This window comes from Nocardia sp. NPDC003269, from assembly GCF_042888005.1.
Taxonomy (GTDB): domain Bacteria; phylum Actinomycetota; class Actinomycetes; order Mycobacteriales; family Mycobacteriaceae; genus Nocardia.
In genome coordinates this window covers 55579-154232 of sequence record NZ_JBIAPA010000006.1, presented here as the reverse complement: position 1 = coordinate 154232, position 98654 = coordinate 55579, and the positions used below count along the sequence as shown (strand labels likewise).

The 98654-nt window shown below is 70.1% G+C and carries 96 protein-coding genes and 1 pseudogene (1 of these 97 running past the window's edge); 58 read left to right on the top strand and 39 right to left on the bottom strand.

The window, feature by feature from the left end; genetic code table 11:
* Positions 1-114: 114 nt before the first annotated feature.
* The 8 genes and pseudogenes from ACFYWJ_RS33300 to ACFYWJ_RS33265 all read left to right on the top strand — a co-directional run bounded on the left by ACFYWJ_RS33300 (position 115) and on the right by ACFYWJ_RS33265 (position 9135).
* A complete protein-coding gene (locus tag ACFYWJ_RS33300; protein WP_378832653.1) occupies positions 115-1152 on the top strand; it encodes a branched-chain amino acid ABC transporter permease in 1038 nt (345 codons plus the stop codon).
* Complete coding sequence (locus ACFYWJ_RS33295; protein ID WP_355284747.1) at positions 1149-2564, top strand: branched-chain amino acid ABC transporter permease; 1416 nt, start codon at positions 1149-1151, stop codon at positions 2562-2564. Before ACFYWJ_RS33300 ends, ACFYWJ_RS33295 begins: the two co-directional genes overlap by 4 nt.
* Positions 2561-3493 (top strand): annotated as a pseudogene (locus ACFYWJ_RS33290) (ABC transporter ATP-binding protein); the annotation flags it as partial. The gene ACFYWJ_RS33295 and the pseudogene ACFYWJ_RS33290, both read left to right, overlap by 4 nt.
* Before the next feature lie 165 nt (positions 3494-3658).
* Positions 3659-4354 carry an ABC transporter ATP-binding protein gene (locus ACFYWJ_RS33285; protein ID WP_355284756.1) on the top strand — a complete coding sequence of 232 codons (696 nt, stop codon included), beginning with the start codon at positions 3659-3661 and terminating at the stop codon, positions 4352-4354.
* 132 nt (positions 4355-4486) lie between these two features.
* Positions 4487-7219, top strand: a complete 2733-nt coding sequence (gene polA / locus ACFYWJ_RS33280) for a DNA polymerase I (RefSeq protein WP_355284744.1) — start codon at positions 4487-4489, stop codon at positions 7217-7219.
* A 77-nt stretch (positions 7220-7296) separates the two neighbouring features.
* Positions 7297-7830 (top strand): GNAT family N-acetyltransferase, encoded by a 534-nt coding sequence (locus ACFYWJ_RS33275; protein ID WP_355284741.1) that lies wholly within the window; start codon positions 7297-7299, stop codon positions 7828-7830.
* A gap of 33 nt (positions 7831-7863) precedes the next feature.
* On the top strand, positions 7864-8292 hold the full coding sequence (locus tag ACFYWJ_RS33270) for an SRPBCC domain-containing protein (RefSeq protein ID WP_355284739.1): 429 nt from the start codon (positions 7864-7866) through the stop codon (positions 8290-8292).
* A gap of 60 nt (positions 8293-8352) precedes the next feature.
* Positions 8353-9135 carry an acyl-ACP thioesterase domain-containing protein gene (locus ACFYWJ_RS33265; protein ID WP_355284737.1) on the top strand — a complete coding sequence of 261 codons (783 nt, stop codon included), beginning with the start codon at positions 8353-8355 and terminating at the stop codon, positions 9133-9135.
* Between the two features lie 10 nt (positions 9136-9145).
* On the opposite strand, the gene ACFYWJ_RS33260 is transcribed toward ACFYWJ_RS33265, so the two are convergent.
* A complete protein-coding gene (locus ACFYWJ_RS33260) occupies positions 9146-9457 on the bottom strand; it encodes a DUF6191 domain-containing protein (RefSeq protein WP_355284734.1) in 312 nt (103 codons plus the stop codon).
* A 346-nt stretch (positions 9458-9803) separates the two neighbouring features.
* Here ACFYWJ_RS33260 and ACFYWJ_RS33255 point away from each other — a divergent pair, with 346 nt between their 5' ends.
* Positions 9804-10226, top strand: coding sequence for a 2-keto-3-deoxygluconate kinase (locus tag ACFYWJ_RS33255; protein ID WP_355284731.1), 423 nt, complete (start codon positions 9804-9806; stop codon positions 10224-10226).
* Positions 10227-10292: 66 nt separating this feature from the next.
* Here ACFYWJ_RS33255 and trxA read toward each other — a convergent pair whose 3' ends face one another.
* Together trxA and ACFYWJ_RS33245 are read right to left on the bottom strand one after the other, a co-directional pair.
* Positions 10293-10664: a thioredoxin gene (gene trxA / locus ACFYWJ_RS33250; RefSeq protein WP_355284728.1), complete on the bottom strand. Its 372-nt coding sequence runs from the start codon at positions 10662-10664 to the stop codon at positions 10293-10295.
* A gap of 49 nt (positions 10665-10713) precedes the next feature.
* Entirely contained in the window at positions 10714-11214 is a 501-nt protein-coding gene (locus ACFYWJ_RS33245; RefSeq protein ID WP_355284726.1) for a 2'-5' RNA ligase family protein, read from the bottom strand.
* Between the two features lie 84 nt (positions 11215-11298).
* On the opposite strand from ACFYWJ_RS33245, the gene ACFYWJ_RS33240 reads away from it, so the two are divergent.
* The 4 genes from ACFYWJ_RS33240 (at position 11299) to ACFYWJ_RS33225 (ending at position 15129) form a co-directional block, all read left to right on the top strand.
* A complete protein-coding gene (locus ACFYWJ_RS33240) occupies positions 11299-12378 on the top strand; it encodes an isocitrate/isopropylmalate family dehydrogenase (RefSeq protein WP_355284723.1) in 1080 nt (359 codons plus the stop codon).
* Positions 12379-12492: 114 nt separating this feature from the next.
* Positions 12493-13410 (top strand): ABC transporter substrate-binding protein, encoded by a 918-nt coding sequence (locus tag ACFYWJ_RS33235; protein WP_387164788.1) that lies wholly within the window; start codon positions 12493-12495, stop codon positions 13408-13410.
* Position 13411: 1 nt separating this feature from the next.
* Positions 13412-14350 carry an amino acid ABC transporter permease gene (locus ACFYWJ_RS33230; protein WP_355284721.1) on the top strand — a complete coding sequence of 313 codons (939 nt, stop codon included), beginning with the start codon at positions 13412-13414 and terminating at the stop codon, positions 14348-14350.
* Between the two features lie 26 nt (positions 14351-14376).
* On the top strand, positions 14377-15129 hold the full coding sequence (locus tag ACFYWJ_RS33225; protein ID WP_355284750.1) for an amino acid ABC transporter ATP-binding protein: 753 nt from the start codon (positions 14377-14379) through the stop codon (positions 15127-15129).
* Between the two features lie 44 nt (positions 15130-15173).
* Here the strand turns inward: ACFYWJ_RS33225 and ACFYWJ_RS33220 are convergent, their stop codons facing one another.
* A complete protein-coding gene (locus ACFYWJ_RS33220) occupies positions 15174-15827 on the bottom strand; it encodes a MerR family transcriptional regulator (RefSeq protein WP_355284719.1) in 654 nt (217 codons plus the stop codon).
* 86 nt (positions 15828-15913) lie between these two features.
* Here ACFYWJ_RS33220 and ACFYWJ_RS33215 point away from each other — a divergent pair, with 86 nt between their 5' ends.
* Together ACFYWJ_RS33215 and ACFYWJ_RS33210 are read left to right on the top strand one after the other, a co-directional pair.
* Positions 15914-16861: a hypothetical protein gene (locus ACFYWJ_RS33215; protein ID WP_355284716.1), complete on the top strand. Its 948-nt coding sequence runs from the start codon at positions 15914-15916 to the stop codon at positions 16859-16861.
* Entirely contained in the window at positions 16858-17319 is a 462-nt protein-coding gene (locus ACFYWJ_RS33210) for an ABA4-like family protein (RefSeq protein WP_355284713.1), read from the top strand. Before ACFYWJ_RS33215 ends, ACFYWJ_RS33210 begins: the two co-directional genes overlap by 4 nt.
* Before the next feature lie 44 nt (positions 17320-17363).
* Here ACFYWJ_RS33210 and ACFYWJ_RS33205 read toward each other — a convergent pair whose 3' ends face one another.
* A complete protein-coding gene (locus ACFYWJ_RS33205; protein WP_355284710.1) occupies positions 17364-18206 on the bottom strand; it encodes an oxidoreductase in 843 nt (280 codons plus the stop codon).
* An 89-nt stretch (positions 18207-18295) separates the two neighbouring features.
* Between ACFYWJ_RS33205 and ACFYWJ_RS33200 the strand changes: the two genes are divergently transcribed.
* Positions 18296-19192, top strand: coding sequence for a LysR substrate-binding domain-containing protein (locus ACFYWJ_RS33200; RefSeq protein ID WP_355284708.1), 897 nt, complete (start codon positions 18296-18298; stop codon positions 19190-19192).
* 58 nt (positions 19193-19250) lie between these two features.
* Here the strand turns inward: ACFYWJ_RS33200 and ACFYWJ_RS33195 are convergent, their stop codons facing one another.
* A complete protein-coding gene (locus tag ACFYWJ_RS33195) occupies positions 19251-20168 on the bottom strand; it encodes a LysR family transcriptional regulator (RefSeq protein WP_355284706.1) in 918 nt (305 codons plus the stop codon).
* A gap of 94 nt (positions 20169-20262) precedes the next feature.
* Between ACFYWJ_RS33195 and ACFYWJ_RS33190 the strand changes: the two genes are divergently transcribed.
* The 3 genes from ACFYWJ_RS33190 (at position 20263) to ACFYWJ_RS33180 (ending at position 22755) form a co-directional block, all read left to right on the top strand.
* Complete coding sequence (locus tag ACFYWJ_RS33190) at positions 20263-21618, top strand: FAD-binding oxidoreductase (protein WP_355284703.1); 1356 nt, start codon at positions 20263-20265, stop codon at positions 21616-21618.
* Between the two features lie 72 nt (positions 21619-21690).
* Positions 21691-22578, top strand: a complete 888-nt coding sequence (locus tag ACFYWJ_RS33185; protein ID WP_355284701.1) for an SPFH domain-containing protein — start codon at positions 21691-21693, stop codon at positions 22576-22578.
* A 6-nt stretch (positions 22579-22584) separates the two neighbouring features.
* Positions 22585-22755 carry a hypothetical protein gene (locus ACFYWJ_RS33180; protein ID WP_355284699.1) on the top strand — a complete coding sequence of 57 codons (171 nt, stop codon included), beginning with the start codon at positions 22585-22587 and terminating at the stop codon, positions 22753-22755.
* 8 nt (positions 22756-22763) lie between these two features.
* Here ACFYWJ_RS33180 and ACFYWJ_RS33175 read toward each other — a convergent pair whose 3' ends face one another.
* A complete protein-coding gene (locus ACFYWJ_RS33175) occupies positions 22764-23798 on the bottom strand; it encodes a helix-turn-helix transcriptional regulator (RefSeq protein WP_355284696.1) in 1035 nt (344 codons plus the stop codon).
* Between the two features lie 98 nt (positions 23799-23896).
* Between ACFYWJ_RS33175 and ACFYWJ_RS33170 the strand changes: the two genes are divergently transcribed.
* Positions 23897-24190: a hypothetical protein gene (locus ACFYWJ_RS33170; protein WP_355284694.1), complete on the top strand. Its 294-nt coding sequence runs from the start codon at positions 23897-23899 to the stop codon at positions 24188-24190.
* Between the two features lie 87 nt (positions 24191-24277).
* Positions 24278-24832: a hypothetical protein gene (locus ACFYWJ_RS33165; protein ID WP_355284691.1), complete on the top strand. Its 555-nt coding sequence runs from the start codon at positions 24278-24280 to the stop codon at positions 24830-24832.
* Here the strand turns inward: ACFYWJ_RS33165 and ACFYWJ_RS33160 are convergent.
* Positions 24829-25683 carry a class I SAM-dependent methyltransferase gene (locus ACFYWJ_RS33160; RefSeq protein ID WP_355284688.1) on the bottom strand — a complete coding sequence of 285 codons (855 nt, stop codon included), beginning with the start codon at positions 25681-25683 and terminating at the stop codon, positions 24829-24831. The two genes, ACFYWJ_RS33165 and ACFYWJ_RS33160, sit on opposite strands and share 4 nt — an antisense overlap.
* A gap of 285 nt (positions 25684-25968) precedes the next feature.
* Between ACFYWJ_RS33160 and rpsA the strand changes: the two genes are divergently transcribed.
* The gene (rpsA, locus tag ACFYWJ_RS33155) at positions 25969-27438 is read left to right on the top strand and encodes a 30S ribosomal protein S1 (protein ID WP_355284686.1); all 1470 of its coding nucleotides are present in this window, start codon (positions 25969-25971) and stop codon (positions 27436-27438) included.
* Positions 27439-27565: 127 nt separating this feature from the next.
* Positions 27566-29107: a phospholipase C gene (locus ACFYWJ_RS33150; protein ID WP_387163682.1), complete on the top strand. Its 1542-nt coding sequence runs from the start codon at positions 27566-27568 to the stop codon at positions 29105-29107.
* 55 nt (positions 29108-29162) lie between these two features.
* Here ACFYWJ_RS33150 and ACFYWJ_RS33145 read toward each other — a convergent pair whose 3' ends face one another.
* Positions 29163-29381, bottom strand: coding sequence for a hypothetical protein (locus ACFYWJ_RS33145; protein WP_218716679.1), 219 nt, complete (start codon positions 29379-29381; stop codon positions 29163-29165).
* A 158-nt stretch (positions 29382-29539) separates the two neighbouring features.
* On the opposite strand from ACFYWJ_RS33145, the gene coaE reads away from it, so the two are divergent.
* Complete coding sequence (gene coaE / locus ACFYWJ_RS33140; protein WP_355281547.1) at positions 29540-30745, top strand: dephospho-CoA kinase; 1206 nt, start codon at positions 29540-29542, stop codon at positions 30743-30745.
* 119 nt (positions 30746-30864) lie between these two features.
* Entirely contained in the window at positions 30865-31290 is a 426-nt protein-coding gene (locus ACFYWJ_RS33135) for a hypothetical protein (RefSeq protein WP_355281550.1), read from the top strand.
* 63 nt (positions 31291-31353) lie between these two features.
* On the opposite strand, the gene ACFYWJ_RS33130 is transcribed toward ACFYWJ_RS33135, so the two are convergent.
* Both ACFYWJ_RS33130 and ACFYWJ_RS33125 read right to left on the bottom strand, forming a co-directional pair.
* Complete coding sequence (locus ACFYWJ_RS33130) at positions 31354-31854, bottom strand: DUF402 domain-containing protein (RefSeq protein WP_387163739.1); 501 nt, start codon at positions 31852-31854, stop codon at positions 31354-31356.
* Between the two features lie 59 nt (positions 31855-31913).
* Complete coding sequence (locus ACFYWJ_RS33125; RefSeq protein WP_355281554.1) at positions 31914-32534, bottom strand: hypothetical protein; 621 nt, start codon at positions 32532-32534, stop codon at positions 31914-31916.
* Positions 32535-32937: 403 nt separating this feature from the next.
* On the opposite strand from ACFYWJ_RS33125, the gene uvrB reads away from it, so the two are divergent.
* The gene (uvrB, locus tag ACFYWJ_RS33120; RefSeq protein ID WP_355281557.1) at positions 32938-35118 is read left to right on the top strand and encodes an excinuclease ABC subunit UvrB; all 2181 of its coding nucleotides are present in this window, start codon (positions 32938-32940) and stop codon (positions 35116-35118) included.
* 35 nt (positions 35119-35153) lie between these two features.
* On the opposite strand, the gene ACFYWJ_RS33115 is transcribed toward uvrB, so the two are convergent.
* A complete protein-coding gene (locus ACFYWJ_RS33115) occupies positions 35154-35621 on the bottom strand; it encodes a VOC family protein (protein ID WP_355281559.1) in 468 nt (155 codons plus the stop codon).
* Between the two features lie 56 nt (positions 35622-35677).
* Between ACFYWJ_RS33115 and ACFYWJ_RS33110 the strand changes: the two genes are divergently transcribed.
* From ACFYWJ_RS33110 to ACFYWJ_RS33100, 3 genes are all read left to right on the top strand, one after another.
* Positions 35678-36514, top strand: a complete 837-nt coding sequence (locus ACFYWJ_RS33110) for a helix-turn-helix domain-containing protein (RefSeq protein ID WP_355281562.1) — start codon at positions 35678-35680, stop codon at positions 36512-36514.
* A 126-nt stretch (positions 36515-36640) separates the two neighbouring features.
* A complete protein-coding gene (locus tag ACFYWJ_RS33105) occupies positions 36641-37072 on the top strand; it encodes a hypothetical protein (protein ID WP_355281564.1) in 432 nt (143 codons plus the stop codon).
* 270 nt (positions 37073-37342) lie between these two features.
* Positions 37343-37795, top strand: a complete 453-nt coding sequence (locus ACFYWJ_RS33100) for a universal stress protein (protein ID WP_355281567.1) — start codon at positions 37343-37345, stop codon at positions 37793-37795.
* Between the two features lie 61 nt (positions 37796-37856).
* Here ACFYWJ_RS33100 and ACFYWJ_RS33095 read toward each other — a convergent pair whose 3' ends face one another.
* Positions 37857-38237, bottom strand: a complete 381-nt coding sequence (locus tag ACFYWJ_RS33095; protein ID WP_355281570.1) for a cupin — start codon at positions 38235-38237, stop codon at positions 37857-37859.
* Positions 38238-38248: 11 nt separating this feature from the next.
* Positions 38249-39682, bottom strand: a complete 1434-nt coding sequence (locus tag ACFYWJ_RS33090) for an MFS transporter (protein WP_355281573.1) — start codon at positions 39680-39682, stop codon at positions 38249-38251.
* 69 nt (positions 39683-39751) lie between these two features.
* Between ACFYWJ_RS33090 and ACFYWJ_RS33085 the strand changes: the two genes are divergently transcribed.
* Positions 39752-40420 carry a TetR/AcrR family transcriptional regulator C-terminal domain-containing protein gene (locus ACFYWJ_RS33085; RefSeq protein WP_355281576.1) on the top strand — a complete coding sequence of 223 codons (669 nt, stop codon included), beginning with the start codon at positions 39752-39754 and terminating at the stop codon, positions 40418-40420.
* Between the two features lie 57 nt (positions 40421-40477).
* Here ACFYWJ_RS33085 and ACFYWJ_RS33080 read toward each other — a convergent pair whose 3' ends face one another.
* The 3 genes from ACFYWJ_RS33080 to ACFYWJ_RS33070 are packed head-to-tail and all read right to left on the bottom strand — an operon-like array spanning position 40478 to position 44444.
* Complete coding sequence (locus ACFYWJ_RS33080) at positions 40478-42739, bottom strand: 3'-5' exonuclease (RefSeq protein ID WP_355281579.1); 2262 nt, start codon at positions 42737-42739, stop codon at positions 40478-40480.
* 42 nt (positions 42740-42781) lie between these two features.
* Complete coding sequence (locus ACFYWJ_RS33075; protein WP_355281581.1) at positions 42782-43093, bottom strand: antibiotic biosynthesis monooxygenase; 312 nt, start codon at positions 43091-43093, stop codon at positions 42782-42784.
* A 13-nt stretch (positions 43094-43106) separates the two neighbouring features.
* Positions 43107-44444, bottom strand: a complete 1338-nt coding sequence (locus ACFYWJ_RS33070; RefSeq protein ID WP_355281584.1) for a diguanylate cyclase domain-containing protein — start codon at positions 44442-44444, stop codon at positions 43107-43109.
* A gap of 132 nt (positions 44445-44576) precedes the next feature.
* Between ACFYWJ_RS33070 and ACFYWJ_RS33065 the strand changes: the two genes are divergently transcribed.
* Entirely contained in the window at positions 44577-45722 is a 1146-nt protein-coding gene (locus ACFYWJ_RS33065) for a beta-ketoacyl synthase N-terminal-like domain-containing protein (RefSeq protein WP_355281587.1), read from the top strand.
* Between the two features lie 4 nt (positions 45723-45726).
* On the opposite strand, the gene ACFYWJ_RS33060 is transcribed toward ACFYWJ_RS33065, so the two are convergent.
* Positions 45727-47553: a GAF domain-containing protein gene (locus ACFYWJ_RS33060; protein ID WP_355281590.1), complete on the bottom strand. Its 1827-nt coding sequence runs from the start codon at positions 47551-47553 to the stop codon at positions 45727-45729.
* A 141-nt stretch (positions 47554-47694) separates the two neighbouring features.
* Here ACFYWJ_RS33060 and ACFYWJ_RS33055 point away from each other — a divergent pair, with 141 nt between their 5' ends.
* Positions 47695-48474, top strand: a complete 780-nt coding sequence (locus ACFYWJ_RS33055; protein ID WP_355281593.1) for a sigma 54 modulation/S30EA ribosomal C-terminal domain-containing protein — start codon at positions 47695-47697, stop codon at positions 48472-48474.
* A gap of 23 nt (positions 48475-48497) precedes the next feature.
* On the opposite strand, the gene ACFYWJ_RS33050 is transcribed toward ACFYWJ_RS33055, so the two are convergent.
* Complete coding sequence (locus ACFYWJ_RS33050) at positions 48498-49130, bottom strand: response regulator transcription factor (RefSeq protein WP_110040453.1); 633 nt, start codon at positions 49128-49130, stop codon at positions 48498-48500.
* A gap of 309 nt (positions 49131-49439) precedes the next feature.
* Between ACFYWJ_RS33050 and uvrA the strand changes: the two genes are divergently transcribed.
* Positions 49440-52415, top strand: coding sequence for an excinuclease ABC subunit UvrA (uvrA, locus tag ACFYWJ_RS33045; protein WP_355281597.1), 2976 nt, complete (start codon positions 49440-49442; stop codon positions 52413-52415).
* Positions 52416-52927: 512 nt separating this feature from the next.
* Here uvrA and ACFYWJ_RS33040 read toward each other — a convergent pair.
* Positions 52928-53269, bottom strand: coding sequence for a DUF1844 domain-containing protein (locus ACFYWJ_RS33040; protein ID WP_355281600.1), 342 nt, complete (start codon positions 53267-53269; stop codon positions 52928-52930).
* 359 nt (positions 53270-53628) lie between these two features.
* On the opposite strand from ACFYWJ_RS33040, the gene infC reads away from it, so the two are divergent.
* The 4 genes from infC (at position 53629) to ACFYWJ_RS33020 (ending at position 55854) form a co-directional block, all read left to right on the top strand.
* A complete protein-coding gene (gene infC, locus ACFYWJ_RS33035) occupies positions 53629-54306 on the top strand; it encodes a translation initiation factor IF-3 (RefSeq protein ID WP_355281839.1) in 678 nt (225 codons plus the stop codon).
* Positions 54307-54337: 31 nt separating this feature from the next.
* Positions 54338-54535, top strand: a complete 198-nt coding sequence (gene rpmI, locus ACFYWJ_RS33030; protein ID WP_218716546.1) for a 50S ribosomal protein L35 — start codon at positions 54338-54340, stop codon at positions 54533-54535.
* Positions 54536-54634: 99 nt separating this feature from the next.
* Positions 54635-55021: a 50S ribosomal protein L20 gene (gene rplT, locus ACFYWJ_RS33025; protein ID WP_019046423.1), complete on the top strand. Its 387-nt coding sequence runs from the start codon at positions 54635-54637 to the stop codon at positions 55019-55021.
* Positions 55022-55056: 35 nt separating this feature from the next.
* Positions 55057-55854 carry an RNA methyltransferase gene (locus ACFYWJ_RS33020; RefSeq protein WP_355281603.1) on the top strand — a complete coding sequence of 266 codons (798 nt, stop codon included), beginning with the start codon at positions 55057-55059 and terminating at the stop codon, positions 55852-55854.
* Positions 55855-55861: 7 nt separating this feature from the next.
* Here the strand turns inward: ACFYWJ_RS33020 and ACFYWJ_RS33015 are convergent, their stop codons facing one another.
* Positions 55862-56416 carry a TetR/AcrR family transcriptional regulator gene (locus ACFYWJ_RS33015; protein WP_387208275.1) on the bottom strand — a complete coding sequence of 185 codons (555 nt, stop codon included), beginning with the start codon at positions 56414-56416 and terminating at the stop codon, positions 55862-55864.
* A 131-nt stretch (positions 56417-56547) separates the two neighbouring features.
* Here ACFYWJ_RS33015 and ACFYWJ_RS33010 point away from each other — a divergent pair, with 131 nt between their 5' ends.
* Positions 56548-57981 carry an MFS transporter gene (locus ACFYWJ_RS33010; RefSeq protein ID WP_355281608.1) on the top strand — a complete coding sequence of 478 codons (1434 nt, stop codon included), beginning with the start codon at positions 56548-56550 and terminating at the stop codon, positions 57979-57981.
* Positions 57982-58038: 57 nt separating this feature from the next.
* On the opposite strand, the gene ACFYWJ_RS33005 is transcribed toward ACFYWJ_RS33010, so the two are convergent.
* Entirely contained in the window at positions 58039-58443 is a 405-nt protein-coding gene (locus tag ACFYWJ_RS33005) for a hypothetical protein (protein WP_387163667.1), read from the bottom strand.
* A gap of 715 nt (positions 58444-59158) precedes the next feature.
* Here ACFYWJ_RS33005 and pheS point away from each other — a divergent pair.
* Positions 59159-60220 carry a phenylalanine--tRNA ligase subunit alpha gene (pheS, locus tag ACFYWJ_RS33000; RefSeq protein WP_355281614.1) on the top strand — a complete coding sequence of 354 codons (1062 nt, stop codon included), beginning with the start codon at positions 59159-59161 and terminating at the stop codon, positions 60218-60220.
* A gap of 18 nt (positions 60221-60238) precedes the next feature.
* Positions 60239-62740: a phenylalanine--tRNA ligase subunit beta gene (gene pheT / locus ACFYWJ_RS32995; protein WP_355281617.1), complete on the top strand. Its 2502-nt coding sequence runs from the start codon at positions 60239-60241 to the stop codon at positions 62738-62740.
* A gap of 56 nt (positions 62741-62796) precedes the next feature.
* Here the strand turns inward: pheT and ACFYWJ_RS32990 are convergent, their stop codons facing one another.
* Complete coding sequence (locus tag ACFYWJ_RS32990; RefSeq protein ID WP_355281619.1) at positions 62797-63669, bottom strand: tyrosine-protein phosphatase; 873 nt, start codon at positions 63667-63669, stop codon at positions 62797-62799.
* Between the two features lie 205 nt (positions 63670-63874).
* Here ACFYWJ_RS32990 and ACFYWJ_RS32985 point away from each other — a divergent pair, with 205 nt between their 5' ends.
* The 8 genes from ACFYWJ_RS32985 to ACFYWJ_RS32950 all read left to right on the top strand — a co-directional run bounded on the left by ACFYWJ_RS32985 (position 63875) and on the right by ACFYWJ_RS32950 (position 72249).
* A complete protein-coding gene (locus ACFYWJ_RS32985) occupies positions 63875-65242 on the top strand; it encodes a TerD family protein (protein ID WP_355281841.1) in 1368 nt (455 codons plus the stop codon).
* Positions 65239-66006, top strand: a complete 768-nt coding sequence (locus ACFYWJ_RS32980; RefSeq protein ID WP_355281621.1) for an alpha/beta hydrolase — start codon at positions 65239-65241, stop codon at positions 66004-66006. The genes ACFYWJ_RS32985 and ACFYWJ_RS32980 overlap by 4 nt, the downstream gene beginning before the upstream one ends.
* Before the next feature lie 40 nt (positions 66007-66046).
* Positions 66047-66553 carry a hypothetical protein gene (locus tag ACFYWJ_RS32975; protein ID WP_355281624.1) on the top strand — a complete coding sequence of 169 codons (507 nt, stop codon included), beginning with the start codon at positions 66047-66049 and terminating at the stop codon, positions 66551-66553.
* A gap of 46 nt (positions 66554-66599) precedes the next feature.
* Positions 66600-67622 (top strand): hypothetical protein, encoded by a 1023-nt coding sequence (locus tag ACFYWJ_RS32970; RefSeq protein ID WP_355281626.1) that lies wholly within the window; start codon positions 66600-66602, stop codon positions 67620-67622.
* Positions 67623-67999: 377 nt separating this feature from the next.
* On the top strand, positions 68000-70765 hold the full coding sequence (locus tag ACFYWJ_RS32965; RefSeq protein ID WP_355281629.1) for a nitrate- and nitrite sensing domain-containing protein: 2766 nt from the start codon (positions 68000-68002) through the stop codon (positions 70763-70765).
* 29 nt (positions 70766-70794) lie between these two features.
* Entirely contained in the window at positions 70795-71223 is a 429-nt protein-coding gene (locus ACFYWJ_RS32960; protein ID WP_355281632.1) for a roadblock/LC7 domain-containing protein, read from the top strand.
* Positions 71220-71660, top strand: a complete 441-nt coding sequence (locus tag ACFYWJ_RS32955) for a DUF742 domain-containing protein (RefSeq protein ID WP_355281634.1) — start codon at positions 71220-71222, stop codon at positions 71658-71660. Before ACFYWJ_RS32960 ends, ACFYWJ_RS32955 begins: the two co-directional genes overlap by 4 nt.
* Positions 71661-71703: 43 nt before the next feature.
* Entirely contained in the window at positions 71704-72249 is a 546-nt protein-coding gene (locus ACFYWJ_RS32950; protein ID WP_378832926.1) for an ATP/GTP-binding protein, read from the top strand.
* A gap of 21 nt (positions 72250-72270) precedes the next feature.
* Here the strand turns inward: ACFYWJ_RS32950 and ACFYWJ_RS32945 are convergent, their stop codons facing one another.
* From ACFYWJ_RS32945 to ACFYWJ_RS32925, 5 genes are all read right to left on the bottom strand, one after another.
* Entirely contained in the window at positions 72271-73812 is a 1542-nt protein-coding gene (locus ACFYWJ_RS32945; protein ID WP_355281636.1) for a hypothetical protein, read from the bottom strand.
* Complete coding sequence (locus ACFYWJ_RS32940; RefSeq protein ID WP_355281639.1) at positions 73803-74429, bottom strand: hypothetical protein; 627 nt, start codon at positions 74427-74429, stop codon at positions 73803-73805. The genes ACFYWJ_RS32945 and ACFYWJ_RS32940 overlap by 10 nt, the downstream gene beginning before the upstream one ends.
* A gap of 181 nt (positions 74430-74610) precedes the next feature.
* Positions 74611-75996, bottom strand: coding sequence for a lipase family protein (locus tag ACFYWJ_RS32935; RefSeq protein WP_355281642.1), 1386 nt, complete (start codon positions 75994-75996; stop codon positions 74611-74613).
* A gap of 91 nt (positions 75997-76087) precedes the next feature.
* A complete protein-coding gene (locus ACFYWJ_RS32930) occupies positions 76088-76714 on the bottom strand; it encodes a TetR/AcrR family transcriptional regulator (RefSeq protein WP_355281644.1) in 627 nt (208 codons plus the stop codon).
* 45 nt (positions 76715-76759) lie between these two features.
* Positions 76760-77413 (bottom strand): LysE family translocator, encoded by a 654-nt coding sequence (locus ACFYWJ_RS32925; protein WP_387163657.1) that lies wholly within the window; start codon positions 77411-77413, stop codon positions 76760-76762.
* Between the two features lie 62 nt (positions 77414-77475).
* On the opposite strand from ACFYWJ_RS32925, the gene ACFYWJ_RS32920 reads away from it, so the two are divergent.
* Positions 77476-78033: a sugar O-acetyltransferase gene (locus tag ACFYWJ_RS32920; protein WP_355281650.1), complete on the top strand. Its 558-nt coding sequence runs from the start codon at positions 77476-77478 to the stop codon at positions 78031-78033.
* Positions 78034-78111: 78 nt separating this feature from the next.
* Positions 78112-80883 carry a phosphoenolpyruvate carboxylase gene (gene ppc, locus ACFYWJ_RS32915; RefSeq protein WP_355281653.1) on the top strand — a complete coding sequence of 924 codons (2772 nt, stop codon included), beginning with the start codon at positions 78112-78114 and terminating at the stop codon, positions 80881-80883.
* Between the two features lie 3 nt (positions 80884-80886).
* Here the strand turns inward: ppc and ACFYWJ_RS32910 are convergent, their stop codons facing one another.
* The 4 genes from ACFYWJ_RS32910 to ACFYWJ_RS32895 form a co-directional block, all read right to left on the bottom strand.
* Entirely contained in the window at positions 80887-81054 is a 168-nt protein-coding gene (locus ACFYWJ_RS32910; RefSeq protein WP_355281655.1) for a hypothetical protein, read from the bottom strand.
* A gap of 105 nt (positions 81055-81159) precedes the next feature.
* Positions 81160-81579 (bottom strand): RidA family protein, encoded by a 420-nt coding sequence (locus tag ACFYWJ_RS32905; RefSeq protein ID WP_355281657.1) that lies wholly within the window; start codon positions 81577-81579, stop codon positions 81160-81162.
* 5 nt (positions 81580-81584) lie between these two features.
* On the bottom strand, positions 81585-82355 hold the full coding sequence (locus ACFYWJ_RS32900; protein WP_355281659.1) for an IclR family transcriptional regulator: 771 nt from the start codon (positions 82353-82355) through the stop codon (positions 81585-81587).
* Complete coding sequence (locus ACFYWJ_RS32895; protein WP_355281662.1) at positions 82352-83395, bottom strand: sugar kinase; 1044 nt, start codon at positions 83393-83395, stop codon at positions 82352-82354. Before ACFYWJ_RS32895 ends, ACFYWJ_RS32900 begins: the two co-directional genes overlap by 4 nt.
* A 154-nt stretch (positions 83396-83549) precedes the next feature.
* Here ACFYWJ_RS32895 and ACFYWJ_RS32890 point away from each other — a divergent pair, with 154 nt between their 5' ends.
* The 4 genes from ACFYWJ_RS32890 to ACFYWJ_RS32875 are packed head-to-tail and all read left to right on the top strand — an operon-like array spanning position 83550 to position 88545.
* Positions 83550-84827 carry an amino acid deaminase gene (locus ACFYWJ_RS32890; RefSeq protein WP_355281664.1) on the top strand — a complete coding sequence of 426 codons (1278 nt, stop codon included), beginning with the start codon at positions 83550-83552 and terminating at the stop codon, positions 84825-84827.
* Between the two features lie 9 nt (positions 84828-84836).
* On the top strand, positions 84837-86453 hold the full coding sequence (locus tag ACFYWJ_RS32885) for a D-aminoacylase (protein ID WP_355281667.1): 1617 nt from the start codon (positions 84837-84839) through the stop codon (positions 86451-86453).
* On the top strand, positions 86450-87091 hold the full coding sequence (locus tag ACFYWJ_RS32880) for a bifunctional 4-hydroxy-2-oxoglutarate aldolase/2-dehydro-3-deoxy-phosphogluconate aldolase (RefSeq protein WP_355281670.1): 642 nt from the start codon (positions 86450-86452) through the stop codon (positions 87089-87091). The genes ACFYWJ_RS32885 and ACFYWJ_RS32880 overlap by 4 nt, the downstream gene beginning before the upstream one ends.
* Before the next feature lie 11 nt (positions 87092-87102).
* On the top strand, positions 87103-88545 hold the full coding sequence (locus tag ACFYWJ_RS32875; protein ID WP_355281672.1) for a gluconate:H+ symporter: 1443 nt from the start codon (positions 87103-87105) through the stop codon (positions 88543-88545).
* Here ACFYWJ_RS32875 and ACFYWJ_RS32870 read toward each other — a convergent pair.
* Positions 88538-89089, bottom strand: coding sequence for a TetR family transcriptional regulator (locus ACFYWJ_RS32870; RefSeq protein ID WP_355281675.1), 552 nt, complete (start codon positions 89087-89089; stop codon positions 88538-88540). The genes ACFYWJ_RS32875 and ACFYWJ_RS32870 overlap by 8 nt on opposite strands.
* A gap of 99 nt (positions 89090-89188) precedes the next feature.
* Here ACFYWJ_RS32870 and ACFYWJ_RS32865 point away from each other — a divergent pair, with 99 nt between their 5' ends.
* Positions 89189-90286, top strand: coding sequence for an FAD-dependent oxidoreductase (locus tag ACFYWJ_RS32865; protein WP_355281678.1), 1098 nt, complete (start codon positions 89189-89191; stop codon positions 90284-90286).
* Between the two features lie 107 nt (positions 90287-90393).
* Here ACFYWJ_RS32865 and ACFYWJ_RS32860 read toward each other — a convergent pair whose 3' ends face one another.
* Positions 90394-91368, bottom strand: a complete 975-nt coding sequence (locus ACFYWJ_RS32860; RefSeq protein WP_355281681.1) for a YafY family protein — start codon at positions 91366-91368, stop codon at positions 90394-90396.
* Positions 91369-91430: 62 nt separating this feature from the next.
* On the opposite strand from ACFYWJ_RS32860, the gene ACFYWJ_RS32855 reads away from it, so the two are divergent.
* Positions 91431-91922: a pyridoxamine 5'-phosphate oxidase family protein gene (locus ACFYWJ_RS32855; protein ID WP_355281684.1), complete on the top strand. Its 492-nt coding sequence runs from the start codon at positions 91431-91433 to the stop codon at positions 91920-91922.
* Between the two features lie 6 nt (positions 91923-91928).
* Here the strand turns inward: ACFYWJ_RS32855 and ACFYWJ_RS32850 are convergent, their stop codons facing one another.
* Entirely contained in the window at positions 91929-93914 is a 1986-nt protein-coding gene (locus ACFYWJ_RS32850) for an isocitrate lyase/phosphoenolpyruvate mutase family protein (protein ID WP_355281687.1), read from the bottom strand.
* Positions 93915-93979: 65 nt separating this feature from the next.
* Here ACFYWJ_RS32850 and ACFYWJ_RS32845 point away from each other — a divergent pair, with 65 nt between their 5' ends.
* Positions 93980-94687, top strand: coding sequence for a helix-turn-helix domain-containing protein (locus ACFYWJ_RS32845; protein ID WP_355281690.1), 708 nt, complete (start codon positions 93980-93982; stop codon positions 94685-94687).
* 20 nt (positions 94688-94707) lie between these two features.
* Here the strand turns inward: ACFYWJ_RS32845 and ACFYWJ_RS32840 are convergent, their stop codons facing one another.
* From ACFYWJ_RS32840 to ACFYWJ_RS32825, 4 genes are all read right to left on the bottom strand, one after another.
* Positions 94708-95322 (bottom strand): hypothetical protein, encoded by a 615-nt coding sequence (locus ACFYWJ_RS32840; protein WP_387163647.1) that lies wholly within the window; start codon positions 95320-95322, stop codon positions 94708-94710.
* Positions 95323-95710: 388 nt separating this feature from the next.
* On the bottom strand, positions 95711-96220 hold the full coding sequence (locus ACFYWJ_RS32835; RefSeq protein WP_355281695.1) for a hypothetical protein: 510 nt from the start codon (positions 96218-96220) through the stop codon (positions 95711-95713).
* Between the two features lie 90 nt (positions 96221-96310).
* Positions 96311-97510 carry an RNA polymerase sigma factor gene (locus ACFYWJ_RS32830; protein WP_355281698.1) on the bottom strand — a complete coding sequence of 400 codons (1200 nt, stop codon included), beginning with the start codon at positions 97508-97510 and terminating at the stop codon, positions 96311-96313.
* Positions 97511-97849 (bottom strand): YciI family protein, encoded by a 339-nt coding sequence (locus ACFYWJ_RS32825; protein ID WP_355281700.1) that lies wholly within the window; start codon positions 97847-97849, stop codon positions 97511-97513.
* 137 nt (positions 97850-97986) lie between these two features.
* On the opposite strand from ACFYWJ_RS32825, the gene ACFYWJ_RS32820 reads away from it, so the two are divergent.
* Positions 97987-98654 carry the 5' portion of a cation:proton antiporter gene (locus ACFYWJ_RS32820; RefSeq protein ID WP_355281703.1) on the top strand. The gene runs 556 nt beyond the window's last position, so 668 of the gene's 1224 nt are visible here — the first part of the coding sequence; it begins with the start codon at positions 97987-97989; its stop codon lies off the right edge, out of view.

The following is a 98654-nucleotide window of genomic DNA, read 5'->3' as shown; positions in this document are numbered from 1 at the left end:
CCGCTGTCCCAACATTTCTTTTTTGTTTTAAGTTGATATAAACCACCACATAAAGGGGGGGGGGGGGGGGGGGGCCCCCCCCCCCCCCACCGCTCGCCTGACGCGAGAGAAATCATGACATCAGTGGCTTCGCTCGGTGTGACCCTGTTGGCCGAGGGGTCCATCGATTTCAACGTCTCCGGGGTGATCGACCAGTTCTGGCGATTGACCGTGGACGGTCTCACCTACGGGTCGATCTACGCGTTGGTCGCGGTCGGCTACACGCTGGTCTACGGCGTGCTGAGACTGATCAACTTCGCCCATTCCGAGATCTTCATGCTCGGCATGTTCGGCACCTATGTGGGACTGGAGCTGCTCGGCTTCGCCCCCAGCGGCAACGCGTACTCCCAGGGCGTCCTGCTCACTGTGGTCTATCTCGGCCTGGCGATGCTGTTCGGCATGCTGGTCTCGGGAATCGCCGCGGTCGGCCTGGAACGAGTCGCCTACCGGCCGCTGCGCAAGCGCGGAGCCAAACCACTGGCCTTCCTGATCACCGCGATCGGCATGTCCTTCGTGATCCAGGAGTTCGTCCACTACATCCTGCCCAAGCTCAGGCCCGGCCTCGGCGGCTCCAACGCCCAGACCGGCATCCGGCTGGTGGAGCCGAAGGTGCAGTTCACCTTCCTCGGCGCGCAGGTCACCAATGTGGCGCTGGTGATCATCGCCGCGGCCATCGTGCTCGCGATCACCACCGAGATCGTCATCAACCGCACCAAGTTCGGCCGCGCCATCCGCGCGGTCGCCCAGGACCCCGACACCGCGACCCTGATGGGCGTCTCGCGGGAACGGGTCATCGTGCTCACGTTCCTCATCGGTGGCCTGCTGGCCGGCGCGGCCGCGATGCTGTACACCCTCTACATCCCGACCGGCATCATCTTCTCCGGCGGCTTCATCCTCGGTATCAAGGCGTTCAGCGCCGCGGTGCTCGGTGGTATCGGCAACCTGCGCGGCGCGCTGCTCGGCGGCATGATCCTCGGCGTCGCCGAGCAGTACGGCCAGATCCTGTTCGGCAACGAATGGCGTGACGTGGTCGCCTTCGTCCTGCTGGTGACGGTGCTGATGTTCCGGCCGACCGGCATCCTCGGCGAGAGCCTGGGGAGGGCGCGCGCATGACCGACCTGACGAAAACCCCGGTGGCGACCCAGGATCGGCGCGGCCTCGGCGACTCGATCCGCGACTGGTGGGACGGGCTGTCCCGGCCCGGCCAATGGGCTGTCGGTGTGCCGGTCATCGCCGTGCTGGCGATCCTGCCGCTGTACCCGCCCCCGCTGATCGACACCCCCGGCGTGAGCTTCGGCGGTGTGATGGCGCAGTTCGCCATGTACGCGCTGATCGCCATCGGCCTGAACGTGGTCGTCGGCCAGGCCGGTCTGCTCGACCTCGGCTATGTCGGTTTCTACGCCGTCGGCGCCTACACGGTCGGCCTGCTGACCAGCCCGAACAGCCCGTGGAACCAGACCGACGGCGGCTGGCTCAATCCCAGCTGGGCCTGGCTGGCCTGTCTGCCGATCGCGGTCGCGCTGACCGCGTTCGCCGGTCTCGTGCTCGGCGCGCCGACGCTGCGCCTGCGCGGTGACTACCTGGCGATCGTGACCCTGGGCTTCGGTGAGATCGTCCGCCTGATGGCCGACAATCTCGAGGAACTGACCAACGGCAGCCTCGGCCTGTCCAAGATCGCCTACCCGCAGGTCGGCGAATCCGAGGCCCACCCCGGCGGCTACTTCTCCCCGGGCAACCTCGGCGACCCCGACAGCTCGAATCCGCTCGAGCGGGCCAACAACGGCACCTGGTGGTTCTGGCTCGGCATGGCGCTGGTCGTCGTGGTTCTGCTGATCATCGGCAACCTCGAGCGCAGCCGGGTCGGCCGCTCCTGGGTCGCGATCCGCGAGGACGAGGACGCCGCCGAGATCATGGGCGTGCCGACCTTCAAGTTCAAGCTGTGGGCGTTCGTGATCGGCGCCTCCGTCGGCGGTCTGTCCGGCGCGATGTACGCCGGTCAGGTCACCTACGTGAATCCCAAGCAGTTCGACATCATCCTGTCGATGCTGTTCCTGTGCGCGGTGGTGCTCGGTGGTTCGGGCAACAAGCTCGGCGTGATCGTCGGCGCGTTCCTGATCGCCTACCTGCCGATGCGCTTGCAGTCGGTGCAGCTGGTGTCGAGCGAGTCGACCGGCTATCTGCTGCTCGGCCTCGACGTCGCGCTGCTGATCGGGCTGTGGCTGCTGTGGCGGTGGCGCCGTGACGCGCTGGGCGTCTGGGTCCGGCGCGGGGTGATCACCGTGACGATCCTCGCGGTGATCTTCGGCCTGCTGCTGCTGGGCAGCGTGCTGCTCTACCGCAAGGGCGGCGCGCAGAATCTCGGTGACCTGAAGTACCTCTACTTCGGCATCGCGCTGGTGGTGATGATGATTCTGCGGCCACAGGGTCTGTTCCCGGTGCGGCAGAAACTGCTCACCTACGGCAGACAGGTGTACCAGGCGGTCGTGCGCAAGCCGGCGGCCGAACCGATCGGAGCAGGGCGATGACCGGGCCGGGCGCGGGAGACGCGCTGTACGACAACGAGGACATGTCGGCCGGGTACAAGCCCCCGCCGGAGATCGAACCGGCGGGCGAGGTCGACGTCACCGCGGTGCTGCCCGCCCTCGGCGACGCGGAGACCGTGGCCGATGTGGTCGCCCCGCACCGCGACATCGAGACCGCGGTGGGCGAGCCGCTGCTGCGCACCGACGGTCTGACGGTGAAGTTCGGCGGTCTGACCGCGCTCGACAGCGTCAGCTTCGAGATCCGCCGCGGCGAGATCCTCGGCCTGATCGGCCCCAACGGCGCGGGCAAGACCACCTGCTTCAACGCGATCACCGGTGTCTACAAGCCGGCCGGCGGCAGCGTGCACTTCGACGGGCGGGCGCTGGCCAAGACCAAGCGCAACGAGATCACCCGCTTGGGCATCGCGCGCACGTTCCAGAACGTGCGGCTCTTCGGCGAGATGACGGCGCTGGAGAACGTGGTCGTCGGCACCGACGCCCGGCACAGCACCTCGGTGCCCGGCGCGGTGTTCCGCACGCCGAAGCATCGCCGGGAGGAGCGCGACGCGATCGAGCGCGGCATGGCGCTGCTCGAGTTCGTCGGCATCGCGCCGCGCGCGGTGGAGAAGGCACGCAACCTCTCCTACGGTGACCAGCGCCGGCTCGAGATCGCGCGAGCGCTGGCGACCGAGCCCAAGCTGCTGTGCCTGGACGAGCCCGCCGCCGGATTCAACCCCAGCGAGAAGTCGGCGCTGATGGAGCTGATCCGCAAGATCCGCGACGACGGCTACACCGTCCTGCTGATCGAGCACGACATGCGCCTGGTGATGGGCGTGACCGATCGGATCGTCGTGCTCGAGTTCGGCCGCAAGATCGCCGACGGCCTGCCCGCCGAGGTCCGCGAGGACCCGGCCGTCATCGCCGCCTACCTCGGTGTGCCCGACGCGGACACCATCGAGGAGGTCCGCGACGAGGCAGGCGCCGCCGCCGCGGCCGCAGTCGCGCCCACCCAGGCCCCGGCCACCGTGGTGGCGGCGGCGCAGGAGGAGCCGGCGGCCGCCCCCGAGCAGCCGGTGCCGCTGCTCGAAGTGCGCGACATGGTCGTGAACTACGGCAGAATCGAAGCGCTGCACGGGATCTCGCTGTCGGTCCAGCAGGGCGAGCTGGTGACGCTGCTCGGTGCCAACGGCGCGGGCAAGACCACCACCATGCGCGCGCTGTCGGGCCTGCTGCCGCTCTCCTCGGGCCGGATCCTGTTCGAGGGCACCGACATCACCACGATGAAGGCCCACGACCGGGTGGTCCAGGGCCTGATCCAGGCACCGGAAGGCCGCGGGGTGTTCCCCGGGATGACGGTGGCCGAGAACCTCGACATGGGCTGCTACGGCAGGCCGTTCGAGCAGAAGGCCGAGTACCAGCAGACGCTGGACTGGATCTTCGAGCTGTTCCCGCGGCTGGCCGAGCGGCGCAAGCAGGTCGGTGGCACCCTCTCCGGCGGTGAGCAGCAGATGCTGGCCATCGGTCGCGCCCTGATGGCCCGGCCGAAGCTGCTGCTGCTCGACGAACCGTCGATGGGTCTGGCGCCCATGGTGATCCAGCAGATCTTCAAGATCATCAGCGAGATCAACCGCCAGGGCACCACGGTCCTGCTCGTCGAGCAGAACGCCCAGCAGGCACTGACCCGCAGCGACCGCGCCTACATCCTGGAGACCGGCGAGGTCACCAAGACCGGCGCGGGTTCGGCCCTGCTCACGGACCCCGCCGTCATGTCGGCCTACCTGGGTCACGACTGAGTTGTCGACCGCGCGAACCCGGCCCCCGTCCCGCTCCACGAGCGTGGCGGGGGCCGGTTTCGTCGGTGCGGTGGGCCCCGACCGGCGCGGCGGGGTTCGGGGGTGTCGGTGGTGGTCCCTACACTCATCCGGGTGAGTTCACCGACGACTGCTCAGGCATCGACAACGACCACCGCCTCCGGGGGTGAGCGGCCGACGCTGCTGCTCCTGGACGGGCACTCGCTGGCCTATCGCGCGTTCTTCGCGCTACCGGCGGAGAACTTCAAGACCGTCACCGGGCAGACCACCAACGCGGTGTACGGCTTCACCTCGATGCTGATCAATCTGCTGCGCGACGAGAAGCCCAGTCACGTGGCCGCGGCATTCGATGTGTCCCGCAAGACCTTCCGCACCGAGGCGTACCCGGAGTACAAGGCCAACCGCAGCGCGACGCCCGACGAGTTCCGTGGTCAGGTCGAGCTCACCAAGGACGTCCTCGGCGCGCTCGGCATCCCGGTGATGGCGATCGACGGCTACGAGGCCGACGACGTGATCGCCACGCTCACCACCCAGGCCGTCGCCCAGGGCTACCGGGTCTTCATCGTCACCGGTGACCGCGATGCGATCCAGCTGGTCAACGACGACGTCACGGTGCTGTACCCGCGCAAGGGCGTCTCCGACCTCACCCGCTTCACCCCGGCGGAGGTGGAGGCCAAGTACGGCCTCACCCCGGCCCAGTACCCCGACTACGCGGCACTGCGCGGCGACCCGAGCGACAATCTGCCCGGCATCCCCGGCGTCGGCGAGAAGACCGCGGCCAAGTGGATCCGCGAATACGGCGACCTGGCCACCCTGGTGGACAAGGTCGACCAGGTGAAGGGCAAGGTCGGCGACTCGCTGCGGGCGAACCTGTCGAGCGTGGTGCTCAACCGTCAGCTCACCGAGATGGTGCGCGAGGTGCCGCTGCCCTACACCCCCGACCAGCTGGCGCAGGCGCCGTGGGATCGGGAGAAGATCCACCAGCTCTTCGACGACCTGGAATTCCGGGTGCTGCGCGACCGGCTGTTCGAGACCCTGGGCTCCGCGGAGCCCGAGGCCGAATCGGGCTTCGAGATCAGCGGCGCCGCGCTGGAGCGGGGCGAGGTCGCCGACTGGCTGGCCGAGCACGCGAAAGCCGGTGTCCGCCACGGTCTCTCGATCGTCGGCACGGGCACTCCGGTGCACGGCGACGCCCGCGCGCTGGCCATCGCCGCCGCCGACGGCGAGGGCGGCTACGTCGACCTCACCGCGCTGAGCACCGAGGACGAGGCCGCGCTGGGCGCCTGGCTGGCCGACCCGGCCGTCCCCAAGGCGCTGCACGAGGCCAAGGCCGCCGAGCACGCGCTGCGCGGTCGCGGACTCACCCTGGCCGGGCTCACCAGCGACACCGCCCTGGCGGCCTACCTGGTCCGCCCCGGTCAGCGCAGCTTCAACCTCGACGATCTGTCCCTGCGCTACCTCAAGCGCGAACTGCGCGCCGAGACCGGCGACTCGGGCCAGCTCTCGCTGCTCGACGACGAGGACACCGTCGCCGCCGACATCGCCCGCGAGGAGATGCTGCGGGCCCGCGCGGTCGCCGACCTCGCCGAGGCGCTCGACCAGGAACTGGCGCAGATCGAGTCGACCGCGCTGCTCGAGGAGATGGAACTGCCGCTGCTCGGCGTGCTCGGCACGCTCGAGGAGGCGGGCATCGCCGTCGATGTCGACCAGCTCGAATCGCTGCAGCGCCAGTTCGCCGACCGGGTCACCGAGGCGGCCAACTCCGCCTACGAGGTGATCGGCAAGCAGATCAACCTCGGCTCGCCCAAGCAGCTGCAGGTGGTGCTGTTCGACGAGCTCGACATGCCCAAGACCAAGCGCACCAAGACCGGCTACACCACCGACGCCGACGCGCTGGAGTCACTGTTCGAGAAGACCGGCCACGCGTTCCTGGAGCATCTGCTGGCCCATCGCGACGCGACCAGGCTCAAGGTCACCGTCGACGGCCTGCTCAAGTCGGTCGCCGACGACGGCCGTGTGCACACCACCTTCAACCAGACCATCGCCGCCACCGGCAGGCTCTCCTCGACCGAGCCGAACCTGCAGAACATCCCGATCCGCACCGACACCGGCCGCCAGATCCGCGACACCTTCGTCGTCGGTCCGGGCTACGCCGAGCTGATGACGGCCGACTACAGCCAGATCGAGATGCGGATCATGGCGCACCTGTCCGGTGACGAGGGCCTGATCGAGGCCTTCAACTCCGGCGAGGACCTGCACACCTTCGTCGCGTCGAAGGCCTTCGACATCCCGCTGTCGGAGGTGAACCCGGAGATGCGCCGCCGGATCAAGGCGATGTCCTACGGTCTGGCCTACGGCCTGAGCTCCTACGGCCTCTCGGCCCAGCTGAAGATCAGCACCGCCGAGGCCAAAGAGCAGATGGACGTGTACTTCGACCGCTTCGGCGGCATCCGCGACTACCTGTCCGAGGTCGTCGACGAGGCCCGCAAGGTCGGCTACACCCAGACCCTGTTCGGCCGCCGCCGCTACCTGCCCGACCTGGATTCCAGCAACCGCCAGCGCCGCGAGGCCGCCGAGCGGATGGCGCTCAACGCGCCGATCCAGGGCACCGCGGCCGACATCATCAAGGTCGCGATGATCAATGTGCAGACCGCGATCCGCGCGGCGGGCCTGCGCTCGCGAATGCTGCTGCAGATCCACGACGAACTCGTCTTCGAGGTCGCCGAGGGCGAGCGCGAGGCACTGGAAGCCCTTGCCCGCGAACAGATGTCGTCCGCCATCGAGCTCTCGGTGCCGCTGACCGTGTCGGTCGGCACCGGCCGGAGCTGGGACGCGGCCGCCCACTGACCTCGCTCACCCCGGCGCGGCGCCACGGCGAAGTATCGCGGTGGCGCCGTCGCCGATCCGGTCGGCACAATGGCCGGATGCTGATCCGACCCGGGGGAGTCGCCGACGCGACGGCCGTCGCCGCACTGCACGCCGCCAGCTGGCGGGTCGCCTACGCCGGGATACTGCCCGCGGCGTATCTGGCGGGGCCGATGCCCGCCGACCTGGCCGCGCGGTGGCGGTCGATCCTGGTCGACGCGCGGACGCCGGGGTTCCTGGTGGCCGAGGGGGACGGCGAGCTGCTGGGGTTCGTCTATCTGCGGCCGATGCCCGACGGACGGGTGCTCCTGGACAACCTGCACGCCCGGCCGGGACGACTCGGCCGGGGGATCGGTACGGGCCTGATCGAGTCCGGCCTGGCCTGGTCGCTGCGCGAGTACCCCGATCGCCCGGTCTACCTGGAGGTGCTGCGCGAGAACAGCGCGGCCATCGCCTTCTACGAGCATCGCGGCTGGCGACGCACCGACGCCAGGATCGGGCATTTCGACGCCGGGTTCGCGGTGCCGGAGTACGAGTACACCTGGACGGCCGGTGTCGCCTTCGTCCAAGACCGCGGGGCCGCGCGGTCGTAGCGTGGTGGGTGTCGACCGAAGGAGTTGAGTGTCATGACCGGATTCGTGGCCACCGCCGACACCGAGATCACCGCGTCACCGGAGCGGGTCTGGGCCGTGTTGACCGATCCGGCGCAGATCCGCCGGTTCATGTTCGGGGCCGAGGTGTCGACCGACTGGCTGCCGGGGAGCCCGATCACCTGGACGGGCGAGTACGAGGGCACCGCCTACGAGGACAAGGGGGAGATCCTGGCGGTCGAGCCCGGCCGGCTGCTGCGACTCACCCATTACAGCCCGCTCAGCGGCGCACCCGACCGGCCCGAGAACTATCACACGCTCACCTACGAGTTGTCCGGCAGCGCGACGGGCACCCATCTGACGCTGAGCCAGGACAACAACGCGAGCCCGGCTGAGGCCGAGCACGCCCGCGTGATGTGGGCGGGCCACGTCGACGGAATCAGGCAGGCCGCCGAGGGCGGCTAGTCCCGGCCCGGCCGGAGATGCGTCATCGTTTCGCGCGCCGGGTGTGGCAGCATCGGCGGTATGACCGCCGATGTCATCGCGACTCCTCTGCCCTCCTGCCCGGACCTCGAGCAGGCCTTCGCGGCCTCGTGGCCGGTGCGCCTCGGCGATACCGACGGGCAGGACCGGCTGCGGCTCGACGCGGTGGCCCGCTATCTGCAGGACATCGGCTTCGACCACCTGGACGCGGTCGAGGACGGCGACACCCACCAGGCGTGGATCGTGCGGCGCACCGTGATCGACGTCTACGAGCCGATCGAGTTCGGCGACCGCGTGCAGCTGCGCCGGTGGGCCGACGCGCTGTCGAATCGCTGGTGCGACATGCGAATTCAGCTGAGGGGCGAACGCGGCGGGCACATCGAGGCCGCCGCCTTCCTGATCCACATCGACCCGGTGGCCGGGCGGCCCGCCCGGATGAGCGACGCGTTCATGGCGCCGATGCTGGCCAGCACCACCGAGCACCGGCTGCGCTGGCGCGCGGCCCTCACCGAGCTCGACGGGCCGGAGGGTGAGGCGGTGCCGTTCCCGCTGCGGGTGACCGATGTGGACCGGCTGGGCCACGTCAACAACGCCGTCTACTGGGAGGCCGTGGAGGAGGCGCTCGCCGCCCACCCCGACCGTCACGAGCTGCCGTACCGGGCGATCGTGGAGCACGTCGGCCCGGTGATGACGGGCGACAAGGTCGTGCTGCGCACCAGCCGGCGCCCCGACGGGCTGCGCCTGCAGGTCGACGTGGACGGTTCCGCGCGGGCGCTCGCCGCGGTCGAGCGGCTGGCCGAGGGCCGGAAACCGCTGGGGGACTAGCGGATACGGCTCACTTGCCGCGAGCCACGAGGGTGGCCGACCCGCCGTTGAGATCCACCTGATCCCGCGGCGGCGCACCGTCGGAGGGGGTCTCCCGGTGCATCAGGGTGCTCTGCCGCTGCTCGAACTCGTGGTGCTTGGACCCCTGGAACATCGCGGTCAGGTGCTCGAAACCGGTCGCCGCCACCGCGGGCCCGCTGCGCTTGCGCGTCCACGGCAGAAAACGCGTCCCGGTGAGCCGGTTGACGACCACCTCGAGCAGCGCCAGCAGGATCAGCAGGATCGCCAGCCCGGGGATCGTCATCGCGAAGACCGTACCCATGCGACCACCGTACCCGGCGCCGAGCGCGTGCGCGCTGAGCTGCGGTGATGGTACTCACGAGTAGACACGGCGGGGCCGGAAGTAAGTTGCGGTTTCGCGACGATCGCCCTATCCTCGATCCCGTGCCGAATCCCGCCGACCGCTTCGCCGCGCTGCTTGTCGCTGACCGCGACCGCGCGGTCGCTGCTGCGCAGACCGCGCAGCCAGCCACACGGCAGATTCTTCTCGTAGTAACCCGCCGTAGCGGGGTCTGATTCGGACCGGCCCCCTCGCTGCGGGCTGATTTTCATTGTTCTGCTGGTCCCACCTGCCAACGAAGACGATCTTCGGGAAGACCTCACCTGCAATGACACTGCTGACACTGGACCGTGCCCTGTTCGACGCCGCCCCCAAGGGGCTGCGCGCCGAGACCGACAACCTGACTCCCACCGAGTTCCTCGACCGGTACACCCGGATCGAGGGGCCGATCACCCTGCGCGAATTCACCTGTTCCGGAACGGATTTCACCGCGACGCTGGAATTCGCCGACCACCTGCGCACCGTCATCGCCGCCGGTAGCCCGGTCGCCGCCATGACCTCGGCGCTCTACGACGAGGGCTACCCCCTCGAGATCCTGCAGTTCCACCAGCGCCGCACCGCCGAGGGCATCGCGACCTTCGTGCTGTGCGAATTCAACGGCAAGCGCGGCTGGGCCGCGGCCATGCGCGCCGATGCCGCCGAGTCGAGCGTCCGCGCCATGATCGCGGGGCTCAACCTGCTCGCCGGCTGAGCCGAAAAGCACGCAAGGGTCCGTTCACCTCACCAAAGGTGAACGGACCCTTCGCGTTTCGGGCGCCTATTCGGCGGGAGTGGCCTGCTCGGCGATCTGCTTGCGCACCTCGTCCATGTCCAGGCCCTTGACCTGGGTCACCAGGTCCTCGAGCGCGGCAGGCGGCAGCGCGCCCGGCTGGGCGAACACGAGCACGCCCTCGCGGAAGGCCATGATGGTCGGGATGGACTGGATGTTCGCGGCGGCGGCGAGTCCCTGTTCGGCCTCGGTGTCGACCTTGCCGTACACCACATCGGTGTGCTTGTCGGAGGAGGCCTCGTAGGTCGGCGCGAAGCTGCGGCACGGTCCGCACCAGGAAGCCCAGAAATCGACGAGGACCACGTCGTTTCCGGTGATTACTTCGTCGAAGTTCTGCTGGGTCAGCGTCTGGGTGGCCATGACGTCCCTTCCTTGTCGGTGTCCTCGGCTGTAACGCCGTGGCGTCCCTCTATCTTCCACCGACCACGAGGTGCTCCTGGCGCGCGTCCCCGTCCCAGCGGCGAATGCCCACCACAACGGTGGAAAAGTCGTGGTCGGTGGCCACCGCGCCGATCGCGGCGCCGAGCCGCTCCGGCGGAACCCGCCGGGCCAGCGTGACGTGCGGTGTCCAGGCGTCCGGTGCCATCGTCGCGGGGATGCCGGGGCACGGTCGCACCAGGTGGTGGACCCGGCGTTGCAGTGCCAGCAACTCCTCGGTGACCACGACGGGCCGCACCAGGATCGGCCTGCGGGCGCCGAAGACGAGCAGCCCGCCCAGCCGGATCGGCAGCGGCCGGAACTCGATCCCGGCCAGCGCGTGGTCGATCCGGGGCCAGATCTCGCGCGCCACGGCGACCGTGACGTGCGGCCGGTGGGTCGCGCCGCGCGGGCTGCCGATCCCCGCCTCGGCCAGCACCGCCCACTGTCGCCGGACCTCGGCCTCGCCGTGTTCGTCCAGGAGCAACTCCACCGACTGCACCATGATCTGCAGAAAGTAGTCGCTCCCGCGTGTCCCCGTGGCCGACTCGGTCCCCTCAGGCGCGAGGATGGACGGGTGAACGGTGCGAAGGCGAGCCTGCGGCTCGGTGTGATCGACGGAGACGGAATCGGCCCCGAGGTGGTCGCCGCGACGCGGGCGGTCGTCGACGAGGCGATCGGCGCGGCCGGGCTCGGCCCGGTGGAGTGGGTGCCGCTGCTGATGGGTCACGACGCCATCGCCGCCTACGCCGACCCGCTGCCCGAGCAGACGCTGGTCGCGCTCGAGGACCTCGACGCGTGGATCCTCGGCCCGCACGACAACGCGTCCTATCCCACCGACATGCGGGTGGCGCCGGGCGGCACCATCCGCAAGCGGCTCGGGCTCTACGCCAACATCCGGCCCGCGGCCGCGTTCGCCGGGGTGCGGGCGAGCGCGCCCGACATCGACCTGGTGATCGTGCGCGAGAACAGCGAGGGCTTCTACGCCGATCGCAACATGTTCGCCGGATCGGGGGAGTTCCGGCCGACCCCGGACGTGGCGATGGCGGTCGCGGTGATCACCCGGCAGGCGTGCGAGCGGATCGCGCACCAGGCGCTGCGGCTGGCCCAGGGCAGGCGCAAGCGGGTCACGGTGGTGCACAAGGCGAACGTGCTGCCGATGACGACCGGGCTGTTCCGCGACGTCTGCTACGAGGTGGCCGCGCAGTATCCGGACGTGCGGGTCGACGACGAGCACGTCGACGCGATGGCCGCGCACCTGGTCCGCACGCCGGGGGCCTACGACGTGATCGTCACCGAGAACCTGTTCGGTGACATCCTCTCCGACCTCGCGGGCGAGCTGGCGGGCTCGCTCGGCATGGCCGCGTCGCTGAACTGCTCCGACACCAAGGCGATGGCCCAGGCCGTGCACGGCGCCGCGCCCGGCCTGGCCGGCCGCAATCGCGCCAACCCGGCGGCGCTACAACTGTCGGCGGCGATGCTGTTGCGGTGGTTGGCCGTTCGCGACGACGACCGCGCGCTGCACGACGCGGCGGAGCGGATCAACCGGGCTGTCGCGGCCACGCTGGCGGCCGGAATCGCGACCGCGGATCTGGGTGGGCTGGCTTCCACCAGCGAATTCACCGAGCAGGTCAGAGCGCGCGTGCACCGGAGGTGAAGGGACCCCTTTCACATTGGCTGATTAATCTTCGGTTACTGTCGCACCACGCTGTGTCCGGTTCGCATACATTGCCAAACAGGCGCTGACACGTGGCCGGCGTCGACGTGAAATGTGGAGGCTCCTTTGTCTGTTCGTATTGTTCTCGGCCGCAGCGCCGTACGGCTGTTGTGTACCGCGGCCGCCGGTGCTCTGGTGCTGGCCGGCTGTGCCAACAACACCGAGGGTGAGACCGCCGAGGTGACCAAGGTGTCGGTGGAGAAGGTCGACGCGCTCGCCGCGGCCGTTCCCGACAAGGTGAAGCAGGCAGGCAAGCTGGTGGTCGGCGTCAACGTGCCCTACCAGCCGAACGAGTACAAGGACGCCAGCGGCAAGATCGTCGGCTTCGACGTCGACCTCCTCGACGCCGTCGCGACCACCCTCGGGCTGAAGGTCGACTACGTCGAATCCTCGTTCGAGAAGATCATTCCCGCGATTCAGGCCGGTACCTACGACGTGGGTATGTCCTCGATCACCGATTCGCGCGAACGCGAACAGCAGGTCGATTTCACGACCTATTTCTCCGCGGGCATCCAGTGGGCCCAGCAAACCGGTAAAGCCATCGATCCGAACAATGCGTGCGGCAAGAAAGTCGCCGTACAGTCCACTACGGTCGAGCACACCGACGAGATTCCCGCCAAGAGCGCCAAGTGTGTCGCCGAGGGCAAGCCGGCCATCGATATGAAGGCCTTCGACGAGCAGAGCGCCGCGACCAACGCGCTGGTGCTGGGCCAGGTCGACGCGATGTCGGCCGACTCCCCGGTGACCGCGTACGCGATCAAGCAGAGCGGCGGCAAGATCGAGGCCGCGGGCCCGCTGTTCGATTCCGCGCCCTACGGCTGGGCCGTGCAGAAGGGCTCGCCGCTGGCGGTGTCCCTGCAGAAGGCGCTGCAGCACCTGATCGACAACGGCAAGTACGGCGAGATCACCACCAACTGGGGCGTCCAGGACGGCCAGATCAAGACCTCGGTGATCAACGGCGCTGTGAGCTGACGTGACCGAGCACAACGACACGGCGGAGGTGCCCGGACCGGGCACCGAACCCGAACCGATCAAAGCGGTCCCGCTGCGCAGGCCGGGCCGCTGGATCGCGGCGGCAATCATCCTGATCCTGGTGGGATTGTTCGCCTACGGCGCGGCCACGAACCCCGCCTACCGGTGGGACACCTACGCCAAGTACCTGTTCGACAGCCGGATCACCGCGGGCGCGCTGGTGACCCTGGAGCTCACCGTGCTCGCGATGGCGATCGCGGTGGGCCTGGGCACCGTGCTGGCGGTCATGCGGCTGTCGCCGAACCCGGTGCTGCGCACCACCGCGTGGGTCTACCTGTGGATCTTCCGTGGCACCCCGGTCTTCGTGCAGTTGGTGTTCTGGGGCCTGGTGCCCTCGCTCTACAAGCAGATCGACCTCGGCGTGCCGTTCGGTCCGCAGTTCTTCCACCTGGACGTGCAGCATCTGCAGGCGGCGTTCCTGTTCGCGGTGATCGGTCTCGGCCTCAACGAGGCCGCCTACATGGCCGAGATCGTGCGCGCGGGTATCAACTCCGTCGGCGAGGGGCAGCGCGAGGCCTCGGTGGCGCTGGGCATGTCGTGGACGCAGACGATGCGCCGCACGGTGCTGCCCCAGGCGATGCGGGTGATCATCCCGCCCACCGGCAACGAGCTGATCGGCATGCTCAAGACCACCTCGCTGGTCACGGCCATCCCGCTCAGCACCGACCTGTTCGGTCGCGCCCGTGACATCTACGGCGTGAACTTCCAGCCGATCCCGCTGCTGCTCGTCTGTGCCACCTGGTACCTGGCGATCACCAGCATCCTGATGATCGGGCAGTACTACTTGGAGCGCTACTACTCGCGCGGTGCCACCCGGCAGCTGACGGCCAAGCAGCTCGAGGAACTGGCCACGGCGCAGGCGGCGGTGAAGGCGAAATGAGCGAACCAGCAGTGACGACGCCGCCGATGGTGCTCGCCGACCGGGTGTGCAAGAACTTCGGCGCGCTGAAGGTGCTCAAGGGCGTCTCGCTCGAGGTACAGCGCGGCAAGGTGCTGACCCTGGTCGGGCCGTCCGGCTCGGGCAAGTCGACCTTCCTACGCTGCATCAACCACCTCGAACAGGTGAACGCGGGCAGGCTCTACGTCGACGGCGAGCTCGTCGGCTACCGGGAGAAGAACGGCAAGCTCTACGAGATGCATCCGCGCGATGCCGCGATCCAGCGACGCGACATCGGCATGGTGTTCCAGCATTTCAACCTGTTCCCGCACCGGACCGCGCTGGAGAACGTGATCGAGGCGCCCACCCAGGTGCGCGGGATCCGCAAGGCCGACGCGATCGCCAGGGCCGAGGAACTGCTCGACCGGGTCGGCCTGGCCGCCAAGCGCAACGCCTATCCGGCGCAGCTCTCCGGCGGTCAGCAGCAGCGCGTGGCGATCGCGCGGGCGCTGGCGATGGATCCCAAGCTGATGCTGTTCGACGAGCCCACCTCGGCGCTGGACCCCGAGCTGGTCGGCGAGGTGCTCACCGTCATGCGCGAGCTCGCCGATTCGGGCATGACCATGCTGGTGGTGACCCACGAGATGGGCTTCGCCCGCGAGGTCGCCGACGAACTGGTGTTCATGGACGGCGGTGTCGTCGTCGAGTCGGGTCCGCCGCGCGAACTGCTGGCGAACCCGCAGCACGAGCGCACCAAGGCATTCCTGTCGCGCCTGCTCTGAGCTGGTGAGCGAACGGCCCCGCGGACTGTCCGCGGGGCCGTTTCTCATTCGTCGACGGTCAGTCGCTCCAGTGACACCTGTGCTTGGGCGATGCGGCGGATGGCGGCCAGGGCGGTGTCGCCGAGCACCGTCAGCACCACCACGGCGTCGACGATGTCCTCGCGCCCGCCGGCGGCCAACGCCGTCGACACATCGGTCTCCGCGACCACTCGCGCACCGTCGAAATAGGTGGGCAGGGCCGTGGTGCCCCAGTCCGTGTAGCCGAGCTGGGCCAGGCGCACCAGCACCGAGGTGAGCGTGTCGATCGCCTCCGGGCTCGGTTTCGTGTCCCAGCCGCGCCGGTCCATCTCCGCGCGCACGGTCTCGTACGCGCGATCCCAGTCGGCCTCGGGCGCGGCGGGCGCGGGGGCGGACATGCTGCCCTGGACCACGCCCAGCAGTCTGAACAGCGACAGATCGGGGGAGTCGACGGCGGCGAGCACATCGCCCACCGTCGCCACCGGCAGTCCGCCCACCTCGATCAGCGCGCGCACCAGCCGCAGCCTGCGCAGGTGTTCCTCGCCGTAACTGGCCTGGTTGGGACTGGTGCGCTCGCCCGCGGGCAGTAGCCCTTCCCGCAGGTAGTACTTGATCGTCGCCACCGCGATGCCGCTGCGCTCGCTCAACTCCGAGATCCGCACCGCTACCTCCGTTGTCATTCGGCCCCCTTGCCGACTGCCCGGCTTGCGGATAGTCTAACTATCCATAACGGATAGTAGAACTATCTATCACTGGGAGATGCGCCATGTCCGTCCAGACCGTCGACTCGCTGCCCCGCCGCCGCGCCCCACTGCACCGTCCACTGCTGTACTTCGCCGCCGTCAACGCCGTGCTCGCCGTGGTCGCGGTGATCGGCATGCTGGTCGACGACCGGGTGATCGCCGGGTCGACCGCCTGGTTCAAGCCGGGCAAGTTCGCGATCTCGTTCGTTTTCTACTGCCTGGCGCTGGCCTGGCTGATCTCGTTGCGGCCCAAGGCCTCCCGGCTCACCGGGGCGATGGCGACGGTGATCGTGGTCGCCGGGGCGATCGAGCAGCTGGTCATCTTCGGGCAGGTCATCCGCGGCAACCGCAGCCACTACAACATGACGACCACCGTCGACGCCGTCCTGTGGATCACCATGGGCAGCACCATCATCGTGCTGTTCCTGGCCACCATGGTCGTCGCCGTGCAGCTCTCGCTGAGCCGGATCGGGGACGCCGCGATCACCTGGTCGATCCGGCTCGGGCTGGCCATCACCCTGGTCGGCCTGGCGCTGGGCAATCTCATGCCGGGCCGCGAATCCGGGGTCGACGGCATCGCGGGCGCGCACACCGTCGGCGCGCCCGACGGCACCCCGGGAATGCCGCTGACCGGCTGGAGCACCACCGACGGCGACCTGCGCATCCCGCACTTCGTCGGCATGCACGCCCTGCAGGCGGTGCCGCTGTTCGCCGCGCTGCTGGTGCTGCTCGCGCCCCGGATCCCGCTGCTGCGGGTGCTGCGGGTGCGCCTCGGCCTGGTCGTCACCATGGCCGCCGGCTACGCCGCGGTGCTCGCGCTGGTCACCTGGCAGGCGCTGCGCGGACAGCCGCTCATCCACCCCGACCAAACCACCCTGACCGTGGCCGCCGCGATCCTCACCGGCGTCGTTCTCGGCACCCTGATCTCGATCGCGAGCGCGATCGGCGTCCGAAAGGCAGTCCCCGCATGAGCACGCTGTTCGACCTGTCCTTCTTCGTCACCGTCCCGTTCTGGGCGCTGATGATCCTGGCGCCCACCTGGCGCCGGACCCGCGTGATCATCGGCTCGCCGTGGATCACGCTGGTGCCGCTGATCGTCTGGGCGATCGTCGCGGTCCCGGTCCTCGGCGCGATGTGGTCGCTGGTGAGCTCCCCGTCGCTGGCCGCGATCACCGAGGCCGTCGCCGACCCCGCTGTGCTGACGGCCCTGTGGGCGCAGATCATCGCCTGGGACCTGTTCCTCGGCCGCTGGATCTACCTCGACAGCCGCGCGCGCGACATCCATCCGCTGCTGATGGGTCCGCTGCTGGTCGGCACGATCCTGTTGTCGCCCATCGCCTTCCCGATCTACCTCGTGCTGCGCGAGGTGGCGGGTCGTCGCTCGACGCGCGATCACGGTGTGCCGCACGCCGACCCGATCGCGGCGTGACGCCCGCGGGCCCGGACCGTGACCGCGGTCCGGGCCGTTCGCGGTCAGTGGTCGTCGAAATCTGTTCCGCGGGCGATGGTTTCCCACTCCAGCAGCTCGGTGCGCACCGAGTCGAGATGGCCGAGGATGGCGTCGACCGCGTCGTTGCCCAGCGGCAGTCGCAACGGCGTCTTGTCCGCGGCCAGTGCCGCGCGGATGGCGGCGGCCGCCTTGGCCGGATCGCCGGGCTGGAGTCCGTCGCTGGTCTCGACCATGCGGCGGGTCGGGCCGACGGTGTCGGCGTAGGCGTCGGTCTCGGTGCTGAGGGTCGCGGCGCCGGGGCTCATGAGTCCGGTGCGGAAGCCGCCGGGCTCCACGATCAGTACCTTGACGCCGAACGGGGCGACCTCGTCGGCCAGCGCCTCCGACAGGCCCTCGAGCGCGAACTTCGTCGCGCTGTAGGCGGCGAAGCCCGCGAAGGACAGCTGCCCGCCGAAGCTGCTCATCTGCACGATCGCGCCACCGCGCTGCGCGCGCAGGTGCGGGAGGACGGTGCGGGTGAGGGCGGCGGGGCCGAAGACGTGCAGGTCGAACAGGTCACGCAGTTCGGCGTCGGTGGTCTCCTCGACCGCGCCCACCTGGGTGCGGCCCGCGTTGTTGACGAGTACGTCGATCCGTCCGTACCGGGCGACCACATCGGCCACGACCGCGTCGATGCGCGCGGTATCGGTGACGTCGAGGGCGATCGCCTCGAGCTGATCGGGGTGCGCGGCGACCAGATCGTCCAGCGGCGCGGTGCGGCGGGCCACGGCGACGACGGTGTCGCCCGCCGCGATCGCCGCCTCCGCGATGGCCCGGCCGAAGCCGCTGCTCGCACCGGTGACCAGCCAGATCTGGGGGTTGCTCATCAGGGTCTCCTCGATCGATTCCTGTTGTGCCGCCGATACTTCCGTCGCGGCGCGCGGCCGTCCAATACCCGCTGTGATAACCAGTGGTTATGGACGTGCACGGGCGCGAGCTGCGCTATTTCGTCGCGGTGGCCGAATCGCTGAACTTCACGGCGGCCGCCGACGGGCTCTACGTCTCCCAGCCCGCCCTGAGCAAACAGATCCGCAAGCTCGAGGGTCAGCTCGGCGCGGCACTGTTCGTGCGGGACTCGCGCTCGGTCGCGCTGACCCCGGTCGGGGCGGCGCTGTTGCCGCAGGCCCGTCGGGTGCTGGCCACGTGGGACGCGGCCGAAGCCGCGGTGGCGTCGGCGAAGGCCGCCCAGCAGGCGGAGCTGTCGATCGGGATCAGCACCAGTCCCGGCCGGGGCATCCTGCCCGCCGTGCGTTCCCGGTTCGCCGCCGCCTTCCCCGACGCGAAACCCGTGCTGCGCCAGGTCGGCTGGGACGATCCGACCGCCGGTCTGGCCGACGGGTCCGCCGATGTCGCCTATGTCTGGCTCCCGCTGGCCGACAGCGAGCGCTACCGCTGGCTGGTCGTCGCCACCGAACCCCGCCTCGTCGCCCTGCCGGACACCCATCGTCTCGCCGGTCGCGCCACCATCGCCTTCGCCGACCTCCTCGACGAACCCTTCCTCGCGCTGCCCGCCACCGCGGGCGCGCTGCGTGACTACTGGCTGGCCGTTGACGCGCGCGCCGGTCGGCCTGCGCGCATCGGCGCCGAGGTCTCGAGCACCGAGGAGACCTACGAAGCCCTGGTCAACGGTGACGGCGTGGTGCTGCTCGCCACCGGCAACGCCCCGCTCGTCGCCCACGACGGCGTCGTGACCAGGCCGGTGACCGGCCTCAGCCCGTGCGAGCTCGCCCTGGCCTGGCGAGCCGACGACGTCCGCCCCCTGGTGCGCGGCTACGCCGAAGCCTGCGCGTCGGCGACTGCCCACCGGCGCTGAGTCCACCGGGCAAGGGAGGTGCCGGTCTCGAGCGCGGTGGGTTCGAGCGATGCCGATATCACCCACGGGCACGGCTCCCGAGCGCGATGCGCAGCTGGCCGAGCAGCACGGTGGCCGCGGGGCTCCCGGGACGGTCGGTACGCCAGGCGATCGCGAGGCGGCCGTGGATGCGCGGCTCGACGATGGCCAGGGCGCGCACGCCGAACGCGGCGGCCTCGGCCGGGGTGAGGGCGGGCACGACCGCGGTGCCGAGACCCCGCGCGGCCAGACGCAGCAGGAGCGGGGGAGCGGCGGCCTCGAACGCGACCTGTGGCGTGAAACCGGCAGCGGCACAGGATCGTTCGAAGACGCCGCGCAGCCCGGTCCCGGTGGGCAGGCAGATGAGCTGTCGATCGGTCAACGCCGCCAGGGTGATCGTGCCGGCCGACTCGGCGGGATCGACCGGTGCGTCGAGCGCGACCGCGGCGACCACCGGTGTCTCGAGGATCACCTCGAGGCCGACGCCGGGACTCGGTGCGGCGCCCGTCAATCCGACGATCGCGAGATCCAGCTCGCCGCGCTCGACACCGCCCAGCATCCGCTCGGCGGTGTCCTCGGTGAGGCTGATCCCCACCCGCGGGTGATCGTCGTGGAAGTCGGCGAGCACTCCGGCGACATCGAACTCCTCGGTGGCCGCACCGGAGATCACCCCCAGCCGCACGTGCCCGCGCAGCAGCCCGGTGAATTCCTGCACGGTCTCGCCGATCCGGTCGGCCGCCGCCAGCGCGGCCCGCGCGTGCCCGAGCACGGCGGACCCGACCTCGGTGGGTGTCACCGAGCGGGTGCCCCGGACCAGCAGTGGCTGCCCCAGCTCGCGTTCCAGCTGCCTGATCTGCGCGCTCAGTCCCGGCTGTGTCAGGTGCAGGCGCTCGGCCGCGCGCGTGAACCCGCCCTCGTCGACGACGGTGACGAAATACCGCAGCTGCCGCAGTTCCATCCCGGGATTCTAGCGATTCCCATAACTAGCAGTTATCGAGTCGAGAAAGACTATCTGTTGTACTTCTCGACGGCGCGGCGGCACAGTCGAGGACATGACCGAGAACGCAGCGCAGACCCTCGATTCCCTCCGCTTCACCGGCCCGGTGTTCACCCCGGCCGACCCCGGCTACGCCGCGGAGGTGGCCGGGTTCCAGACCGCCTACACCCATCGTCCCGCCCTGGTCGTCGGCGCGCTGCATGCCGAGGACGTGCGCGCCGCCGTGGAATACGCCGCCCGGCACCGACTTCCGGTCGCCGTGCAGGCGACCGGGCACGGGCTCTCGGTGGCGGCCGACCACGGCGTGCTGATCACGACCCGCCGGATGGACGCCATCACCGTCGACCCGCGCACGCGCACCGCGCGGATCGGTGCCGGGGTGCGGGCCGGTGCCCTGGTCGAGGCGGCGGCCGCGCACGGGCTGGCGCCGCTCAACGGTTCCTCGCCCTCGGTGGGCGTCGTCGGGTACGTGCTCGGCGGTGGGCTCGGGTTGCTGGCCCGCGAATTCGGTTATGCCGCAGACCATGTGCGCTCGATCGACCTGGTGACCGCGGACGGGCGGATGCGCACGCTCACCCCCGCCGACGAGCTGTTCGGCGCGGTGCTCGGCTCCGGCGGCAACTTCGGCGTGGTCACCGCGCTGGAGCTCGGGCTGGTGCCGGTTACCGAGGTGTTCGGCGGCCAGCTGATCTTCGACACCCCGCTGGTCGACCCGGCGCTCGACACCTGGCGGCGGTGGACCGCGACACTGCCCGACACCCTCACCTCGACGATCGCGGTGGTCACCTTCCCGGACATCCCGCCGGTGCCGGAACCGATGCGCGGCAGGCACGTCGCCTCGATCCGGATCGCCTTCGACGGCCCCGCCGCGGAAGGCGAACGGCTCGTCGCGCCCCTGCGCGCGATCGGCGACCGGCTGCGCGACGACCTGCGCGTCCTGCCGTACACCGAGTCGCACACCATCCACAGCGACCCGGACTTCCCGCACGCCTACGCCGCCACCAACGCGCTGCTGTCCGAGCTGACCGGCGAGGGCGTCGCGGCACTGCGCGCGCTGACCGCCCCCGGCGGCCCGGTCGACGCCGTCGTCGACATCCGGCACCTGGGCGGGGCGTTGCGGCACGGCGACGCGTCGTCGGTGGACCACCGCGACGCTGAGTTCGTCGTCCGGGTGATCACCGGCGCGGCGGGCGACACCGCGCCCACCGGCCTGGCCGCGGTCCGGGAAGCGTTGGCGCCGTGGACGATCGGGCACAGCCTGAACTTCCTCTACGGCGCTGGTGCCGCCGCGGACGCGGCGCAGACCTCGGCGGGCTACACCCCGGACACCTACGCCCGGCTGGCCACGGCCAAGGCGGCCTACGACCCGCGCAACATGTTCCGTTTCAACCGCAATATCGCGCCCGCGTAGGGATTCCGACGCTTGTCGATCCGGCCGATCTCTACTATCTTGGTGATATCACTCAGATATCGGGAGGATGTCATGGAGCTGCGGTCCGCATTCCGCGTCAACGGATTCGTCGTCTTGCTGGGGTGGCTGGTGCTCACCCTGGTGTTCGGCGCCGCCGCCGTTTTCGCGTTCATCGCCGCCACCCAGCACGACGGCGGGGCGCTCGCCTGGGCGGGCGCGGTCGCCGCGGCCGTCATCGTGCTGGTGCTGGCGGTGCTCGCCACCGGGTTGATCATCGTCAACCCCAACGAGGCGAAGGTCGTCACCTTCTTCGGCCGCTACGTCGGCTCGGTGTCGGACCCCGGGTTCTTCTCGGTGCTCCCACTGACCGACCGCAAGTCGATCTCGTTGCGGGTGCGCAACTTCGAGACACAGAAGCTGAAGGTCAACGACGCCGACGGCAATCCGGTCGAGATCGCGGCGGTCGTCGTCTACAAGGTGGTCGACAGCTTCAAGGCCGCGTTCGCGGTCGACGACTACGAGGAGTACGTCGAGACCCAGTCCGAGGCGGCGGTGCGCCACCTCGCCACCACCCACCCCTACGACGCGCACGACGCCGCGCGGACCAGCCTGCGTGACGGCGCCGAGGTGGCCGAGGAGCTCACCGAGGAACTGCGCGCGCGCACCCTCACCGCCGGCATCGAGGTCATCGAGGCCCGGATCACCCACCTGGCCTACGCGCCCGAGATCGCCCAGGCCATGCTGGTCCGCCAGCAGGCCGCCCAGGTGGTCGCCGCGCGCACCCAGATCGTGGAGGGCGCGGTCGGCATGGTCGGCCTGGCGCTGGACCGCCTCGCCGCGGCGGGCACCGTGGAACTCGACGAGGAACGCAAGGCCGCCATGGTCTCGAACCTGCTCGTCGTCCTCTGCGGCGACCGCGCCACCCAGCCGGTCGTGAACACCGGATCCCTCTACGCCTGACCCGCCATGACGGTGCCGAAGAAGGAACCCAAGAAGGTCCTGCTGCGGCTCGACCCGGCCGTCCACGAGGCCATCGCCAAGTGGGCGGCCGACGACCTGCGCAGCGTCAACTCCCAGATCGAATACGCCCTCCGCCTCGCCCTCGACCAGGCGGGCCGCAAGCCCCGCTCGAAGTAGCGCCCGCGTCAGGTGATGCCGAGGACGCGGGTCAGCAGGCGTTGGCGGGTGCGGGTGGCGGACTTGGCGAGGATGGCTTTGACGTGGTCGTTGACGGTGTGCTCGGAGAGGACGAGTTCGGCGGCCAGTTCGCGGGAGTCCAGGCCGGTGGCCAGCAGGGCGAGGACCTGGGATTCGCGAGTGGACAGGCCGTGGGCGCGGGTGAACAGGTCGAGGCGTTCGGCGGCGGTGCTCGGTTCCAGGGCGACGGCGATGTCGTGGTCGCCGAGGCGGTCGGCCTTCACGGTGAGCCAGCGGTTGCCGCCCAGGTGGATGCGGGCGGAGGCGGGGCCGATCGGGGTGCCCGCCTCGGCGGCGAGCAGCGCGGCGCCCGCGTTGTAGACCGAGGCGGGGACCGGTGGGACGGGTTCGTCGGGCGGGAGCAGACGCAGCAGCGACGCGGCGGCGGCCGCGGTTTGCGAGCGCACGCGCAGGTCGTCGTCGAGCAGGACGACCGCGGGGCCCAGCGGCGGCAGTTGCGCGTCGGATTCGACGAACCCGGCGCCGACCGTGGCGCGCAGCGCGGTCGCCATCGCGGGCGTCAGTGCCGTGAGCGCGGCGAGTTCGCTTCTGGTGAACGGGGATTCGTCGACCCGGAGCAACTCCAGGAATCCCCAGCAGCCGTAGCGATCGGCGAAGGTGACGGTGGCGGAGTCGGTGACGCCGAGGGCCCGCTGGGCGGTGCGCCACAGCAGCGAGCGGTCGGGTTCCCCGCCCGTGGCATCGAGCAGGGAGTGGGCGCCGGTGCCGCGCAGGGTGTCCCAGCGATTGAGCGGGGTGAGATAGCGGGCCCGGATCAGGTCCGGCAGGCGCGCCAGATCGAGTCCGGGCACATCGGCGAGCGGCGCCGTCGCGACCGCGGTGACCGGGTCGGTGAGCGCGAAGACATGGCCGGTGAACGGCATCGACAGCCGTATCTCGGCCAACACGAGCTCGCGCAGTCGTTTGGCGGAGTGATCGGCACGGCACAGCCGGCTCACCCGGTCGGCCAAGGCGCTCGGCACCGGCTCAGTCTACGGCGAAAACCCCCAGCATCAGGGATGTCGGTGGGGCAGCGCTCGGGCCGACACTCGATGTATCCCATCGAGCGACGGAGGCGACCATGACCACCACCCTGCACATCGACAACACCGTGCGTGACTACGACACCTGGAAGGCGGCCTTCGACCAGTACGAACGCTTCCGCGCCGAGCACGGGGTACGCACCTACCGCGTCGGCCGCGTCGAGGGCGACCCGGTCCGGGTCCTCGTCGACCTCGATTTCGACGACCGCGCCACCGCCGAGGCGTTCCGGACCGCGCTGGCCCCGGTCCTGGCCACGCCGCGCAGCCGCGCGGTGGTGATCGGTCACCAGTCCTGGCTGGTGGATTTGGTCGAAGCACGTATTTCCGCCTGAGCGGCAAGTTCTACCGCGCACGGGGACAACCGAACTCGTCCACGCCGGTAAGTTGTCCCGGTGCCCATCTCGTTCGACATTCCTGGAATGCAGCAGTTGGACAACACGACCTGGGGGAATCCGGCCACTCGTGATGTCGTCGCGTTGACCTATGTCGACGGCGCGCCCGACCTGCCCGCCCGGCTGCACGATCTGCCGCGGCTGCGCAGGCGGCTGGCCGAGCACCACGCCCGCACCGGCTGTCTGATCGAGGCGTTCGTGGTCTGGGTCGACCAGCTGCCCGCGCTGCTGCGGGTGGAGAAGACGCAGTTGCCGGGGCCGCGGGCCGAGCTCGTCTTCGCCGCGTCGATCGTGGTGCCCAAGGACCGGTGCTCCGCGGTCTTCCAGATCATCTGTCCGGAGACCGGGGTGCCCGGGCTGCGGGAATCCTCGATCGGCGCGCAGGTCCACCGCGCCGAGATGTGCCCGCCGCACCCGTACGCGCCGGGGCTGCGCGGGCGCCTGCCCTATCTCCTGTCCGACGACGTCCGCTTCGACGCCGTGTTCCCCGAGCACGCCCTGACCAGGGCCCGCCGCTGGATCGCCGAAACCGTGCCCAACGTGCGGGTCGACCCCGGCTTCGCGGCGCTGCCCGAGTTCTAGGCGCCCGGCTTCTCGGTGACGAAGATGGCGGTGCCGGGGAAGATCTCCCCGCGCAGCGGCGACCACTGACCCCACTCCCGGTCCAGCCACTCCGGCCAGTCGGGTTCGACGATGTCGAGCAGGGTCAGGCCGGCGCCGACGATCTCCCTGACCCGGTCACCGATGGTGCGATGGTGCTCGACATAGGTCGGCACCCCGTCGCCGTCGACCTCGACATACGGCGTCCGGTCGAAATAGGGGATGCGCGCGACGAGGCCGTCCGCGCCGGGATCGTCGGGGAAGATCCAGCGCATCGGGTGGTTCACCGAGAACACCCAGCGCCCGCCCGGCCGCAGCACCCGGGCGACCTCCCGCATCACCAGCGCGGAATCGGCGACGAACGGGACCCCGCCGAAGGCCGAACAGGCCAGGTCGAAGGAGGCGTCGGCGAACGGCAGCGCCTCGGCGCCCGCCTGGACCAGCGGCACCCGCGGCCCGCCCCGCGCCATCGCCGCCACGCCCCGCTCGAGCATGCCCATCGACAGATCGAGGCCGACCGGATACGCGCCCTGACCCGCCAGCCAGCGCGAACACGGCGCCGAACCGCAGCCGATCTCGAGCACGGTCTTGCCGCTCAGCTCGCCGAGGAAGCCCATATCGCCCTCGTGCAGGCCCTCCGGGCACCAGACGAACTCGCCCTCGGGGGAATCGACGCCGAGGAAGTCGGCATGGGTCTGGTGATACTGGTCGGCGTCGGCGTCCCACCAGCGCCTGCTCGCGCGTTCGCTGTCCGCCGAACCGATCTTGGTCCGGGTGGTCGCGGTGGTTCCCAGCAGCGCGTTGGCCTGCGCATGGCGTTCGTCGTCCGACACGGCGAACAGGGTATCCGCGGGGTGGAGGGGGTGGTTTGCCCGGCTGGACAGGGGTCGCGTACGCTGAGGCACGCGAGTGTCTTTCGAGGAGCGCTGTGCGCCGGGGTTGAATGCGTACGGTATCCGATGACGGAGTCGCCCGTGCTGAGTTCGATCACCAGCAAGTGTGGCGGTCCGTGCGATACTTACCCGGTATCCTTCGTCGCCTCGTCGCGGTGATCTCGCAGCGTACCGAAAGTTCCAATGTCCGCAACCGACCACAATCCGTCCGGAGCAAATCCACATATGCCCACCACCGTCACCTCGCCGCAGGTAGCCGTCAACGACATCGGCTCCGCCGAGGATTTCCTCGCCGCCATCGACGCCACGATCAAGTACTTCAACGATGGCGACATCGTCGAGGGAACCATCGTCAAGGTCGATCGTGACGAGGTCCTGCTCGACATCGGTTACAAGACCGAAGGCGTCATCCCCTCCCGCGAACTCTCCATCAAGCACGATGTCGACCCCAACGAGGTCGTTTCCGTGGGCGATGAGGTCGAGGCCCTGGTTCTCACCAAGGAGGACAAGGAAGGCCGCCTGATCCTGTCGAAGAAGCGGGCGCAGTACGAGCGCGCGTGGGGCACGATCGAGGAGCTCAAGGAGAAGGACGAGGCCGTCAAGGGCACCGTCATCGAGGTCGTCAAGGGCGGCCTGATCCTCGACATCGGCCTCCGTGGCTTCCTGCCCGCCTCGCTCGTCGAGATGCGTCGTGTCCGCGACCTCCAGCCGTACGTCGGCAAGGAGATCGAGGCCAAGATCATCGAGCTCGACAAGAACCGCAACAACGTGGTCCTGTCGCGTCGCGCCTGGCTCGAGCAGACCCAGTCCGAGGTCCGCAGCGAGTTCCTGCACCAGCTGCAGAAGGGCCAGGTCCGCAAGGGTGTGGTCTCCTCGATCGTCAACTTCGGTGCCTTCGTGGACCTGGGTGGCGTCGACGGCCTGGTGCACGTCTCCGAGCTGTCCTGGAAGCACATCGACCACCCGTCCGAGGTCGTCGAGGTCGGCAACGAGGTCACCGTCGAGGTTCTCGACGTCGACCTGGACCGCGAGCGCGTCTCCCTGTCGCTCAAGGCCACCCAGGAAGACCCGTGGCGTCAGTTCGCCCGCACCCACGCGATCGGTCAGATCGTGCCGGGCAAGGTCACCAAGCTGGTTCCATTCGGTGCGTTCGTGCGCGTCGAAGAGGGCATCGAGGGCCTGGTGCACATCTCCGAGCTGGCCGAGCGCCACGTCGAGGTCCCGGACCAGGTCGTTGCCGTCGGCGACGACGCGATGGTCAAGGTCATCGACATCGACCTGGAGCGTCGCCGGATCTCGCTGTCGCTGAAGCAGGCGAACGAGGACTACCACGCCGAGTTCGACCCGTCGAAGTACGGCATGGCCGACAGCTACGACGATGCGGGCAACTACATCTTCCCCGAGGGCTTCGATCCCGAGACCAACGAATGGCTCGAGGGCTTCGACAAGCAGCGTGAAGAGTGGGAAGGCCGCTACGCCGAGGCCGAGCGTCGCCACAAGATGCACACCGCTCAGATGGAGAAGATGGCAGCCGACGCTGCCGCCGAGGCCGCCAACGGCGGTGCCACCTCGGGCAACTACTCCTCCGAGAGCGGCTCGCAGGCCACCTCCGGCCCGGCCGAGTCCGCCGGCGGTTCGCTCGCCAGCGACGCCCAGCTCGCGGCTCTGCGGGAGAAGCTCTCCGGCAACGCCTGATTCGGGTAGAGCAGTACCGAAGGCCCTGGTCCACACGGACCGGGGCCTTCGGCCTTTTCCCAGGTCGGGTGGAGTAGTGTCGGCGCCGATCGCTCCATCCCCCCTTCGGGAAAGGTGCTCCATCGACATGAGTTCTGGTTCCTTCGCCGGCCTCAACCGGCGTCAGTTCCTCGCCAAAGCGATGGCCGCCGGCGCCGTGGGAACGCTTGCCACCTGGGCGAATCCGATCATCGACCGCGCCTTCGCCGCCGATCCGGCCGGAATGGGCGGGCTCGGCGACATCGAGCATTTCGTCCTGCTCATGCAGGAGAACCGGTCCTTCGACCACTATTTCGGCACCCTGTCGGGGGTGCGCGGCTTCGGTGAGGAATCGGCGGCCTGGCGTCAGTACGGCTGGTCGCCCGGAATCGGGCCCACCGCAGACGGTTTCGTCGAGCCGTTCCGGCTCGACACCACCCGCGGCGCCACCCTGGACGGTGAATGCATCAACGACCCCGACCACACCTGGCCGGGCATGCACAAGGCCTTCAACGACGGGCGCAACGACGGCTGGATGCCGATGTCGGTCGCCTCGGTCGGGCCGGCCAACGCGCCCGCGGCGATGGGTTACTACCTGCCGGAAGACATTCCGATCCACACCGAGCTCGCGCAGGCGTTCACGCTCTGCGACAACTATCACTGCTCGGTGCTCGGCCCGACCGATCCCAACCGGCTGTACTGGGTCAGCGCCACCATCGATCCCGACGGGCTGGCCGGTGGTCCGCTGGTGGAGACGCCGTTGCTGATCCCGAAGAACGTCTACAGCTGGCGCACCTACCCGGAGAACCTGTCCGAGGCGGGCGTGAGCTGGAAGATCTACAGCAACCGCGATGTCGGTCCGGCGTCCTCGATGATCCTCGACGGCATGATGGGCTGCTTCACCCAGGCCGCCGACCCGAACTCCGAGCTGGCCCGGCGCGGCATCGCGCCGGTGTACCCCAACGACTTCCAGGCCGACGTCGCGAACGACACCCTGCCCGCCGTGTCCTGGGTGGTGCCGTCGGTGCTGCACTGCGAGCATCCGGCCCTGCCCGCCGCCTTCGGCGCGGTCGGGATCGTGCAGCTGCTCGACATCCTCACCTCGAACCCGGCGGTGTGGGAGAAGACCGCGCTGATCATCAGCTACGACGAGAACGGCGGCTTCTTCGACCATGTCGTTCCGCCGACCCCACCGCCGGGCACGGCGGGGGAGTTCCTGACCGTGCCGCTGGACCGGGTGCCCGCCGCGGGCGGGATCGCCGGGCCGATCGGTCTCGGCTACCGGGTGCCGTGCCTGGTCGTCTCGCCCTACAGCCGCGGCGGGCTGGTCGCCTCGCAGACCTTCGACCACACCTCGCAGCTGCGGCTGCTGGAAACCCGGTTCGGGGTCGACGTGCCGAACCTGACCGCGTGGCGGCGCGGCGTCACCGGGGACATGACCTCGACCTTCGATTTCGCGGCCGCGCCGAACGCCGCCAGGCCGGTGCTGCCCGACCCGCGGCCCAAGGCGGACGCGGCGGTCGCGCAGTGCGGGCCGAACATCGCGGCGGGCACCCTCGGTCAGGGCGCGCCCTACCCGGTGCCGCCGAACGCGATGCCGACGCAGCAGCCGGGCGGCAGGCGCGCGCCGAGCGGTCCGGTCGGGGTGTGACACGGCGCGGGCCCGGCGATTCGTCGCCGGGCCCGTCGCGCGCTGTCGCGGGAAGTCAGCTCGCGGCGGCGGGGACCCAGTAGCCCGCGGCGGCGGCCATGCTGGGACGTTTGCGCATCGCGGCGAAGCTGTGCCGGGCGGGGGAGATCAGGGCGGTGAACCACGATCGGCGGTATTCGGCGAGAGTCGCCGCGACAGCGGGGTGTTCGATGCAATGCACACCGCCGGGCATTCCCAGGCGGTGGCGAGCCGTCCGGTGGTCTGTGGTGCCCATGCTCATCCTTCGGTAGCTGCTGTCGGCATTCTCGCCAGCGCGAACATTAATCCACGCGACTCGCCCGACCCCGGATTTGCGCCGGTCGGCGCATGGGCGTGTCGGAAAGAATCCGATGGCGCGGACCGGGCGGCGCGGCGTCTGCGAGACTGGGCCCCATGTTGCGGATCGGCCTCACCGGAGGCATGGGAGCGGGTAAATCCACAGTGGCGCGGACCCTGGTCGAGTGCGGGGCGGTGCTGATCGACTCCGACGCGATCGCCCGCGAGGTCGTCGCGCCCGGCACGCCGGGACTGGCCGCGCTGGTCGAGGCGTTCGGGCCGGACATCCTCGCCGCCGACGGCAGCCTCGACCGGCCCGCGCTGGCCGCGGTCGCCTTCGCCGACGACGAGTCGAGGGGCAAGCTCAACGCGATCACCCATCCGCTGGTCGGCGCGCGGACCGCGGAGCTGATCGGTGCCGCGCCCGCGCAGGCGATCGTCGTGCAGGACATTCCGCTGCTCGTCGAGAACGGGCTGGCCCCGCTCATGCAGCTGGTCCTGGTGGTCGGTGCCGAGGTCGAGACCCGGCTGCGCAGGCTGGTCGAGCAGCGTGGGGTGGCCGAGGCCGACGCACGCACCAGGATCGCCGCCCAGGCCACCGACGAGCAGCGGCACGCGGTCGCCGACGTGTGGCTCGACAACAACGGCGCCCCGGAGATCGTCGAGGCTCAGGTGCGCGCGCTGTGGACCGAGCGGCTGGTGCCGTTCGAGCGCAATCAGCGCGAGGGCATCCGGGCCGAGGCCGCGTATCGGCTGGTGCCCGCCGATCCGGACTGGGCCGCGCAGGCCCGCCGGATCATCGCGCGGCTGCACCTGGCGTGTGGCGCGTCGGCGGTGCGGATCGACCACATCGGGTCCACCGCGGTGCACGGCCTGCCCGCGAAGGACGTCATCGACATCCAGGTGACGGTGGCCGACCTGGCCACCGCCGAGGCGCTGGCCGACGCGCTCGCCGGGGCCGGGTTCCCGCCCGCGCCCGGAGTCACCCACGACAACCCGAAGCCGACCCCCGGTGATCCCGACGGCACCGACCTGGCCCGCTGGGGCAAGCGCCTGCACGGCAACGCCGATCCCGCCCGCCCCGCGAATATCCATCTGCGCGTGCAGGATTCGCCCGGCCAGCGGTTCGCGCTCGAGCTGCGGGACTGGCTGCGTGCCGAGGAGGACGCGCGCGCGGCGTACCTGGTAATCAAGCGCGAGGCCGAGCAGGCGGCGGCGGGCAAGGCCGGGGAGGCGGCGGCCCAGGCGTACTACGCGGTGAAGGAACCGTGGTTCGACGCGGTGTATCCGGTGGTCACCGACTGGGCTCGCGCGCGCGTCTGACCCGAGACCAATCTGTTAAACATCAATGTTTCAAAAAGCGGCCGAGGGGGGTCGCGCGCTGGGTACATTGTGCCGAGTCACCAGCCGGTGACTCGGTTCACAGGGAAGTTGTAGCGCGTATGACAACACATCACCGTCAGTTCGGCCGTGCGGGCTTCGGCGTCACCGCTTTCGGCGCCGTCGCCGCCAGCATCGTGCTGGCCGCCCCGCAGGCATCCGCCTGGGTCGGCAACGTCACCGTGGCGGGCAGCGACCACAAGGTCGGCTGCAGCTACAAGCTGACCGCCAGCGTCGAGGTCGACCGGCTGACCTCGGTGAAGTTCACCGACAACGGTGTCGACATCGCCACGGTGTCGCCGTCGCTGCTCTCGGGCACGGTGAGCACCACCTGGAAGCCCACCACGGCGGGTCAGCACAAGCTCGAGGCGCGTCAGCTGCTGATCAGCGACTCGATCACGGTCACCGTGGCCGAGGCGCCCGCGACCGGCAGCGCGGGCTGCGGCGGCGGCCTGGCGGATCTGTTCCCGAGCCTGTCGGCCGGCTGATCCCGCTCCGAACGACGACACCGCCCCGACCTCGCTACCGAGGGTTGGGGCGGTGTCGTCGTTTCAGCGCCAGGTCAGCGTCATGCCCCGGGTGGCCAGCCAGGCCTCGAGCGAGTGCCCGTGCGCGGCCATCCCGTCGATCGCCGCGGTCGCGTGCTCGATCGTGGCCTGGCAGTCCGCCGCGCCGAGCAGGCCGTCGGCGTGCGCGGCCAGCAGTTCGTCGATGTCGACCAGTTCGACCTCCCGGCCGGTGCGCACCAGCAGATCCAGGTAGTGGTCGACCGACTTCCACAGCGTGGCCGATTCCCTGGTGAACGACCCGACGTCGACGTAGACGTCCTGCCAGCGCTCCACACCCGGGTTGTGGTGGAACTTCGTCGCCCGCAGCGACAGCTCGGGCAGCACCCACGACTCCAGGTAGTGGAAGTTCGGATGGTCGGAGTGCCTGCCCATGTAGAGGCCCCACGGTTCTTCCCGGTAGACCTCCACCGGCCGGACGAATCCCTTCGGATCGGTGTTCGTCCGCGCCGCGACATCGAAGTATTCGATCTTGGGCGGGTGCACGTGCACGGTGGATGCCTGCGTCATGACCGGAAAATCTACCGGTGACCGGCCCGCCGCGCTCACATCCAGGTCAGGGTGATCTCCCGCGAGCGCAGCCACTGCTCGACGTCGTGGTCGTTGGCGGCGAGGCCGTCGAGGACGGCCGCGGCCCGTTCGAAGGCGCGATCGGCCTGCGCGGTGTCGACGTGGCCGGCGGCGTGCGCGGCCAGCAGCTCGCTCGCGCCGTGCAGGGTGGCCGACCGGCCGCGGCGCACGGCGATATCGAGGAAATAGTCGGTGGCCTTCCAGCGCTTGGGGCCGACCTGGACGAATTCGACGATGTCGAGGACGTAGTCGTGGCTGCGGTGGTGGCCGGGGCGGTCGTGCTCGATGGTGGCGCGCACGGCGGGTCCCGGCAGCAGCCAGGACTCCTCGTAGCGGCCACGCGGCCGCTCGACGGTGCGGGCGAGGTACACGCCCCACGGCTGCACCTCGTACCGGTCGACGGGCCGGATGTAGCCCTTGGCGTCGGTGCTGGTGAGTTCGGCCACGTCGAAGAACTCGATCCGGGGGCGACCCGGCGGCGGCGTGGTGGGCGTCGGTACCGGGGGCGGCTGCGGGCCGCGGATCTCCCGTGCGAAGTATCCCGCGAATCCGGTGACCGCCGGAGCCGCGACGAGCAGAGGAAGCAGTGCGCTCATGGCCTTGTCCTTCACCACGTGCCGATGATCAGCTCAGGGTACGCCCGGATGCGCGTCGCGCACCCTGTCTGCTGGACCACAGCGCTGTGAATACCCTTGGGACATGGGACTTTTCGGACATCACGCCGGTATGCTCCGAAGTAGCCGGGCCGTGGCCGGGCGATCGCGGGCACCGGCCCGACCAGGCGATGTGGTCGCGGGCGTGTGGTCGCCACGATGCTGCGGTGCGCCGAGTGGCGCGGCGTTCGCGCAGGTGAGCGGATTTCTCGATGAGCAGAAGTTCATCCGAACGACACCGGGGCGGCGGGCGCCGCCTCGGCGTGGCGCGGGTGTGTCGCCGGATCGGCGCCGGTGAGCGGGCTGTCCGCGCGACTTGTCGGTGGTCGGGCCTAACCTGGTGGACATGGCATTCGCAACCGAGATCCCGACGGAAGGGTACGAGGAGCGGGGGCACCCGCTGGCTCATTCCGAGCACCGCCCCGTCGGCACCATCGAGCGTGCGGGCGGGCAGTTCGAGGTGGTCAGCGAGCACCGGCCCGCCGGCGACCAGCCCGCCGCCATCGCCGAGCTGGAGCGGCGGATCACCGCGGGGGAGAAGGACGTCGTCCTGCTCGGTGCCACCGGCACCGGTAAATCGGCGACCACCGCGTGGCTGATCGAGAAGCTGCAGCGGCCCACGCTGGTGATGGCGCCCAACAAGACCCTCGCCGCGCAGCTGGCCAACGAGCTGCGGGAGATGTTGCCGCACAACGCGGTCGAGTACTTCGTCTCTTACTACGACTACTACCAGCCCGAGGCGTACATCGCCCAGACCGACACCTACATCGAGAAGGACAGCTCGATCAACGACGATGTCGAGCGCCTGCGGCACTCGGCGACCTCGAGCCTGCTCTCGCGGCGCGACGTGGTCGTGGTCGCCTCGGTGTCGTGCATCTACGGCCTCGGTACCCCGCAGTCCTACCTGGACCGCTCGGTGCAGCTCGAGGTCGGTACCGAGATCGACCGCGACGCGCTGCTGCGCCTGCTCGTCGACGTGCAGTACACCCGCAACGACATGGCGTTCACCCGCGGCTCGTTCCGGGTGCGCGGCGACACCGTCGAGATCATCCCGTCCTACGAGGAGCTGGCGGTCCGCATCGAGTTCTTCGGTGACGAGATCGAGGCGCTGTACTACCTGCACCCGCTCACCGGTGATGTGGTGCGCCAGGTCGACTCGCTGCGCATCTTCCCCGCCACCCACTACGTCGCCGGGCCGGAGCGGATGGAGCGCGCGGTCGCCGACATCGAGGCCGAATTGGCCGAGCGGCTGGCCGAATTGGAGAAGCAGGGCAAGCTGCTCGAGGCGCAGCGGTTGCGCATGCGCACCGAGTACGACCTCGAGATGATCCGCCAGGTCGGGTTCTGTTCGGGCATCGAGAACTACTCGCGTCACATCGACGGCCGCCCGGCCGGGTCGGCGCCCGCCACCCTGCTGGACTACTTCCCCGACGACTTCCTGCTCGTCATCGACGAGTCGCATGTCACGGTGCCGCAGATCGGCGGCATGTTCGAAGGTGACATGTCGCGCAAGCGCAACCTGGTCGAGTTCGGTTTCCGGCTGCCGTCCGCGGTCGACAACCGCCCGCTCACCTGGGAGGAGTTCGCCGACCGGATCGGTCAGGCGGTGTACCTGTCGGCGACACCGGGTCCCTACGAGCTGGGGCAGGTGGGTGGCGAGGTCGTCGAGCAGGTCATCCGCCCGACCGGCCTCGTCGACCCGCAGGTGGTCGTGAAGCCGACCAAGGGCCAGATCGACGATCTGGTGCACGAGATCCGTCAGCGCACCGAGCGCGACGAACGCGTGCTGGTCACCACCCTCACCAAGAAGATGGCCGAGGATCTCACCGACTACCTGCTCGGTCTCGGCGTGCGGGTGCGCTACCTGCACTCCGAGATCGACACCCTGCGCCGGGTGGAGCTGCTGCGGCAGCTGCGCCTGGGCGAGTACGACGTGCTGGTCGGCATCAACCTGCTGCGCGAGGGTCTCGACCTGCCCGAGGTGTCGCTGGTGGCGATTCTCGACGCCGACAAGGAGGGCTTCCTGCGGTCGAGCACCAGCCTCATCCAGACCATCGGCCGCGCGGCGCGCAACGTGTCCGGCGAAGTGCACATGTACGCGGACAAGATCACCGATTCGATGCGGCACGCGATCGACGAGACCGATCGCCGCCGCGCCAAGCAGGTCGCCTACAACGCGGCCAACGGCATCGATCCGCAGCCACTGCGCAAGAAGATCGCCGACATCCTGGATCAGGTGTACCTGGAGGCCGACGACGAGGTCGCCGTCGGCGGTTCGGGCCGCAATGTCAGCCGCGGCAGGCGCGCCCAGGGTGAGCCGGGCCGCGCGGTGAGCGCGGGCATCTACGCCGAACGCGATGTGAAGTCCATGCCGCGCGCCGAGCTGGCGGATCTGGTCGCCTCCCTCACCGACCAGATGATGAACGCCGCCCGCGAGCTCCAGTTCGAGCTGGCGGGGCGGCTGCGCGACGAGATCGCCGATCTGAAGAAGGAACTCCGCGGCATGGACGCCGCGGGCCTGAGCTGAGCATGCCGCCCGGCCAGGTCCCGCGGCGCGGGCCGCTACGCGGATTCCGCCATCCAGGCGGCGATCCGGCGGTCGGCTTCCTCACGCGACATCTCCTCGACCCGGGTGAGCACCGCCCAGCGGTGGCCGAACGGGTCGATGACCACACCGAAGCGCTCGCCGTTGACGAAGGTCTGCGGCTCCTCGGCGGTGCGGGCACCGTGGGCGACCGCGCGGGCGACCACGGCGTCGACGTCGGGGCAGTAGTGCACGATCGAGGTGTGTACCCAGTCCAGCGGTGCGCGCACGTTGTTGTCGGGGATGGGCATGCCGAGCTGCAGGGTCGAATCGCCGATCAGCAGCTCGGCGTGGGCGGCCTGCCCGTCGGGCAGATCGGCCCGGCTGAGCAGCTTCGCGCCGAACACCTCGGTGTAGAAGTCGATGGCCGCGTTGGCGTCCGGTACGGCCAGGAAACAGGTGATGGAGTGGTAGCCCTCCGGAATGGGCGCAACGGGATTGGTCATGTCCTCGATCCTGGTCGAGCGGCGTCGGCCGATCTTGTAAGAAAGCGACAGATCCGATGACGGCACCCGATCCGGCCGAGACGAAGGGCATTCTGCATCCGGGGGAGCAGGCCCGGCATCGCTCGCTGGACCGGCTGGCGGTCGGCCCAGCGCTGGCCGAGTTCGCCGATCGGTACTGGGTCGTGCGCTGGGATCTGCGGGGAAAACCGGCCTATCGCGCCGAGGTGCTGTCGTTCCCGTGTGTGAATGTCACCTTCGAGCGCAGCAGCTTGCGCACCGGCGGATTCGTCAACGGGGTGAGTACCACGAAATACGTGCGTGAGCTCGACGGCGAGGGCGAGACGTTCGGTCTCCGGTTCCGGCCAGGTGGGTTCGGCGCCTTCACCGGCGGGGATGTCGGTGCGCTGCGCGATGATTCGGCTCCGCTGGCCGAGGTGCTGCCCGCCGCCGCCGGCCTGGCCGACCGGGTGCTGGCCGAGCCGTCCGACGCGGCGCGGGTGTCGATCGTCGAGGATTTCTTCGCCGGGCGGGGTCGCGCGGACGATCCGCACTACGCGCTGGTGTCGCGCATCGTCACCGCGATGGCGGCCGATCCCGTGCTCACCCGGGTCGACCAGGTGACCGAACGCTTCGCGGTGCCGATCCGGACGTTGCAGCGGTTGTTCCGCCGCTATGTCGGGGCCGGGCCGAAATGGGTGCTGTGCCGATTCCGGTTGCAGGATGCCGCCGATCTGCTGGCGCGCGGTGACAAGCCGGATCTGGCGACGCTGGCCGCCGACCTCGGCTATTTCGATCAGGCACATTTCAGTAGGGAATTCACCGCCGAGATCGGGATGTCGCCGTGGGAATACGCGCGTAAAGCGCAGGCGAGCGCGGCGAGCGCACCGCGCTGACAGGTGTCGAGACCCCAGAATTCGGGTATGTGAAATATCGTTGTTTCGGCTGGGAACGGTGCTGTCCATCGATAGTCTCACCGCATTCGCGGCGATCGCTGCCGCGGGAGAGTGAGGACATCAACGGTGACAACAACTTTGCGCCGGACCACCCGGCTCGGTCTGGCCGGCTCCGGCATCGCCACGGCCCTGGCCACGGCCGCGCTGATCGCGCCGTTCGCGCACGCCGACTCGACCCAGCACGTCGCGGTCGCGGGCTCCGATCACACAGCCGGCTGCTCGTACACGGTCACCGCGGTCGGTGTCGTCGGGTACAGCAGCAGTGACTCCGGCGCCGACGTGACCTTCTACGACAACGGCGCGGTGATCGGCACCGTCGCGGTGCCCGCCATCGGCGCCACCACCACGACCTGGCGACCCGCCGCCGCCGGAACGCACGAAGTGACGGCGAAAGTCGCCGGGATCAGCACCCGGTGGATCGTCCCCGTCACGGTGACGGTCGCGCCGTCCACCGGTACCGGAAGCGCCGCCTGCGGGCTGCCCAGCTTTTCCGGCTGATGTGAGCAAAGTCCCAGCCGCGCAGGCGCGTTGATTGTGTTGTGATAGGCCACAGTTTTCCCGAGTCGCGGTCTGATCGCCGCAGGTGACTCTTCGCCACTGTCGCGAAGGCCACCGGCACGGCGCCCACCGGCGCCAACACTCCCGATGTGATCTGTTGCGATTTGTCGATAAATCGGCCTGTTTTGGCGTTAGGGTCGACCCAATTGCCGCGCTGACGCTCGATTCCCGGGTTGATCGGTGCTCGGCACCGACCAAGTTGGAGGAGAGATGACCGCCTACCGGACCATTGTCGTCGGTACTGATGGCTCGGATTCGTCGTACGTCGCCGTGGAGAAGGCCGCAGCGCTCGCCGGCGACGCGGACGCGACTCTCGTGCTGGCCTGTGCCTACTTCCCGACCGACGATCGCGACGTCGCCGCCGCGGCCGACGTGCTCAAGGACGAGGCCTACCAGGTGCGTGGCTCGGCGCCGACCAACGAGATCCTGCACGTAGCCCGGGAGAAGGCGGTGGCCGCCGGCGCGAAGAACATCGTCGAGCGCGCCATCGTCGGCGAGCCGGTCGATTCGCTGCTCGACCTGGTCAACGAGACCAAGGCCGATCTGCTGGTCGTCGGTAACCGGGGCCTGAACACCCTGGCCGGCCGCCTGCTCGGCTCGGTGCCCTCGGACGTGGCGCGCAAGTCGCGCTCGGACGTGCTGATCGTGCACACCGTTCGCTAGTCCTGCTCGATCCCGCACTCGGGGGCGCTGCTTCGGCAGCGCCCCCGAGTGTTTTCCGGCGTCAGCGCTGGACCGGCTCCTGCCTTGTGCCGCCGCGCAATCCGATCGACATGATGTCGGACGGCTCGTCGAGTTCGATGCGATGCCAGTGGTGCCGCGGCACCAGGAACGCGGTGCCCGCCGTCAGCCGGACAAAGGTCTCCGGTGCGCCCGGTTCCGCGGGGCGCAGATACAGGCGCAGCGCGCCGCGCAGACAGCACACCGCCTCGTCACCGGCGGGATGCATCTCCCAGTGGTCGGCATGGACGTCGGCGTCGGACTCGACGTGGAAGGCGGCCAGCTGCCAGCCGCCGTCGTCGGCGGCCATCCGGCGCTCGCCCGATTCGACGGTGCCCTCGGGCCGGAACCGCAGGGCGCGCTCGAACAGATCGATGGGGGACATCGGGATTCCTTTCACTGTGCTGCCGCGGGAAGGTCCTCGCGGACAGGGGTTTTCGTGCGGGCGGAGCCGGGGAGAACGAACGCGGCGATCGCCGCCGCCACGACGAACAGCAGGGCGCCGATCCCGAGCGCGAAGGCGTAGCCGCTGGTGAGTGCCGCCGGATCGGTGCCCGCGCCGGACCGGGTGGCGGCGACGGTCGCGAGCGCCGCGACGCCGACGCTGCCGCCGAGCTGGCGGGCGCTGTTGAACACGCCGGAGGCCATCCCGGCCTCGCCCGGCGCGACGGCGGTGACGGCGGCCGCGGCGACCGGCGCCAGGCACAGGCCGAGCCCGAAACCGCCGATGATCGAGGGGCCGAGGACATCGGCGAGGAAACCGCCGTCGGGACTGATCGACGCGAACCAGCCGATCCCCGTCGCGGTCAGCAGCGCGCCGCCGATCAGGAGCGGGCGCGGGGATCGATGGGTCCCGATCCGGGTCGCGACCACCGTGCCGGCGATGACGCACAGCGAGAACGGGACGAAGGCCGCGCCGGTGGCGCCCGCGCTCAGGCCCAGGACGCGCTGCATGTACAGCGACACCAGGTAGAACGCCGAGAACTGACCCGCGGCCGCGCACAGGACGAACAGGTTGCCGCCGAGCACCCAGCGGTTGCGTAGCAGCCCGAGCCGCAACAGCGGGTGGTGAGCTCGGCGTTCCACGATCGCGAACCCGAGCAGCAGGGTCGCGGCCACCGCCAGCGTCGCGCCGGTTTCGGCGGAGATCCATCCGTGCCGATCGGTGCGGACGATCCCGGTGATCAGCAAGCCGACGCCGCCGGTCGCCAGCACCGCGCCGGCGAGGTCGAGCCGGCCTGCCCCGCTCGACGGCCGGTCGGCGGGCACACCGGCGGCCGTGGCCAGCAGTGCGATCGCGACGATCGGCAGGTTGATCAGCATCACCCAGCGCCAGTCGGCGTACTCGGTGAGCAGGCCGCCGACGAGCACGCCCAGTGCCCCGCCCGCCGCATTGACCCCGCCCCACACGCCGAGCGCCCGGATTCGCGCGGGTCCTTCGGGAAACGCCGTGGTGAGGGTCGCCAGGGCCGCCGGCGCCACCGCGGCGGCGGCGATGCCCTGCGCGGCACGCGCGGCCACCAGCTGCCACGGCGCCTGTGCGAGTCCGCCGGCCAACGAGGCGATCCCGAAGGCGATCAGCCCGACGGTGAACAACCTGCGTCGGCCGTACAGATCGCACGCGGTGCCGCCGAGCAGGAGGAATCCGCCGAAGGTCAACGCGTACATGTGCACCACCCAGGCCAGATCCAGCGGCGCGAAGCCGAGCGTGTCCCCGATGGCGGGCAGCGCGACGTTCACCACGGCCATATCGAGGGCGACCATGAACTGCGCGACACCCACGGCGGTGAGCACGGCGCGAGGATGCGGCGGCGAGGAGTTTTTATACATGTATAAAAACTAACCGCAGCCGCGGCCCCGTGTCCATACCCACGCCGCCGGATGGGTCAAGATGGACCCATGCCGACTCCGTCCTCGCAGCCAGCGCGCACCGGCAGGCCCGCGCGGCTGTCCCGCGCCGACATCGTCGCCGCCGCGCACGCGGTGATCGAGGCCGACGGCGTCGAGAAACTGACCATGCGCAGGCTCGCCGGTGCGCTGGAGTGCACCCCGATGGCCCTGTACCACCACGTCCGCGACAAGGACGACCTGCTGCGGCTGCTCCTCGACGACTACGCCGACGGCATCGTCTGGCCCGCGCTGCCCGACGATCCCCGGCAGCGAATCCTGGTCGCCGCCACCGCGATGCACGACGCGCTCGCGGCGCACGCGTGGATCGTGGAGGTGCTGGTGAACGGCGATCTGTTCGGCCGTTCGGCGCTGTGGGTGCCCGAGACCATCATCGACGCCGCCGTCGCCGCGGGACTGGGCATCGAGCGCGCGGTGGCCGCGTACCGCGCCATCTGGCACTACACCGCGGGCGATCTGATCGTCACCGGCCGCTCGGCTCGCCGTGCCGCGCAGGGCACCACCTATCGCGCCGAGGTCTTCGCGAACCTGGACCCCGACGCGATGCCGCGGCTGGCCGAAGTCGGTTCCCGCTGGACCGAATTCGACGCCGTGAGCACGTATGCGACCGGCCTGGACGCGCTGGTCACCGGCCTGCTGGCCGACCCGGGCCGGGCCTGAAGATGCGCCGGGGCGGCCTGGCGCCGATGACGCCCGGCAGGCCGAAGGGCGGTCCGCCTAGCCGAGCGCGGACAGCACCTCGGGCAGGTCCTCGGTGTGCACGACGGCCAGGCGCTGGGTCGCACGGGTCAGGGCGACGTAGAGGTCGTTGAGGCCGCGCGGTGATTCGTCCAGGATCGCCTGGGGCTCCACCAGGTACACGCGGTCGAACTCGAGGCCCTTGGCGTCGTGCACGGTCAGGACCTGCACCGATTCCCCGGCCAGCGGGGACAGTTCGGGGACGAGCGCGGCGGGCGCGAGGATCGCGCTGGTGCCCGGACCGTGCTCGGCCTCGAGCAGACGCGCCAGTTCGCCTGCCACCTCGGCGGGCCGAACCCGGTGCGCGCGGGGCGGATTGCCGGTCTCGCGGACCGAACGCGGCACCTGGACCCCGGGGTCGATGGCGGCCAGCACGTCGGCGGCGACGGCCATGATCTCGGCGGGGGTGCGGTAGTTGACGGTCAGCTCGGTGAGCTTCCAGCGTTGCGCCACATAGGGTTCCAGCACCCGCTGCCAGGACGACGCGCCCGCCGGGTCGCCGGTCTGGGCGACATCGCCGACCACCGTGATCCACCGGTTCGGGATGCGCCGCATCACCATGCGCCAGGCCATCTGCGACAGCTCCTGCGCCTCGTCGACGATCACGTGCCCGTAGGTCCAGGTGCGGTCGCCCGCGGCGCGTTCGGCGGTGGTCTGCCGGTTGCCGAATTCCTGGCGCTGGGCCAGCTGGGAGGCGTCGATGAGGTCGTAGGCCATGAGGATCTCGGGGTCGAGTTCGTCCTCGATGTCCTGGGGTGCGGAGCCGGTGAGGATGTCGAGGGCGTCCTGCGCCTCGGCCAGCTGGGCGCGCCAGCGGCGACGGGCGCGTTCGCGCTCCTCGGTGTCGTCCACGCCGAGCAGCTCGGCCAGTTCGTCGAGCAGCGGCGCGTCGGCGGCGCCGAACATGCCGTCGTCGGTGCGGACCAGCTCGGCCCGGTCCTCGGCGCTGAGGGTCTTGGCGGCGCGATCGAGCCGGGCCGGGTCGGCCAGCAGGTCGGCCAGCACCTCCTGGGGGGACAGGATCGGCCACAGCGCGCTGATCGCGGCCTGGACCTGCGGGTCGGACCGCATCTCGTCGCCGATCTCGGTGAGGTCGGCCGAGCTGAGCAGGCTGGTCCCGCCGGACAGGTCGGCGCCCATGGTCGCGGCCAGCTGGTCGGTGAGCGCGTCGATCACCGAGGACGCGAAGATCGGCCTGGCCAGGTTGTGCGGGCGGCGCGAGGACCTGGCCCGGCCACGGGCCTTGGTCGCGATCTTGCGATCCAGCGTCACCGGGTAGCCGTCGAAGGTGAGCCGCACCGGCTCGCCGGGCACCTCCTGGCGGTCGCGGACCGCCTGCTTGAGCACCTCGAGCATGTCGAGGGAGCCCTTGATCTCGCCGGCGCGCAGCGTGTCCTCGCGCACGGCCTTCACCCCCGGATACAGATCGCCGATGGTGGACAGCAGCACGCCGGTCTCACCGAGCGAGGGCAGCACCTGACCGATGTAGTCGAGGAAGGTGGCGTTCGGGCCGATGATCAGCACGCCGCTCTTGGCCAGCTGCTGGCGGTAGGTGTAGAGCAGGTAGGCGGCGCGGTGCAGCGCGACCGCGGTCTTGCCGGTGCCCGGCCCGCCCTGGACCACCAGCACGCTCTTGTGCTCGGAGCGGATGATCGCGTCCTGCTCGCTCTGGATGGTCTCGACGATGTCGTTCATGTGCCCGGTGCGCGCGGCGTTGAGCGCCGACAGCAGTGCGCTCTCGCCGCCGACGCCGTCGTCGGTGCCGACCGCGCCGTCGCGCTCGGCGGCGCGCAGGTCCAGGTACTCGTCGGTGATGGCGGTGACCGCGCGGTTGCGCGAGCGGATGTGCCTGCGCCGGACCACGTCCTCGGGGTTGGCGGTGGTCGCCAGGTAGAACGGGCGGGCCAGCGGCGCGCGCCAGTCCAGCAGCAGCGGCTCGTAGTCGTTGTCCTCGTCGAGGATGCCGAGCCTGCCGATGTAGCGGGCCTCGGGCTCGTCGCCGTCCAGGTCGATCCGGCCGAAGCACAGACCGTGCTCGGCGGCGTCGTATTTGGCCAGGTCCTCGCTGTAGAGCTGGGTGAACGACTCGCGCTCACTGCGCGCCTGGGGGGTGCCGCCGGTCTCCAGCAGCACGGTCTTCAGCCGGTTCTGCGCGTAGTCGCGCATGCCGTCGAGCCGGTCGTAGAGCACCGAGAGGTACTGCTGTTCCGCGGCGCGATCATCGGCGAGGCGGTCGGGCAAAACAGGACTCCTTTGTCACCGGCGAGAACAGAGTTGTCGAGTCTACTCGGCGAACAGATCGTCACCGACGATCGGCGTGAAGTGCTCGACCACGGGAAACGGGTCGTAGAAGTGGTGCAACAGTGCCCGCCAGCGCTGGTATTCCGGCGATCCGCGGAAACCCTCGGTGTGGTCGGTCAGCCGCTCCCAGCGCACCAGCAGCAGGTAGCTGTCGGGCCGTTCGACGCACCGCGACAGCGACAGCCCGCCGAACCCGGGCATCGACTCGATGATCGGGGCGGCCTCGGTGAACGCGGCCTCGAACTCCGCGGCGAGACCGGGGCGAACGGGCAGCACCGCTTGTTCGATGATCACGCCGACCAGTCTGTCAGGACGCGTGGGTGTTGTTCGATCGACGATTCTGACCGAGACCGAGCTCACGATGACCCGACGGCTTGTCGCGGTACATCGCCAGGTCGGCGTCGTGCAGGACCGCCTCGGGGGTGCGGTGTTCGTGCGGCCCGAGCTCGGTGATGCCGATCGAGGCGCTCACCTCCAGCCGGTGCCCGCGGGCGATGATCGGCTCGCCCATCGTGGTCCGCAGCCGCTCGATCAGACCGGGCAGATCGGCGCGGTCCGGATGCCCGGACAGCAGGACCAGGAACTCGTCGCCGCCGAGCCTGCCGACCAGGTCCTCGGCGCGCAGCGCGCGCTGCAGGCGCTGGGCGACGATCTGCAGCACCGTGTCGCCGATCGCGTGGCCGAGGGTGTCGTTGATCGCCTTGAAGCCGTCGAGGTCGATGAACAGCACGGTGGTGACGAGGCTGCCGTCCTCGTCGGCCAGCGCGGCCGCGAGCTGGGACAGGATCAGCGAGCGGTTGGCCAGCCCGGTCAGCGCGTCGTGGGTGGCCTGGTACTCGAGCTGGCGCCTGCTGGCCCGGAACTCGGTGATGTCGGCGAAGGAGGACACGCCGGAGGAGTGCGGGGTGTCGGGGTTGAGCAGCCGGCAGTTGCACGACAGCCACACCTGCTGCCCGTCGGTGCGCTCCACGCCGAAGATGAACTGGGTGACGGCCTCGCCGGTCGCCAGGGTGTGCGCCATCGGATGCCGGGCCGTGGACATCGGCTGCCCGTTGCGGTCGATCAGGGCGAGCGGCAGTTCGTCGATGACGTGCCCGATCACCGGCGTGGCGTCGTCGATGCCGAGGATCCGCCTGCCCGCCGGATTGATCGACTCGACGCGGCCGCGTGGATCGACGACGAGCACGCCCTCCTCCAGCTGCGAGACCACCGTCGTGAAATGCGCCTCTGCCCGGCGCGCCGAGGCCTCCGCGGCCCGCTGCGCGGTCAGGTCGTGCACGACCACCTGGTAGGCGAGTGCGTCTTGCCACGCTGTGAGAACCGACACGGTCTGCACCGGCACCGTGCGGCCGTCGAAGCGCACCAGATCCATCTCGGTCGGCGGGGAGGCGGCACCCTCGGCGGTCAGCTGGGCGATCCGGTCCAGCATGGCGGGAATCGACTCGGGGTGGACGAACCGGGTGATGGGCTGTCCGAGCAGGTCATCGGGGGTTTCCGCGCCGAGCAGCCGGACCATCGCGGGGTTGGCGAACACGACGGTGCCCGCCTCGTGCACGCAGATCGCGTCGGGCGTGTGTTCGACGAGCGAGCGGTACCGCTGGGCGAGCTGTTCGGCGCTCGCCGAGTCCGTATTGGTTTCTCCCACTGCGATACCCCCGATCTCGACCTGGTCTGGCGACGGCGAACAGGACTATTGTGGTGACCCTCGATCAGATCCGCGAGGAGCGATGTGAAACCGGACATGCGTCCTGGCGGCATGGTCCACCGTCCCGATTCTATGTCGATCGCGGGGATCGGTGTTGTCTCCGCCTTCGGCTGGGGCCGTGAAGCGCTGTGGCAGGGGGTCCTGGGCGGCAAGCCGTCGGCCCGGCTCTACCCCGGGTACGGCCCCGAACGGGACCAGCACGCCTGGGTCGGCCGGATCCCCGACGGCGGTGATCTCGCACACGGTGCGGGCCTGTTCGGGCGCGCCGTGCACGCGGCGGCCGCCGAAGCCGTCGCCGACGCGCGGGCGCGCGGCTGGCGCGCGGCCGGGCGGACCGTCGGTCTCGTGCACGGGTTCACCCTGGGTGACGTCGCGGACTGGCGTGAGTTCTACCTGACCGACCACGGGCACCGGCGATCCCGCGACTATCTGCGGATGCTGCCGTCGACCCCCATCTCGGTGATCATGCAGGAATTCGGCTTCCACGGGCCCGCGATGAATGTCTCGGCGGCCTGCAGCACCGGGTCCGCGGCCCTGCTCACCGCGAAGATGTGGCGCGAGGCCGGCCTGGTCGACGACGTGCTGTGCGTCGCCACCGACGTCTCCGCGACGCCGGAGATGCTCGAACACTTCGTCCGGCTCGGCGCCGCGGTCGGTGCCGCCGACCCGTTCACCGCGTGCAGGCCGTTGCAGGAGGGCTCGCTCGGTTTCACGATGGCCGAGGCTTCGGTGGCGATGCTGCTCACCGACGCCGTCGACAGCCCGTACGCCCGGGTCCTCGGCGGCGCGATGACCAACGACGCGTTCCACGTCGTCTCCGTCGACCCCGACCACACCCAGCTGATCGGCTGCACCGAGCGCGCGCTGGCCGTGTCCGGGATCGCGGCGGCCGATGTGGACTACGTCAACGTCCACGGCACCGGCACCGGCCAGTGCGACGCCGCCGAACGCGACGTGCTGACCACCGTGTTCGCCGACCGCCCCGCGATCACCGCGCTCAAGCCGCTCACCGGGCACTGCCAGGGCGCGGCCGCGGCCGTCGAGGTCGCCACCATCGCGCTGTCCTACGACCGCGGCATCGCCGCCTCGGCACCGATCGTGGCGCCCGCGCACCCGCGGCTGCTGGACGGCCCGGCCCCGATGACCGGCGGTCCGACGGTGAAACTGTCGATGGGAATGGGCGGCAACAACGCCGCCGTCGTCCTCGGGCCAGCCTGAGCGGTCAGTCGCCCTCGCCCGCGTCCGGGCCGCCGGCCAGCGCGTAGCCGCCGGTGGTCGGCGAGTCCTGTGGCAGCGGGACCGCCCAGCGCAGCTGGGTGCCCGGCATCTCGGGGTGGTTGCCGTCGTCGTCGGGGCGCTGCGCGGGCCCGATGTCGAAGTGCCCGCTCGCCTCCTGCGCGCGCTGCTCCAGATTGCGCAGCCCACTGCGGATGACGTGGTTGGGGATGCCCCAGCCGTTGTCGGTGACGGTGATCGTCAGGTCGTCGGCCACGTCGATGACGATCGCGACGGTATCGGCGCCGGAGTGGCGCACCGCGTTGCTCACCGCCTCGCGCACCACCGCCTCGGCGTGATCGGCCAGCTGCGGGTCCAGCACCGACAGCGGTCCCGACACCTGGATGGTGGCCCGCAACGCGATGTCGGCGGTCTGGCGCCGGATCGCCACCTCGAGCCGCTGCTGGAGTCCGGCGCTGTGGTCGGGGCCGCTGGCGTGCAGGTCGAAGATGGAGGTCCTGATCTCCTGCACGACCTCCTGCAGGTCCATGATCACCGTCGAGAGTCGTTGCCGCACTTCGGGAACCACGGCTTTGGGCAGGGTGGCCTGCACGGTCAGGCCGATGGCGAACAGCCGCTGGATCACGTGGTCGTGCAGGTCGCGGGCGATGCGGTCGCGGTCGGCGACGATGTCGAGTTCGCGCATCCGCCGTTGCGCGTCGGCCAGCCGGACCGCCAGCGCGGCCTGATCGCAGAAGGCCGCCGTCAGTTCCAGCATCTCGTCCGAATACGGGGCGAAACCGGGCGGCCGGATCGTCACCAGCACGCCGAGGGTGGCATCGGGCGTGCACAGCGGCAGGACGAGCGCCGGTCCGGCGCCGGGCAATTCGGCACCGGGGAACTCGACGCCGAGCGGCACCGTCGAGACGTCGTCGAAGCGCAGCGGAGTGCGCCTGCTGAACGCGTCCCCCAGGGCGGTGCCCGCGATCGGGACGGTCTGCCAGTCCTGGCCCGCGTCGGGACCGGTCCACTGGGTGATCACCAGTTCCGAGATCTCGCCGGGCAATTCGTCCGGTACCGGCACCGAGGCCAGGAACGCCTGATGCGATCCGGTGAGCCCGCGGGCGTGGTCGACGACATGGGCGAGCACCCGGTCCGATTCCGTGCCGGCGAGGAACTCCGTGGCGATGTCGCGGGTCGCCTCGATCCAGGCCTGGCGGGTCCGCGCCTGTTCGTAGAGGCGCGCGTTGTCGACCGCGATCCCCGCCGCGGCCGCCAGCGCCAGCACCAGGACCTCGTCCTCCTCGGTGAACGGCTGGCCGTCGGACTTCTCGGTCAGATAGAGACTGCCGAAGACCTCGTCCCGAATGCGCACCGGCACACCGAGAAACGTGTGCATCGGCGGGTGTCCCGCCGGAAAGCCGATCGAGGAGGAATGCTCGGTGAGATCGTCCAGGCGCAGCGGCGCCTTCTGCGCGAACACCGCGCCGAGCACGCCGTGGCCCGCGGGCAACCGCCCGATCCGGTTGCGGATCTGGTCCGGCATGCCCTCGTCGATGAACTGCGAGACCTGCTGATCGTGGCCGCGGACCGCGAGCGCGCCGTATCGGGCGTCGACCAGGTTCATCGCGGTGCGCACGATGGTGCGCAGGGTCTCGTCGAGATCCAGGCCCGCGGTGACGGTCAGCATGGCCTCGACCAGGCCGTCCATCCGGTCGCGTGAACCGATCATCACTTCGACGCGATCGGCCACCTCGCCGAGCAGCGCGCGCAGGCGCTGCTGGGAGACCGTCCGGCCCACCGAATAGCGGCCACCCCGACCGTCATTCGTCATCGCCGTATCCGTTCGCCGCGCCACCCCAACCGTCGAACGCAAAGTCTAGTCCGCAAGGTGGGGACTTTCGGCCCTTCACCGACAAGGGCCCCCATGGTGGCATAGGGCACCGGGAATAGGGATCGAGAAGTGGGGCAAGAGATGAATTCGTTGTCGACTACCCAGCACTGGACGACCGCCGCGGACCCGGAGCTCGCGGTGACCACCTGCGGCGAGGTACCACCCCAGGACGTCACCCGCGCGGTCCGCGCCATCACCCGCGTCATGCGCAGGCATCACCTCGACAGTCCGGCCCGCGTGCGCGTCACCGCGCCGCAGGGCTCCGACGAGCCGACCCTGGTGCAGGCCAACATCCGGACCAACGACACGCTCACCCGCGTGCAGGTCACCGGTCCCGGCGGCTTCGCCGTCACCTTCGCCGCCGAGCGGCTCGATCGTCAGCTGGCCCGGCGTGCGGGCAAGGAGGCGCGTGGCGCGTGGCCGGATCCGGCGCGCCGCCCGCTGGCCCAGATCACCGAGACCCGCCCGATCATCCGGCGCAAGGACTGCGCGCTGATGACCGGCACGCCGCTGGAAGCCAGCACCGTGCTGGACGCGATGGACTACGACGCCTACCTGTTCACCGATGCCCAGACGGGCGAGGACGCGATCGTCACCTGGGCCGATCCGCACGGTGTCAGCCTGGCCAGGCAGCGCCACACGGCCGCGGCGGGGGAGTCGGCCGAGCTGCCGCTGACCGCCAGCGCCATGCCGGTCAGCGTCGTCCAGGACGCCGCGCCGGTCTACGCCGAGGACGAGGCCTCCGACGTGCTGTGCACCGCCGGCCTGCCGTACCTGTTCTTCACCGACAGCCACACCGGCCGCGGCAACCTGCTCTACCGCCGCTACGACGGCGACCTGACGATCGTCGTCCCCTCCTGAGGCGCACGGCTCGCGCCTGATCGCTACGGCTCGCGCAGCTTGGTCGCCAGCACCGCGGCCTGGGTGCGGCGTTCGACGCCGAGCTTGGCCAGCAGGCGCGAGACGTAGTTCTTCACCGTCTTCTCGGCCAGGAACATCCGCGCGGCGATCTGCCGGTTGGTGAGTCCCTCGCCGAGCAGCTCGAGTAATCGGCGCTCCTGTTCGGTGAGCCCGGCCAGCGCGCCGGAGGGCTCGGTGCTGCGACGCAGCCGGGCGCGCAGGGCGTCGGCCGCGCGGGTGTCGAGCAGCGAGTGGCCCGCGCCGACCTGCTTGATCGCGTCGGCCAGCTTCATCCCGTCGATGTTCTTCACCACATAGCCGCTGGCACCGGCCAGGATCGCGTCGAGCATGGCGTGCTCGTCGGAGAACGACGTGAGGATCAGGCAGCGCAGGTCCTCGAACTCGGCGAGCAGGTTGCGGCACAGCTCGATGCCGTTGCCGTCGGGCAGGCGGACATCGAGGACCGCCACATCGGGTCTGGCCTCGCGGATACGCACCATCGCCTCGGCCACGCCACCGGCCTGGCCGATCACCCTGAGTTCTGGATCACCTTCGAGCAGATCGATCAGGCCGCGCCGCACGATCTCGTGGTCGTCGACCAGGAACACCTCGAGCACGCCGGCTCCTTCATCATGTCGATCGCCCCCACCCCTGCCGTCAAACATAATCCGTATGCCGAAATCGTGGGCGCAGACCAGGAACTCGACCACCCCGCCCCGACCCCGAGGCGGGGCGGGCCGCCCGTCGGCCAGGTGCCGTCGCGCAGGCGACGACGGCGCAGGCCACGGTGCCCGACCAGCGGGACAGGAGGGGCCGCGAACTCGAGCGCGCCAGCGCTCCAGCATTTCTGTCGGTGGGGCGGCCTAGCATGGCGAGCGGGGGTTCATGTCCGGTCGGCGGATGACGATGGAGAAGGGATTCACCAGGTGGCGGAACGCCTCACTGTGCGCGGAGCTCGGGAACACAACCTGAAAGGTGTCGACCTCGATCTGCCTCGTGACAGCCTGATCGTGTTCACCGGTCTGTCCGGTTCCGGGAAGTCGAGCCTGGCGTTCGACACGATCTTCGCCGAGGGGCAGCGCCGCTACGTCGAGTCGCTGTCGGCCTACGCGCGCCAGTTCCTCGGGCAGATGGACAAGCCCGATGTCGACTTCATCGAGGGCCTCTCGCCCGCGGTGTCGATCGACCAGAAGTCGACCAACCGCAACCCGCGGTCCACGGTCGGCACCATCACCGAGGTCTACGACTACCTGCGCCTGCTCTACGCGCGCGCGGGCACGCCGCACTGCCCGGTGTGCGGCGAGCTGATCGCCAAGCAGACGCCGCAGCAGATCGTCGACCAGGTGCTGGCGATGGAGGAGGGGCTCAAGTTCCAGGTCCTCGCGCCGGTGGTGCGGACCCGCAAGGGCGAGTTCGTCGACCTGTTCGACCAGCTCAAGACCCAGGGCTACTCACGCGTGCGGGTCGACGGCGTGGTGTATCCGCTCACCGATCCGCCGAAGCTGAAGAAGCAGGAGAAGCACGACGTCGAGGTCGTCATCGACCGGCTCGCGGTGAAGTCCGCGTCCAAGCAGCGGCTCACCGACTCGATCGAGACGGCGCTGCGGCTGGCCGACGGCATCGTGGTGCTCGACTTCGTCGACCGCGACGAACACGCCCACGACCGGGAACGCCGCTTCTCCGAGCGCCTGGCCTGCCCGAACGGCCACGCGCTCGACATCGAGGATCTCGAGCCGCGCTCGTTCTCGTTCAACTCGCCCTACGGCGCCTGCCCCGACTGCACCGGTCTCGGCATCCGCAAGGAGGTCGACCCGGAACTGGTGGTGCCCGATCCGGAGCTGAGCCTGGCCGCCGGTGCCATCGCGCCGTGGTCGCGCGGGCAGACCGCCGAGTACTTCAACCGGCTGCTGTCGGGCCTGGCCGAGTCGATCGGTTTCTCGATGGACACCCCGTGGCAGGACCTGCCGGCCAAGGCCCGCAAGGCGGTGCTCGAGGGCAGTTCCGACCAGGTGCACGTCTCCTACGTCAACCGGTACGGCCGCAAGCGCTCCTACTACGCCGATTTCGAAGGCGTGATGCCGTTCCTGCACCGGCGCATGGACAACACCGAGTCCGAGCAGATGAAGGAGCACTACGACGGCTACATGCGCGACGTGCCGTGCCCGGTGTGCCACGGCGCCCGCCTGCGCCCGGAGATCCTGGCCGTCACGCTGGCCGCCGACGGCGCCGACAAGTCGATCGCCGACGTCAGCGACCTGTCGATCGGCGAGTGCGCGCACTTCCTGAACTCGCTGACGCTGGGGGAGCGCGAGGCCGCGATCGCCGGTCAGGTGCTCAAGGAGATCCAGGCGCGCCTCGGCTTCCTGCTCGACGTCGGCCTGGAGTACCTCACGCTCTCGCGCGCGGCCGCGACCCTGTCCGGCGGTGAGGCGCAGCGTATCCGGCTGGCCACCCAGATCGGGTCCGGCCTGGTCGGCGTGCTCTACGTGCTCGACGAGCCGTCGATCGGCCTGCACCAGCGCGACAACCGCAGGCTCATCGAGACACTGCTGCGCCTGAAGAACCTGGGCAACACCCTGATCGTGGTCGAGCACGACGAGGACACCATCCGCGCCTCGGACTGGGTCGTCGACATCGGCCCGCTGGCCGGCGAGCACGGTGGCCGGGTGGTGCACAGCGGCCCCTACACCGAACTGCTCGCCGAACCCGAATCACTCACCGGCGCTTACCTTTCCGGCCGGGAGCAGATCGAGGTGCCGATGGTGCGCCGACCGATCGACAAGAAGCGCAGGCTGACCGTGGTCGGCGCCACCGAACACAATCTGACCGGCATCGACGTCGCGTTCCCGCTCGGCGTGCTCACCGCGGTCACCGGCGTCTCCGGTTCGGGCAAGTCGACCCTGGTCAACGACATCCTGGCGACGGTGCTGGCGAACAAGCTCAACGGCGCGCGCCAGGTGCCCGGCAGGCACACCAGGATCAACGGCCTGGACCACCTGGACAAGCTGGTGCAGGTCGACCAGTCGCCGATCGGGCGCACGCCGCGCTCGAACCCGGCCACCTACACCGGCGTCTTCGACAAGATCCGCACCCTGTTCGCCTCGACCACCGAGGCCAAGGTCCGCGGGTACCAGCCGGGCCGGTTCTCCTTCAACGTCAAGGGCGGCCGCTGCGAGGCGTGCTCCGGTGACGGCACGCTCAAGATCGAGATGAACTTCCTGCCCGACGTCTACGTCCCGTGCGAGGTGTGCCACGGCGCCCGCTACAACCGCGAGACGCTCGAGGTGCACTACAAGGGCAAGACCATCGCCGAGGTCCTGGACATGCCGATCGACGAGGCCGCGGTGTTCTTCGAGCCGGTCACCTCGATCCACCGGTACCTCAAGACGCTGGTCGAGGTCGGTCTGGGGTATGTGCGGCTCGGCCAGAGCGCGCCGACTCTGTCCGGCGGCGAGGCCCAGCGCGTGAAGCTGGCCGCCGAGCTGCAGAAGCGCTCGACCGGGCGCACCGTCTACATCCTCGACGAGCCGACCACGGGCCTGCACTTCGAGGACATCCGCAAGCTGCTCAAGGTGATCAACGGGCTGGTCGACAAGGGCAACACGGTGATCGTCATCGAGCACAACCTCGATGTCATCAAGACCTCGGACTGGGTCGTCGACATGGGGCCAGAGGGCGGCTCCGGTGGCGGCACCGTGGTCGCGACGGGCACGCCGGAGGACGTGGCCCAGGTGTCGGGCAGCTACACCGGACAGTTCCTCAAGGAGGTGCTGGCGGCACCGGCACCGGCGAAGAAGACAGCGAAGAAGGCAGCCGCGAAGGCGGCTCCCGCCGCGAAGAAAGCGCCTGCTGAGACGGCTGCGGCCAAGCGGCTGGCGCGAAAGGCGGCCGCGCTGCGCTGAGTCCGGATAACCTCGCGCGCGGGGACTTTCCGAAAACGCGACAAAGTGAAACACCTGTGGGTAGCATTCGCCTCACCGTTGCCGGAATACCGGACAGTAACGGTCAGTCGAACCGGCATCCAGTGGTGTCTCGTGCCCGTGGGCGGCGCGATCGCGGGTGTCGTGCAGTACGAAAGGAACGTCCCCATGGATGAAGCCACCACGGCGCTCATCGGCCAGATTCTGTCTTTCCTCAGTGGCGGGTCCTCGCTGGCCTACACGCCCACCAAGCCGACTGCCTGAGTCGGGCGGAATCGAAAGGAACCACTGAGCATGGAAACCGGAAGCGCCGGCCTCGCCAGCATCTTCACCGCTCTCGCCAACGCGATCGCCTCGGGTTCGGCCATCGCCGTGACCCCGGGCACGCCGCCCGCCACGACCCCCACGGTCTGAGAGCGGCCCCGTAAGCCTCTGTAGAAAAAGATCCGCCGGCGCTGGTGCGCCGGCGGATCTTTTCGTCTGTGTGAGCCGGCTCAGTACACCGGCCCGGTGTACTTCTCGCCCGGCCCTGCGCCCGGGGCGTCCGGCACCGAGGAGGCCTCGCGGAACGCGCGCTGCAGCGCCTGCAGGCCGTCGCGGATCGGGCCCGCGTGCGGGCCGAGGTACTCCACCGACGCCGTGACCAGCCCGGCCAGCGCGGTGATCACCCGGCGGGCCTCGTCGAGGTCGACGTGCTCCCCGGAGTGCGGGTCGTCGGCGGCCAACCCCAGCTTCTCCGCGGCCGAACTCATCAGCATCACGGCGGCCCGGCTGATAACTTCGACGGCGGGGATGTCGGCCAGGTCGCGCACGGGGGGATCGAGCTCGTCAGTCATGCCGACAAGGCTATAGCGGCCCCGATGGGGGCTGTCGGTGCCAGGCCGATTCGGCGATAGCCGAATGCGATGCTAGACTTTCCGCTGACGACCGCCCCTGGTTGTGTCATGCAGCTCTGGGGCAGATAAGTGGAGCCCGACTCCCACCGTTGCCGACGAGCAATCGTACTCCGGCAATCGGTCCCGGTCACCCGCCCGATGTGGCGGGTTTCCTGTGTGCTTGCCACGCAGGGGTCGACAGCGAGCTCGCGAGGGCATCGGCTGTGGGCGATCGGTCGACATCGGGCCCCGTCGCGGAGAAATACCGCAGCGGGGCTCTCGTGTTGAAACAGGGGTTGCAGTTATTGCATGCGGTCGTTATGACGACACCGCTTGACCTAGGAGGCCCCATCAGCACTGAGACCCGCATCAACGATCGCATCCGTGTTCCCGAGGTTCGTCTGATCGGACCCGGCGGCGAACAGGTTGGGATCGTGCGTGTTGAAGATGCACTACGCGTCGCGCTCGAAGCCGATCTCGACCTGGTCGAGGTGGCACCCGATGCCCGTCCGCCGGTCTGCAAGATCATGGACTACGGCAAGTTCAAGTACGAGACGGCGCAGAAGGCGCGCGAGTCCCGGAAGAACCAGGTCCAGACCGTGATCAAGGAGCAGAAGCTCCGCCCGAAGATCGACGACCACGACTACGAGACCAAGAAGCGCAACGTCGTTCGCTTCCTCGAGGCCGGGTCCAAGGTCAAGGTCACGATCATGTTCCGTGGTCGTGAGCAGTCGCGACCCGAGCTCGGTTTCCGGTTGCTTCAGCGTCTGGCCTCCGACGTCGCCGAACTCGGTTTCGTCGAGACCTCGGCCAAGCAGGACGGCCGCAACATGACCATGGTCCTCGCTCCCCACAAGGGCGCGAAGACGCGGGTGAAGGCACAGCAGGAATCGGCCCCGGCGCGTCCGTTGCCGACCGGTCCCGCCAGTGCCGAGCCGGCTGCGCTGGTCGAGACCCCGGCGCCCGCCGAGCAGGCCGCGCCGGCCGACCCGCAGTAACACCGATTTCAACGACTAGATAGAGGAATCCATGCCGAAGAACAAGACCCACAGCGGCGCCAAGAAGCGATTCAAGGTGACCGGCAGTGGCAAGCTGCTTCGCGAGCAGGCGAACCGTCGCCACCTCCTGGAGCACAAGGCCACCCGCCGGACTCGTCGTCTGGAAGGCACGGAGTCCGTCGCTGCCGTCGACGCCCCCCGCGTGAAGCGGCTGCTCGGTCTCGCCTGAGACCGTCGCAACCTGACGATTCCGCGGCCGGGACAACCGGACGCCGACAACTACCGAACTCGGGCGCCGTCGCGCCCCCAGATGATCAAGGACTGAAAAGTGGCACGCGTCAAAAGGGCCGTCAACGCTCAGAAGAAGCGCCGTTCCATCCTCGAGGCCTCCAAGGGCTACCGGGGCCAGCGCTCGCGCCTGTACCGCAAGGCCAAGGAACAGCAGCTCCACTCGCTGACCTACGCCTACCGCGACCGCAAGGCGCGCAAGGGTGACTTCCGCAAGCTGTGGATCGCTCGTATCAACGCCGCCGCGCGTCTGAACGACATCACCTACAACCGCTTCATCCAGGGCCTCAAGGCTGCTGGTGTCGAGGTGGACCGCAAGATCCTGGCCGAGCTCGCCGTCTCCGACGCCGAGGCCTTCGCCGGCCTCGTCGCTGTCGCCAAGGCCGCGCTGCCCGCCGACGTCAACGCCCCGGCCACCGCTGCCTGAGCTTGACGACACACAGCGATCTGTCGGAACGACCCGTGGACGCGCTCTCCGAGCGCAATCCGCGGGTCGTTTCCGCTGTCAAGCTCCAGCGCGCCGCGCAGCGCCGCAAGACCGGCCAGTTCCTGGCCGAGGGCGCCAATGCCGTGACTGCCGCGCTGGAGACCGGCCGCGTCCGTGAGCTGTTCTATTCGGTCGCGGCCGCCGGGCGCGAGACCGCGCTGATCGCCGGTGCCGCCGCCGATGGTGTGCGCACCACGCTGGTCAGTGATCGCGCCGCCGAGCATCTCGGCGAGACCGTCACCGCGCCCGGTCTGGTCGCAGTGTGCGACCTCGTCGACGTACCGCTGGCCGACATCCTCGACCGCGGGCCGCGGATGCTGGCCGTGCCGGTCGAGATCGCCGAGCCCGGCAACGCGGGCACCCTGATCCGGGTCGCCGACGCGGTCGGCGCCGACGGCGTGGTCTTGGCGGGGGATACCGTCGACCCGCACAACGGCAAAGGCGTCCGCGCCAGCGCGGGCAGCCTGTTCCACGTGCCGATCGCGCGCAGTCGCGACATCGGCGCCACCCTGGACGCGATCTCCGCGGCGGGCGTGACCATCCTGGCCACCGCCGCCAACGGTGAGGTCGATCTGGACTCCGCCGACGAGATCCTCGCGGGCCCGGTCGCCTGGCTCTTCGGCAACGAGGCCCACGGCCTCGACCCCGCCGTCGCGGCGCGAGCCGATCACCGCATTCGCATTCCCATCCACGGCCGGGCCGAGAGCCTGAATCTCGCTGCCGCCGCGGCGATCTGCCTCTACGCGAGCGCGCGCGTCCAGCACGCGCGCTAGTACCGCCTCAGCACGGGTCGACGCTCTCGCGCATGTCGTCGAGAATCTCGGTGGCCCAGGGGAGCGGGATCGCGGCCGCGCCTGCCACCTGCATGGCGGTCATGATCGTGAGCAGCATGCCGCTGGCGACGAAGCGGCGTGATTCGGTGGTGTCGGCGCCGGTGAGTTCGCCGATCAGCCGGTAGATCCGGCCGAAGCGTTCGCGCATGTGCTCGCCGATGGTGGGATCGGCGCTCGCGGCGGCCCCGTGCAGCAGGTTGAGGGGGAGGACGCGTTCTTCGAGGAAGACCTCGTAGGCCTTGCCGAGTGCCTGCAGCGCCGTGGCGGTGTCGGCGCCGGGCTCGATCTCCGCGCTGCGGAAGACCTGCTCGATGCGGGCGCAGACCTCGTGCAGGACTGCGATGAACAGCTGCTGCTTGGTGCCGAACAACCGGATCACATAGGGTTGGGATACCCCGGCCAACCGGGCGATCTCGTCGGTTTTCGTTGCGGCATAACCGGATTCGGCGAATGCCTGGACGGCGGCGGCGAGCACCTGGGCGCTGCGCTGCGACGCGGTCATCCGCGTTCTGGTCGTGCCGTCCATCCGGTTGTCCACCTCCTGGTCAGTCCCCTTTCACTTGACATGTTATCAGCCGATGCATAACCATTGGGCTTAGTTATCAGTGAATAACAACCAAGGGGCTCGGAGAGATGACGCAAACACTCGATCCAGGCGGCACGTCCACCGCCGAGACGCCGCCCGACGCGGGCGCGAAGGCCAAGCCGCTCGGTGCGGTCATCGCCGCGGTCGCCGTGCCGATGTTCATGGTGACGCTCGACAACCTCGTCGTGACGAACGCCCTACCGGTGATCAAAACCGAACTGGGAGCGTCACTTTCGGACCTGCAGTGGTTCGTCAACGCCTACACGCTGTCCTTCGCCTCACTGCTGCTGACGGCGTCGGCGCTGGGTGACCGGATCGGGCGGCGCCGGGTCTTCCTGGCCGGTATCGCGCTGTTCGTCGTCGCCTCGGCGGCCTGTGCCATGGCCACCGAACCGTGGATGCTCATCGCGGCGCGCGCCGTGCAGGGCGCGGGCGGCGCGGCCGTGATGCCGTTGTCGCTGACCCTGCTCGCGGCGGCGGTCCCCGAGCGGATGCGCAGCGCCGCGATCGGTATCTGGGGCGGGATCGCTGGCCTGGGCATCGCGGTCGGTCCGGTGGTCGGCGGCGCGGTCGTCGACGGGCTGAACTGGCAGTGGATCTTCTGGCTGAACGTTCCGGTCGGCCTGCTGGCGATGCCGTTCGCGGCGCGCATGCTCGGCGAGTCCTTCGGCGCCGCGCGCAAGCTCGATCTCGTCGGCCTGGTGCTCTCGGCGGGCGGCGTACTGGCCCTGGTGTGGGGCGTCATCCACGGTGCCGACGACGGCTGGACCGCACCGGCCGTGCTCGCCGCGCTGATCGGCGGCGGTCTGCTGCTCGCCGGCTTCGTGGTCTGGGAGAACCGGACCACCGATCCGATGCTCCCGCTGCACATGTTCGCCTCCCGTGGCCTGAGCCTGAGCTTCCTCGTCTCCTTCGCGTTCTCCGCCGGGGTGTTCGGCGCGATCTTCCTGCTGGCCCAGTACTTCCAGGTGGTGCAGGGTTACTCGCCGCTCGAATCGGGCATCCGCACGATGCCGTGGACCATGGTTCCGATGGTCGTCGCGCCGCTGGCCGGCCTGGTGATCGACCGGGTCGGACCCCGGCTCCTCATCGCCGCCGGGCAGGTCTGCCTCGCGCTCTCGCTGGCGTGGATGGCGTTGATCATCACCGTCGACCTGCCCTACATCAACTTCGTCGCGCCCTTCGTGCTCGGCGGGATCGGCATGGGCCTGACCTTCGCCCCGTCGTCCACGATCGTGATGGACAGCGCCGCCCCCGACGACCAGGGCATGGCCTCCGGTATCAACAGCACCGTCCGCGAGGTCGGCGTCGCCATGGGCATCGCCATCCTGGCCTCGGTCTTCGCCTCCTACGGCGCCTACACCGATCCGCAGTCCTACGTCGACGGCCTCGTCCCCGCGGTCTGGGTCGGCGCGGGCCTGGTCGCCGTCGCGGCCGTCATCGCGGTCTTCCTGCCCCGGCACGCGACCAGGGCGGCCTGATCCGCGGCGCTGGTCCGCGTGCCGTCCGGTGCGCGGACCAGCGCCGTGTCCGCCTGGTCACCGCCGATCGGCGGCGTTCGACCCGTCCGGCACGGCGAGGACCTGCCGCGGATCGTCGTAGACGATGACGCCCGGCGTATCGGTGTCGAGCCGGGCCCACGCGATCCCGTGCTCGTCGAGGATGTCGAGGTAGCCACCGACCCGGTCGATCGCGTCCGCGGCCGTCGAGGTGAACCACGCGCTCGCCCGCGGGTGCAGCCGCCGACCGTCGGATTGCCGGTGCGGCGCATAGGGATTCACCAGGTGCGTGGTCAACCACTCGTTGCCGACGCGCCGGAACCGCTCCTGCGCGACCGTCAACCGCCCCGCCGCCGACAAGCCGTCCACCAGCGCGAAGACACCGGGAAACCGCCCCCACCGATCCGGATGTGCGGTCTGGAACCGCACATACAACCGGGGCACACAGGGCTCGGCCCGCCGTCCCGGCGTGGCCCACGATCGTCCGGGCGTGGGTGTTCCCGGCTCGACGGGACCGTCCGGGCACGACCGGAACTCCAGGCTCCGGAGTGGTCGGCGGGTGGACCCGACGCCGAGACCCGACCGGCCCAGCCCGCTCCCCGCCGCGGTGCGCCGGGTCCGTGACGTCGGATCGGCCGTCAACCGAGGTCCTCCGGTCGAGGGGAAGCGCCCTGGTCGGGCTCGGTTTCCCGCGGCCCGATCGGTCGCTGGGGGCAGGGGCCCGCCGCGCGGGGGAAGTGACGGTGGCGGTGGCCTCGGATGCCCAGGCCGCACAGGGCCAGTCCGCTGCCCGGGGCCGTCCGGCGGGTGCGGGGGCCCGGGGGTGGGGTCGAATCGCAAGTCTGTTCCGGCATCGAGTCGTCCTGTTCTCGAGTCGAACACGCTGATGTGTATGAACGGTTGGACGGGACTCGAAGCGATTCGGTTCCCACGATTTCCCGGCGAGTCGCCGATCTTGGTCGGGGCCCGGGGAAGGCTGTCTGACCTGGACTTGTAGGTCCATATCGGGACCTTCCGGTGGGCGCTAGCACGGTCTCGATCGCGCCGCCGGTAATCCGGATGAATCGCGCGAAGCCGATCCCATAGGATTTATGCAGCACCGATACGGGTAGGCAATGACGCACCCGTGAACCGATCCCCAGGGGAGAGTCGAACGATCGTGGCCGACGACAACAGTGGAGTCGAGCAGAACGCCTTGCTGACCGAGGAGGCACTCGCGGCAGCGGCAGCGGAGGCCGAGAAGGCGTTCGCCGCTGCGGCTGATCTGGATGCGCTGGCGGTCGCCAAGACCGAGTACATCGGCGGTAAGTCGCCGATCGCGCTCGCTCAGCGCGGCTTGGGCACGCTGCCCAAGGACGAGAAGGCCGACGCGGGCAAGCGGGTCAACGTCGCCCGCAAGCGCGTGTCCGACGCGTTCGAGGCGCGCCGCGCCGCGCTGCTGGAAGAGCGCGATCAGGCCGTGCTGGTGGCCGAGAAGATCGACGTCACCCTGCCGGCGCGCCGTCAGCCGGTCGGTGCCCGCCACCCCATCACCGTCATCTCCGAGCAGATCGCCGACGTGTTCGTCGGCATGGGCTGGGAGGTCGCCGAGGGGCCCGAGGTCGAGACCGAGCACTTCAACTTCGACGCGCTCAACTTCCTGCCCGACCATCCGGCGCGCACCATGCAGGACACCTTCCACATCGCCCCGGAGGGTTCGCGCCAGGTGCTGCGCACGCACACCTCCCCGGTGCAGGTGCGTTCGATGCTGGAACGCGAGCTGCCGATCTACGTCGTGTGCCCCGGCCGCACCTTCCGCACCGACGAGCTCGACGCCACCCACACCCCGGTGTTCTCCCAGGTGGAGGGTCTGGCCATCGACAAGGGCCTGACCATGGCCCACCTGCGCGGCACCCTGGACGCGTTCGCGCGCGCGCTGTTCGGCCCCGACACCCGAACCCGTATGCGCCCCAACTACTTCCCGTTCACCGAACCCTCGGCCGAGGTCGACGTGTGGTTCCCGGACAAGAAGGGCGGCGCGGGCTGGGTCGAGTGGGGCGGCTGCGGCATGGTCAACCCGAAGGTCCTGATCGCCAGCGGCATCGATCCCGAGGTGTACTCCGGGTTCGCGTTCGGCATGGGCATGGAGCGCACGCTGCAGTTCCGCAACGGCATCCCCGACATGCGCGACATCGTCGAGGGTGACGTGCGGTTCACCCTGCCCTTCGGTATCCGGTCCTGAGAGAGAGCGAAAAGTCACGTGCGAGTAGCGCAGTCCTGGCTGACCGAGATCCTGCAGCGCACCACCCCGGAATGGTCGGTGTCCGCCGAAGAGCTCGACGCCGGTTTCGTCCGCGTCGGCCTGGAGGTCGAGGAGGTCGACAAGCTCGAGCCGATCGGTGGTGACATCGACAAGCCGCTGGTCGTCGGCCGGGTCGCCGAGATCACCGAGCTGACCGAGTTCAAGAAGCCGATCCGCTTCTGCAAGGTCGACGTCGGCAACCCCGAGTTGCAGGAGATCGTCTGCGGCGCCCGCAATTTCGCGGTCGGCGACCTGGTGGTCGTGGTGCTGCCCGGCGGCGAGCTGCCGGGCGGGTTCAAGATCTCCTCCCGCAAGACCTACGGGCACACCTCCAACGGCATGATCTGCTCGGTCGCCGAACTCGGCATCGGCAAGGATCACGACGGCATCCTCGTGCTCGAGCCCGGCTCGGCGCAGCCGGGTGACGACGCGAACGTGCTGCTCGGCACCGACGACACGATCATCGAGCTCAACATCACCCCCGACCGCGGCTACTGCTTCTCGGTGCGCGGCCTGGCCCGTGAGCTGGCCTGCGGCTTCGACCTCGAATACGCCGACCCCGCCGTGCGGACGCTGCCCGACGGCGACGCGACGGCGTGGCCGGTGCGGCTCGAGGCCGACTCCGAGTGCACGCGGTTCGGCGCGCGGCGGGTCACCGGGATCGACCCGAACGCGGTGAGCCCGCTGTGGCTGCAGCGCAGGCTGATGCTGTCGGGCATGCGCCCGATCTCGCCCGCCGTCGACGTCACCAACTACGTGATGCTCGAACTGGGCCAGCCGCTGCACGCCTTCGACGCGGCGAAGCTCAACGGCGGCTTGGTCGTTCGCTCGGCGCACAAGGGCGAGACCCTGCGCACCCTCGACGACACCGAGCGCACCCTCGACGCCGAGGACGTGGTGATCGCCGACGATTCCGGCGTCGTCTCGCTGGCCGGTGTGATGGGCGGCGCGAGCACCGAGGTCGGCCCGGAGACCACCGACGTGGTGCTCGAGGCCGCGACCTGGAACCCGCTGCGGGTGTACCGCACGGCGCGCAGGCACAAGCTGGTCTCGGAGGCGGGCAAGCGCTACGAGCGCGTCGTCGACCCGGAGATCAACATCGTCGCGCTCGACCGGGCGGCGACGCTGCTGGCCGAGATCACCGGCGGCACCATCGAAGCCACGCTCACCGACATCCGGGTGCCGCTCGCGCCGGTCGCCCCGATCGCGATGGACATCGACCTGCCCGACCGCGTCGCCGGCGTCACCTACCCGGCGGGTACCGCCGTGCGCAGGCTCGCCCAGATCGGCGCCGGGGTCGAGATCGAGGTCAACGACGCGGGCAAGACCCAGCTGCTGGTGACCCCGCCGAGCTGGCGGCCCGACCTGGCCCAGCCCGCCGACCTGGTCGAGGAGGTGCTGCGCCTGGAGGGTCTCGAGCAGATCCCGTCGGTGCTGCCGTCCGCGCCCGCCGGTCGCGGCCTGACCGCCGCGCAGAAACGGCGCAGGGCCGTGAGCCGGGCGCTGGCCTTCGCCGGTGGCGTCGAGGTGCCCGCGCCGGTGTTCCTGCCCGCCGGGGTGTTCGACGTGTGGGGCCTGGACGCCGGCGACCCGCGCCGCAACACCACCCGCGTGCTGAACCCGCTCGACACCGAGCGGCCCGAGCTGGCGACCACGCTGCTGCCCGGTCTGCTGGAAGTGGCCGCCCGCAACATCTCCCGCGGCGCCCGCGACCTCACGATCTACGGCATCGCCCAGGTCGTGTTGCCCGGCGCTGGGACCCACGCGGTCGAGGCACTGCCGGTGGACCGGCGCCCCACCGACGAGCAGATCGCCGAGCTCACCGCGTCGCTGCCCGCGCAGCCGGTGCACGTGGCCGCCGTGCTCAGCGGCAAGCGTGACCCGCGCGGACCCTGGGGGCCCGGTCGCCAGGCCGAGGCCGCCGACACCTTCGCGCTGGTCGACGCCGTCGCCGACGCCGCCGGTGTCACCGTGGAGCGCCGGGCCGCGGTGCACCTGCCGTGGCATCCGGGCCGCTGCGCGGAACTGGTCGTCGATGGTGTCGTGGTCGGCCACGCGGGCGAGCTGCACCCGGCCGTGCTCGAGCGTGCCGGTCTGCCGCCGCGCACCTGCGCGCTGGAACTCGACCTCGACGCGCTGCCGCTGACCCAGGCCCGTCCGGCGCCCACGGTGTCGGCGTTCCCCGCCGTTCTGCAGGACGTGTCGGTCAGCGTGGAGAAGGCCGTGCCGGCCGCGAGCGTCGAAGCGGCGCTGCGCACCGGCGGTGGCGACCTGCTCGAGGACATCGCGCTGTTCGACGTCTACGAGGGCGCCCAGGCCGGTGCGGGCCGCAAGTCCCTCACCTACGCCCTGCGTTTCCGCGCCACCGACCGCACCCTCACCGAGGACGAGGCCAGCGCCGCGCGCGATGCCGCCGTCGCCGCGGCGGGCACCGCGGTCGGCGCCGAACTGCGCGGCTGATCCACCGCGCGAAGGCCGCCCGGCATCCCGCCGGGCGGCCTTCGTCGTTCCTCTGGTCAGGACACCAGGTTCTTCCGCAGTTTCATCAGGGTCCAGCCGTCGAGCCCGAGTCCGTCGGTGAGGTACTTGCCGAAGTCCCCGAACTTCTCGTCGATCTGCGCGAGCGCGACCTCGAGGTAGTCGTCGCGGACCTCCTGCAGGGGAATCAGCAGATCCGGGTTCTGCATGATGCCCGCCTGCTTCAGCTGGGCCCGCAGTGCGGCGTCCGCCGCCGCCCGGTACTGGTTCGACAGCAGGTAGTCCTGCCGCGCCACCGATTCCGGCACGCCGACGGCGCGCAGCGTCACGTAGGACAGCCAGCCGGTCCGGTCCTTACCGGCGGTGCAGTGGTACAGCGTGGCGTTCCCGGTGTCCGCGAGATCGCGGACGGACTGCCCGAACTTCCCCAGCGCGTCGGGGGTGAAGAAGTTGAGGTAGACGTTCTGCATGATCTGCTCGGCCTTGCCGTCGCCCAGCATGTTCTGCTGCTGCACCGGGTCCTTCGACGAGATCGCCTGGTACATCTTCACGAACATGCCGCCGTCGTCGATCGGCCGGGCCACCAGCGCGGCGCCTGCGGGCAGCTTGTCGGCCCCCATCGACTGGATCTCGGCCGGGGTCCGGAAGTCGATCACCTTCCCGACCTTCAGCGCCGCCAGCTTCTGCAGATCGGCATCGGTCAGCTTGGCGAGCGCGTCGGCCCGAACGAGCTTGCCGGACTTGACCTTCGCCCCGTCGTAGGTGATGTACCCACCCAGGTCCCGGACGTTGGCGGCGCCCTGCAGGTCGATCCGGGTGGGCGCGCCCCCGCCGGGGGCGGCGTCGGCCGTGCCGACCAACCCCACCGCCACCAGCCCGACGGCCATCAGCGGTACGGATACCAACGACAACAACGACTTCCGCTTCCGCGTTACAACTGAATTGCTCATTCGCGAGACGCTAGGGGCGCCCGGCCGCCTCTCCGCTGCTTCCCGGAACGGGGCACCGTCCAACAGGACTCGCGACCCGGTCACCGAGATCGGGTGTTTCACCCCGCCGCCGCGACCGCGCGGCTTGGGCGGGGCGAGTGGGCGGGCTAGGTTGGCAGGTGTGTCGATGATGAAAGGCGCCAATGTCGCGGTCCCCGCTGCGGCCGTCCGCGTCGAACTCGGGTGGCGGTCGGGGGCCGGGGTGCCCGACGCCGACGCGTCCGCGCTGCTGCTGGCCGGTGCGAAGGTGCGCTCCGACGACGACTTCGTCTTCTACAACCAGGCCGTGCACCCATCGGGCGCGGTGCGCCACGAAGGAAAACAGCAGGGCGACATCGTCGTCGACACGCTGTCGGTGAACCTGGTCCAGGTGGAGCCGCAGATCGAGACGATCGTGCTCGCCGCCTCCGCCGACGGCGGCACCTTCGGCCAGTTCCACGGCCTCTACATCCGGGTGCTCGACGCGGCCACCGGCGCCGAGGTCGCCCGCTTCGACAGCACCGGGGCCACCACCGAGACCGCCTTCGTCCTGGGTGAGCTGTACCGCCGCCAGGGCGCGTGGAAGTTCCGCGCCGTCGGCCAGGGCTACGACTCCGGCCTCGCCGGCCTGGCCACCGACTTCGGCATCACCGTCGACGACGCCCCCACCCCACCCTCGGCCCGACCGCAACCGGCCCCACCGCACTTCGCGCCCGCCCCACCGCCGTACCCGCCGGCCGGGCAGCCCTCCGCGCCGCCGACGCAGCCGTTCGCTCCGGCCGAGCCGAACCAGCCGCAGCCTTCTGCACCGCAGCAGTACCCTGCGGGTCAGCAGCACTTCGCGCCGCAAGGGCAGAATTCTGCCCCGCCCACAGCGCCACCGGTGAACCTGGGCAAGGTCTCGCTCACCAAGGAAGCGCCTTCGGTCTCGCTCACCAAGCACGGTGCCACCGGTGGCGTCATGCGGGTCAACCTCAACTGGACCTCGATGGCCGCGTCCGGTCGCCTGTTCGGCAAGCTGCGCGGCAAGAACATCGACCTCGATCTGTGCTGCTTCTTCGAGCTGGTCAACGGTGCGATCGGCTCCGTGCGCGCGCTGGATCGCCGGTTCGGCGCGCTGTACGAACCGCCGTTCATCCACCTGGACCAGGACGACCGCACCGGCGCCAGCATCACCGGCGAGAACCTCTCGATCAATCTGGACTACACCCGGTTCTTCCGCCGCATCCTGGTGTTCGCCTCGATCTACGACGGCGCGAGCGATTTCCGCGGCGTGCACGCCACCGTCACCCTGCACCCGGCGAACTCGGCGCCGATCGAGATGACCCTCGACGGCTGCACCGACAACTCCCGCGACGCCGTGCTCGCCGTGCTGGAGAACGTGAACGGCGAGCTGGTGGTCCGGCGCGAGGGCACCTTCGTCCGGCCGCCTGCCGGTCAGCCGGGCGGCGGCGTTGTGGAGATCGCCCGGCTCTACCACTGGGACTTCGGTTTCCAGGCGGGCCGCGGCAAGTGATCCGACATCCCGCGACCCGGGTCATGAACGCGCTGGTCTACCACCCGGACAAGCATGTCGCCCAGACCCCGGCTGCCTTCGGCCTCGACTACCGCGATCTCACCATGCGCACCGCCGACGGCGTCGACGTGCACGGCTGGTTCGTGCGCGCCGACCGCCCGCGCGGGCACATCCTCTACGCGCACGGCAACGCGGGCACCATCGGCGACCGGGTGCCGATCATCGCGCTGCTGGTCCGGGCCGGTTTCGACATGCTCGCCTTCGACTACCGCGGTTTCGGCCACAGCACGGGCGCGCCGGGGGAGCAGGGCACCTATCTCGATGCCAGGGCGGTCCGCGCCGCCCTGCTCGACCAGCCCGGGGTCGACCCGGAGCGGGTGCTGTACCTGGGCAAGTCGCTCGGCGGCGGCGTCCTGCTCGAGCTGGCCACCGAGCACCCGCCCGCGGGCCTGCTGCTCATGTCGACCTTCAGCAGCATGCGCGCGGCGGCCCGCTCGGTCTATCCGTTCCTGCCCGCGCCGCTGATCCCGAACGCGTACCCGAGCCTGCGCCGGATCGCCGAACTCCGCGTGCCGGTGCTGATGTTCCACGGCGACCGGGACGAACTGCTCCCGTTGCGTCACGCCGAGCGCCTGTTCGCCGCGGCCGGGGAGCCGAAGGAATTGGTCGTCGTGCCCGGCGCGGGTCACAACGACGTCATCGACGCGCTGGGCCCGGCGTGGCCCCGGCGCATCGTCGAATGGACCGACACCTTCCTGGCCTGATCGCCTGGGCCTGTCGCACCGGTCTGCGTAGCCTGGCGGTATGAGCGAAACGAGCGAGATCCTCGGTCACCTGGCCGCGCTGCCGGACGCCGAACTTGTGTCGGTGCTGCGGGCCGCCGTCGCCGGGCGGCCCGGCCTCGGCGCCGTCGCCGCCGCGCTCGCCCAGGTCGAGGCCGGTCATGCCGAGACCGGTGTCCCTGTGACTCTGGACACGGATGTCCTGGACGCCGATGTGGTGTCCGTCGCATCGGAGCAGGTCGGAGGCGCCATGCCGGTACCGCCGGTACCGCATGGCCTGCCCGGAACGGCCGCACCCACTGCGACCGGCGGGTATTCCACTTCCGGAGTGCCGACATTCGACGCGGTTCGCGATAAGGTCGAGCAGCGCTTCGGCACCGCGCAGGGAATGGGTGAGCTCGACCGGCAGACCCCCGCGGGTCGCAGTGCCGACGAACAGTGGGAGGCGCGGGAGAAAGCCGCGCGCGAGCGTCTGGACCAGATCCGGAAATCGATGCAGCGCAACGATTCCGGAGCCGACGACAAGTAGCCGCAAGGTCTCCCGTCCGATGCAACGACCGTGATGGGTGGACCCGATGACGCAGGCGCGCCAGATCGCCGAACGACTACTCGACGCGCAGGTCGAGTTCCTGCTCGCCGAGGTGACCGGCGAACGGTTCGCCGAGGTGATCGCGCGCGACGTGGCCGCGGTGCTGGCCGTCGGCGACACCATCGTCTTCGGTGACGTGGTCTCGCTCGAACAGGGCGAGGAGACCGTCGCGACGGTCTTCGACCGGATCGGCGGCAGCCCCGTCATCGCCGACACCGTCGGCATCTTCTCCGACGCGATCTACGACCACATCGCCGCCAACACCGAGTACACCCTCGGCGATGTCGTCGACCGGGAGCCGGTGGAGGCGCTGCTGGAGAAGATCTTCGGCATGCACCAGGCCCAGGAGCGCATCCTGGACCGGCTCACCGAGAGCCCGCTGGTGGCCACCGTCGCGGCCCGCTTCGTCGACAAGCTGATCGGCGATTTCATGCAGGCCAATCGCGAACGCGCCGAGAAGATCCCCGGCGTCTCCTCGCTGATGTCGCTGGGCCAGTCCGCCGCGAACCGCGCCAAGAAGGTCGCCGACAACACCTTCGTCGGTGACCTCGCGGGCAAGGGCGCCCTGTTCGCGCTCAAGCGCACCAACAACGCCATCCGCGACATGCTGCGCGACGCGCCGGTGCACTCGGCGGCCATGGAGTTCTGGGACCTGCACGCCGACGAGCCGGTGGCCGGCCTGCGCGAGTACCTGACCCAGAAGGACCTCAACGAACTGGTCCAGATCTGCTACGAGATCGCGGTGACGACCAGGGAGAAGGAATACTTCGGCATGCTCGTGCGCGAGTGCGTCGAGGTGTTCTACGACAAGTACAGCAAGCACACGCTCGCGTCGATGCTGCCCGAACTCGGTCTGAGCGCCGAGGACATCGGCACCGAGATCCTGCGCTACGGTCCCGCCGTCATCGAGTCGGCCAAGCGCAACGGTGTGCTGGCCGGGCTGATCCGGGAGCGGCTCGAGCCGTTCTTCTTCTCCGAGCAGGTGCTCGGCATTCTCGCCGGCGAGTAATCACCGTTCGGTCTCGAAATTCCGGAATGACCCGGGGATTCGTATTTCGTCTCGCTATCGTTCATTTCGGAGCGGTTGACGCGCGCGCGTTTCCGGTCGGGCACCGGAAACGCGTCGCCGGAAATGTGGGCGGCGTCACGGCCGCTATCAGTCGCTATGTGTCGCGCATCGAACGGGCCGGTCACGCAATTGCGGTGGGGGCTGTGAGCTTTCGGACACAGAAAGCCCCGTTGATTTCCGGCATGTTGAGATCAGTGCACGAAACACGTTCTTACGCTGTCCCGGATTGACCCTGCCGTCCGGGCAGTGCAAGTTGACACCTGACTTTCAGTGGGCCGCCGGGAAATCCACCCGCCGGTGTTTCGAAGGAGCAGGTGGTGCGTTCACATTCCCGTCGGCAGGCCGCGGGCGGCAGGCTGATCCGGCCGCGCACCATCTCCGGGCAGCTCGCCCGGATCCTGGCCGTCTCGCTGGTGCTGGTGCTCGCCCTGCTCGGCCTGACGATGGCGGGGCAGATCAGCGCCTTCCGGCGCAGTGGCGAGACCGTCGACGCGGTCGCGGTGGCGCTGGCCGCCCAGGACCTGGTGCACCAGGTGCAGCGCGAACGCGGCCTGAGCAACGGTCTGCTCGGCGGCGACCAGCGGCTGGTGGCGCCGGTCACCGAGCAGCGGGCGGGCACCGACGCGGCGCTGCGGAATCTGGCTGGCATCATCGCGGCCGATCCGCCCGGCGCGGGCGAGGTCCGCTCGGCGCTGGGGCATCTGGCCGGTCTGCCCGGCGTTCGCTCGCAGATCGATACCCGCACGGTCTCGCGCCCGGCGGCCTTCCAGTTCTATTCCGACAGCATCGACGCGATGAACCGGTTGGCGCTCGGCCTGGACCAGGCTCGCGATCCGGCGGTGCGGCACGGCTTGCAGGCGCTCTACGCCCTCGGTGACGCCAAGGAGTTCACCGCGCGGGAGCGCGGCTTCCTCAACGGTGTGTTCGCCGCCGGGGAGTTCGGGCCGGGGGAGTACGTGCAGTTCCTCGATATCCGCGCCGCCCGCAATGCCGCGCTCACCCAGTTCGACCGCGACGCCACGCCCGCCCAGCAGGACCGGCTCGACGCGGTCATGGCGGGGGAGAGCGCCACGCTGGCAGCCGAATCGGAGAACGTCGCGATCGCCTCCACGGCGGGTCCGCTGACCCAGCTGGTCGACCCGGCGGTGTGGTGGTCGCGGATGACCGACGTCATCGACGAACAGCGCGTCGTGCAGCAGGCCGTCGGTGACGACGTGCGTGCCCGCGCCGAAGACCTGCGCCGCGACGCCGCGCTGATCCTGGCCGGCTTCGCGCTGGCCGCCCTGCTGGCGATCGCCGCCGAGGTGGCACTGGTGTTCGCGAGTATCCGGGCCATCGTCCGCCCGCTGGCCCGGCTCGCCGCCGAAGCCGACGACGTGGCGTCGAGCCGGCTGCCCGAGGTGATCGCCGCGTGGCGCGGGTCCGCCGACAGCCGCCCCGAACCGCCCGCGCCCGTGCGCACGCCGCCGGGCGCCGGCGCCGAGATCGGCGCGGTCGCCGGTGCGCTGGACCGGGTGCAGTCCACCGCCTTCGACCTGGCTTCCGAGCAGGCGCTGGTGCGGCGCAACACCACCGAGTCGATGGCCAACCTGGCCCGCCGCAACCAGAACCTGGTGCGCAGGCAGCTCGGCCTGATCAGCGAGTTCGAGCGCGAGGAACTCGACCCGAAGGCGCTGTCGAACCTGTTCGAACTCGATCATCTGGCCACCCGCATGCGGCGCAACGCGGAGAGCCTGCTGGTGCTCGTCGGTGAGGCGAGCCCGCGCCGGTGGGCCGAGCCGATCGCGCTCACCGATGTCATCCGGGCCGGGTTGTCGGAGGTCGACGACTACCGCCGGGTGGTGCTGCGCCGGGTCGACGACATCGCGATCGCGGGCGCGGTCGTCAGCGAACTCGCCCATGTGCTGGCCGAACTCATCGAGAACGGCCTTGCCTTCTCCCCGCCCGACCTCGAGGTCGAGGTCTACGGCCGCAAGGTGGCGGGCGGGTATCTGCTCGCCGTCGTCGACCACGGTGTCGGCATGCCCGCCGACCAGCTCGCCGAGGCCAATGCGCGGCTGCGCGGCGAACAGGACTTCATCGTCGCCTCCACCCGCTACCTCGGGCACTACGTCGTCGGCAGGCTGGCCGGCCGCCTCGGCATCGACGTGGAGCTCAACACCTCCCCGGTCAGCGGCATCGTCGCCCGCCTGCTGCTGCCGCCGAGCATTCTCGTCGACGAGAGCGCCCGCCCGGCCGAACCGGCCGCCGCCCGGGACCGCTCCGGCGCGCCGGAATCCGGCCGCGCGGACGTGCCGCCGGGGCGCAACGGCACGGCCGTCGCGCCGGACGTCGCCGGAGCCGTTGTCGTGCAGGACGATTCCCGGTCGCCGTCGCCGAACGGGATCGCGGAGCACTGGCGGTTCGACGCGCCCGACCGATCGCGGCACAGCCGGAACCCCGACTCCGCTCCGCTCAACGGCACTGCCGCCCCCGGCGATTCGGTCTACGCGCAGTTCCTCAGCAGCACCACCAATGCCATCGGCTACCACGGCACACCGAACGATCCGGCCCCGGCGATCCCCAGCGCGGGCGATCACCCACGCGACGGCGGAGCACCGGCATCCGCCGACCCGAGCGGCGCGCGTAACGGTGTGGGACCGGCGTCGTTCGGCACGAACGGCGCCCCCGGCGCGGATCGGGTGCGCAACGGCGTGCACCCGCCGGGCGCGCACCCGGTGCGCCCCAGCACGACTCCTACCACCGACCGCGGCCGCAACGGCGTGGCGCACGGTGACTCCGCGGAGGTCGCGCGCGCCGACGCGCCGACGCCGGGTATCCGGCACGACCTGGCGGCCGTCGACCCGACCGGCCCCGCCGCCGTCGAACGCACCCGCAACGGCCTGGTGAAGCGCAGCAAGCGTGCCAAGATCACCGGCTCGCCCGACCGTCCGCGCCGGGAACCGGTGCTCCGCGAGGACCGGCCGCCGGTCGTCGAGCGGACCCCCGACCAGACCCGCACCATGCTCTCGTCGTTCCGCACCGGCCACGAACGCGGCGGCGACACCACACCCGGTACCACCCCGCACGATCCGACCCACTGACCGATCGGACCCGACCACAGGAGCTCCCGGTGACCACCCATCTACCGACCGCCGATCCCCACACCTTCAACTGGCTGCTCGGCAACTTCGTCCGCAACACCGACGGCGTGCGCGACACTGTCGCCGTGTCCTCCGACGGGCTGCTCATCGCCATGTCCGACGGCCTGGACCGCACCGGCGCCGACCGGTTGGCCGCCATGGTGTCGGGCCTGTCCAGCCTCGCCCGCAGTGCTTCGCGCAGTTACGATTTCGACGGCCTGAAGCTGATCATGATCGAGATGAAGCGCGGATTCCTGCTGGTCTCGGCGCTCGGTGACGGCAGTTGCCTCGGGGTGATCGCCGACGGTGGCTGCGATGTCGGCCTGGTCGGCTACGAGATGGCGGTGCTGGCCGAACGCGCGGGTTCGCTGCTCGACCCGCGGCTGATCGGCGAACTGCGAGAGTCGTTGCGCAGATGAGAGATCCCGATCGTCCCCGGCTGCCCGATCCGCGCATGATCCCGATGAACCGCCCGACCGGCTGGCGCGAGGAGCTACCGCCGGTCCCGGTGGCGCCCACCGACAGCGAGGACGTCGACGATCGCTTCGTCCGGCCGTTCGTGGTCACCGCGGGCCGCACCGTCCCGGTGCTGGACGGGCTGCGCATCGAAACCCTCGTGCAGGCACCGCCGTCCGCGCTGTCGGCGCCGCTGCGGTTCGAGGAACGCACCGTCGTGCAGTTGTGCCTGCGACCGCACTCCATCGCCGAAATCGGTGCCGCCCTGCGGGTTCCGGTCGGCATCGCCAAGGTGATCGTCAGCGACCTGGCCGCGGCGGGCCACGTGTCGGTCCGCGACGCCCCGGAACTGTCGACCGCCGCCATCGAGAGGATCAGGGATCTTGTTCGCGCACTCTGAATTCCGTACCGCCGCACCGGCGATGCCGTCGTCGGTGAAGATCGTGGTCAGCGGCGGCTTCGGCGTCGGCAAGACCACCTTCATCGGCGCCATCTCCGAGATCGAGCCGCTGGTGACGGAGGCGTCGATGACCGAGGTGTCGATCGGCGTCGACGACCCGGGCCGCCGCGCCGAGAAGACCGCCACCACCGTCGCGCTGGATTTCGGCCGGATCACCCTGGACCAGTCGCTGATCCTGTACCTGTTCGGCACCCCGGGGCAGGACCGTTTCGTGTTCCTGTGGGACGACCTCGTCGACGGTGCGCTCGGCGCGGTCATCGTCGTGGACACCGGCCGGGTCGAGGACTGCTATCCCGTGCTGGACTACTTCGAGGAACACGACACCCCGTTCGTCGTCGTGGTCAACCGCTTCGACGACGCCACCCGCTTCGACCTGACCGAGGTCCGCGAAGCCCTCGGCCTCGACGACTGGATCCCCGTGCTGGACTGCGACGCGCGCGACCGCGACTCGGTCCGCGATGTCCTGGTGGCCCTGCTCGAACAGGTCCTGCTGCATCGCGTCCAGCCCCGGCACCGGGAGGTGAGCTGACCCACCCCCCGGTGCCCGGAATCAGCGTCGATGCAGGGTGAGGTCCCATCGGGCCAGCCGGAGCGCGCGGTCGGTGACCTCGACAGATGTGTCGGTGAAACGGTTGCCGCCCAGGGTGTTCCGGACGAAATCGCGCACCGCGACCGGCTGGGTGTCGAGCGTGGCCAGCAGCTGCTGGGGTACCTCGATCGTGGCGTCGAAGACGCGCGGCTGACCGGTGATCCCGGGCTGCTGCGGGGTCTGGCGCAACCCGTCGACGGTGTGCAGGACGAGGTCGACACCGGTGCCGTCGGTGAAGTCGACGCGCAGGGGAGTGGGGGACACGGCCGGGTCGAAGGAACGCACCTGGGCGGTCCAGCCCTGGGACGCCGCGCCGAGATAGTCGTAGGGCGAGGCCGGTCCGAGCGTTTCCGTCGCGCGGCTGATCGGCGAATTCTCCAGTGCCGCACCGGTGAGCGGCTGATCGGTGGGCACGAACGACCACGCGGGATCGGTGAGCATCTTGCGCCAGTACCCGGTGCGCCCGCCGTCGCGGCCCTCCACCCGGAGCTCGCGGGCGGCCGAGCCGGGCGCGGTCCGGTGGACGGAGATGCGGTCGGTGATCTCGCCGGGCACCTTCGGCTGGGCGACCCAGTCCGGCGCGGGCAGCTGGATCGCGGCGTAGCGGGTGTCGACGCGCTCGGCGAGCATGTCCGGCGCCTCGGGCAGCCCCCGCTGGTCCTCGTAGGAGTAGCGGAAGAACACCTTGTCCGCGCCGGAGATGTCGAAATCGTAGAGCCGCGTGTAGAAGTCACCGAACCGGTTGACCACCAGCGAAGTCGACGCGCTGGTCGACAGCGCCACCGCCTGGAAGCGCCCACCCAGTGGGGTGCCCATCTCGTAGCTGTGGTCCACCGGCAGCCACGGATCGACGTACTGGATCCGCTGACCACCGTGGGTCAGGGCGAACACGTGCGAGACCTTGGCCCCGCCGACCGGATGCTCGTTGCCCGCCGTGTCGGTCCAGACGTGATCCTCGGTGGGTGACAGCACCGACCACGACCAGGTGAGCGTTCCCGGCGGGAGCGTATTGCCCGCCCCGGTCCACAGCGGCGTGCCGTAGCGGCTGCTCCAGTTCCAGTCCCTGGGCGCGCTGAGCGCGTGATCCATGGTGATGAACCGGCCGTCGCGGTCGATCATCATCACTTCGTCGTCGTCGGCCGAGACACCGGCGATCGTGCCGGCCAGACAGCCCGGCAGCGTCACGGTGCGCCAACCACCCACGGCGGCGGCCTCTTTCACGTACACCGCGCCGTCACGGGTGGCGAAGGTCCAGCGCCGGTTGAACGACTCGGTGGTCGAGCGGAAGTACACCTGGTCGGGCAGGGCGACCGTCGCCGGGGCGAAGTCGGCCAGGCCCGCGGTGGATTGGTCGACCGTCACCTCCGGCGTGCCGACGGTGCCGATCGGCAGACAGCCCGGGTCGGCGACGGTCGCCGAGGGAGCTGTCACCGCGGCGAACACCAGTCCGGCCGCCGCGAGCAGCGCGCCACGCCGGACGGCGTGCCCGCCCCTCACAGCCACCCCGCCGCGCCGAAGACGATCAGCGCGATCGCGTCGATGCCGAAAATGGTGCCGACCACCAGCGCTTTACTCCGCACGCTGGGCAGGTCGTGCACGTAGAAGCAGGCGGCGAAGAACGGCACGTAGCCGATGATCCAGATGAGGAACGGGAAGCCCGGCTGCCACCACGACCAGTCCCAGGTGAGCACGCCCGCCTTGTTCAGCACTACTTCGACCCCGACCGCCGCGGCCGAGTTCACCGCGATGAGCACCGGCCGGTTCGGCAGCCCGAAGATCCGGGTCTCCTTGGGCGGCAGCATCTTCGCCGCCGCGACGCCCATGATCGCGAACATGAAGCAGATCTCGATATTGAGCCCGATCAGGATCTGATACGCCGTCGGCCCGCTCGCGCCCCAGACCGGCGCCCGGTCGGTCACGTGGAAGACCAGCGAATTCCAGATCTCGTTGAACCAGTCCATGCCCCACAGGGCCAGGCCGGCGAACAGCACGTTCCAGTTCCGGCGCTCGACCTCGACCGAGTAGACGTAGATGACCAGCAGTAAGAGCGGAATGACATACCACTTGAACTGCCCCGCATCGCGAAGAATCTCCAGCGCTGCCCGTGCGTTGTCGGTCACCGGGCCACCTCCTGCTCATGATCGACGAACTCGGCGAGTATGATACAAATCAACATCGAACGTCAATGTGTATCACCGAATTCGTCGGTGCGCGGGGGAGGCGATCGCTGCGAGGCGAAGACTCGTTCGCCGCAGCGGATTTCGTGCGGGGTGCGGTCTGTCGCGACCGCACCCCGCAGGCTCAGCGGCTGCCCAGCGGCGTGCCGAAGAGGGTGGCGAACTTCGCCGCCAGGGTGTCACCGAGGAAGCCGAGCGCGCCCGGCGTGGCGGCCATGGTGCCCGCGTCGGAGATGGTGCAGCCGGTCGGGGCGGGGACGCCGTCGAGCCGGTCGCGCAGCCACAACAGCGCCGCCGGACCGCCGACCACCTCGGCGACGATGTGCTCACTGGCGTGGTCGCGGGTGTAGGTGAGCGAGGTCTTCGGGTCCCGGCAGTACGTGTCGACCAGGGTGTTCGTCGCGCCCAGCGGCAGGATCTCGTCCCACGCGGAATGCCACACGAACATCGGCATGTCGGGGGTGGCCTTGCCCATGCGGGTGTCGTCGAGCATCGCCGCGACCGGCGGGTCGTCCAGGGGGTTGCCGTCGGAGCCGATCATGCCGGTGAGGTTCAGGAACGGCAGCAGGGCCGACTGGTACTGCACGCACAGCGGCGACTTGATCGCGGACAGGCCCTTGCCGAGCGGATCGAGCCGCTGGTCGAGATAGGCGGCGAAGTCCGGGTACTCGCGGGTGAGGCCGAGGACGGCCGCGAAGACCAGGCCGGAGGTGAGCTGGTTGTTCGCCATGCTCAGCGCGGCACCGAGATCGGCGCCCACGCCGCCTTCGGCCGCGCCGACGATGTTCAGCTCGGGCGCGTAGGTGGCCTTCAGCTCGGCGGCGTGACCGGTCGCGATCGAGCCGCCGGAATAGCCGTACAGGCCGACCGGCGCGGTCGGTCCCACCTCGAGCGGCGCGAACGAGGTCGCCGCGCGAATGCCGTCGAGGGTGATCCGCCCGGCCAGCGGACCGGCCGCGTAGGCCGAATTCGGGCCCTGGTGATCCGGCACGACGACAGCCCAGCCCTGCGCCAGCGCGGCCTGGGCGAACAGGAATTCGGCGGGCACCACGATCTGGCCCGCGAGCGGGGCCACCGAAAGATGTTGCAGCGCATAGGACGGCGCGCAGTAGCCCGCGGTGGAGTCCTCGGCCAGCTGTACCGAGAGCAGCTTGCGCGGCGCGGGTGCCTGGCCGCGCGGCTTGATCACGGTGGCGACCGCCGGGATCGCCTCGTCGCGGCTGTTGTTGGAGCGGTAGGACACCTGCCAGGCGTCGACATCGATCGGCAGCAGGCCGAAATCGGCGACGCGCACCTGCCGGACGGCGATGATCGCGCCCGGCGCGGTGGCCGCAACGACCTCGGCGGGCGGCAGGTAGAAGCCCGGATCGAGTTCGGGCGGGAGGGGAATCACCGGCGCGGGCGCCACGGCGGCCGGTTCGGCCGCGACCGGCCCGGCCACCAGCACCGTCGCGGCCGCGAGCGCGCCGGTGACCAGGGCCATCCATCGCAGAGCGAAGGGAGATCTCATCGTGCACAGTCCTCACGTGAATTGAGACGCCTTCGTCTCAATGACGGCTACTATGGCACGGGTGTGGTGTAGATCGCAATCGGCGGTCGGACTACGCGGCGGTCAGCGCGTTGAGCAGGGTGGAGAAGACATCGACGAGCTCGTCCACGGGTGGCCGCGGGTCGTCCATGCTCCACTGATGCACCGCGCCGTTGACGGCGCCGATGAAGGCGGCCATCGCGACCCGCCAGCCGCCGGGCGGGGTCCGCACGCCCTCGCGCCCCTGCGCGATCGCGGCGACCACCTCGCCCCACTGGTCCCTGACCTGCGCGCGATGCGCCTCGATCGCCGGGCTCACCCCAACGATCTCCACGAAAGCCACGGTGACGCGCCGGATATCGTCGGTGATCGCCCTGGTGTAGGCGCGGACCGCGGCGTCGATGAGCGCGCGCAGGTCGTCGGTCTCGGCCGCCGCCAGCGCCGCGGCGACCGCCTCGCGCGCCCTGCCCTGCACCGAGTCGTAGACGGCGACCAGCAGTTCCTCGCGCCCGGCGAACTGCTCGTAGAACTGCCGTCGTGACAGTCCCGCCGCCGCGCACACGTCGGTCAGCGAACTGTTGGCATAGGACTTCTCCGCGAACACGGTCAGCCCGGCCTCGATGAACAGCGCGCGGCGCTCGATCTGCCGTTCGGCGACCGAGGTGCCGGTGTAGTTGTGCCGGGTGCGCGCTGTTGTCACGACATCGACCCTACTTTCGCGGCGCTGCCGCGGCATCGCCGGAGGTCAGTCCTTGCGTCCGGTGAAGGCCAGCGACGTACCCAGCCCGATCATCATCAGGCCGCTGGTGCCGCCGACCGCGGCCATCCGCCGTGGGGTGCGGGCCAGCCAGCCGCGCACGGAGTCGGCCGCCAGTGCCCACAGCGTGTCGAAGATCAGCCCGAACAGCGGGATGCAGACGCCGAGCACCAGCATCTGCTGCGGCACCCCACCGCGGGCGGTGTCGACGAACTGCGGCAACAGTGCCGCGAGGAAGACGATGGTCTTCGGATTGGCGAAGCCGACGACGAACCCGTCGCGCAGCACCGCGAGGGTGGAGTAGCCGGACTCCGGACGGCCGGGCCGCAGCGCGTCGGCCAGGTCGGCCCGGTGCCGGATCGCCTGCACCCCCAGGTAGACCAGATACAGCGCGCCGACCAGCTTCACCGCGGTGAACAGCGCCACCGAGGTGGCCACGAGCGCGCCGAGCCCGACGGCGACCGCGATGACCTGCACGTACACCCCGGCCGAGTTGCCGACCACCGTCAGCACCGCCGCGCGCCTGCCGACCGTGAGTGCCCGGCTGATCGTGAACAGCACACTCGGCCCGGGAACCACGACGAGCAGGAAGGCCAGCCCCGCGAAGGACGCCAGATGCGTCATCGACACCATGCTGATCAACGCTAACGATCCGCCCGTCGCCGCACAATGGCATGCCGTCGTCCGCCCCTACACTCGGCGCCATGGGCGAGCAGAAACAGCGGATGGTGAGCGGGCAGCTCTACAAGGACAGCGATCCCGAGCTGGTGGCCGAACGGCAACGGGCACAACGCCTGTGCGACGAGTTCAACCGGACCGGCCCCGACGAGACCGACCGCCGGACCGAGTTGCTCGGTGCGCTGCTGGGCAAGCTGGGGGAGGGCTCCTGGATCATGCCCCGGTTCCAGTGCGACTACGGCTATCTCGTCGAGATCGGGTCCAACAGTTTTCTCAACTACGACGCGATCCTGCTCGACTGCGCGCCGATCGTCATCGGCGACGACTGCTCGATCGGGCCGCGCTGCCAGCTGCTGACCGCCCTGCACCCGATGGAGGATCACGAGAAGCGCAGGCAGCGGTGGGAATCCGCGGCGCCGATCCGGATCGGGAACAACGCGTGGTTCGGCGGCGGGGTGATCGTGTGCCCCGGCGTGACCATCGGCGACGATGTGGTGGTCGGCGCGGGCAGCGTGGTCACCCGCGATCTGCCCGACCGGGTGTTCGCGGCCGGCAACCCGGCCCGGGTGATCCGGTCACTGTAGGTGTGACCTCGGGCATCGTGGCGGGCCGGGGCGCGTCGCCGGGTCGCGGGACGGCCACGGCGGCAATACTGTCTTTCCATGGGCGAATCGCGAACCGTGCAGGAGCAGGAAGCCACCCGGCCGCTGCGCGAGGACATCCGGTTTCTCGGCGGCATCCTCGGTGACACCATCCGCGACCACGAGGGTCCCGAGGTCTTCGACCTGATCGAGCGGGTGCGCACCGAGGCGTTCCGGGTGCGCCGCGAGGAGGTCGAACGCAGCGCGGTCGCCGACATGCTCGACGGCACGCCCACCGAGATCGCGATTCCGCTGATCCGGGCGTTCAGCTACTTCGTACTGCTGGCCAATCTCGCCGAGGACATCCAGCGCGACCGGCGCCGCGCCGCGCACGTCTCGGCGGGGGAACCGCCGCAGGACTCCTCGCTGGCCGCCACCTACGACAAGCTCGACGCGGCCGCCCTCGACGGCGCGACGGTCGCCGAACTGCTCACCGACGCGCTGGTCTCCCCGGTGATCACCGCGCACCCGACCGAGACCCGCAGGCGCACCGTCTTCGACGTGCAGGCCAAGATCACCGAGCTGATGCGGCTGCGGCGCAGGCTCGAACCCGGTGATCCCGGCTTCGACGAGTCCGAACTGCGGATCCGCCGCGAGGTGCTCACCCTGTGGCGCACTGCGCTGATCCGGTTGGCGCGCTTGCGGATCCAGGACGAGATCTCGGTCGGTCTGCGCTACTACGACCTGACCCTCTACGACGTCATCCCGGCGATCAACGCGCAGGTGCGCGCCGCGCTGCGGTACCGCTGGCCCGAGGTGGAGCTGCTGCCGCGCCCGATCCTGCGCCCCGGCTCCTGGATCGGCGGCGACCGCGACGGAAACCCCTATGTGACAGGCGAAGTCGTGCACACCGCCGCCGAGCAGGCCGCCGCCTACGCCTTCGGCCGGTACCTGGACGAGCTGGTCGAGCTGGAGAAGACGCTGTCGCTGTCGGCCCGGCTGGTCCAGGTGAGCCCCGCGGTCGCCGTGCTCGCCGCGGCCGGTTATCCCGACCCGGCGGTCTTCGCCGACGAGCCGTATCGCCGTGCGCTGCACGCGATCCGGGCCCGGCTCAGCGCGACCGCCGAACGGGCGCTCGGCACCCTGCCGGAGCACGGTCTCGACATGGCCGCAGCCCCGTACGCCACGCCGCAGGCGGTCCTCGACGACCTCGACGCGGTCGACCTCTCGCTGCGCGCGGGCGGGGACGCCCTGCTCGCCGACGACCGGCTCGCCGCGCTGCGCCACGCCATCGAGACCTTCGGCTTCCACCTGCAGGCCCTGGACATGCGGCAGAACTCCGAGGTGCACGAGCAGGTCGTCACCGAACTGCTGGCCTGGTCGGGCGTGCACGCCGACTACCCGAGTCTGTCGGAGGCCGAGCGGGTCGAGCTGCTGTCGAACGAATTGCGGACCCGCCGACCGCTGCTCGGTCCGCACGCGCAGCTCAGCGAGCTCGCCGCCAAGGAACTGGGCGTGCTGCGCGCGGGCAAGGCGGTGATCGATACCTTCGGCGCCGCCGCCATCCCGAACTACATCATCAGCATGTGCACCTCGGTCAGCGACATGCTCGAGGCGGCGCTGCTGCTCAAGGAAGCGGGCATTCTCGATCCGGGCACCGCCGAGGACACGCCGAGCAGCCCGGTCGGCATCGTGCCGCTGTTCGAGACCATCGAGGACCTGGGCGCGGGCGCGGCGACGCTGGCGGCGGTGCTGGACGTGCCGGTGTATCGCGAACTGGTCGCGGCGGCGGGGATGCGGCAGGAGGTGATGCTCGGGTACTCCGATTCCAACAAGGACGGCGGATACCTGGCCGCGAACTGGGCGCTGTACCGGGCGGAGCTGGATCTGGTCGAGGTGGCGCGCAAGTCGGGCATCCGGTTGCGGCTGTTCCACGGTCGCGGCGGCACCGTCGGCCGCGGTGGCGGGCGCAGTTACGACGCCATCCTGGCTCAGCCGGCGGGCGCGGTGCAGGGTTCGCTGCGGCTCACCGAACAGGGCGAGGTGATCGCCGCGAAGTACTCCGAACAGGGTGCGGCGCACCGCAATCTGGAGTCGCTGATCGCGGGCACCCTGGAATCGACGCTGCTGGACGTGGAAGGGCTGGGCGAGGACGCCGAACCGGCCTACGAGCTGCTCGACGAGCTCGCCGCCCGGGCCCGCGCGGCCTACGGGCGCCTGGTGCACGACACCCCGGGCTTCGTCGCCTACTTCCGGCAGTCCACCCCGGTCGCCGAGGTCGGCGACCTCAATATCGGCAGCCGCCCGGCCTCGCGCAAACCCACCAACTCGGTGTCGGATCTGCGCGCGATCCCGTGGGTGATGGCCTGGAGCCAGGCGCGCGTCATGCTGCCGGGCTGGTACGGCACCGGCACCGCGCTGGCGGACTGGGTCGGCGACGATCCGCAGCGGCTGGCCCGGCTCACCGACCTCTACCAGCGCTGGCCGTTCTTCCGGACGGTGCTGTCGAACCTGGCCCAGGTGATGGCCAAGAGCGACCTCGACATCGCCGCCCGCTACGCCGACCTGGTCGAGGACCCGGCGCTGCGCGCGCAGATCTTCGGGATGATCCGCGACGAGCACGCCCGCACCATCCGCATGTACCTGGCCGTGACCGGCCACGAGGAACTGCTCAGCGACAACCCGTCCCTGGCGGAGTCGATCCACAACCGCTTCCCCTACCTGGAACCGCTCAATCAGCTGCAGGTGGATCTGTTGCGCAGGCTGCGCGGCGGTGACGATTCCGAACTGGTGAAGCGGGGCATCCTGCTCACCATGAACGGCCTGGCCACCGCGTTGCGTAACTCCGGCTAGCCGCTAGATGCAGAAGGTGACGGTCACCGGGCCGACCGGGATGCCGATGCAGACGGCGACCGAGCCGACGACGGGCTCGGCGGTGGCGGCCGAGGCGGTACCCGCGCCGACGGCGGTGACGGAGAGGGCGACGGCGGCGACGGCGAGCGGGCGGGCGATCTTGGCGAACATGGCAGATCCTCGGGTAGAACGGGCGGAGCAGCCCCCGGAAGGGGCCGCCCCATCTCAACACGGGGTGGTGCGTGATGTCGGAGACATCACCGGAAACGTTGTGGCTCAGTCCGTTACGACGGCGATGGCGTCGATCTCGACCAGCATCTCCGCGCGCGGCAAGCCGGTGAAGACGGTGGTGCGGGAAGGCAGCACGTCACCGGTCGTGTGCTTGGTGACGAATTCACCATACGCCTCGTTCATCACCGCGAAATCCTCCCTTTTGGTGAGATAGACGCGCAGCATCACCACGTCGTCGAAGGTGGCGCCGGCGGCGTCGACGATCGCCTTGACGTTCATCAACGTGCGGGTGGTCTGCGCGGCGACGTCGCCGGGATGCAGGTACTCGTTGGTCGCCGGGTCGACCGGTCCCTGGCCCGAGACCTGCACGAACGGGCCCTTGCGCACGCCCTGGGAGAAGGTGTGCGCGGGCGCGGGCGCGTCGGTGGTGCGCACGGCGATCTTGACGGACTTCTCGGCAGCCATGGAGTTCAGCCTTTCCTCGCGGTGACGTCTCGGCGGGGGGCCCAGCCGAGTTCGGTGGAGATGGCGTCGGCGGTTGCCCTGACCTGCGGCAACAGCGCCAGCACCTGATCGTGGTCGAGCAGCACGTCCGGGACCGAGACCGACACCGCGGCCACCACCGCGCCGATCCCGTCGCGCACCGGCACGCCGATGCAGTTGACGAAGCTCTCGTGTTCCTCGTGGTCCTCGGCGAACCCTTGCGCGGCGACCAGTTCCAGCTCGGCCAGATACTGCTCGGGCGTGCGCAGGGTGCGGGTGGTGAAGGGGTGGTAGTCCAGCCGCGCGGCGACCGCGCGCCACTCGGCCCGCGGCAGGGCCGCGACCAGCACCTTGCCGACCGCGGTGCAGTGCAGCGGCGCCGGTCTGCCGATCCGCGAGTACATCCGGACCGCCTGCTCGGCGTCGACCTTGTCGATGTAGACGGCGTCGCCGGACTCGTAGGCGGCCAGGTGGACGGTCTGCCCGGTGGCGGCGCCCAGCGCGCTCAGGTGCGGTCGGGCGACGGTGCGGACATCGCGGTTCTCCAGCGCGCGACTGGCCAGTTCGAACATGCGGGTGCCCAGCGAGTACCGGTGGGCGTTGTCGCGCACGACGAATCGTTCCGCCTGCATGGTCTGCAGCAGTCGCAGCACGGTCGACTTGTGCACACCGAGCCGCCCGGCCAGCTCGTCGAGGGACTGCGAGTCCTCGCCGAGAGCGATGAGAATGGACAGGGCGCGCGACACGCTTTGACTCATGGCCTGATCGTCCCATCCAGTGCGTCCGGATAGCGCAGCCCGGCCCAGTCCGCGTCCGGTAGCTGCGCGAGTCGCCGGATGTCCTGTACCGGAGGGATTTTCGCCGCGTCGCCGGTGGCGGTGAGCGCGGCGGCAGCGCACAGGTGGCCGTAGCGCAGCCGGGTGCGCGGGTCGGCGTCGTGTAGCAGTGCGGCGAGGTAGCCGCCGGCGAAAGCGTCACCGGCGCCGATCCGCTCGGTGATCTCGAGCGCCAGCGCGGGCACCTCGACCACGGTGTCGCCGTCGAATCCGGTGACGGTGTGCTTGTCGTTCTTGACGACCAGCTGGGCGGGCTCGGGGAACAGCGCGCGCAGCGCGACCGGATCGCCGGTGCCGAAGAGCTCCTCGGCCTCGTCGGCGCCGAGCAGCACCACATCGGCGCCGCGGACATGGGCGGCGAGTTCGTCGGCGGCCTCGTCGACCCGCGAACCCCACAGTGCCGGACGGTAGTTCAGGTCGAAGCTGACCAGCCGGCCGCGCCGGGGCAGGGCGAGCAGGGTGCGGGTCAGCTGGTTGGCCGACTCCGACAGCGCCGGGGTGATGCCGGTGAAATGCACCAGGTCGGTGTCGTCGAGCAGGGCGGCGGCCGTCCGGGTCGCGAGATCGGCGGGCGACAGCGCGCTGGCGGCGGACCCGGCGCGGTAGTAGTGCATCCGGCTGGCGTGCGTGGGCAGGTCGTGGGCGGCGCCCGACCCGCTGCCGCGTTCCTTGACGTAGAGCCCGGTCGGCCGGTCCGGATCGACGGCGACCGCGCCGACCTCGACGCCCTGGGCCGCCAGTTGCGCGACCAGATAGCGCCCGAAGCCGTCGTCGCCCACGCGGGACAGCCACGCCGCCGCGACCCCGAGCTGGGTGAGCACGGTGGCCACATTGGCCTCGGCGCCACCCGCGCTCCGGTCGAAGTGCGGGGACTGCTCCAGCGGTCCGGGGCGGGCGACGAGCACGGCCAGTCCCTCGCCCACGGTGACCGCTCTGGGCGGCACCGATGTTGCCTGGGTCACCTCTTTTGCCCTTTCGTGGTTGCGGTCACTGCCTCTGGGATGCACAATAACGAGCAGAAACATTAGATGCAACCAGCGTTGCACATCATGCAATGTTTACCCGATATGACCGAGCGGCCGGGTGACTCCCGGTCGCTCGAGGGAAAGGGATGCTGTGACGATCGACAACGCCGTCGTGGACGCGCTCGCCGACGAGGCGATCGGCCCGCGCGACAAGAGCGTGCCGCCCGCGGCTTGGGGCCGGACCGTGCGCGAATATCTCGCGGACGCACCGGAACTGGACCGGTGGGAAACCCCGCTGCTCACCCTCGACCGCGGGCTGCTCGACGCCAATATCGCGCTGATGGCGCGCTGGACCGCGGCCGCAGGCGTCGCGCTGGCACCGCACGGCAAGACCACGATGGCCCCGCAGCTCTGGCGCGACCAGCTGACGGCGGGGTCGTGGGCGATCACGCTGGCCACCGGCTGGCAGGCGCAGGTCGCGCGTTCGTTCGGGGTCGGGCGGATCATGCTCGCCAACGCGCTCGTCGATCCGGCCGCCCTGAGCTGGCTCGCCGCGGAATCCGCGCGCGATGCCGGGTTCGAGCTCTTCTGCTGGGCCGACAGCGTCGCCACCGTCGAGCTGATGGACAAGATCCTGCGCGACACCCCGCCCGGTCCCCGGGTCCGGGTCCTGGTCGAGCTCGGCGGCCCGCACGGGCGCACCGGCGCGCGGACCCGCGCCGAAGGCCACGCCGTCGCGGCCGCGCTGCGGGTCAGCGACCGGCTCGCCCTCGCCGGTGTCGCCGGGTACGAGGGCGCGCTGGCCCACGATCGCAGCAGCGCCGGCGTCGCGGCCGTGCGCGACTACCTCGGCGAACTGGCCGCCCTGCACACCGAACTCGCCGCGGCCGGGGCCTACGCCGGTCCGGCGATCGTCACCGCGGGCGGCAGCGCCTATCCCGAACTCGTCGTCGCGGAACTGGCCGGGCTGGCCGACGCGAGCACGACGGTCGTGCTGCGCAGCGGCGCCTACCTCGTCCACGACGACGGCTTCTACGCCGGCATCTCGCCGCTGGCCGCGCCCGCCGTCGACCCCGGTCTGCGGGCCGCGATGCACGGCTGGGCCCGCGTGGTCTCGCGGCCGGAACCGGAACTGGCGCTGCTCGACGGCGGAAAACGCGACTTCCCCTTCGATGAGGGGCTGCCGGTGCCGCAGCTGGTGGTCGGCGGCGCGCTGCCCGCGGGCGCGCACGTCAGCGCGCTCAACGATCAGCACACCTTCCTGCGGCTGCCCGGCGCCGACGCCGCCGATCTCCCGGTCGGCAGCATCGTGCGGCTCGGGCTGTCGCACCCGTGCACGGCCTTCGACAAATGGCGCCTCATCCCGGTGATCGACGACGCGGCGGCACGGAGCCCGCGCGTGGTCGACCTGATCCGCACCTACTTCTGACCGATGACCATGACCGACTTACTGTTTCGCGACATCGACATCGTCGACGGCACCGGCGACCCGCGCCGTCGCGGCGACGTCCTGATCCGTGGCGGGCGCATCGCCGAGGTGGCCGCGCCCGCGTCGATCGACGCGAGCACCGCGAGAGTGGTTCCGGCACAGCCCGGTTCGGTGCTCAGCCCCGGCTTCATCGATATGCACGCGCATTCGGACCTGCACCTGCTGACCCACCCCGACCACTTCCCGAAGATCACCCAGGGCGTCACCACCGAGGTGATCGGCCAGGACGGCCTGTCCTACGCGCCGATCGACGACGCCGCGCTCGCGGTGGTGCGCAAGCAGATCGCCGGCTGGAACGGCAATCCGGCGGGCTTCGACTTCTCCTGGCGCACGGTCGGGCAGTACCTGGACCGGCTCGATCAGGGCATCACGCCCAATGCCGCCTACCTGGTGCCGCAGGGCACGCTGCGACTGCTCGTCGTCGGCACCGAGCAGCGCCCGGCCACCACCGCCGAGATCGACCGGATGTGCGCGCTGCTGGCCCAGGGGCTCGACGAGGGCGCGGTCGGCATGTCGAGCGGGCTCACCTACACCCCCGGCATGTACGCCGACACCGGTGAACTGGCCGCGCTGTGCGCGGTCGTGGCCTCCTACGGCGGCTTCTACGCCCCGCACACCCGCTCCTACGGCGCGGGCGCGCTGGAGGCGTACGCGGAGATGATAGGGCTGGCGAAGGTCACCGGCTGCGCGCTGCACCTGACCCACGCCACCATGAACTTCGGCGTGAACCGCGGGCGCGCACCGGAATTCCTCGCGATGGTCGTGCAGGCCCGGGCCGACGGCTGCGACATCACCCTCGACACCTACCCGTACCTGCCCGGCTCGACCACGCTGTCGGCGCTGCTGCCGAGCTGGGCGATGTCGGGCGGACCGGATGCCGCGCTGGCCCGGCTCGACGACGCCGCCGAGCGCGCCAGGATCACCGCGGACGTGAACGTCAACGGCTCCGACGGGTGTCATGGGGTCACGGTCGAATGGGAGACCATCCAGATCAGCGGCGTCGGTGACGACACGCTGGCGGGCTACGTCGGCCGCACCGTCGCCCAGATCGCCGACGCGGAGCACTGCGCGCCGGTCGAGGTGTTCTTCGAGCTGCTGCGCCGGGATCAGCTGGCGACCACGATCCTGCAGCACGTCGGCCACGAGGAGAACGTGCGCGCGATCATGGTCGACGCGGGCCACATGGGCGGCAGCGACGGTCTGCTCGTCGGCGCCCGGCCGCATCCGCGCGCCTGGGGCACCTTCCCGCGCTACCTGTCCCGCTATGTCCGCGAACTCGGTGTGCTCGGGCTGGAGGAGTGCGTGCACCACCTCACCGGCAGGCCCGCCGCCCGGCTGCGGCTGGCCGAGCGCGGCCTGATCCGTCCCGGTCACGCGGCCGACGTGGTCGTCTTCGATCCGGCGACGATCCACGACACCGCGACCTTCGAAGATCCCCGACAACAGGCACAGGGCATCCAGCACGTGCTGGTCAACGGCGAATTCGCGCTGGCGAACGGCAACGCGACCGGCGTGCGTGCCGGTCGCGCGCTGCGGCTGGACGCCACCCGAGAGGAGACCCGATGAATCCGCTGCAGAGCTCGTCGTCCGAGGCGATGGCGGTGATCCGCGCCGACCGCGCGCTCACCGTGGTGCGGGCGCCGGACATCCCCGACCCGATCGGGCTCGCCGAAGCCCTGGCCGGTGCGGGCATCCGCGCGGTCGAGCTCACCTTCACCACCCTCGGCGTGCTCGACGCCGTCCGCAAGGCCTCGGCGGTGCGCGCCGCCGTGATCGGCGTCGGCACGGTGACCCGGCGCGATCAGGCCGAGGCCGCGATCGAGGCGGGCGCGAAGTTCCTGGTGACGCCCGCGCTGCGGCCCGAGGTGGCCGACGTCGCTGTCGCGCACGGGATTCCGGTCGTGATGGGCGCGTTCACCCCGACCGAGGTGCTGGCGGCGGTCGAGCTGGGCGCGGCCGCGGTCAAGATCTTCCCGGCGCGCGCGCTCGGGCCCGCCTATCTGAAGGACCTGCTCGGTCCCTTCCCACACGTGTTCCTGATCCCCTCCGGCGGCGTCAACTCCCACAATGCCCGCGAGTTCCTGCGGGCGGGAGCGATCGCCGTCACCGCGGGCACCGAGGTGGTCGCGCCCCTGGACGTCGCGAATTCGCGCTGGTCCCACATCGGCTCCCAAGCCGCACGCTTCGTCCATTCGCTTGATTGAGAGGTATCCCCATGGGCGCCACTGTCGACTGGTTGCGCACCACCACCCCCGGGTTGCTGGTGCTGTGCGGTCTCGCGATCGCCGTGCTACTCATCGCCATCATCAAGGTCAAACTGGAGCCGTTCGTCGCGCTGCTGCTGACCGGTCTGTTGCTGGCGCTGGCCGCGGGACTCCCGGTCTCCCAGATCGTCGGCACACCACTGAAAGCCGGTGAGTCACTGCTGGAAACCGGCTTCGGCGGAATCCTCGGGCACATCGCCGTGATCATCGGTCTCGGCACCGTGCTCGGCGCGATCCTCGAACGATCCGGCGGCGCCGACGTGCTCACCGACAAACTGCTGAAGACGTTCGGCGAGAAGGGCGCTCCCGTCGCGATGGGCCTGCTCGGCCTGATCTTCGGCATCCCGGTGTTCTTCGACATCGGTATCTTCGTCCTCGCGCCGCTGGTCTATGTCGCGGCCAAGCGCGGCGGACGCTCGCTGGTGCTCTACGCCATGCCGATGCTGGCCGGGCTGTCGATGACGCACGCGTTCCTGCCGCCGCACCCCGGTCCGGTCGCGCTGGGCGGTCTGCTCGGGGTGAGCCTGGGCTGGCTGATCATCATGGGATTCGTCTGTGGCATCCCGGGATTCATCGCCGCGGGCATCGTGTGGGGTACCTGGATCGGCAAGCGCGTGCAGGTCGACGTGCCCAGCGAGTTCGTGCCGCTCGAGCCGAACGGGGCGACCGCCGGTGACAGCGCCGAAGGTTCCGGCGGCACGGCCGTGCTGACGAAGTCGCCGCCGTCGGTCGCCCTGATCGGCGCGATCATCGCGATCCCGTTGGTGCTGATTCTCGGCGCGACCTTCGGTTACCAGCTGCTGGACCAGGATTCGGCTCTGCTGCAGGTGCTCACCTTCTTCGGCACGCCCGCGGTCGCGCTGCTCATCACCGTGCTCGTGGCGTTCTACCTGCTCGGCATCCGGCGCGGATCGTCGGTGCAGGAACTGAGCACCATCACCGCCGAATCGCTCAAGCCGGTCGGCATGGTGCTGCTGGTGGTCGGCGCGGGCGCCTTCTTCGGCAAGGTCATCTCCGCGACCGGCATCGGCACCGCACTCGCCGACACCATGTCCGCGGCGGGCCTGCCGGTGATCGTCCTGTCGTATCTGATCAGCTGCGGTCTGCGGGTCGCGCAGGGTTCGGCGACGGTCGCCATCGTCACCACCGGCGGCATCGTCGCGCCACTGGTGACCGATCAGGGCTACTCGCAGATGTCGATCGCGCTGATCGCCATGGCGATCGCGGCGGGCTCGATCATCGCCAGCCACGTCAACGACGGCGGCTTCTGGATCATCGCGAAGTACTTCAACATGACCGTGAAGCAGACCCTGCAGACCTGGACGGTGCTCGAAACCGTGCTGTCCGTGGTGAGTTTCGCGGTGGCGGCGATGTTGTTCGCGATCGTCAGCTGACGGTCAGCGCGCCGACCAGCCTGCCGATCGCGATGCGGGGATCGGTGTCGGTCCCCGCACCGCCGAGCCGGTGCACGACGACACCGTCGAGATAGTCGACCAGGATCGTCGTGTCACCGGGGGCGATCCCGACCCCCGCCGCCATCTCGATCGCCCAGTCCCGGAGCCGATGATGCCCGCGCTGCAACGATTCGTGCAGCGCGGGCATCGTCTGTGCCTCGCCGAACAGCGCGAACCTGGCGAGGGTGCGCGCCCGATCGGGGCCGGTGGCGTGCAGGACGAACCGGGCCAGGCCCTCGACGAGATGCTCGATCGTGGCGGGGCCGAGCAGGCGGTTCAGTGCCGTCCAGTCGGCGCGATCGCGTTCCTCCAGCCGTTGGGCGATGCCGATCAGCAGGGCTTCGCGGGTGCGGAAGTAGTTGGAGGCCGACCCGCTGGGAACACCCGCCGCGTCATCGGCCGCGCGGTGGGTCAGCGCCCGCGGCCCGCGCGTGCCCAGCACGTCAATGGCGGCGTCGAGGATCTGTTCGCGTTTCGTGGCCACCCGGCGATACTACTGCTGTAGTGACTCGCACTACAACGGTAGTGTTCGGCACTACGGCGGTAGTACGGTGGGTCGTACGTGCAACGAGGGGAGAGTGCGATGTCCACAGCAATCGTCGTCGGTGGTGGAATCGGGGGATTGGCTACGGCGCTGGCGTTGACGCGCCGGGGCTGGTCGGTGGAAGTGCTGGAGCGGACGCCGGAGCTCACCGAGGTCGGATCGGGAATCTCGCTGTGGTCCAATGCCTTGCGGGCGCTGGACGCCCTCGGTGTCGGGTCCCCGGTGCGGGCGCAGGCGGTCGAGGACGTGTCGGCCGGGGTTCGGGATGCGCGCGGCCGCCGGCTCGCGCGCACCGATGTGGCGACGCTGCGCGAGCGGTTCGGCGCTCCGGTGGTGGTCCACCGCGCCGCGTTGCTCGAGATCCTGCGTGCGGCGCTGCCCGATGACGTGGTGCGGACGGGGATCGCGGTGTCGTCGGCCGACCCCGACGGATCGGTGACGCACTCGGCGGGGGTGTCCACCGCGGACCTGGTCGTCGGCGCGGACGGCCTGCACAGCGTGGTCCGGCGCGCGGTCTGCGGTGAGGTGCGGGCTCGGTACGCCGGGTACACCGCCTGGCGCGCGGTGGTCGAACTCCCGGAGAAACTGACCGAGTTCGGGGAGACCTGGGGTCGCGGAGCACGGTTCGGCATGGCGCCGCTCGCCGACGGCCGGGTGTACTGCTTCGCCGTCTACAACGCACCCGAACACGCGCCGGGAACCTTCGCCGAGGTCCGCGACCGCTTCGCCGGCTGGCATCACCCGATCCCCGCGCTGCTGGCCGCCGCCGACCCGAACACGGTGCTGCACAACGACATCTACGACATCCCCGCCCTCCCGTCGTTCACCGCGGGCCGGATCGCCCTGCTCGGCGACGCCGCCCACGCGATGACCCCGAATCTCGGCCAAGGCGGGTGCCAGGCGCTCGAGGACGCGGTGGTGCTGGCCCGCCTGGCCGCCGAACCCGACGGCCTGGCCCGCTACGACCGGGAGCGTCGTCCCCGGACCCGGATGATCGCCACCCGCTCGGCCCGCATCGGCACCATCGGCCAGCTGTCGGCCGCACCCCTGGTCGCCGTGCGGGACAACGTCCTACGACTCGTGCCCGCCTCTGTTTCCCTGCGTGCGATGGGCGAGGTCCTCGACTGGACGTGCTGACCGACGCGGCGAGCGCACAGGTCTCGTGTCGTCGTGGACGGTTCCGGCGGCCCGAGAGCCCGCCTTCGCCGCTCGGGTCCGCCCACGACGGCCGACCGCGGCGGCCGTCAGATCGGCGGGTGGTAGCGGGCGTGCATGGCGGCCGCGGTGGTGGCCATGGCCGCGCGGAGTTCGGGTGGGTCGAGAACCTCGAGATGTTCGCCGAGGGGGAGCAGGGCGTGGGCGAGGACCTCGTAGGACTCGCCGGGGAGGGTGATCTCGACCCAGCCGGTGTCGTCGGGCGCGCTCGCGGAGGCCAGGGCGTCGCGGACGGCCGCCGGGTCGTTCATCAGGCGCAGCAGGCCGAGGTGGTCGGCCGAGACCCGGCACCGCGCCCGGACCCGCAGGATGGCGCGGGCGAAGTCGTCGGCGGCGGCCGACCAGTGCGCGGTGAGCTCGAAATCGGCTGGGCGGGTGAAGGATTCGCCGGTGGGTTCGGCGGTGGCGATGCGGCTTGCCCGGTAGGAGCGGATGTCGGTGCCCTCGCGGGCGACCAGATACCAGGTGCCCGCCTTCATGACCAGGCCGAGCGGATCGACCGTGCGCTCGACGGTCTTGTCGCGGCGCCGGTAGCTGATCGCGAGTCGGCGGTCGTGCCACAGCGCGTCGGCGACCGCCGCCAGGGTGGGGGTGTCGTCCGGGCGGTGGAACCAGCCGGGCATGTCGATGTGGACGCGCTCGGCGATGCGGGTGGCACGGCCGCGCAGTTCGGGCGGCAGCGCGGCCAGCATCTTGAGCTGGGCGGTGGCGAGCACGGTGCCGAGGCCGAGGTCGGCGGCCGCGCCGGGCAGTCCGGCCAGCAGGACCGCGTCGGCCTCGTCGGAGGTGAGGCCGGTCAGCCGGGTGCGGTATCCGTCGATCAGCCGCACGCCGCCGCCGCGCCCCGGCTCGCTGTACACCGGGACCCCGGCCGCCGACAGTGCCTCGACATCCCGGTACACGGTGCGCACCGACACCTCCAGCTCCCGCGCCAGCTCGGTCGCGGTCGCCCCGCCCTTGGCCTGCAACAGGAGCAGCAGCTGTACCAACCTGCTCGCTCGCATGTTCTCGAGACTAGCCGGAAACCATGACGCAGGATGTCAAGGTTGCGTCGTACTGTTCGACTATGACCACATGGAGCCAGTTCACCGAGGAAGCGCCGCGAATCTCCGCCCTGTTCCTGCGCAGGCACCAGGCGACCGGCAATCTGTGCCTGCTCGGCACCGTCCGCGCCGACGGGTCACCGCGGATCAGCCCGATCGAGCCGACGATCTTCGAGGGCATGCTGATCCTGGCCGGCATGCCGAACACCAGGAAGTTCGCCGACCTCGCCCGTGACCCGCGGTTCTGCCTGCACACCGCGACCGTCGACACCAAGGTCACCGATGGCGACGCCAAACTGTTCGGCACCGTCACCGATCTGCCGGACGAGGCCGTGCACGCGCGTTTCGCCCAGAAACTCTTCGACGACAGCGGTTTCGACATCCGCGGCGAGAAGTTCGACCACTTCTACGTCGCCGATCTGACCGGCGCCTCCACGGTCGAGGTCGACGACGACCACCTCGACATCACCGTGTGGAAGCCCGGTGCGGGCGAGCGGGTGGTCCGCAAGGACTGACCCGCGCTAGGCGGTGTTCGCCGCCGCGAGCAGGGCCTGGATGCGCCGGTAGTCGGGCGGCGCCGACAACTCGCCCAGGTCGCCGCGGAGGGTGCGGGCCAGGCCGACCGCCGCGCCGAGAGCGGCCCGGTACAGAGCCGATCCGGTACTGATCCGGCGCACGCCCAGCGTGGCGAGGGTGTCGAGATCGGGGCCGGTCGGTGCGTACAGGGTGTTCAGTGGCAGCGGGGTCGCGGCGACGAGGGTGCGCAGCGTGGCCGGGTCGGTGACGCCAGGGACGAACAATCCGTCGGCGCCCGCCGCCGCGTACAGCCGGGCCCGGTGCACGGTCGAGTCCTCGTCGATGCCGAACCAGTGGGTGTCGACGCGGGCGTTGACGAACAGGTGTGGTGTGCGGGTCTTGATGGTGTGCACGAGGTCAGCCTGTTCCTGCGGCGTGGCCAGGAAGGTGTTGTCGCGGCCGTCCTCGATATTGATTCCGGCGACGCCGAGATCGGCCAGCCGGGCGACATAGTCGGCGACTTCGGCGGGGTCCTCGGCGAACCCGGCTTCGACATCGACGCTCACCAGAACCGGCAGTCGCGTCAATCGGGCGGCGAGAGCGAAGGTTTCGGTCGCGGACGCGGCCTTGCCATCGGGCAGACCGGCTGCGGCGGCGACCCCCAGACTGGTGGTGGCGATGGCTGGGAATCCCGCGTCCGCGAGCAGGGCGCCGGAGGTGAAGTCCCAGGCATTGGGCAGGATCAACGGCCGCTCGCCATGGTGGAGTGCGTGGAACTCGGTCGAATCCGCGGGGTTCGGAGTACGTGGGTGGGCATTCGTCGGCGCTGGGCCGTTTCCAGGCCCGATCGACGCCGTGTCCGGCTCTCGCGCGGAGCGCGGCTCCGTTGGACGGTGTGAGCTGGTCGGTTGGTTTCGCGCGGGCCGATGGCCTGGTTCGGTGAGTGTGCGTGGTTCGGCGTGTGCGTTCGGCTCGATCCGTAGGTTCCCATCGGGCAGCGTCCTCATCGTGGGCTCGACGCTCGACCCGGACCGGAGGTGCGGCGTAGGCCGCGGAGCCGATCCGGTCAGCGGCCGTTCCACGCCCGGCTCGAAAAGCGCAGGTGGGGTCTCGGATTCGAGGATGCCGTCGGCGATGGCGACCGCGAGTTCGTGCCCGGGGCAGCGGTGCGGTCCCGCGCCGAATCCGAGCCCCGGATGGCGAAGATCGAGTTCGGTCACCACACCGTCGACGAGCCGCCGTGTGGAGCGCAATGGCGGCGTGGTCGCCATGATCAGTGCCGGGCGGTCGGCTGGGGAGCCGATGTCCGAGGCGCGGGCGGCCGCGATCAATTCGCCGGTCGCCGCGCACGCCTGCACCAGGAGGCAGATCCGTGCGGCGATCCGCTCGTCGTCGGTGGTCTCGCTGTCGGAGGTGGGCGTTCCGTTGCCCGGTGGGTGTCGGTCGGTGCCCGATGGGGCGGCGGTCCGGCCCGGCGTCGCGATGTCGCCGACCTCCGCAGAGGCGGTGCGGGCTGGTCGGTGCGGGGCTCCCGCGAGCGTGCCGTGCCTACCAGTGACGTATCCGGCCGCCGACACCCCTGCGCTGTCGTGCGTGCACCCCGAGACACGCGCGGGCGCTGCGCACAATGCCACGATTTCACGCACCGCCGCGTCCGTCTCCGGCGTGATCGGTTCGTGTGGTTGATAGGCGGCCGCGACGACGGCCACCGCCGCGACCGCACTCTCCGGGAGCCCCATCGCCGCGAGCAGCACACGGACATGGGCCAGCGGCTGTCCGGCCCTGGTGGCGGCCTCGGCGCGAAGGGCAACCGGGTCGAGTCGATCCAACTCGCGCTGCGCCGCTGCCCGTCGGCGCCGATGGACGGGACCATCACAGAACCGGGGGACGTGCGCGCGCAGCCACGCGATGCCAGGACCGGGCGCATCCGGCACCGGCGGCATCGGCGCGGAGTGGAGCAGGTCGCGGACGAGCTCGGGATCGCTGATCACGGCATCGACGGTAGGCCAGCGACAGTTCGGTGGCCGCCGAACAATCACCGTCGCATGATGGGGAGATGCCCGCCCGCGCCGCCGCCCTCGCCGACTGGGCCGCTGTCCTCGCCGACCGGACCAGAGCCCACATGTGCCTGGCCCTGCTCGACGGCCGCGCCTGGACCGCCGGCGAACTGGCTCGCCTGACCGGCGTCGCCCCGTCCACCGCCACGGCCCACCTGGACCGCCTGTGCGGCGCGGGCCTGATCACCGAACGCAAACAGGGCAGGCACCGCTACGTCGAACTGGCGAGTCCCGCGATCGCCCAGCTCCTGGAAACCCTGCTGGCGGAACTCGACCCGACCCCCACCCCGCCGAAGAACCTGCGCGCCGCCACCGCCGACGCGGCCCTGGCGCGCGGGCGAACCTGCTACAACCACCTGGCCGGCCGCCTCGGCGTCACCCTCACCGACGCCATGGCCCACCGCGGCCTCCTCGACCCGGACAACGCCCACACCCTGACCCCCGCGGGCACCACTTGGCTCACCACCACCCTCGGCATCGACGAGCCCACCCTCACCCGCTCCCGCCGCCCCCTGACCCGCCCCTGCCTGGACTGGACCGAACGCCGCACCCACCTCGGCGGCCCCGCCGCGGTCCTCCTGCACCGCCGCCTGCTTGCCCTGAGCTGGATCACCCCGTCCGGAACCGGCCGCGCCGTCCGCGTCACCCCTACGGGAGCAGCCGGTCTTGCCGACACCCTCGGCATAGACCCCGCCCACCTACGCTGACGGCCACCTCGCCCGACCTCTCAGTCGAACAACTCCTCGATCCTGGAGATCTCCAATGCGCGACGCATCCACAGATCGAACGTGCGTTGGTCCCGGCACGCGGTGACGCGTTCGGCGGCGTCCTCCGAAATATGAACCCCGCGATGCCGAAGGATGAGCAGCACGTCCTTGGCCCGCCCCTCGTCCATTCCTTCTTCGCGGCCTTCGTCGCGTCCGAGGGCACGGCCTTCGTCGCGGCCTTCTTCCCGCAACGCCTGAGCAAGGGGTCCGCGGAAGTACGAGAGATCGGCGTCCATGAGTTCCTTCCAGGTCGTGCCCGCTTTGGTCCGGCCGAGGCCGTGATAGACGAGTTCGATGAACAACTGCGTCTCGTCCTGGTCTCCGGCTTGCCGGAAGGCCTCGGCAACGGACTCAAGTATCGCACCGATGTGAGGTTGACGAGCGTGGGTGATCGCCGACAGGGCCGCGAGCGGCAGGTCGTGACGTGCGGTATCGACGTCGAGGACGGCCGGGACATTGTGCGGCCCGAGCACGATCGGCGAGACCGACAGACAGGTCCATAGATCATGGCCCAGCCGGAGCGGCCCGGCCGCCCACGTCGCCGTGGCATGGTCACGGCACACGACGGCCAGCACGACCGGCACTCGTACTTCGCGATCAAGAACGACAGGTAGTACGACCACGCCGCGGCCTTGCGGGTTTCCGGCCGCCCCTGCGCCTCGACGATCAGCAGGAACGGTCCGTCCCCGGTGGTGATCCGCAGGATGGTGTCCGCCCGCCGCTCGACCGGCCGAGTCTCGGTCAGATCGACCGTCACCTGATCGACCGCCACCGGATCCGGAAACGGCAGATCCAACGTCCGCATCAACCGCGTGAAAGCCCCAGGGTCGTGCTGGAAGGCGCGATGCATCGCCTCGTGCCGCGAGCTGACCATGCGCGGCACCGTACCCGCGATCGAAGAGCCGCTCGAAATCCCCGGTGATTCACTGAATTTCGGCAATTCGGACCGGCGTACGAGCACTGTTAGTCGTCGCTGGCGACGATCACGGCTACGTTTCCACTCGCGCGGTCGATAGTGAGGAACTCGTTGAATTCGTCGTGGATCCGCCCGTAGTCACAGACCGCGCTGTCTCCGAGATCGCGCAGGACGTACACGGCATCCGCTTCCGAGAGCCGTCGGCGTACCTCGGCTGAGAGGAGTACCGTGAGCGCTGCCGAGTCGGAGGTATGGGTCGCAACCCATCGGTTGAACCGCTCGATCGCATCACCTGCCGCCATCGGTTCGTAGTCCTGTGGGGAGATGCACTCGATCCTGTACGGGCCGTGGATCGTGCCGTTCGGGTCGACACCACCGCCGACATGGCCGTTCCGGTAGGGAACCGAATTCATCACTGCGGCAATGATGTCCGGGTCGGAGCTGCCGGGTGTCGTCAGTGCATACGGTGAGATATGGACCCACTTCCTGGCGTAATCGACCAGGTAGTCCTTGAAGTTCACGAAGACGCGATCACGAGGTAGCAGGCCGGCTGACACAGTGCTGAACGGTAGCGCTGAACTCCTGTCGCGGTCACCCGGATCCGCCGGATCGTCTGGCGGTGCCCCTGCCGATCGGAGCAGGCGTGATCATGCTTCCCGGAGGGAATCTCTTCGGTGGCGGAGGTATTCGCGTTCGATGTCGTTGGGGGTGAGGGGGAGAGCGGTGTCGTAGGCGGTGACGGCTTCGGGGAGGCGGCCTTCGCGGTGGAGGAGGTCGGCGCGGAGGGCGTGGTAGAGGTGGTGGGTGGGGAGGTCGATGGTGGTGAGTTCGGCGAGGGCGGCGGTGGGGCCGTGGACTTCGGCGAGGGCGACGGTGCGGTGGAGGGCGACGATGGGGGTGGGCGTGAGGGTGTAGAGGTGGTCGTAGAGGGTGAGGATCTGGGGCCAGTCGGTGGCGGCCGCGGTGGGGGCGTCGGCGTGGACGGCGTTGATGGCGGCCTGGAGCTGATAGGGGCCGGGGGCGTTGCGGCGCAGGCATTCTCGGAGCAGGGATCGGGCCTCGTCGATGAGGTCGCGATCCCAGCGGGTGCGGTCCTGGTGGGCGAGCGGGATCAGGTGCTCGCCGTCGGTGCGGGCGGTCCGGCGGGATTCGGTGAACAGCATGAGGGCGAGCAGGCCCAGGATCTCCGGCTCGCCGGGGAGCAGATCGGTGAGCAGGCGGCCCAGCCGGATCGCTTCGGCGCACAGGTCGGCGCGGATCAGATCGGGGCCCGAGGTGGCCGAATAGCCTTCGGTGAAAACGAGATATACGACCGCGAGCACGGCGGGCAGCCGCGCGGGCAGTTCGGCGTCGGCGGGCACCCGGTAGGGGATGCGGGCGTCGCGGATCTTGCCCTTGGCGCGCACGAGCCGTTGCGCCATCGCCGATTCGGAGACGAGGAACAGCCGGGCGATCTCGGCGGTGGTGAGCCCGCCGAGCAGCCGTAGCGTCAGGGCGACCCGGGCGGTGGGGGCGAGCGCCGGATGGCAGCAGGTGAAGATCAGGCGCAGCCGGTCGTCGGGGAAGCCGTCGGTGGGCGCCGCCGGATCCGCGTGCAGGAGAGCGGCTTCGGCGTGCCGGTCGGCCCGGGTCGCCTCGCGGCGCAGCCGGTCGATCGCGCGGTTGCGCGCCGTGGTGATGATCCAGCCCGCCGGGCTCGGCGGCACCCCGTCGACCGGCCAGCGCACGACCGCGGCGGCGAAGGCCTCCTGCACCGCGTCCTCGGCGACCCCGATGTCACCGAAGACGCGGGTCAGGGAAGCGACCGCGCGCCCGTAGTTCTCCGCGAAGACCGCCTCGATGTCCATCTAGCCGCTCGCCACCGGCCGCACCTCGATCGGCAGGGTGAGCACCGCGGCCAGCCGGCCCGCCCAGTCCATCGCCTCGTCCAGATCGGCCGCCTGGATGAGGGTGAAGCCGCCGACGTGCTCGGTGCCCTCGGCGAAGGGCCCGTCGGTGATCAGCACCTCGCCCTCCTTCGCCCGCACGACGGTCGCGGTGCTCGCCGCGTGCAGGCCGACCGCGAACACCCAGGCCCCGGCCGCCCGCATCTCCTCGTTCAGCGCGGACAGCTCGTCGAGGATCGTGCCGATGTTCGACGGCGCCGGACCGTCGGGCTGATAGATGCACAACAGGTATTGCTTCATGATCGTCCTTCCGTGGGGGTTCATCTCCTATACGAACGGGACGCCGCCGAATCGACACTCGCGGGTGCAACGATTCTCGTCCGGACGGCCAGCGAGGTGCCCCGGTTCGGCCGGGCCGCTGTGCCACGATGAGGCGCATGGAGCTGCTCGCCGCCGCCGTCGACGTGCCGTCGCCGATCGTCTCGCTGTTCTGGATCGCGCTCGTGGCGGTGGTGGCGCCGCTGCTGTCGCGGGCACTGCGTGGCTTCGTGCCGGATGTGGTGATCCTGCTCGTGGCGGGCACGATCCTCGGACCGTTCGCGCTCGGCTTGGCCACCGCGGACGGCGGCGTCGACCTCATCAAGGAACTCGGCCTCGGCATGCTGTTCCTGCTCGCTGGCTACGAACTGGACCCGAAACTGCTCGGCGGCAAGTCGGGGCGGGTGGCCTGGCTGGTGTGGCTGGCCGGTCTCGTCTTCGCGTTCGGCCTGGTCAGCGTGCTGGCGAGCAGCGAATCGACGACCAACCACATCGCCGTCGCGATCGCGATGACCTCCACCGCGCTGGGCACCCTGCTGCCCATCATCAAGCAGGCCGGGCTGCTCGACACCGCGCTGGGCCGGGCGGTGCTCGCGCACGGCGCGGTCGGCGAGCTCGGCCCGATCGTGGCCATGTCGGTATTGCTGAGCAGCCACAATGTCGGCGCCGCGCTGGTGGTGCTCGCGCTGTTCGTGCTGGCGGCGCTGCTGGTCGGGCTGATCCCGGTGCGGCTGTTCGGTCGCGTCCCCGATCTGGGGGCGGCGCTGGCCAGGATGGACGGCGGCAC

Bases quoted from the DNA above. Each gene is read 5' to 3' on its own strand.
- ACFYWJ_RS33300 (WP_378832653.1), top strand. From the start codon at position 115: ATGACATCAGTGGCTTCGCTCGGTGTGACCCTGTTGGCCGAGGGGTCC.
- ACFYWJ_RS33295 (WP_355284747.1), top strand. From the start codon at position 1,149: ATGACCGACCTGACGAAAACCCCGGTGGCGACCCAGGATCGGCGCGGC.
- ACFYWJ_RS33285 (WP_355284756.1), top strand. From the start codon at position 3,659: ATGGTCGTGAACTACGGCAGAATCGAAGCGCTGCACGGGATCTCGCTG.
- ACFYWJ_RS33275 (WP_355284741.1), top strand. From the start codon at position 7,297: ATGCTGATCCGACCCGGGGGAGTCGCCGACGCGACGGCCGTCGCCGCA.
- ACFYWJ_RS33270 (WP_355284739.1), top strand. From the start codon at position 7,864: ATGACCGGATTCGTGGCCACCGCCGACACCGAGATCACCGCGTCACCG.
- ACFYWJ_RS33265 (WP_355284737.1), top strand. From the start codon at position 8,353: ATGACCGCCGATGTCATCGCGACTCCTCTGCCCTCCTGCCCGGACCTC.
- ACFYWJ_RS33260 (WP_355284734.1), bottom strand. From the start codon at position 9,457: ATGGGTACGGTCTTCGCGATGACGATCCCCGGGCTGGCGATCCTGCTG.
- ACFYWJ_RS33255 (WP_355284731.1), top strand. From the start codon at position 9,804: ATGACACTGCTGACACTGGACCGTGCCCTGTTCGACGCCGCCCCCAAG.
- trxA (WP_355284728.1), bottom strand. From the start codon at position 10,664: ATGGCCACCCAGACGCTGACCCAGCAGAACTTCGACGAAGTAATCACC.
- ACFYWJ_RS33225 (WP_355284750.1), top strand. From the start codon at position 14,377: ATGGTGCTCGCCGACCGGGTGTGCAAGAACTTCGGCGCGCTGAAGGTG.
- ACFYWJ_RS33220 (WP_355284719.1), bottom strand. From the start codon at position 15,827: ATGACAACGGAGGTAGCGGTGCGGATCTCGGAGTTGAGCGAGCGCAGC.
- ACFYWJ_RS33215 (WP_355284716.1), top strand. From the start codon at position 15,914: ATGTCCGTCCAGACCGTCGACTCGCTGCCCCGCCGCCGCGCCCCACTG.
- ACFYWJ_RS33210 (WP_355284713.1), top strand. From the start codon at position 16,858: ATGAGCACGCTGTTCGACCTGTCCTTCTTCGTCACCGTCCCGTTCTGG.
- ACFYWJ_RS33205 (WP_355284710.1), bottom strand. From the start codon at position 18,206: ATGAGCAACCCCCAGATCTGGCTGGTCACCGGTGCGAGCAGCGGCTTC.
- ACFYWJ_RS33200 (WP_355284708.1), top strand. From the start codon at position 18,296: ATGGACGTGCACGGGCGCGAGCTGCGCTATTTCGTCGCGGTGGCCGAA.
- ACFYWJ_RS33195 (WP_355284706.1), bottom strand. From the start codon at position 20,168: ATGGAACTGCGGCAGCTGCGGTATTTCGTCACCGTCGTCGACGAGGGC.
- ACFYWJ_RS33190 (WP_355284703.1), top strand. From the start codon at position 20,263: ATGACCGAGAACGCAGCGCAGACCCTCGATTCCCTCCGCTTCACCGGC.
- ACFYWJ_RS33185 (WP_355284701.1), top strand. From the start codon at position 21,691: ATGGAGCTGCGGTCCGCATTCCGCGTCAACGGATTCGTCGTCTTGCTG.
- ACFYWJ_RS33180 (WP_355284699.1), top strand. From the start codon at position 22,585: ATGACGGTGCCGAAGAAGGAACCCAAGAAGGTCCTGCTGCGGCTCGAC.
- ACFYWJ_RS33170 (WP_355284694.1), top strand. From the start codon at position 23,897: ATGACCACCACCCTGCACATCGACAACACCGTGCGTGACTACGACACC.
- ACFYWJ_RS33165 (WP_355284691.1), top strand. From the start codon at position 24,278: ATGCAGCAGTTGGACAACACGACCTGGGGGAATCCGGCCACTCGTGAT.
- rpsA (WP_355284686.1), top strand. From the start codon at position 25,969: ATGCCCACCACCGTCACCTCGCCGCAGGTAGCCGTCAACGACATCGGC.
- ACFYWJ_RS33150 (WP_387163682.1), top strand. From the start codon at position 27,566: ATGAGTTCTGGTTCCTTCGCCGGCCTCAACCGGCGTCAGTTCCTCGCC.
- ACFYWJ_RS33145 (WP_218716679.1), bottom strand. From the start codon at position 29,381: ATGGGCACCACAGACCACCGGACGGCTCGCCACCGCCTGGGAATGCCC.
- coaE (WP_355281547.1), top strand. From the start codon at position 29,540: ATGTTGCGGATCGGCCTCACCGGAGGCATGGGAGCGGGTAAATCCACA.
- ACFYWJ_RS33135 (WP_355281550.1), top strand. From the start codon at position 30,865: ATGACAACACATCACCGTCAGTTCGGCCGTGCGGGCTTCGGCGTCACC.
- ACFYWJ_RS33125 (WP_355281554.1), bottom strand. From the start codon at position 32,534: ATGAGCGCACTGCTTCCTCTGCTCGTCGCGGCTCCGGCGGTCACCGGA.
- uvrB (WP_355281557.1), top strand. From the start codon at position 32,938: ATGGCATTCGCAACCGAGATCCCGACGGAAGGGTACGAGGAGCGGGGG.
- ACFYWJ_RS33115 (WP_355281559.1), bottom strand. From the start codon at position 35,621: ATGACCAATCCCGTTGCGCCCATTCCGGAGGGCTACCACTCCATCACC.
- ACFYWJ_RS33110 (WP_355281562.1), top strand. From the start codon at position 35,678: ATGACGGCACCCGATCCGGCCGAGACGAAGGGCATTCTGCATCCGGGG.
- ACFYWJ_RS33100 (WP_355281567.1), top strand. From the start codon at position 37,343: ATGACCGCCTACCGGACCATTGTCGTCGGTACTGATGGCTCGGATTCG.
- ACFYWJ_RS33095 (WP_355281570.1), bottom strand. From the start codon at position 38,237: ATGTCCCCCATCGATCTGTTCGAGCGCGCCCTGCGGTTCCGGCCCGAG.
- ACFYWJ_RS33090 (WP_355281573.1), bottom strand. From the start codon at position 39,682: ATGTATAAAAACTCCTCGCCGCCGCATCCTCGCGCCGTGCTCACCGCC.
- ACFYWJ_RS33085 (WP_355281576.1), top strand. From the start codon at position 39,752: ATGCCGACTCCGTCCTCGCAGCCAGCGCGCACCGGCAGGCCCGCGCGG.
- ACFYWJ_RS33065 (WP_355281587.1), top strand. From the start codon at position 44,577: ATGTCGATCGCGGGGATCGGTGTTGTCTCCGCCTTCGGCTGGGGCCGT.
- ACFYWJ_RS33060 (WP_355281590.1), bottom strand. From the start codon at position 47,553: ATGACGAATGACGGTCGGGGTGGCCGCTATTCGGTGGGCCGGACGGTC.
- ACFYWJ_RS33055 (WP_355281593.1), top strand. From the start codon at position 47,695: ATGAATTCGTTGTCGACTACCCAGCACTGGACGACCGCCGCGGACCCG.
- ACFYWJ_RS33040 (WP_355281600.1), bottom strand. From the start codon at position 53,269: ATGACTGACGAGCTCGATCCCCCCGTGCGCGACCTGGCCGACATCCCC.
- infC (WP_355281839.1), top strand. From the start codon at position 53,629: ATGACGACACCGCTTGACCTAGGAGGCCCCATCAGCACTGAGACCCGC.
- rpmI (WP_218716546.1), top strand. From the start codon at position 54,338: ATGCCGAAGAACAAGACCCACAGCGGCGCCAAGAAGCGATTCAAGGTG.
- ACFYWJ_RS33015 (WP_387208275.1), bottom strand. From the start codon at position 56,416: ATGACCGCGTCGCAGCGCAGCGCCCAGGTGCTCGCCGCCGCCGTCCAG.
- ACFYWJ_RS33010 (WP_355281608.1), top strand. From the start codon at position 56,548: ATGACGCAAACACTCGATCCAGGCGGCACGTCCACCGCCGAGACGCCG.
- ACFYWJ_RS32985 (WP_355281841.1), top strand. From the start codon at position 63,875: ATGATGAAAGGCGCCAATGTCGCGGTCCCCGCTGCGGCCGTCCGCGTC.
- ACFYWJ_RS32975 (WP_355281624.1), top strand. From the start codon at position 66,047: ATGAGCGAAACGAGCGAGATCCTCGGTCACCTGGCCGCGCTGCCGGAC.
- ACFYWJ_RS32970 (WP_355281626.1), top strand. From the start codon at position 66,600: ATGACGCAGGCGCGCCAGATCGCCGAACGACTACTCGACGCGCAGGTC.
- ACFYWJ_RS32955 (WP_355281634.1), top strand. From the start codon at position 71,220: ATGAGAGATCCCGATCGTCCCCGGCTGCCCGATCCGCGCATGATCCCG.
- ACFYWJ_RS32935 (WP_355281642.1), bottom strand. From the start codon at position 75,996: ATGAGATCTCCCTTCGCTCTGCGATGGATGGCCCTGGTCACCGGCGCG.
- ACFYWJ_RS32920 (WP_355281650.1), top strand. From the start codon at position 77,476: ATGGGCGAGCAGAAACAGCGGATGGTGAGCGGGCAGCTCTACAAGGAC.
- ppc (WP_355281653.1), top strand. From the start codon at position 78,112: ATGGGCGAATCGCGAACCGTGCAGGAGCAGGAAGCCACCCGGCCGCTG.
- ACFYWJ_RS32910 (WP_355281655.1), bottom strand. From the start codon at position 81,054: ATGTTCGCCAAGATCGCCCGCCCGCTCGCCGTCGCCGCCGTCGCCCTC.
- ACFYWJ_RS32905 (WP_355281657.1), bottom strand. From the start codon at position 81,579: ATGGCTGCCGAGAAGTCCGTCAAGATCGCCGTGCGCACCACCGACGCG.
- ACFYWJ_RS32900 (WP_355281659.1), bottom strand. From the start codon at position 82,355: ATGAGTCAAAGCGTGTCGCGCGCCCTGTCCATTCTCATCGCTCTCGGC.
- ACFYWJ_RS32885 (WP_355281667.1), top strand. From the start codon at position 84,837: ATGACCGACTTACTGTTTCGCGACATCGACATCGTCGACGGCACCGGC.
- ACFYWJ_RS32880 (WP_355281670.1), top strand. From the start codon at position 86,450: ATGAATCCGCTGCAGAGCTCGTCGTCCGAGGCGATGGCGGTGATCCGC.
- ACFYWJ_RS32875 (WP_355281672.1), top strand. From the start codon at position 87,103: ATGGGCGCCACTGTCGACTGGTTGCGCACCACCACCCCCGGGTTGCTG.
- ACFYWJ_RS32865 (WP_355281678.1), top strand. From the start codon at position 89,189: ATGTCCACAGCAATCGTCGTCGGTGGTGGAATCGGGGGATTGGCTACG.
- ACFYWJ_RS32860 (WP_355281681.1), bottom strand. From the start codon at position 91,368: ATGCGAGCGAGCAGGTTGGTACAGCTGCTGCTCCTGTTGCAGGCCAAG.
- ACFYWJ_RS32855 (WP_355281684.1), top strand. From the start codon at position 91,431: ATGACCACATGGAGCCAGTTCACCGAGGAAGCGCCGCGAATCTCCGCC.
- ACFYWJ_RS32845 (WP_355281690.1), top strand. From the start codon at position 93,980: ATGCCCGCCCGCGCCGCCGCCCTCGCCGACTGGGCCGCTGTCCTCGCC.
- ACFYWJ_RS32830 (WP_355281698.1), bottom strand. From the start codon at position 97,510: ATGGACATCGAGGCGGTCTTCGCGGAGAACTACGGGCGCGCGGTCGCT.
- ACFYWJ_RS32825 (WP_355281700.1), bottom strand. From the start codon at position 97,849: ATGAAGCAATACCTGTTGTGCATCTATCAGCCCGACGGTCCGGCGCCG.